General features: G+C 69.5%; 105 protein-coding genes and 2 pseudogenes. 37 read left to right on the top strand and 70 right to left on the bottom strand.

The genetic code is table 11. From position 1 onward, the window contains the following. Positions 1-16: 16 nt before the first annotated feature. Positions 17-400: a hypothetical protein gene (locus tag ABZ194_RS14105; protein ID WP_355595964.1), complete on the top strand. Its 384-nt coding sequence runs from the start codon at positions 17-19 to the stop codon at positions 398-400. A gap of 23 nt (positions 401-423) precedes the next feature. Continuing rightward, a complete protein-coding gene (locus tag ABZ194_RS14100) occupies positions 424-3,768 on the top strand; it encodes a caspase family protein (protein WP_355595962.1) in 3,345 nt (1,114 codons plus the stop codon). Positions 3,769-4,696: 928 nt separating this feature from the next. On the opposite strand, the gene ABZ194_RS14095 is transcribed toward ABZ194_RS14100, so the two are convergent. Then, positions 4,697-5,017 carry a hypothetical protein gene (locus tag ABZ194_RS14095; RefSeq protein WP_355595960.1) on the bottom strand — a complete coding sequence of 107 codons (321 nt, stop codon included), beginning with the start codon at positions 5,015-5,017 and terminating at the stop codon, positions 4,697-4,699. Positions 5,018-5,040: 23 nt separating this feature from the next. Beyond that, positions 5,041-5,496 (bottom strand): hypothetical protein, encoded by a 456-nt coding sequence (locus tag ABZ194_RS14090; protein ID WP_355595958.1) that lies wholly within the window; start codon positions 5,494-5,496, stop codon positions 5,041-5,043. Positions 5,497-5,760: 264 nt separating this feature from the next. Here ABZ194_RS14090 and ABZ194_RS14085 point away from each other — a divergent pair, with 264 nt between their 5' ends. Both ABZ194_RS14085 and ABZ194_RS14080 read left to right on the top strand, forming a co-directional pair. After that, positions 5,761-7,107 carry a transcriptional regulator gene (locus ABZ194_RS14085; RefSeq protein ID WP_355595956.1) on the top strand — a complete coding sequence of 449 codons (1,347 nt, stop codon included), beginning with the start codon at positions 5,761-5,763 and terminating at the stop codon, positions 7,105-7,107. 41 nt (positions 7,108-7,148) lie between these two features. Beyond that, positions 7,149-7,673, top strand: a complete 525-nt coding sequence (locus ABZ194_RS14080; protein ID WP_355595954.1) for an NUDIX hydrolase — start codon at positions 7,149-7,151, stop codon at positions 7,671-7,673. 239 nt (positions 7,674-7,912) lie between these two features. Here ABZ194_RS14080 and ABZ194_RS14075 read toward each other — a convergent pair whose 3' ends face one another. Both ABZ194_RS14075 and msrA read right to left on the bottom strand, forming a co-directional pair. Beyond that, positions 7,913-8,878 carry a Fic family protein gene (locus ABZ194_RS14075; protein WP_355595952.1) on the bottom strand — a complete coding sequence of 322 codons (966 nt, stop codon included), beginning with the start codon at positions 8,876-8,878 and terminating at the stop codon, positions 7,913-7,915. A 499-nt stretch (positions 8,879-9,377) separates the two neighbouring features. Further along, positions 9,378-10,067 (bottom strand): peptide-methionine (S)-S-oxide reductase MsrA, encoded by a 690-nt coding sequence (gene msrA, locus ABZ194_RS14070; RefSeq protein ID WP_355595950.1) that lies wholly within the window; start codon positions 10,065-10,067, stop codon positions 9,378-9,380. A 136-nt stretch (positions 10,068-10,203) separates the two neighbouring features. Here msrA and rarD point away from each other — a divergent pair, with 136 nt between their 5' ends. After that, positions 10,204-11,133 (top strand): EamA family transporter RarD, encoded by a 930-nt coding sequence (gene rarD / locus ABZ194_RS14065; RefSeq protein WP_355595948.1) that lies wholly within the window; start codon positions 10,204-10,206, stop codon positions 11,131-11,133. A gap of 33 nt (positions 11,134-11,166) precedes the next feature. On the opposite strand, the gene ABZ194_RS14060 is transcribed toward rarD, so the two are convergent. From ABZ194_RS14060 to ABZ194_RS13975, 18 genes are all read right to left on the bottom strand, one after another. Then, positions 11,167-11,565 (bottom strand): MarR family transcriptional regulator, encoded by a 399-nt coding sequence (locus ABZ194_RS14060; protein WP_355595946.1) that lies wholly within the window; start codon positions 11,563-11,565, stop codon positions 11,167-11,169. 149 nt (positions 11,566-11,714) lie between these two features. Beyond that, a complete protein-coding gene (locus ABZ194_RS14055; protein ID WP_355595944.1) occupies positions 11,715-12,710 on the bottom strand; it encodes a polyprenyl synthetase family protein in 996 nt (331 codons plus the stop codon). A 14-nt stretch (positions 12,711-12,724) separates the two neighbouring features. Next, the gene (gene nuoN, locus ABZ194_RS14050) at positions 12,725-14,275 is read right to left on the bottom strand and encodes an NADH-quinone oxidoreductase subunit NuoN (RefSeq protein WP_355595942.1); all 1,551 of its coding nucleotides are present in this window, start codon (positions 14,273-14,275) and stop codon (positions 12,725-12,727) included. Next, positions 14,272-15,807, bottom strand: coding sequence for an NADH-quinone oxidoreductase subunit M (locus ABZ194_RS14045; RefSeq protein WP_355595940.1), 1,536 nt, complete (start codon positions 15,805-15,807; stop codon positions 14,272-14,274). The genes nuoN and ABZ194_RS14045 overlap by 4 nt, the downstream gene beginning before the upstream one ends. Continuing rightward, positions 15,807-17,669, bottom strand: coding sequence for an NADH-quinone oxidoreductase subunit L (gene nuoL, locus ABZ194_RS14040; RefSeq protein ID WP_355596044.1), 1,863 nt, complete (start codon positions 17,667-17,669; stop codon positions 15,807-15,809). The genes ABZ194_RS14045 and nuoL overlap by 1 nt, the downstream gene beginning before the upstream one ends. A gap of 70 nt (positions 17,670-17,739) precedes the next feature. Then, complete coding sequence (gene nuoK, locus ABZ194_RS14035) at positions 17,740-18,036, bottom strand: NADH-quinone oxidoreductase subunit NuoK (RefSeq protein ID WP_355595938.1); 297 nt, start codon at positions 18,034-18,036, stop codon at positions 17,740-17,742. After that, entirely contained in the window at positions 18,033-18,995 is a 963-nt protein-coding gene (locus tag ABZ194_RS14030; protein ID WP_355595936.1) for an NADH-quinone oxidoreductase subunit J, read from the bottom strand. Before ABZ194_RS14030 ends, nuoK begins: the two co-directional genes overlap by 4 nt. Further along, complete coding sequence (gene nuoI, locus ABZ194_RS14025) at positions 18,988-19,503, bottom strand: NADH-quinone oxidoreductase subunit NuoI (RefSeq protein WP_355595934.1); 516 nt, start codon at positions 19,501-19,503, stop codon at positions 18,988-18,990. Before nuoI ends, ABZ194_RS14030 begins: the two co-directional genes overlap by 8 nt. Then, complete coding sequence (nuoH, locus tag ABZ194_RS14020; RefSeq protein ID WP_355595932.1) at positions 19,490-20,839, bottom strand: NADH-quinone oxidoreductase subunit NuoH; 1,350 nt, start codon at positions 20,837-20,839, stop codon at positions 19,490-19,492. The genes nuoI and nuoH overlap by 14 nt, the downstream gene beginning before the upstream one ends. Positions 20,840-20,846: 7 nt before the next feature. Continuing rightward, positions 20,847-23,396 carry an NADH-quinone oxidoreductase subunit G gene (locus ABZ194_RS14015; protein ID WP_355595930.1) on the bottom strand — a complete coding sequence of 850 codons (2,550 nt, stop codon included), beginning with the start codon at positions 23,394-23,396 and terminating at the stop codon, positions 20,847-20,849. Between the two features lie 67 nt (positions 23,397-23,463). Beyond that, positions 23,464-24,750, bottom strand: coding sequence for an NADH-quinone oxidoreductase subunit NuoF (nuoF, locus tag ABZ194_RS14010; protein ID WP_355595928.1), 1,287 nt, complete (start codon positions 24,748-24,750; stop codon positions 23,464-23,466). Between the two features lie 67 nt (positions 24,751-24,817). Continuing rightward, positions 24,818-25,570 carry an NADH-quinone oxidoreductase subunit NuoE gene (gene nuoE, locus ABZ194_RS14005; RefSeq protein ID WP_355595926.1) on the bottom strand — a complete coding sequence of 251 codons (753 nt, stop codon included), beginning with the start codon at positions 25,568-25,570 and terminating at the stop codon, positions 24,818-24,820. Then, positions 25,567-26,823 carry an NADH-quinone oxidoreductase subunit D gene (locus tag ABZ194_RS14000; RefSeq protein ID WP_355596042.1) on the bottom strand — a complete coding sequence of 419 codons (1,257 nt, stop codon included), beginning with the start codon at positions 26,821-26,823 and terminating at the stop codon, positions 25,567-25,569. The genes nuoE and ABZ194_RS14000 overlap by 4 nt, the downstream gene beginning before the upstream one ends. Before the next feature lie 65 nt (positions 26,824-26,888). Further along, positions 26,889-27,566 carry an NADH-quinone oxidoreductase subunit C gene (locus tag ABZ194_RS13995; RefSeq protein ID WP_355595924.1) on the bottom strand — a complete coding sequence of 226 codons (678 nt, stop codon included), beginning with the start codon at positions 27,564-27,566 and terminating at the stop codon, positions 26,889-26,891. A 130-nt stretch (positions 27,567-27,696) separates the two neighbouring features. Then, positions 27,697-28,248: an NADH-quinone oxidoreductase subunit B family protein gene (locus ABZ194_RS13990; RefSeq protein WP_355595922.1), complete on the bottom strand. Its 552-nt coding sequence runs from the start codon at positions 28,246-28,248 to the stop codon at positions 27,697-27,699. Between the two features lie 2 nt (positions 28,249-28,250). After that, complete coding sequence (locus ABZ194_RS13985) at positions 28,251-28,610, bottom strand: NADH-quinone oxidoreductase subunit A (protein ID WP_355595920.1); 360 nt, start codon at positions 28,608-28,610, stop codon at positions 28,251-28,253. A 136-nt stretch (positions 28,611-28,746) separates the two neighbouring features. Further along, positions 28,747-30,024 (bottom strand): geranylgeranyl reductase family protein, encoded by a 1,278-nt coding sequence (locus ABZ194_RS13980; protein ID WP_355595918.1) that lies wholly within the window; start codon positions 30,022-30,024, stop codon positions 28,747-28,749. Positions 30,025-30,184: 160 nt separating this feature from the next. After that, positions 30,185-30,910, bottom strand: a complete 726-nt coding sequence (locus ABZ194_RS13975) for a demethylmenaquinone methyltransferase (RefSeq protein WP_355595916.1) — start codon at positions 30,908-30,910, stop codon at positions 30,185-30,187. A 78-nt stretch (positions 30,911-30,988) separates the two neighbouring features. On the opposite strand from ABZ194_RS13975, the gene ABZ194_RS13970 reads away from it, so the two are divergent. Beyond that, a complete protein-coding gene (locus ABZ194_RS13970; RefSeq protein WP_355595914.1) occupies positions 30,989-32,236 on the top strand; it encodes a delta-60 repeat domain-containing protein in 1,248 nt (415 codons plus the stop codon). Here the strand turns inward: ABZ194_RS13970 and ABZ194_RS13965 are convergent, their stop codons facing one another. Beyond that, complete coding sequence (locus ABZ194_RS13965; RefSeq protein WP_355595912.1) at positions 32,237-32,434, bottom strand: DUF4229 domain-containing protein; 198 nt, start codon at positions 32,432-32,434, stop codon at positions 32,237-32,239. It lies immediately after the preceding gene. 262 nt (positions 32,435-32,696) lie between these two features. Here ABZ194_RS13965 and ABZ194_RS13960 point away from each other — a divergent pair, with 262 nt between their 5' ends. After that, positions 32,697-32,936, top strand: coding sequence for a BldC family transcriptional regulator (locus ABZ194_RS13960; RefSeq protein ID WP_344747320.1), 240 nt, complete (start codon positions 32,697-32,699; stop codon positions 32,934-32,936). Between the two features lie 175 nt (positions 32,937-33,111). Here ABZ194_RS13960 and ABZ194_RS13955 read toward each other — a convergent pair whose 3' ends face one another. Together ABZ194_RS13955 and ABZ194_RS13950 are read right to left on the bottom strand one after the other, a co-directional pair. Then, positions 33,112-33,351, bottom strand: coding sequence for a hypothetical protein (locus ABZ194_RS13955; RefSeq protein ID WP_355595909.1), 240 nt, complete (start codon positions 33,349-33,351; stop codon positions 33,112-33,114). 10 nt (positions 33,352-33,361) lie between these two features. Continuing rightward, complete coding sequence (locus tag ABZ194_RS13950; protein WP_355595907.1) at positions 33,362-34,066, bottom strand: hypothetical protein; 705 nt, start codon at positions 34,064-34,066, stop codon at positions 33,362-33,364. A gap of 245 nt (positions 34,067-34,311) precedes the next feature. Here ABZ194_RS13950 and ABZ194_RS13945 point away from each other — a divergent pair, with 245 nt between their 5' ends. Then, entirely contained in the window at positions 34,312-34,611 is a 300-nt protein-coding gene (locus tag ABZ194_RS13945) for a PLD nuclease N-terminal domain-containing protein (RefSeq protein WP_355595905.1), read from the top strand. Between the two features lie 64 nt (positions 34,612-34,675). Here the strand turns inward: ABZ194_RS13945 and ccsA are convergent, their stop codons facing one another. The 6 genes from ccsA to ABZ194_RS13915 all read right to left on the bottom strand — a co-directional run bounded on the left by ccsA (position 34,676) and on the right by ABZ194_RS13915 (position 40,423). Beyond that, positions 34,676-35,680 (bottom strand): cytochrome c biogenesis protein CcsA, encoded by a 1,005-nt coding sequence (gene ccsA, locus ABZ194_RS13940; protein WP_355595903.1) that lies wholly within the window; start codon positions 35,678-35,680, stop codon positions 34,676-34,678. Next, the gene (locus tag ABZ194_RS13935; protein WP_355595901.1) at positions 35,670-37,361 is read right to left on the bottom strand and encodes a cytochrome c biogenesis protein ResB; all 1,692 of its coding nucleotides are present in this window, start codon (positions 37,359-37,361) and stop codon (positions 35,670-35,672) included. Before ABZ194_RS13935 ends, ccsA begins: the two co-directional genes overlap by 11 nt. Continuing rightward, positions 37,361-38,095, bottom strand: coding sequence for a cytochrome c biogenesis protein CcdA (locus ABZ194_RS13930; RefSeq protein ID WP_355595899.1), 735 nt, complete (start codon positions 38,093-38,095; stop codon positions 37,361-37,363). The genes ABZ194_RS13935 and ABZ194_RS13930 overlap by 1 nt, the downstream gene beginning before the upstream one ends. A gap of 32 nt (positions 38,096-38,127) precedes the next feature. Continuing rightward, entirely contained in the window at positions 38,128-38,697 is a 570-nt protein-coding gene (locus tag ABZ194_RS13925) for a TlpA disulfide reductase family protein (RefSeq protein ID WP_355595897.1), read from the bottom strand. Positions 38,698-38,752: 55 nt separating this feature from the next. Beyond that, a complete protein-coding gene (locus tag ABZ194_RS13920) occupies positions 38,753-39,391 on the bottom strand; it encodes a histidine phosphatase family protein (protein ID WP_355595895.1) in 639 nt (212 codons plus the stop codon). A 132-nt stretch (positions 39,392-39,523) separates the two neighbouring features. Continuing rightward, positions 39,524-40,423, bottom strand: a complete 900-nt coding sequence (locus ABZ194_RS13915; protein WP_355595893.1) for a LysR family transcriptional regulator — start codon at positions 40,421-40,423, stop codon at positions 39,524-39,526. Positions 40,424-40,660: 237 nt separating this feature from the next. Here ABZ194_RS13915 and ABZ194_RS13910 point away from each other — a divergent pair, with 237 nt between their 5' ends. Then, positions 40,661-41,257 (top strand): Uma2 family endonuclease, encoded by a 597-nt coding sequence (locus ABZ194_RS13910; protein ID WP_355595891.1) that lies wholly within the window; start codon positions 40,661-40,663, stop codon positions 41,255-41,257. Between the two features lie 45 nt (positions 41,258-41,302). Here ABZ194_RS13910 and hemL read toward each other — a convergent pair whose 3' ends face one another. From hemL to ABZ194_RS13875, 7 genes are all read right to left on the bottom strand, one after another. Further along, positions 41,303-42,595, bottom strand: a complete 1,293-nt coding sequence (gene hemL, locus ABZ194_RS13905; protein ID WP_355595889.1) for a glutamate-1-semialdehyde 2,1-aminomutase — start codon at positions 42,593-42,595, stop codon at positions 41,303-41,305. 29 nt (positions 42,596-42,624) lie between these two features. Further along, positions 42,625-43,257 (bottom strand): bifunctional DNA primase/polymerase, encoded by a 633-nt coding sequence (locus tag ABZ194_RS13900; protein WP_355595887.1) that lies wholly within the window; start codon positions 43,255-43,257, stop codon positions 42,625-42,627. Between the two features lie 193 nt (positions 43,258-43,450). Next, a complete protein-coding gene (gene hemB, locus ABZ194_RS13895; RefSeq protein WP_355595885.1) occupies positions 43,451-44,437 on the bottom strand; it encodes a porphobilinogen synthase in 987 nt (328 codons plus the stop codon). A gap of 42 nt (positions 44,438-44,479) precedes the next feature. After that, positions 44,480-46,060 carry a bifunctional uroporphyrinogen-III C-methyltransferase/uroporphyrinogen-III synthase gene (locus ABZ194_RS13890; protein ID WP_355595883.1) on the bottom strand — a complete coding sequence of 527 codons (1,581 nt, stop codon included), beginning with the start codon at positions 46,058-46,060 and terminating at the stop codon, positions 44,480-44,482. After that, positions 46,057-46,977 (bottom strand): hydroxymethylbilane synthase, encoded by a 921-nt coding sequence (gene hemC / locus ABZ194_RS13885; protein WP_355595881.1) that lies wholly within the window; start codon positions 46,975-46,977, stop codon positions 46,057-46,059. The genes ABZ194_RS13890 and hemC overlap by 4 nt, the downstream gene beginning before the upstream one ends. Further along, entirely contained in the window at positions 46,974-48,296 is a 1,323-nt protein-coding gene (locus tag ABZ194_RS13880; RefSeq protein WP_355595879.1) for a glutamyl-tRNA reductase, read from the bottom strand. Before ABZ194_RS13880 ends, hemC begins: the two co-directional genes overlap by 4 nt. A gap of 88 nt (positions 48,297-48,384) precedes the next feature. Then, positions 48,385-49,092, bottom strand: coding sequence for a redox-sensing transcriptional repressor Rex (locus ABZ194_RS13875; protein ID WP_355595877.1), 708 nt, complete (start codon positions 49,090-49,092; stop codon positions 48,385-48,387). A 260-nt stretch (positions 49,093-49,352) separates the two neighbouring features. Here ABZ194_RS13875 and ABZ194_RS13870 point away from each other — a divergent pair, with 260 nt between their 5' ends. After that, positions 49,353-49,601 carry a glutaredoxin family protein gene (locus ABZ194_RS13870; RefSeq protein ID WP_355595875.1) on the top strand — a complete coding sequence of 83 codons (249 nt, stop codon included), beginning with the start codon at positions 49,353-49,355 and terminating at the stop codon, positions 49,599-49,601. Here ABZ194_RS13870 and ABZ194_RS13865 read toward each other — a convergent pair. Continuing rightward, complete coding sequence (locus ABZ194_RS13865) at positions 49,591-51,384, bottom strand: antibiotic biosynthesis monooxygenase (protein ID WP_355595873.1); 1,794 nt, start codon at positions 51,382-51,384, stop codon at positions 49,591-49,593. The two genes, ABZ194_RS13870 and ABZ194_RS13865, sit on opposite strands and share 11 nt — an antisense overlap. 251 nt (positions 51,385-51,635) lie before the next feature. On the opposite strand from ABZ194_RS13865, the gene ABZ194_RS13860 reads away from it, so the two are divergent. The 3 genes from ABZ194_RS13860 to ABZ194_RS13850 all read left to right on the top strand — a co-directional run bounded on the left by ABZ194_RS13860 (position 51,636) and on the right by ABZ194_RS13850 (position 53,941). After that, positions 51,636-52,232 (top strand): sigma-70 family RNA polymerase sigma factor, encoded by a 597-nt coding sequence (locus ABZ194_RS13860; protein WP_355595871.1) that lies wholly within the window; start codon positions 51,636-51,638, stop codon positions 52,230-52,232. A 98-nt stretch (positions 52,233-52,330) separates the two neighbouring features. Continuing rightward, positions 52,331-52,990 (top strand): DUF5667 domain-containing protein, encoded by a 660-nt coding sequence (locus tag ABZ194_RS13855; protein ID WP_355595869.1) that lies wholly within the window; start codon positions 52,331-52,333, stop codon positions 52,988-52,990. An 84-nt stretch (positions 52,991-53,074) separates the two neighbouring features. Beyond that, positions 53,075-53,941 carry an HAD-IB family hydrolase gene (locus ABZ194_RS13850; protein ID WP_355595867.1) on the top strand — a complete coding sequence of 289 codons (867 nt, stop codon included), beginning with the start codon at positions 53,075-53,077 and terminating at the stop codon, positions 53,939-53,941. Positions 53,942-54,033: 92 nt separating this feature from the next. On the opposite strand, the gene ABZ194_RS13845 is transcribed toward ABZ194_RS13850, so the two are convergent. From ABZ194_RS13845 to proC, 7 genes are all read right to left on the bottom strand, one after another. Then, on the bottom strand, positions 54,034-54,951 hold the full coding sequence (locus ABZ194_RS13845) for a lysophospholipid acyltransferase family protein (RefSeq protein ID WP_355595865.1): 918 nt from the start codon (positions 54,949-54,951) through the stop codon (positions 54,034-54,036). After that, positions 54,948-56,009, bottom strand: a complete 1,062-nt coding sequence (locus tag ABZ194_RS13840; RefSeq protein ID WP_355595863.1) for an NAD-dependent epimerase/dehydratase family protein — start codon at positions 56,007-56,009, stop codon at positions 54,948-54,950. The genes ABZ194_RS13845 and ABZ194_RS13840 overlap by 4 nt, the downstream gene beginning before the upstream one ends. A 23-nt stretch (positions 56,010-56,032) precedes the next feature. Next, positions 56,033-56,131, bottom strand: coding sequence for an AURKAIP1/COX24 domain-containing protein (locus ABZ194_RS13835; RefSeq protein WP_018654693.1), 99 nt, complete (start codon positions 56,129-56,131; stop codon positions 56,033-56,035). 295 nt (positions 56,132-56,426) lie between these two features. Then, complete coding sequence (locus ABZ194_RS13830) at positions 56,427-56,630, bottom strand: helix-turn-helix domain-containing protein (protein ID WP_355595861.1); 204 nt, start codon at positions 56,628-56,630, stop codon at positions 56,427-56,429. A 323-nt stretch (positions 56,631-56,953) separates the two neighbouring features. Further along, positions 56,954-57,799 carry a phosphatase gene (locus ABZ194_RS13825; RefSeq protein WP_355595859.1) on the bottom strand — a complete coding sequence of 282 codons (846 nt, stop codon included), beginning with the start codon at positions 57,797-57,799 and terminating at the stop codon, positions 56,954-56,956. Between the two features lie 120 nt (positions 57,800-57,919). Next, positions 57,920-59,083, bottom strand: coding sequence for an acetoin utilization protein AcuC (locus ABZ194_RS13820; protein WP_355595857.1), 1,164 nt, complete (start codon positions 59,081-59,083; stop codon positions 57,920-57,922). A gap of 347 nt (positions 59,084-59,430) precedes the next feature. Next, a complete protein-coding gene (gene proC / locus ABZ194_RS13815) occupies positions 59,431-60,225 on the bottom strand; it encodes a pyrroline-5-carboxylate reductase (RefSeq protein WP_355595855.1) in 795 nt (264 codons plus the stop codon). 183 nt (positions 60,226-60,408) lie between these two features. On the opposite strand from proC, the gene ABZ194_RS13810 reads away from it, so the two are divergent. The 6 genes and pseudogenes from ABZ194_RS13810 to clpB all read left to right on the top strand — a co-directional run bounded on the left by ABZ194_RS13810 (position 60,409) and on the right by clpB (position 67,918). Then, the gene (locus ABZ194_RS13810; protein ID WP_355595853.1) at positions 60,409-60,879 is read left to right on the top strand and encodes a hypothetical protein; all 471 of its coding nucleotides are present in this window, start codon (positions 60,409-60,411) and stop codon (positions 60,877-60,879) included. A 332-nt stretch (positions 60,880-61,211) separates the two neighbouring features. Continuing rightward, the gene (dnaK, locus tag ABZ194_RS13805) at positions 61,212-63,074 is read left to right on the top strand and encodes a molecular chaperone DnaK (protein WP_355595850.1); all 1,863 of its coding nucleotides are present in this window, start codon (positions 61,212-61,214) and stop codon (positions 63,072-63,074) included. A 28-nt stretch (positions 63,075-63,102) separates the two neighbouring features. Then, entirely contained in the window at positions 63,103-63,690 is a 588-nt protein-coding gene (gene grpE / locus ABZ194_RS13800; RefSeq protein ID WP_355595848.1) for a nucleotide exchange factor GrpE, read from the top strand. 33 nt (positions 63,691-63,723) lie between these two features. Beyond that, the gene (gene dnaJ, locus ABZ194_RS13795) at positions 63,724-64,908 is read left to right on the top strand and encodes a molecular chaperone DnaJ (protein ID WP_355595846.1); all 1,185 of its coding nucleotides are present in this window, start codon (positions 63,724-63,726) and stop codon (positions 64,906-64,908) included. 2 nt (positions 64,909-64,910) lie between these two features. After that, positions 64,911-65,186: pseudogene (locus ABZ194_RS13790) on the top strand (helix-turn-helix transcriptional regulator); the annotation flags it as partial. Positions 65,187-65,335: 149 nt separating this feature from the next. Further along, positions 65,336-67,918, top strand: a complete 2,583-nt coding sequence (gene clpB / locus ABZ194_RS13785; RefSeq protein ID WP_355595844.1) for an ATP-dependent chaperone ClpB — start codon at positions 65,336-65,338, stop codon at positions 67,916-67,918. A gap of 190 nt (positions 67,919-68,108) precedes the next feature. Here clpB and ABZ194_RS13780 read toward each other — a convergent pair whose 3' ends face one another. Further along, positions 68,109-68,648 (bottom strand): hypothetical protein, encoded by a 540-nt coding sequence (locus tag ABZ194_RS13780; RefSeq protein ID WP_355595842.1) that lies wholly within the window; start codon positions 68,646-68,648, stop codon positions 68,109-68,111. A 170-nt stretch (positions 68,649-68,818) separates the two neighbouring features. On the opposite strand from ABZ194_RS13780, the gene ABZ194_RS13775 reads away from it, so the two are divergent. Further along, positions 68,819-69,352, top strand: a complete 534-nt coding sequence (locus ABZ194_RS13775; RefSeq protein WP_355595840.1) for a hypothetical protein — start codon at positions 68,819-68,821, stop codon at positions 69,350-69,352. Here ABZ194_RS13775 and ABZ194_RS13770 read toward each other — a convergent pair. Then, entirely contained in the window at positions 69,280-69,966 is a 687-nt protein-coding gene (locus tag ABZ194_RS13770) for a TetR family transcriptional regulator (RefSeq protein ID WP_355596040.1), read from the bottom strand. The two genes, ABZ194_RS13775 and ABZ194_RS13770, sit on opposite strands and share 73 nt — an antisense overlap. A gap of 87 nt (positions 69,967-70,053) precedes the next feature. Beyond that, positions 70,054-71,160, bottom strand: coding sequence for a CapA family protein (locus ABZ194_RS13765; protein ID WP_355595838.1), 1,107 nt, complete (start codon positions 71,158-71,160; stop codon positions 70,054-70,056). A gap of 197 nt (positions 71,161-71,357) precedes the next feature. On the opposite strand from ABZ194_RS13765, the gene ABZ194_RS13760 reads away from it, so the two are divergent. The 4 genes from ABZ194_RS13760 (at position 71,358) to ABZ194_RS13745 (ending at position 74,941) form a co-directional block, all read left to right on the top strand. Beyond that, positions 71,358-71,798 carry a Fur family transcriptional regulator gene (locus ABZ194_RS13760; RefSeq protein WP_355595835.1) on the top strand — a complete coding sequence of 147 codons (441 nt, stop codon included), beginning with the start codon at positions 71,358-71,360 and terminating at the stop codon, positions 71,796-71,798. Positions 71,799-71,820: 22 nt separating this feature from the next. Then, entirely contained in the window at positions 71,821-73,272 is a 1,452-nt protein-coding gene (locus ABZ194_RS13755; RefSeq protein ID WP_355595833.1) for a catalase, read from the top strand. 157 nt (positions 73,273-73,429) lie between these two features. Continuing rightward, entirely contained in the window at positions 73,430-73,984 is a 555-nt protein-coding gene (locus ABZ194_RS13750; protein ID WP_355596038.1) for an HD domain-containing protein, read from the top strand. Between the two features lie 45 nt (positions 73,985-74,029). Continuing rightward, complete coding sequence (locus ABZ194_RS13745) at positions 74,030-74,941, top strand: Rieske (2Fe-2S) protein (protein ID WP_355595831.1); 912 nt, start codon at positions 74,030-74,032, stop codon at positions 74,939-74,941. Positions 74,942-74,952: 11 nt separating this feature from the next. Here the strand turns inward: ABZ194_RS13745 and ABZ194_RS13740 are convergent, their stop codons facing one another. From ABZ194_RS13740 to ABZ194_RS13725, 4 genes are all read right to left on the bottom strand, one after another. Further along, positions 74,953-75,168, bottom strand: coding sequence for a hypothetical protein (locus ABZ194_RS13740; RefSeq protein ID WP_355595829.1), 216 nt, complete (start codon positions 75,166-75,168; stop codon positions 74,953-74,955). Between the two features lie 29 nt (positions 75,169-75,197). Continuing rightward, complete coding sequence (locus tag ABZ194_RS13735) at positions 75,198-75,953, bottom strand: sulfite exporter TauE/SafE family protein (protein ID WP_355595827.1); 756 nt, start codon at positions 75,951-75,953, stop codon at positions 75,198-75,200. A gap of 57 nt (positions 75,954-76,010) precedes the next feature. After that, positions 76,011-76,943, bottom strand: coding sequence for an SPFH domain-containing protein (locus ABZ194_RS13730; RefSeq protein ID WP_355595825.1), 933 nt, complete (start codon positions 76,941-76,943; stop codon positions 76,011-76,013). A gap of 103 nt (positions 76,944-77,046) precedes the next feature. Next, positions 77,047-77,841 (bottom strand): ABC transporter ATP-binding protein, encoded by a 795-nt coding sequence (locus tag ABZ194_RS13725; RefSeq protein ID WP_355595822.1) that lies wholly within the window; start codon positions 77,839-77,841, stop codon positions 77,047-77,049. 66 nt (positions 77,842-77,907) lie between these two features. On the opposite strand from ABZ194_RS13725, the gene ABZ194_RS13720 reads away from it, so the two are divergent. The 4 genes from ABZ194_RS13720 to serB all read left to right on the top strand — a co-directional run bounded on the left by ABZ194_RS13720 (position 77,908) and on the right by serB (position 81,558). Beyond that, positions 77,908-78,627 carry a hypothetical protein gene (locus ABZ194_RS13720; protein WP_355595820.1) on the top strand — a complete coding sequence of 240 codons (720 nt, stop codon included), beginning with the start codon at positions 77,908-77,910 and terminating at the stop codon, positions 78,625-78,627. A 137-nt stretch (positions 78,628-78,764) separates the two neighbouring features. Then, entirely contained in the window at positions 78,765-79,295 is a 531-nt protein-coding gene (locus ABZ194_RS13715) for a hypothetical protein (protein WP_355595818.1), read from the top strand. Positions 79,296-79,543: 248 nt separating this feature from the next. Further along, positions 79,544-80,101 (top strand): hypothetical protein, encoded by a 558-nt coding sequence (locus tag ABZ194_RS13710; RefSeq protein ID WP_355595816.1) that lies wholly within the window; start codon positions 79,544-79,546, stop codon positions 80,099-80,101. A 233-nt stretch (positions 80,102-80,334) separates the two neighbouring features. Next, positions 80,335-81,558: a phosphoserine phosphatase SerB gene (gene serB, locus ABZ194_RS13705; protein ID WP_355595814.1), complete on the top strand. Its 1,224-nt coding sequence runs from the start codon at positions 80,335-80,337 to the stop codon at positions 81,556-81,558. 80 nt (positions 81,559-81,638) lie between these two features. On the opposite strand, the gene ABZ194_RS13700 is transcribed toward serB, so the two are convergent. From ABZ194_RS13700 to ABZ194_RS13680, 5 genes are all read right to left on the bottom strand, one after another. Beyond that, the gene (locus ABZ194_RS13700) at positions 81,639-83,726 is read right to left on the bottom strand and encodes an FUSC family protein (protein ID WP_355595812.1); all 2,088 of its coding nucleotides are present in this window, start codon (positions 83,724-83,726) and stop codon (positions 81,639-81,641) included. Positions 83,727-83,799: 73 nt separating this feature from the next. Next, complete coding sequence (locus tag ABZ194_RS13695) at positions 83,800-84,285, bottom strand: histidine phosphatase family protein (RefSeq protein WP_355595810.1); 486 nt, start codon at positions 84,283-84,285, stop codon at positions 83,800-83,802. 203 nt (positions 84,286-84,488) lie between these two features. Next, entirely contained in the window at positions 84,489-86,822 is a 2,334-nt protein-coding gene (locus ABZ194_RS13690) for a sodium-translocating pyrophosphatase (RefSeq protein WP_355595808.1), read from the bottom strand. A gap of 492 nt (positions 86,823-87,314) precedes the next feature. Further along, complete coding sequence (locus tag ABZ194_RS13685) at positions 87,315-87,761, bottom strand: ATP-binding protein (protein WP_355595806.1); 447 nt, start codon at positions 87,759-87,761, stop codon at positions 87,315-87,317. Between the two features lie 4 nt (positions 87,762-87,765). Continuing rightward, complete coding sequence (locus ABZ194_RS13680) at positions 87,766-88,116, bottom strand: STAS domain-containing protein (protein WP_189791287.1); 351 nt, start codon at positions 88,114-88,116, stop codon at positions 87,766-87,768. Positions 88,117-88,174: 58 nt separating this feature from the next. On the opposite strand from ABZ194_RS13680, the gene ABZ194_RS13675 reads away from it, so the two are divergent. Both ABZ194_RS13675 and aspS read left to right on the top strand, forming a co-directional pair. Beyond that, a complete protein-coding gene (locus ABZ194_RS13675; protein ID WP_355595804.1) occupies positions 88,175-90,622 on the top strand; it encodes a DEAD/DEAH box helicase in 2,448 nt (815 codons plus the stop codon). A 221-nt stretch (positions 90,623-90,843) separates the two neighbouring features. Beyond that, entirely contained in the window at positions 90,844-92,619 is a 1,776-nt protein-coding gene (aspS, locus tag ABZ194_RS13670) for an aspartate--tRNA ligase (RefSeq protein WP_355595801.1), read from the top strand. 65 nt (positions 92,620-92,684) lie between these two features. Here the strand turns inward: aspS and ABZ194_RS13665 are convergent, their stop codons facing one another. From ABZ194_RS13665 to ABZ194_RS13650, 4 genes are read right to left on the bottom strand one after another with little or no spacing between them, the layout of a single operon-like run. Then, complete coding sequence (locus tag ABZ194_RS13665) at positions 92,685-93,455, bottom strand: phytanoyl-CoA dioxygenase family protein (RefSeq protein ID WP_355595799.1); 771 nt, start codon at positions 93,453-93,455, stop codon at positions 92,685-92,687. Next, positions 93,439-94,932 carry a condensation domain-containing protein gene (locus ABZ194_RS13660; RefSeq protein ID WP_355595797.1) on the bottom strand — a complete coding sequence of 498 codons (1,494 nt, stop codon included), beginning with the start codon at positions 94,930-94,932 and terminating at the stop codon, positions 93,439-93,441. Before ABZ194_RS13660 ends, ABZ194_RS13665 begins: the two co-directional genes overlap by 17 nt. Continuing rightward, positions 94,929-99,725, bottom strand: coding sequence for an AMP-binding protein (locus ABZ194_RS13655; protein ID WP_355595795.1), 4,797 nt, complete (start codon positions 99,723-99,725; stop codon positions 94,929-94,931). Before ABZ194_RS13655 ends, ABZ194_RS13660 begins: the two co-directional genes overlap by 4 nt. A 35-nt stretch (positions 99,726-99,760) precedes the next feature. Next, a complete protein-coding gene (locus tag ABZ194_RS13650; RefSeq protein WP_355595793.1) occupies positions 99,761-100,771 on the bottom strand; it encodes a radical SAM protein in 1,011 nt (336 codons plus the stop codon). Between the two features lie 355 nt (positions 100,772-101,126). Between ABZ194_RS13650 and ABZ194_RS13645 the strand changes: the two genes are divergently transcribed. Continuing rightward, positions 101,127-105,431 (top strand): SDR family NAD(P)-dependent oxidoreductase, encoded by a 4,305-nt coding sequence (locus ABZ194_RS13645; RefSeq protein ID WP_355595791.1) that lies wholly within the window; start codon positions 101,127-101,129, stop codon positions 105,429-105,431. A gap of 32 nt (positions 105,432-105,463) precedes the next feature. Next, positions 105,464-106,747 (top strand): aspartyl/asparaginyl beta-hydroxylase domain-containing protein, encoded by a 1,284-nt coding sequence (locus ABZ194_RS13640; RefSeq protein WP_355595789.1) that lies wholly within the window; start codon positions 105,464-105,466, stop codon positions 106,745-106,747. A gap of 134 nt (positions 106,748-106,881) precedes the next feature. Here the strand turns inward: ABZ194_RS13640 and ABZ194_RS13635 are convergent, their stop codons facing one another. After that, positions 106,882-107,010 carry a hypothetical protein gene (locus ABZ194_RS13635; protein ID WP_355596050.1) on the bottom strand — a complete coding sequence of 43 codons (129 nt, stop codon included), beginning with the start codon at positions 107,008-107,010 and terminating at the stop codon, positions 106,882-106,884. 37 nt (positions 107,011-107,047) lie between these two features. Further along, a pseudogene (locus tag ABZ194_RS13630) lies at positions 107,048-107,140 on the bottom strand (hypothetical protein); the annotation flags it as partial. Positions 107,141-107,490: 350 nt separating this feature from the next. On the opposite strand from ABZ194_RS13630, the gene ABZ194_RS13625 reads away from it, so the two are divergent. Continuing rightward, a complete protein-coding gene (locus tag ABZ194_RS13625; RefSeq protein ID WP_355595787.1) occupies positions 107,491-108,192 on the top strand; it encodes a haloacid dehalogenase-like hydrolase in 702 nt (233 codons plus the stop codon). 229 nt (positions 108,193-108,421) lie between these two features. On the opposite strand, the gene ABZ194_RS13620 is transcribed toward ABZ194_RS13625, so the two are convergent. From ABZ194_RS13620 to ABZ194_RS13610, 3 genes are all read right to left on the bottom strand, one after another. Then, positions 108,422-108,676, bottom strand: coding sequence for a BldC family transcriptional regulator (locus ABZ194_RS13620; protein WP_355595785.1), 255 nt, complete (start codon positions 108,674-108,676; stop codon positions 108,422-108,424). Between the two features lie 304 nt (positions 108,677-108,980). Further along, the gene (locus ABZ194_RS13615) at positions 108,981-109,517 is read right to left on the bottom strand and encodes a hypothetical protein (protein ID WP_355595783.1); all 537 of its coding nucleotides are present in this window, start codon (positions 109,515-109,517) and stop codon (positions 108,981-108,983) included. Further along, a complete protein-coding gene (locus tag ABZ194_RS13610; RefSeq protein ID WP_355595781.1) occupies positions 109,514-110,368 on the bottom strand; it encodes a hypothetical protein in 855 nt (284 codons plus the stop codon). The genes ABZ194_RS13615 and ABZ194_RS13610 overlap by 4 nt, the downstream gene beginning before the upstream one ends. A 220-nt stretch (positions 110,369-110,588) precedes the next feature. On the opposite strand from ABZ194_RS13610, the gene ABZ194_RS13605 reads away from it, so the two are divergent. From ABZ194_RS13605 to ABZ194_RS13595, 3 genes are all read left to right on the top strand, one after another. Further along, entirely contained in the window at positions 110,589-111,401 is an 813-nt protein-coding gene (locus ABZ194_RS13605; protein WP_355595779.1) for a GntR family transcriptional regulator, read from the top strand. A 4-nt stretch (positions 111,402-111,405) separates the two neighbouring features. Further along, on the top strand, positions 111,406-112,137 hold the full coding sequence (locus ABZ194_RS13600) for a protein phosphatase 2C domain-containing protein (protein WP_355595777.1): 732 nt from the start codon (positions 111,406-111,408) through the stop codon (positions 112,135-112,137). A gap of 225 nt (positions 112,138-112,362) precedes the next feature. Beyond that, positions 112,363-112,563, top strand: coding sequence for a DUF397 domain-containing protein (locus tag ABZ194_RS13595; protein WP_355595775.1), 201 nt, complete (start codon positions 112,363-112,365; stop codon positions 112,561-112,563). A gap of 418 nt (positions 112,564-112,981) precedes the next feature. On the opposite strand, the gene ABZ194_RS13590 is transcribed toward ABZ194_RS13595, so the two are convergent. Further along, complete coding sequence (locus ABZ194_RS13590) at positions 112,982-113,119, bottom strand: hypothetical protein (protein ID WP_355595774.1); 138 nt, start codon at positions 113,117-113,119, stop codon at positions 112,982-112,984. Between the two features lie 52 nt (positions 113,120-113,171). Beyond that, a complete protein-coding gene (locus ABZ194_RS13585) occupies positions 113,172-113,393 on the bottom strand; it encodes a DNA-directed RNA polymerase subunit alpha C-terminal domain-containing protein (protein ID WP_355595772.1) in 222 nt (73 codons plus the stop codon). A gap of 292 nt (positions 113,394-113,685) precedes the next feature. Between ABZ194_RS13585 and ABZ194_RS13580 the strand changes: the two genes are divergently transcribed. Next, positions 113,686-114,174, top strand: coding sequence for a Clp protease N-terminal domain-containing protein (locus ABZ194_RS13580; RefSeq protein ID WP_355595770.1), 489 nt, complete (start codon positions 113,686-113,688; stop codon positions 114,172-114,174). A 145-nt stretch (positions 114,175-114,319) separates the two neighbouring features. Here ABZ194_RS13580 and ABZ194_RS13575 read toward each other — a convergent pair whose 3' ends face one another. Next, positions 114,320-114,526: a bacteriocin fulvocin C-related protein gene (locus ABZ194_RS13575; RefSeq protein WP_355596035.1), complete on the bottom strand. Its 207-nt coding sequence runs from the start codon at positions 114,524-114,526 to the stop codon at positions 114,320-114,322. Positions 114,527-114,568 lie beyond the last annotated feature (42 nt).

Below are 114,568 nucleotides of genomic sequence, written 5' to 3'. Positions count from 1 at the left end.
GGGCCGGGAGGGTTCTATGAGTGTTTTTGTGGCCATTTCGGGTGATGGGGTTGCGGACCTGCTTCGCGACCTGCATTCCTGGATGTCGGAGGAACCTGATTTGCGGGGCCGGGTCAGGATTCGTGAGGCGGCGATTCCGGCCGGGGCGCTGGGCGCGGCCCCGGATGTGTTGCAGCTGATCTTAGGCGCCGGGGGTGGGGCGGCCACCGCCGCCGGTGTACTGATCGCCTGGCTGTCGAACCGCTCCGGTGAGGTCGGGGTGAAACTGACCCGCGGCGGAGAGGACGGGGAAACCCTGGAGGTCACCGCCAAGGGAGTCAAGGGCCTGGATCAGGCTCAGGTCCGTGAGCTGGCCACCTTCATCACCCAGTTGCTCGACACCACCGACCCCGACGAATGACCGCTGGCGGCGGCCCACGGTTGATGCTCGCCTCCCCGGGTGCCCGTGTCGTGGTGGTGGGCTCGGGGACCTACACGGCCGGATCGTCCCTGCCCGAGGTCGACTCGGTGGCCGGCACGGTCACCGATCTGGGCCGCTGCCTGGTGGAGCGGGCGGGGCTGGACCCGGCCGCGCTGACCGTCGTGATCGACCCGGCCGGACCGGTGGAATTCGGTGCCGCCCTCGTCGAGGCGGCCCGGCAGGCCACCGACGTGCTGGTGGTCTACTACGTGGGCCACGGCCTGGTCGACGCCGGCAACGACCTCCATCTGGCCACGCACGCCACCGTCGACCTGCACGAGGGGATCCCCGCACACCAGGCGCTGCCGTACGCCGCGTTGCGCCAGGTCGTGACGCGGTGCACCGCGCCGGTGATCGTGATCGTGATGGACTGCTGCTTTTCCGGGCGGGCCACCCCGGCCGCCCGGGAGGCGGGCCGGCGGCTGCTGGAGGCCACCCCGCAGGGCACCTACCTGCTGGCCGCCACGGGCCGCGACCAGGCCGCCTGGGCCCCGCCCGACCGGCGGCACACCGCCTTCACCGGCGCGCTGATCAGTTTGCTCACCGGCGGGGATCCCACCGCGCCGGCGGTGCTCACCTTGGACGACGTCTACCGCTGCCTGGCCCGCACCCTGCCCGAGCAGGGCTTTCCCGCGCCCCGCCGTCAGGCCACCGACCACGGCGACCGTCAGCCCGTGGCGCTCAACCCCGCCCACCCCGCAGCCACCACCCGCCCGGCCGGCCGGGCAGCTCCGGCCGATGGTCAAGGCGATGACCACGCGGCACAAGACAGCGGGCAGTTCAGCCCGTACCGGGGGCTGGCCGCTTACGGGCCGCAGGACGCCGAGTACTTCTTCGGCCGCGCCGAGCTGACCCGGGTGCTCGTCGACCGGGTCGCCGCCCAGGTCACCTCCGGGGGCCTGCTGGTGGTGACCGGGCCGTCCGGCTCGGGCAAGTCCTCGCTGCTGCGCGCGGGCCTGACCCCGGCCCTGCACCGCTCAACCTGCACCGAGGTCGTCCTTCTTACTCCCGGCGCCGACCCGGTGGGCGCGCTGGCCGCCCGCCTGGCCCCGCTGACCGGCATGCCCGCGGCGGACCTGCGCACGCAGCTGGAGCAGGATGCGGCCGTTGTGGGGAGCGTGCTCAGGCAGGCGATGGGGGGCCGCCAGGTGGTGATCGTGGCCGACCAGTTCGAAGAGCTGTTCACCGCCTGCTCCGATGAGCAGCAGCGGCGGATCTTCATCCGGGCCCTGCACACCCTCTGCCGCAAAACCGTCGGCGCCCCACCCGCTCAAGGCGCTGCGAACACGGCAGGCGCGGCAGGCTCGGCCACAGGCACAGCGGGCACCGCAGGCACAGCCAAGACCTCTCGTGCGGCGAACGTGGCAGGTGTCGCCGCCGGAGAGACGGCCGCGGCGGCGGTCGTCATCGGCATGCGGGCCGACTTCTTCGGGCACTGCTCCACCTATCTGGAACTGGTCCCCGCGCTGGAACATGCCGTGGTGGTCGGCCCGATGACCTTCGCCCAGCTGCGTCAGGCGATCGAAGGCCCCGCCCGGCGGGCCGGGCTCACCCTCGAACCCGGGCTGATCGACCTCGTCCTGGACGACGTCGGCACCACCCCTCTCCTCGCCGAGCCCGCCCCCACAGACCCCTCCGCCGCCGATACGGGCACCGCCGGCAATGGTGCGGGGGCTGTCGGCGGCACCGCCGGTGTGGGTGGGGTGCTGCCGTTGCTGTCACACGCGCTGCTGGTCACCTGGCAGCACCGGGACGGCCGGATGCTGACCATGGCCGGATACCGCGCCACCGGCGGGATCCGCCGGGCGCTGGCCCGCACCGCCGACACCGCCCTGGATCACCTCGACCTGCCCGCCCGCCAGACCGCCCGCCGACTGCTCACCCGCCTGGTCCGGCTCGGCGACGGCCAGGACGACACCCGCCGCACCCTGCCCCTGGCCGATCTACTGCCCGCCGCCGGCGCCCCTGAGCATGCCGCGGTCCGCCGGGTGGTGGACCACTTCGTGCACGCCCGCCTGCTGACCGTGGACGCCGACACCGCGCAGATCACCCACGAGGCCCTGATCCGGGCCTGGCCCCAGCTGCGGCTGTGGATCGACACCGACCGCGCCACCTTGCTGATCCATCAGCAGCTCAGCGAGGACGCCGCCCAATGGCAGCGCCACGACCACGACGCGGCGTTCCTGTACCAGGGCACCCGGCTGGAGGCCGCCCAGCAGGCGTGCACGCTGTGGCAGAGCGACCCCGGCCGCTACCCCGCCCTGACCGACACCGCCCACCGCTTCCTGCACGACGGCCAGCACGCCGAAACCCGTCGCACCCGCCGCCGCCGCCAGACGCTGCTCGCCTTAAGCCTGCTTTTGGTCCTGACCCTCACCGCCACCGGCGTTGCCAGCTATCTGGCGGTCAGCACTGCTCAGGAAAGCAGGCGCTCCCTGTCGCGCCAGCTGGCGGCACAGAGCGAAAGCATCGGCGATGCCGACACCACGCTGGCACGCCAGCTGAGCACCACCGCCTGGCACATCGCCGACACCCCCGAAGCACGCGTGAGCATGCTCAAGGCCTTCCTCAGCCCGCAACGCGCCACCCTCACCGGCCACGAAGGCGGCGTGTTCGCGGTGGTGTTCAGCCCCGACGGGAAGCAACTGGTCACCGCCGGCGCCGACAAAACCGCCCGGTTATGGGATGCGAGCACCGGCAAACCCCTCCGCACCCTCACCGGCCACACAGACGGCGTGTTCGCGGTGGCGTTCAGCCCCGACGGGAAGCAACTGGCCACCGCCGGCTACGACGGTACTGCCCGGTTATGGGATGCGAGCACCGGCAAACCCCTCCGCACCCTCACCGGCCACGAAGGCGACGTGTTCGAGGTGGTGTTCAGCCCCGACGGGAAGCAACTGGCCACCGCCGGCGCCGACAAAACCGCCCGGTTATGGGATGCGAGCACCGGCAAACTCCTCCGCACCCTCACCGGCCACACAGGCTTCGTGTCCGAGGTGGTGTTCAGCCCCGACGGGAAGGAACTGGCCACCGCCGGCTACGACGGTACTGCCCGGTTATGGGATGCGAGCACCGGCAAACCCCTCCACACCCTCACCGGCCACACAGACGACGTGTCCGAGGTGGCGTTCAGCCCCGACGGGAAGCAACTGGCCACCGCCGGCGCCGACAACACCGCCCGGCTATGGGACACGAGTCTTCCTGTTGATCCGTTCTCCGATGTCTGCGCTCTCATAGGAAGTCCCATGAGTAAGGAGAACTGGGCGCAGTACCTGCCCAACGAGCCCTATCGGAAAATCTGCCCATGACTACCGTTCAGACCGTGACGATCATCGCTCACTTCGGCGCTGGCCGTAGCCGGCCGGGGTGATCGACTCATGGGAGACCATGCTCTGGCGACCTCATGGGGGCCGTCACCTCTTGGCCTGGTGGGCACACGATCTGTGATCGGTCAGCCGCTGTTTTGAGGACTGCCGCGGCGCCCGGTCCTCGCTTCGCTGCGGTCCGGATCACCTTGCCACCGGAGGACGTGGTTCCTCACTGCGCATCCAGTCAGGAGAAACAGCGTGAAAGAGTAGCGCCGGGTTGACTCAGGAAACCTCGCAGCCCTCCTCCGTCAGGCTTTGCCACCGAATGACCTGCTGACCGCAGCAATCGAGTCCCCGAGCACGGAGCATGCGCGGAACGATCAATAGAGAGGTGATCATTAGATGTACAGTTTCAGCAGTTCAGGGCGGTAATCGCCAAGAAAGACGATCGCACTCCTAAAGCGGGTGTCTTTTAATCCGTTCAGCAACACCGTCTCGCGTAGTTCGCATTGCGACCTGGAGAGCTGGGCTACCCCGAATGACATACAGCCTGCACACGGCGGTTTCTGGTTAGGTACGGCGACGCGGACACGGGGGAAGGCCGCGTCGCCGTACCGGCTTTGGGGCAGGTTGTGCGGGGGCGGCTATCGGGCTCCGCCGCACAACAGGTTCGCCCAGGTCAACCGAGCCCGACCGATCGGCCAGTATGGCGTTTCGTGTACCACCGGCCCGCCGTCGAGTTGCGCAGTGCGGCGGAGGAACGTCCGGCCGCCGCCCTGGCACAGCTCATAGACCGCTGCCCGGCAGGAGCAGGTCCACAAGATCGGACGTGCCCGCTCGGTCGCGTGCTGAGGAGCCGACCAGGTGAGCGCCGTGTGATCGCGCTGAGTCATGGCCGCGTGTGGGCTCACGTACTCCGCAGGATCGCTCATGACGCGCGCTCAGGGGACTGCTGTGGCTGCCGTTCGTGAAGGCGGGTGCAGTGGAAGACGACGCGCCGGGCGGTCCGCTCGATCTGGCCGGCCTGTTGTGAGCCGTAGACCGGTCGGCGTCGCCGGGCGTCCCAGCCCGCGCACCACCAGAAGCGTTCCCCGTTGCACCACACGATCATGGGGCCGACCGTCAGCAGCGCCAGCCCGTATCCGCCGTAGACCCTGGCGCCCCTCCCGTGCTGAGCAAGGGTAAGCCGCAACCGTTCGGCGGCTCGCACCGCCGGGGTGTCCGGGAGCCGGGGCATGACCGTCATCACGGAGCGCGGTTGCCTCTGCCTGATCACGCCGACGCCCGCGATGCGGCTTGCGTGATCAGAGCCACGACCTTTCCCGCTTCGTGTGCTCTCACCGGTTCGGAGTCGGGGCCGCCGCGCAGCGCCAGCAGGTAGCGGTCCGAACGCCGCTCGATCGTCACCGTGGCCGTGCACCGCCCCTGAGGGTCGGTCACGACCAGTTCAGGCGGGTATCGCCTCATCCACGACCGGGGAGCCGTACGGTCCGGCCAGACCAGGTCCTCCCGGTTGGCGAACAGCCCCAGGCTGATCCTGTGGTCGCGGCGGGAACGGATGCCCCGCTCCTTGAGAAGCCGCTGCACCACGGTCAGCGCCTCGTCCTGCCTTTCGGCTACGGCCTCGGTGACCGCCCTGTCTTCTGCCGCCGGCGGGGGAGTTGGAGTACCCATCTCAGGGATGTCGCGTTTGCGTTGGCGGTCGTGGCCGGCTTTAAGGTTGTCCACGGATCGCACCTCCAGTGTGCGGTTGAGGACCCGCCGGACGAGTCGCTTCGTTTCGGCGGGTCCGCCTCCTGTGCGGGTGGAGCCAGTGGAACGCCCGAGTGTGTGGCGGCGTAAGGGCGTGATCGGCTCAAGCTGTGGGATTGGGTTCACACCCTGTGTGAAAGCGATCCAGTCGTGATGGACCATCCGAGCGGATGACCTGTCTGATTCGTGGCGCCCTGCTTACACTCCGAGAAGAGGGGGCGCCGACGGGGAGGCAGGCCGATGGGCGAGCCGAACATTTTGCTTGACGCGCTGCTGGCCGAGGCGGGGATTTCACACGCCGGACTGGCCGTACGCATCAATGCGGCCACGGCGACCGCTCAGCGCCCGACACGCTACGACCACACCGCCGTCGCCCGATGGATCAGGGACAGAGCCATCCCCCGCGGAGACGTGCCGGAGATCATCTGTGAGATCGTCGGAGGGAAGGTCGGCCGGACTCTGACGCTCTCGGACATCGGCATGACCCGTAACCGGGCCGAACCGGACGAGCCAGGGTTGCCTCAGACCATTGATCAGGCGGTCGCGTTATGGCGGGGAGATCTCGGCGACCAGGCATTCCTGGCGGGCGCCACGATGATCGAAGGACCGGCGGCCATCGCGCCCGTCTTCGACTGGGAGAACCCGCCTGATGAGCCGGACCTCTCGCGCCGAGGGCCGCACCCGGTGAGCGGGGACGACGTGCAGATGCTCAAGGACGCGCGTGTCCGCTACGAGCAGATGTACCGTCGCGTCGGCGGCGTACCGGTACGGCCCCGCATCGTGGCGTTCCTCAACGCCGGCGTGACACCGCTGCTCAAGGGCGGCCACGACGACCGAACAGGGCGGGAGCTGTTCCGGGCGGCGGGCGGCCTGGTCGCGCTCGCGGGCATCTGCGCCTACGATTCCGGCCGTCAGGCGCTTTCCCAGCGTTACCTGTTCCACGCGCTGCGGATGGCCAAGGCGTCCGGCAGTCTGGCGTTCGGCGGTTACGTGGTCGCTCTGCTGGCCAACCAGGCCATGTCCCAGGGAAAGTACCGGTATGTGATCCAGTACGCCGAGACCGCGTTGCGGGGAGCCCGCGATCATCTGAGTCCCGCTCTGGTGACCGACCTTCACACGCTTCAGGCCAAGGCGTACGCGCGGGTCGGAGATCGGGCGAGCTGTCATGCGCATCTGCGGCGATCGGAGACAACGGCCACTCGAATCCGGCAGGCGGAGGAACCGCCGGAGACCGGCTACGTCCAGCCGGGCCTGCTGGAATGCCAGCACGCCGAAGCGTTGCGGCGGCTCGGTGATCTCATGGCGGCCCAGACCTACGCCGAGGAGGCGCTCAAGTCTGCCGATACCTGCCACCTGCGCGGCCAGACACACCGGCTCGCCACCCTCGCCCTCGTCCTGGCCGAGCGTCGCGAACTGGACCAGGCCGTCGCCACCGCCGAGATCATGCTGGAACGCGCGCAGGGCATGGAGTCCGAGCGCATCGCCGAACGGGTCGCCACGGTGGCCGACGCACTGCGGCCCTTCGACGCCCGTGTGGTCCGAGGGTTTCTGGCGCGGGTACGCCAACAGGCACGACTGCCCCTATAGCGTGAGACCGAGACCAGGCAACCACACCGGGAGTACGCCGCATGCGCTGGCAGGTCAACTCCGAAGAGCCGCTCTACACCGATGCGTGGCTCGATGTCCGGGTGGCGGATGTGGAACTGCCCGACGGCAGGCATCTGGACCATCGGCTGATCCGCACCGCGCCCGGAGCAGGAGCCGTGGTCACCGACGAGCGGCGCCGGGTGCTGCTGATCTGGCGGCATCGTTTCATCACCGACTCCTGGGGGTGGGAGATCCCCATCGGGAAGATCGAGGACGGGGAGGAACCGGCGACCGCCGCGGCGCGCGAGGTCGAGGAGGAGACCGGCTGGCGGCCCGGGCCGCTGCGCCCGCTGGTGAAGGTCCAGCCGACCAACGGCATCTCCGACTCCGTTCACCACGTCTTCCGCGCCGACAGCGCCGTCCACCTCGGCCCGCCCACCGATGGATGGGAGGCCGAGCGCATCGAGTGGGTACCGCTAAGCGACATCCCCCGGCTGGTCGGCAAGGGCGACATCGTGAGCGGCACCAGCATGGCCGCCCTGCTGTACACCCTCACCGAGCGATAGAAACTGGCTGAAATCCGGACAGCAGGACGGCTCACGCTCAGCAGTTGAGCACAAGCCGTCCGGCAAAAGCCATGGAACTACTTCTCCGTCGGGGCCAAGCCCGTCTGACAGGCGCCCCATTCGGATGGGTCACCTAGCTTGACGTTGGTGCCCCTGAGGCCGCAGTAACCATTGAGGTAGAAGGGAGGCTGTTGGTGTGGCCCTGCCGCTCAGGCCACCTTTCATCCACGGCAGATGCATCACGACCTGCGGTGCCTCGACTTGAGATAGTCGTTCACCCACTTCTTGCTGCTACGCCACATGCCGTCGTCGCCCTTGACCGCACGAAGTCGTCCCCGTGCGGCAGCCACCCGAAGAGCGTTTTCGGTGACGTCGCGCGTCGCGAGAGCAGGTAGGGGGACAAGTTTGACCGGGCCAGCCACCGCTGGCATGACGAAGCGGTACAGATTCGTCGTCACGCTGCGTGCGATGAGTTCACCCAACGGGCCGAACTCGTCATTGTCGGCTCGGCGCATCGCCTGAAGGTACTTGTCGCGGTCGCGCTTGTAGATGATCGCTGGTGGATATCCAGTCCTGCAAAGTATCAAGTTGAGCACCAAACGGCCCGTCCGTCCGTTGCCGTCGAGGAACGGATGTATTTGTTCGAACCGGTTATGAACGTGGGCCAAGCGTTCGGGGAGGGGTTCCTCGGACTCGCCGCGAAGGTCATCGACGACCTTTACCCAGTCCCGCATCTGGGAGTCGACTTCCGGCCATGGCGGCGGCTTCATACCTCCTGGGAACTTGGCGATCTCGTGCTGCCGGAAGTTCCCCGGGCCTTCGGCGGGGGTGGCATGCGGATGGGGATCTACAGCCCACACGAGCGACATGGCGGTGTGGTGTATCTGGCGAACTTCCTGGAGCGTGATGAGATCTCCGTTCTGCCAGTCTCCCGGCTCCAACGCCTGCCCGTACACCCACTTCGCAGCGTCGCCGTACCCCCTCACCTCCATGTAGTCCCTGAGCGGCTTCGCGCCTACCGCCCGGCCCTCCTCAAGGAGCTTCTCCACCTCTTGCAACACGAGCGTGTTGCCCTCGATCGCAGTGCTGTTGTGTGCCTCCTGGTGCCAGATGTCAGACCAGATGTCCTCTGCCTCAGCAGGCGAAGGCAGCCCGCCCAAGCGGTCACGGAGTTCTCGAACGGCCTCGTCGAGGCGCTGATACACAGTCGCCCTGGATGGCCTGCCCGGTCCCGACACCGACGCCCCCATGATTTTGTTCGGCTGAGTCGATATAACTGTACCGAACAAAGTCAACCTGACTTGTTCGCTTCGGCCAAAAAAAGCGAACCGAACAACTCTCCCGATGCCGCGGCCAAGGAGGGAAGGACGTCGGAGCCCTCGATCGCCCTGGTCGGCGTCATCCTCCCGACATGGACTCCTTACCCAGCGAACGAACGAGATCCCCTCCGGGGAGGCTGGCCATCGCCCGGAGGTTCCAGCGCTCCCGCCCTCTGCTCACAAAAGGTCCTCAGCCCCGTCGGGCACCGAGCCGAAAGGTCATCCGCACTGCACCGGCGCCTACCACAGTGCGTTCGATGCCGGTCATTCGAAGGTGATCGGCGCCGATCCGCCTTGATCGACGGAGGAGCGACGACGAAGTTGCGCAGACGGATACGGTTCACGCCCAGAAGCTGGGCGTGAACCGTACAAGCGAAGTTCGGCGCTACTCCTCCGTCGGGACCAGGCCTGTCTGGCAGGCGCCCCACTCGGATGGGTCACCTAGCTTGACGTTGGTGCCGCCGATTCCGCAGTAGCCGTTTTTGTTGCGGTGGAGGTACTGCTGGTGGTACTCCTCGGCCGGGAAGTAGTCGCCGGCGGGGGCGATCTCGGTGGTGATGGAGCCGTGGCCGGAGCCGGTGAGCGCCTTCTGGTAGGCGTCACGCGAGGTCAGGGCGGACTTCTCCTGCTCGGGCGAGTGGAAGTGGATCGCCGAGCGGTACTGGGTGCCGATGTCGCCGCCCTGGCGCATGCCCTGCGTGGGGTCGTGGGCCTCCCAGAAGACGCGGAGCAGGTCCTCGTAGGAGATCCGGGAGGGGTCGAACACCACGCGGACCATCTCCGTGTGACCGGTCCGGCCGGTGCACACCTCCTCGTAGGTCGGGTTGGGGGTGTAGCCGCCCGCGTAACCGACCGAGGTGGACACCACGCCCGGGGTCTGCCAGAACTTACGCTCGGCACCCCAGAAGCAGCCGAGGGCGAAGTCGGCGATCTCGGTCCCGGCGGGGTACGGCGGAGCCGGCGAGACGTCGAGGACCGCGTGACGGCCGGGCATCGCCACGCTTGTGGCCCGCCCCGGGAGCGCGTCCTCCTCAGACACCATGGAAGTCTTGTCCTTGCCGAACAGCCAGCCCATCGCGAACCTCCTTCTGACACGTTCCCACCAGAAGGCAACCGTGTGGCGCGGCCATCTGTTCCCGTAAGGACTCCTTAACGGTCTAACAAGGACTGCTAATTTGTATTAAATGCGGTAAGCAGTAAAAATGGGTTACATGCCTGAATCGCGCCGTGGAGTCCTGTACGGCATCGCCGCCTACAGCATGTGGGGCCTGTTCCCGCTGTACTGGCCACTCCTGAAGCCTTCCGGTGCGCTGGAGATCCTGGCCCACCGCATCACCTGGTCTCTCATCGTCGTCGTGGCGATCCTGGTGGCCCGGCGGCACTGGTCCTGGCTCCGCGAGCTACTGCGCACCCCGGGGAAACTCGGCCTCCTCGTGCTCGCCGCCATGATCGTCACCGTCAACTGGGGCGTCTACATCTACGCCGTGAACACCGGGCACGTGGTCGAGAGCGCGCTCGGCTACTTCATCAACCCACTGGTCAGCGTGCTCTTCGGTGTCGTCCTGCTCAAGGAGCGGCTGCGGCCCTGGCAGTGGGGCGCGGTCGGACTGGGGAGCCTGGCGGTGATCATCCTCGCCGTCGACTACGGCCGGCCCCCGTGGATCGCCCTGGTGCTGGCGGTCAGCTTCGGCACCTACGGCCTGGTCAAGAAGATCGCGCAGGTGGGCGCCGCGGAGAGCATGACCGTCGAGACGCTGGTGCTGCTGCCGCCCGCGCTCGGCTACCTGCTCTACCTGCAGCAGCAGGGCACCGGCACGTTCGGGACCACGGGCGCCGGCCACGCCCTGCTGCTGGCCGGGGCCGGTGTGATCACCGCCGTTCCGCTGCTCTGCTTCACCGCCGCGGCGCTCCGGGTGCCGCTCACCATGATGGGCCTGCTGCAGTACATCGCCCCGGTGCTGCAGTTCCTCTGCGGGGTCCTCGTCGCCCACGAGGTCATGCCGCCGAGCCGCTGGGTGGGGTTCGCCGTCGTCTGGCTGGCCCTGTCGCTCTTCACCTGGGACAGCCTGCGCGCCGCCCGTGAGGCCCGCGCCCGCCGCCCTAAGACACCGGAGCCCGAGCCGGAGCCGGTGACCGCCTGACCTCCGACGACCGGGACCGGCCCCGCTCGCGGGTCAGGAACCCCGGACCAGTGTGACCAGGGGGGTCAGGTCGGGGTCGGCGCAGGCATGTTCCAGGGCCGCGGCGAGGGAGCGTTCATAGGTGGGCATGGCCTCGGTCAGCCGGGCGCGCCCGTCGACGGTGATCACCGAGTAGACGCCGCGCCGGTCGGCCGAGCACAGGTCGCGACGGGTCAGCCCGGCCTCCTCCAGCCGGGCGACCAGCCTGGTCACCGAGCTCTGGTTCAGCCCGAGGGCGTCGGCCAGCTCCTGCATCCGCAGTTCGCCGCCGGCGGCGGCGAGCCGCTCCAGCGCACGGTACTCCGACAGGCCAAGCCCGTGACCGCGCTGCAGCGCCTTGGTCAGCTCGGCCTCCACCCGGGCGTGCAGGCGCACGAACCGGTTCCAGGTCATCGTGAGTCTCCTCGAAGCGTTCGCCCTAAAAAATCCTACATTTGTCTGCAATATCGTCTTATGCCGACAAACGACGTATTACGGGAAAATCGCGACACAGTCCCCACAACCAACCACCTCCATGACCTGGCCGGAACGCGGACCCGGGGCTAGCCGGAGCGCTCGACGACGTAGTCGCAGAGGGCGAGGTAGGCGGCACGGGCTGGAATGTCCGGAAGTGCGAAAAGGTCCCTCTTGGCCCGGTCGACCCAGGCGACCAACTCGGCACGGGCCCGGGCCATGGCCGGGTTCACCCGGAGCAGACGGAGTGCCTCCTCGACGTCCTCCTCGGGCACCGGGCCGGCCAGCAGCTCACGCAGGCGGCCGTCCTCCGGGGCGTCGGACTCCAGGGCATAGAGCACCGGCAGGGTACGGATACCCTCGCGCAGGTCGGTACCGGGTGTCTTGCCGGACTCGACCGACTCGGAGGCGACGTCGAGCAGGTCGTCCCCGAGCTGCCAGCCGACCCCGATGGCCTCGCAGGCCCGGGTCAGCCGGTCGACGATCTCCGGAGACGCTCCGCTCAGCATGGCGCCGAACCGGCCGGAGGTGGCGATCAGCGAGCCGGTCTTATCGGCCAGCACGCCGATGTAGTGGGTCACGTGGTTCTCACCGCGCCGCGGGCCGATGGTCTCGCGGATCTGACCGCGCACCAGGCGCGAGAAGGTCTGAGCCTGGATCCGGATGATGTCGGGGCCCAGGTCGGCGAGGATCTCCGACGCCTGGGCGAACAGGTAGTCACCGGTCAAGATGGCCACCGTGTTGTCCCAGCGGGCGTTGGCCGACTGGGACCCCCTGCGCACCGGGGCCTCGTCCATGACGTCGTCGTGGTAGAGGGTCGCCAGATGGGTCAGCTCGATGACCACAGCCCCGGGCACCACCTCCGGGGCCCCCGGAGCCCCGAACTGGGCGGCGAGCAGCACGAGCATGGCCCGGAACCGCTTGCCACCCGCCTCGATGAGGTGCTTGGACGCCTCCGTGACGAAGGCGTCCTCACTCTCCACCGAGGAGCGCAGCAGCTTCTCGACCTGCGCCAGACCGTCGGCGAGATCCTGCGCCAGCCGCTCGTCGACGAACGGAAGATCAACAACTGGTGGCGCAGCCATGAAGCCCTACTCCCCTAACGAATGAACAGCGCGGACGCGGCCTGGTCCGCCAACGTGAGCACCGGCTGAGGAAAGACCCCCAGCACTACCGTAGCCGCTGCGGCGAGAGCCACCACGGCCGAGGTCCCCACGCTGGGCGCGGCGATGCTCGGGCCGTCCGCGGCCGGCTCGTTGAAGAACATCAGCACGATCACGCGGACGTAGAAGAACGCGGCGATCGCCGAACTCACCACACCCACGATGACCAGCGGCAGCGCACCGCCGCCGACCGCCGCCGTGAACACGGCGTACTTGCCGAAGAAACCGCTCGTCAGCGGGATGCCGGCGAAGGCCAGCAGGAAGAAGGCGAAGGTGCCCGCCAGCACCGGGGCCCGCTTGCCGAGCCCGGCCCACCGGGACAGATGCCCGGCCTCGCCGCCCGCGTCGCGGACCATGGTGACCACCGCGAAGGCGCCGACCGTGGTGAAGCCGTACGCGGCCAGGTAGAACAGGATCGCCGACAGCGACTGGGAGTTCTGCTCCGCGGCGCCGGTGGCGATCACGCCGGTGAGCAGGAAGCCCGCGTGCGCGATCGAGGAGTAGGCCAGCATGCGCTTGATGTCGGTCTGGGTGATCGCCAGGATCGCACCGACGATCATGGTCAGGATCGCGACGCCCCACATGGCCGGGCGCCAGTCCCAGTCCAGATTGCCCAGGGCGACCCAGAAGACGCGGAGCACGGCGCCGAAGGCCGCCACCAGCACGGTGGAGGCCATCAGGGCGGTGACCGCGGTGGGCGCGCCCTGATAGACGTCGGGCTTCCACGCCTGGAACGGCGCCGCACCGATCTTGAAAAGCAGGCCGACGCCGACCAGCGCGGTGCCGACGAGCAGCAGGGGCTCGTTGCCGGAGACCGTGCCGAGCGACTCGCTGATGGCCCGCAGGTCGACCGAGCCCGCGTAGCCGTACAGCAGGGCCATGCCGTACAGGAAGAACGCCGAGGAGAAGGCGCCGAGCAGGAAGTACTTGACCGACGCCTCCTGCGAGAGCAGGCGGCGACGGCGGGCCAGGCCGCAGAGAAGGTACAGCGGCAGGGACATGACCTCCAGGGCCACGAACATGATCAGCAGGTCGTTGGCCGCCGGGAAGAGCAGCATGCCGCCGACCGCGAAGAGCAGCAGCGGGTAGACCTCGGTCTGGGCGAACCCGCTGCGGACCGCGTTCTCCTCGTCGACGCTGCCCGGTACGGCCGCCGCCTGCGCGACGAACTGCTCGTCGTCGTTGATCAGCAGCGTGCTGATGAAGGCCAGGATGAGGATGATGCCCCAGATGAACAGGGAAGGGCCGTCCACCGCGACCGAGCCCATCGCGGCGGGCGTGGCCGGCAGGCCGTTGGCCGCGGCCATCACGGTCGTGACGAACGCGCCGAACAGCGTCAGCAGCGTGAGCGGCACGTGGATCGACTTGCGCAGGTAGCGGGGCGCGAACGCCTCGACCAGCACACCGACGATCGCCGCGGTGAACACGATCAGCACCGGGAAGAGCAGGGCGTACTCGATCGTCGGAGCTTGGATGGTGCCGTTCACTGCCCGGCCCCCTTCTTGTCAGCGACGGCCGGCGGGTTGACGTGGACGTTGGACAGCGTGTGGTCCACCGCCGGATTGATCATGTCGAGCGCCGGCTTGGGGAAGAAGCCGAGGGCGATGATCACCGCGATCAGCGGGCCCACCACCCACTTCTCCCGGATGTTGAGGTCCGGGAGGGTCTTGACGGACTCGGCCGTGGGGCCGGTCATCGTGCGCTGGTACATCCACAGGATGTACACGGCCGCCAGGACCACGCCGCTGGTGGCGATGACCGCCGGAACGACGTAGCGCTCGTAGGTGCCGATCAGGACCATGAACTCGCTGACGAACGTGGACAGCCCCGGCAGCGAGAGGCCGGACAGGCCGGCGATCAGGAAGGTGCCGGCCAGCAGCGGGGCGACCTTCTGCACGCCCCCGTAGTCGGCGATCTGGCTGGAACCCCGGCGGTAGATCAGGAAGCCGGCGATCAGGAAGAGCGCGCCGGTCGAGAAACCGTGGTTGACCATGTAGAGGGTGGCACCCGCACCGGCGTCGGTGGTCATCGCGAAGACGCCCAGCGCGATGAAACCGAAGTGCGAGATCGAGGTGTAGGCGATCAGGCGCTTCATGTCGGTCTGGCCGATGGCCACGATCGCGCCGTAGACGATGCCCACCACCGCGAGCACGATCACCAGCGGGGTGAAGAACTTGGCGGCGTCGGGGAACAGCTCCAGGCAGAAGCGGAGCATGCCGTAGGTGCCGACCTTGTCCAGCACGCCGACCAGCAGTACGGCGGCGCCGGCCGGGGCCTGTGCCGCCGCGTCGGGCAGCCAGGTGTGGAACGGCCAGAGCGGCGCCTTGACCGCGAACGCGATGAAGAAGCCGAGGAAGAGCCATTTCTGCGTGGCCGGGTCCTGGATGACCCCGATCAGCTCGGGGAACATGAAGGTGCCCTTGTCGGCGATCACGTAGAGCGCGATCACCGCGACCAGCATGAGCAGCCCGCCGAAGAGCGAGTAGAGCAGGAACTTCACGGCCGCGTAGGACCGCTGGGCGCCACCGTACGACCCGATCATGAAGTACATCGGGATCAGCATGGCTTCGAAGAAGACGTAGAAGAGGAAGACGTCGGTCGCCGCGAAGACGCCGATCATCATCGCCTCCAGCACCAGCAGCAGCGCGAAGTAGGTCTTCACCGACCGCTTGGGCGGGGCCGCGGCCCCGGTGCCGTCGGCGTCGTGCCAGGAGGCCAGGATCACGATCGGCACGAGGATCGCCGACAGCGCGATCAGCACCAGGGCGATGCCGTCCACGCCGACGCCGTAGTGCACCCCGAAGCGCGGGATCCACTCGTGGACCTCGGCGAACTGGAACCGGGTGGCCTTGGACGCGCCCAGGGACGGGTCGAACAGGGCCGCCATGACGACGGTCAGTGCCAGCACGACCAGCGAGACCGCCAGGGCCACTTGCTTGGCCAGTTTGTCACTCTTGACAAGGGAGACACCCACCGCGCCCAGTACGGGCACGGCCATCAGGGTCGAGAGCCAGGGCATCACATGTTCCCTACGTAGAGCAGCGCGCCAACGACCAGGGCGGCACCGAAGAGGATGGACAACGCGTAGGACCGTACGTAGCCGGTCTGGATGCGACGCAGCCGCCCGGAGGTGCCGCCGATCGCCGCGGCGAGCCCGTTGACCAGGCCGTCGATGCCACGGTTGTCGAAGAACACCGCGATCCGGGTCAGCCACTGACCGGGACGCATGAACAGTGCCTCGTTCAGGGCGTCGCCGTACAGGTCACGGCGGGCGAACGTGGTGAGGAAGGAGCCGCGCGGGGCGACCCGGGGCACTTCGGCCGCGCCGTACCTGAACCAGGCGAAGGCGGCGCCGGCGGCGACCAGTGCGAGTGTGGCGAGACCGGGGAGGGTGAGGGGGTGGAAGGAGGGCAGGTGCTCGGGACGGCCGACGGCCGGGGCGAGGAACAGCATGAGCCGGTTGCCCAGGATCAGGAAGGCTCCGAGGAAGATCGAGCCGACGGACAGGATGACCAGCGGCACGGTCATGATCGAGGGCGACTCGTGCGGGTGCGCGTCGTCGGCCCAGCGCCTCCCTCCGAAGAAGGTCATGAAGATCATCCGCGACATGTAGAAGCCGGTGATGCCGGCGCCCACGACCGCGAGCCAGCCGAGGATCTCGCTGTGCTCCATGGCCGTCTCGATGATGCCGTCCTTGGTGAAGTAACCGGACAGCAGCGGGAAGCCGATGATCGCCAGGTAGCCGACGATGAAGGTGATCGCGGTGACCCTCATCACCGGGAACAGCCCGCCGTACCGGCGCATGTCGACCTCGTCGTTCATGGCGTGCATGACGGAGCCCGCGCCGAGGAACATGTTGGCCTTGAAGAAGCCGTGGGTGATCAGGTGCGCGATCGCGAAGGCGTAGCCCACCGGGCCGAGACCCGCGCCGAGCATCATGTAGCCGATCTGCGACATCGTCGAGCCCGCCAGGCCCTTCTTGATGTCGTCCTTGGCGCAACCGATGATCGCACCGGCCAGCAGCGTGGCCACGCCGACGATGGTGACGACCAGCTGCGCGGTGGGGGCGGCCTCGAAGAAGACGCCGGACCTGACGACCAGGTAGACACCGGCGGTGACCATGGTCGCGGCGTGGATGAGTGCCGAGACCGGGGTCGGGCCCTCCATCGCGTCCAGCAGCCACGACTGCAGCGGGAGCTGGGCGGACTTGCCGCACGCGCCGAGGAGCAGCAGCAGGCCGATCGCGGTCAGCGTGCCCTGCGACGCCTGGCCCGACTTCAGGGCCTCGCCCACCACGGTGCCGGAGAGCTCACCGAAGGCGACCGAGCCGAACGTCGTCCAGACCGTGAAGATCGCGATCAGCAGGCCGACGTCGCCGACGCGGTTGACGATGAACGCCTTCTTGGCGGCCGCCGCCGCGGACGGCTTGAACTGCCAGAAGCCGATCAGCAGGTACGAGGCCAGGCCCACGCCCTCCCAGCCGATGAACAGGCCGACGTAGTTGTCGGCCAGCACCAGCAGGAGCATCGCCGCGACGAACAGGTTCAGATAGGCGAAGAACCGGCGCCGGTCGGGGTCGTGCGACATGTAGCCGATCGAGTAGATGTGGATCAGCGAGCCCACACCGGTGATCAGCAGGGCGAAGCTGATCGACAGCGGGTCGATCAGCACACCCATGTCGGCCAGGCCGGGGATGAACTGGTACAGCTGGATCCCCTGGCGGCGCTCCCCCTCGGGCAGGCCGAGCAGCTCGACGAAGGAGAGGAGGGCGATCACGAAGGCGGCCAGCGACATGCCGACGGCGAGGAGATGCCCCCAGCGGTCGGTACGGCGCCCGCCCAGCAGCAGGATCGCGGCACCGAGCAGCGGCAGGGCGATCATCAGCCAGGAGACCCCGATCACTCCACCGGAGTGCTGGACGATCTCAACGGGAGATTGCACCGGCCACCTCTTAGTACTTCAGCAGGTTGACGTCGTCGACCGACGCGGACCTGCGGGTTCGGAAGATCATCACGATGATGGCAAGGCCGATCACGACCTCGGCCGCGGCCACCACCATCACGAAGAACGCGATGATCTGGCCGTCCAGGTTCCCGTGCTGCCTGGCGAAGGTGACGAACGCGAGGTTGCAGGCGTTGAGCATGAGCTCCACGCACATGAACACCACGATCGCGTTGCGCCGGGTCAGCACGCCGATGGCGCCGATCGCGAACAGCAGTGCGGAGAGCACCAGGTAGTGAGTGGTCACTTGACGTCCTCCCGGTGAGCCGCTTCCTGCGCGGCGCCGCTCTCCACGTCGCCGTCCCGCACGTCGTCCCGCACGGTGACGTCCAGCTCCTCGCCGTCTTGCGCGACGACCTCCCGCGGGACGCCGTTGCCGTTGACGCCGTTGGCGCCGCGCGCGTCACCGTCCCGCGCGTCGTCTCGCGCCGGTCCCTCGTTCTTCACGACGACGTCCCGGCTGAGGATCTGCCTGACGAGCGCGGCCTTCTCCGGGTCGCTGGGCACGACGCCGTCCTCCCTGTCGTGCCTGGCGAGCACCCGGTTGATGGACTTGGGCGACACCGTGCCGTCGGGCAGCAGCGCCGGCATGTCGATGGCGTTGTGCAGGGCGTAGGTGCCCGGCCCCGGCAGGGGCGACGGCTGCGGGCCCAGGAAGCGGGCGCGGGACAGGTCCCGCTGGGTGGCCTTGGGCCGTACCCGCTCGCGGTGGGCCAGGACCATCGCGCCGAGCGCGGCGGTGATCAGCAACGCCGAGGTGACCTCGAAGGCGAAGACGTACCTGGTGAAGACCAGTTCAGCGAGGGCGGGAATGTTGCCGCCCGCCTGCCGTACCGCGCCGTCGAGACCCGTCGCCGGGCCGAACGCCACGTTGCCGACCGCCAGCGCGAGCAGGGCGGCGAAGCCCAGGCCCGCGACGGCCGCCCAGATCCGCTGCCCCTTGATCGTCTCGACCAGTGAGTCCGCGGAGTCCACGCCGACGAGCATCAGCACGAACAGGAAGAGCATCATGACCGCGCCGGTGTAGACGATGATCTGCACCGCGGCGAGGAAGGGAGCGTCCTGGACGGCGTAGAGCACGGCCAGGGAGAGCATGACCACGCCGAGCATGAGAGCCGAGTAGACGGCCTTGCGGCTGAAGACGAGTCCGAGTGCGGCGGACACCGACACGGTCGCCAGCACCCAGAACGTGATGGTCTCACCCATTGTTACGTCCCAGCCGGTAGTAGTCCTCTTCGGTCTCGCCGAGGCGCATGGCGTGGGGTGGGACCTCCATGCCGGGGCCGAGGGGCGACAGGAGCATCTCCTTGGTGTAGATGAGGCTCTCGCGGCTCGTGTCGGCGAGCTCGTACTCGTTGGTCATGGTCAGCGCGCGGGTCGGGCAGGCCTCGATGCACAGGCCGCACAGGATGCACCGCAGATAGTTGATCTGGTAGGTGCGCCCGTAGCGCTCACCCGGCGAGTATCGCTCCTGGTCGGTGTTGTCCGCCCCCTCGACGAAGATCGCGTCGGCCGGGCAGGCCCAGGCGCAGAGCTCACAGCCGACGCACTTCTCCAGGCCGTCGGGCCAGCGGTTGAGCTGGTGCCGGCCGTGGAAGCGCGGAGCCGTGGGCCGCTTATCCTCGGGGTAGTTGACCGTTTCGACCTTCTTGAACATCGTGTGGAAGGTCACGCCGAACCCCTTGATGGGGTTCAGCCAATCAGTTGCTCCCACTGGGAACCTCCTTGCGCTCTACCCCGTGGTAGTGCGGCAGGTCGAGCGGCGGCACAGGGAAGCCGCCCGCGGCCGGTTCGGCGACGAGCTGTTCGAACTCCGCCTCGACCTGGCCGGCCTTGGCCTCCTTGCGCTTCTGCATCACGTGGTCGAAGCGCCACCACAGCCCGAAGCATCCGACGAGCACCAGCCCGGCCAAGATCACGACCAGCTGCCTGTTGACGCCCTGGAGCTGGTAGGCCTTCATGGTGGCGACCAGGAGGATCCAGCCCAGGTTGACCGGGATGAGGATCTTCCAGCCGAGGGCCATCAGCTGGTCGTAGCGGACTCGCGGCAGCGAGGCGCGGCACCAGATGAAGAAGGTGAAGACCATCACCATCTTCAGGAAGAACCAGAGCAGCGGCCACCAGCCGGCGTTGGCCCCGTCCCAGAGCGAGATGGGGAACGGCGCCCGCCACCCGCCCATGAACAGGGTGATCGACACGGCGGACACCACGAAGACGTTGACGTACTCGGCGAGCATGATGACGGCGAACTTCAGCGAGTTGGAGTACTCGGTCTGGAAGCCGCCGACCAGCTCGCCCTCACCCTCGGGCAGGTCGAAGGGGACCCGGTTGGTCTCGCCCAGCATCGTGACGATGTAGATCAGGAAGGACGGGATCAGCAGGATCATGTACCAGGACGGCATCGGGATGCTGAGGCCGCCCAGCGCGAGCACCTTGCCCCCCGCCTGCGAGGCGACGATCTCCGAGGTGGAGAGCGTCCCCGCGTACAGGAACACGCCCACGAACGACAGGCCCATGGCGATCTCGTAGGAGACCACCTGGGCACTGGCCCGCAGACCGCCCAGCATCGAGTACGGCGAGCGCGACCCCCAGCCGGCGAGCACGATGCCGTACACGCTGATCGAGGCCATCGCCAGCACCAGCAGCACCGCGACCGGCAGGTCGGTGAGCTGCAGCGGCGTCTCGACGCCGAACATCGAGACCTTCGGCCCCATGGGGATGACGGAGAAGGCCAGGAAGGCCGGGACCGCGAGGACGATCGGGGCGATGAAGTAGATCACCTTGTCCACGGTCCGCGGCATCAGGTCTTCCTTCAGACCCATCTTCAGACCGTCGGCCACCGACTGGAGCAGGCCGAACTTTCCGGCCCTGTTGGGGCCGTACCGGTTCTGCATGCGGGAGATGAGCTTGCGCTCGAACCACACGCCGAACAGCACGCCCAGCATCAGGACGGCGAAGATGACGACGGCCTTGATGATGCTGATCCAGAGCGGGTCCTTGCCGAAGTCGGCGAGGGAGGGATCGGCCGCCAGAAGAGTGCTCGTGTTCATTGGTCGCTCACCGCTTCTCGTTCGCTTCGCGGGCGACTGTCGTGCCGGAGACGCGCTCCGCGGGCACGGCCTCGCCGGCCGTCGTACCGGAGGCGCGCCCCGGAGACACCGTGCTCATCGCGTCGGCCCCGTTCCGGTGGGCACTCCCGATCCTGACGACGTCACCGGCCGTGGCGCGCAGGTCGCGGGTGACCGAGTGGCCGCCGGAGTTGGACGGCAGCCACACCACCCGGTCGGGCAGGTCGGCGATCCGCACCGGCAGGCTCAGCGAGCCGCCCTCGGCGGTAACAGTGATCTTGTCGCCGTCGACCAGCCCCGACTCGGCCGCGGTCGCCGCCGACACCAGCGCCTCGCCCGGGTGGGCGGTGCCAGCGAGGTACGGCTCGCCGTCCTGCAGGCGGCCGTCGTCGAGCAGCAGGTGCCAGGTGGCCAGGATCGCCTCCCCCGCGCGCGCGACGGCGGCCGGTCGGCCGGCCACGGCCGGAGCCGCGGCCCGGGAGCCGCGCCAGGCGCCGAGCGCGCCGAGCTCGCGGCGGGCGGCCGCCGGGTCGGGGAGACCCAGGTGCACGTCCATGTGGTCGGCGATCGCCGAGACGGCCCGCAGGTCGCTCATGATCCCCGGAACCGGGAGCGCCTCCTCGAAGGTGCGCCCGCGCCCCTCCCAGTTGACGAACGTGCCGGACTTCTCGGCCACCACGGCGACCGGCAGCACCACGTCGGCGCGGTCGGTGACCGCGCTGACGCGCTGCTCCAGGCTCACGATGAACGGGGTGTTCTCCAGGGCCGCCAGGGCGGCGTCGGGGTCGGCCAGGTCGCCGGGGTCGACTCCGGCGACGACGAGGGCGTCGAGCTCCCCGTCGAGCGCCGCCGCCAGGATGCCGGAGGTGTCGCGGCCCGGGGCCTCGGGGAGCGAGGCGACGTTCCACGCCCTCGCCACATCGGCGCGGGCGGTCGCGTCGTCGATCGGGCGGCCGATCGGCAGCAGGTTGGGCAGCGCTCCGGCCTCGACGGCCCCTCGCTCACCGGCGCGGCGCGGCACCCAGGCCAGGCGGGCCCCGCTGGAGGCGGCGAGCCGTACCAGCGCGGAGAGCGCGCCCGGCACGGTGGCGAGCCGCTCGCCGACGAGGATGATCGCGCCCGGCTGCCTGACCGCCTCGGCGGCGGGGGAGGCGCCGAAGATCAGGTCCTCGACGGCCGTGGCCTCGGCGCCGGGCAGCGTGCGGATCAGCGTGCCGCCCATCCTGTCCAGGCCGGGGGCGGCGAACGGCGCGACCGCGAAGACCTTCAGGCCCTTCTTCCGCCACGCCTTGCGCAGGCGCAGGAAGACGATCGGCGACTCCTCCTCCGGCTCGAAGCCCACCAGCAGCACGGCCGGGGCGCTCGTAAGGTCGCGGTAGCGGACCTCGATGCCCTTGCCCGCGACGGCGTGCGCGAGGAACCGCGCCTCCTCGGCGGAGTGGGGACGGGCGCGGAAGTCGACGTCGTTGCTGTCGAGTGCGATCCGGGCGAACTTGGCGTACCCGTAGGCCTCCTCGACGGTCACACGACCACCGACCAGCACGGCGGCGCGTCCGCGGGCGGCGAGCAGGCCCTCGGCGGCCGCGGCGAGCGCCTCGGGCCAGGACGCCGGGACCAGACGGCCCTCCTCGTCACGGACGAGCGGGGTCCTCAGCCGGTCGGGCTGGGTGGCGTAGGTGAAGGCCCAGCGGCCCTTGTCGCAGTTCCACTCCTCGTTGACCTCCGGGTCGTCCCCGGCCAGGCGGCGGGTCACCCTGCCCCGGCGGTGGTCGGTGCGGAGCGAGCAACCGCTGGCGCAGTGCTCGCACGCGCCGGGGGTGGAGACCAGGTCGAACGGGCGGGCCTGGAAGCGGTAGGCGGCGCCGGTCAGCGCGCCCACCGGGCAGATCTGGATGGTGTTGCCGGAGAAGTAGGACTCGAACGGCTCCCCGTCGGCGGTCCGCACCTGCTCCTTGGCCCCGCGCTCGAAGAACTCGATGAGCGGGTCACCGGCGATCTCATCGGAGAAGCGGATGCAGCGGGCGCACTGCACGCAGCGCTCGCGGTCGAGCAGCACCTCGGTCGAGAGCGCGATGGGCTTCTCGAAGGTGCGCTTCCTCTCCTCGAAGCGGCTCTCGCCCTGGCCGTTGGACATGGCCTGGTTCTGCAGCGGGCACTCGCCGCCCTTGTCGCAGACCGGGCAGTCCAGCGGGTGGTTGAGCAGCAGCATCTCCATGACGCCGCGCTGCGCCTTCTCCGCGATCGGGGAGGTGAGCTGGGTCTGGACGACCATGCCGGGGGCGACCTCGATGGCGCAGGAGGGCTGCGGCTTGGGGAAGCCCCGGCCGTTTCCCGCGTCGGTGATGTCCACCAGGCACTGACGGCAGTTGGCCGCGGGCTCCAGCAGCGGGTGGTCGCAGAACCGGGGGATCTGGATGCCGAGCAGCTCGGCCGCCCGGATGATCAGTGTGCCCTTGGGGACACTCACCTGGAAACCGTCGATGGTGAGGGTTACCAGGTCTACCGGCGCCTTGGCCGGGGTGGTCGCTTCGACGGTCATGGCGCCTCCTCCGTCGGCCTCATGACCGAAACGGTGCCGTGCTTGCTGGTTGCCGCGCTTCGCCCGGTCACTTGGCGCCCCATACCGTGGAGGGGGCGTGATCGAACGGGCAGCCACCGATCTCGAAGTGCTTGAGGTATTCGTCCCTGAAGTACTTCACCGAGGAGTGGATGGGGCTGGTGGCCCCGTCCCCCAGGGCGCAGAAGGAGCGGCCCAGGATGTTGTCGGCGATGTCGGTGATCGTGGTCAGGTCCTCCTCGGTGCCCTGCCCCTTCTCCAGCCGCTTGAGCACCTGCTTGAGCCAGAAGGTGCCCTCCCGGCAGGGGGTGCACTTGCCGCAGGACTCGTGGGCGTAGAACTCGGTCCAGCGGAGTACGGCGCGCACCACGCAGGTGGTCTCGTCGAAGATCTGCAGGGCCCGGGTGCCGAGCATGGAGCCCTTGGCCCCGACCGACTCGAAGTCGAGCGGGACGTCCAGGTGCTCGTCGGTGAAGATCGGGGTGCTCGATCCGCCGGGGGTCCAGAACTTGATCCGGTGGCCCTGGCGGATCCCGCCCGCCATGTCGAGCAGCTCGCGCAGCGTGATGCCGAGCGGAGCCTCGTACTGGCCGGGGCGGGTGACGTGGCCGCTCAGCGAGAAGATGCCGAAGCCCGTGGACTTCTCGGTGCCCATTCCGGCGAACCAGGCGGCCCCGTTGGAGATGATCGAGGGAACACTGGCGATCGACTCGACGTTGTTCACCACGGTCGGCGAGGCGTACAGGCCCGCCACGGCCGGGAAGGGGGGCTTGAGCCGAGGTTGGCCGCGATAGCCCTCCAGCGAGTCCAGCAGCGCCGTCTCCTCACCGCAGATGTAGGCTCCGGCCCCGCTGTGGACCACCAGCTCCAGGTCGAAACCGGTGCCGAAGATGTCCCTGCCGAGCAGGCCCTTGCCGTAGGCTTCGGCCACGGCCGCCTGCAGGCGGCGGATGACGTGCAGCACCTCGCCGCGCACGTAGATGAACGCGTGGTTGGCCCGGATGGCGTAAGACGCGATGAGGACGCCCTCGACCAGCGAGTGCGGGTTGGCCATCATCAGCGGAATGTCCTTGCAGGTGCCCGGCTCCGACTCGTCGGCGTTGACCACGAGATAGTGCGGCTTGCCGTCACCCTGGGGGATGAAGCCCCATTTCAGGCCGGTGGGGAAGCCCGCGCCGCCACGGCCGCGCAGTCCGGAGTCCTTGACGGCCTGGATGACGGCGTCGGGGTCCATGCCCAGCGCCTTCCTGGCCGCCGAGTAGTCGCCGTAACCGTCCAGGGTGAAGGCGTCGGACTGGTCCCAGTTCGCCGTGAGGACCGGGGTAAGAGTGGTCACCTTGTCTCCTCGCCCAGCGCCCCGTCGCGACGCGACGGGGTGGCGCTGTGCTGATCGGCTCGCTCGCTCACTGCTCGGGGGCCTTCCATCCGTTGGCCCTGGCGACCTTCAGGCCCTCCAGGGAGGGGCCGTTCGCCGCGGGGCCCTCACCGGCCAGGCCGTCGGGCAGGCCCGACAGCACGTGGGAGGCCTCCTTGAAGGTGCACAGCCTGTTCGGCCCCCGGGTCGGCGGGACCTGCCGGCCGGCCCTCAGGTCGTCGACGAGCTGCTTGGCCGAGTCGGGCGTCTGGTTGTCGAAGAACTCCCAGTTGACCATCATCACCGGGGCGAAGTCGCAGGCGGCGTTGCACTCCAGCCGCTCCAGCGAGACCTTCCCGTCCGGGGTCACCTCGTCGTGGCCGACCCCGGTGTGCTCGGAGAGCTCCTCCCAGATCTGGTCGCCGCCCATGACGGCGCAGAGCGTGTTGATGCAGACGCCGACGTGGTACTCGCCCATCGGCCTGCGCTTGTACATCGTGTAGAACGTGGAGACGCCGACGACCTCGGCCTTGCTCAGGCCGAGCATCTCGGCGCAGAACTCGTGGCCGTCGTCGGAGACGTAGCCGTCCTCCGACTGCACCAGGTGCAGCAGGGGCAGCAGGGCCGACCGCGGCTTGGGGTAGCGGCCGATGATCTCCTTGGCGTCCCGCTCCAGACGCTCACGGACCTTTGGTGCGTAACCCGTGTTCAAGGTCGCGCCCCCCTCCTCGTTCGCCGACCGGCCGCTCCGCTCTCCCGCCGGTGTGCCGCCGGGGTTCGGGGACGGGCTCCGCTCGCTCATCGGTCCACACCTCCCATGACCGGGTCGATCGACGCCACCGCGGAGATGACGTCCGCGACCATGCCACCCTCGCATGTCACGGGCATGGCCTGCAGATTCGTGAATGACGGGTCGCGGAAGTGTACGCGGTAGGGTCGCGTGCCGCCGTCGCTGACCACGTGGGCGCCGAGCTCGCCGCGGGGCGACTCGACCGAGGCGTACGCCTGCCCCGCCGGGACCCGGAAGCCCTCGGTCACCAGCTTGAAGTGGTGGATCAGCGCCTCCATCGAGCCGCTCATGATGTGGGCGATGTGGTCGGGCGAGTTACCCAGGCCGTCGGGGCCGAGCGCGAGCTGCGCGGGCCAGCCGATCTTCTTGTCGTCCACCATGACGCGACCGCCCTTGAGCGGGCCGGACAGCCGGTCGAGAGCCTGCTCAATGATCTTGAGTGACTCCTCCATCTCGGCCATCCGCACCAGGTAGCGGCCGTAGACGTCGGCGGTCTTCTCGGTCGGGACGTCGAACTGGTAGGTCTCGTAGCCGCAGTAGGGCTGCGACTTGCGCAGGTCCCACGGCAGGCCCGCGGCCCGCAGCATCGGGCCGGTGACGCCCAGCGCCATGCAGCCGGTGAGGTCGAGGTAGGCGATGTCCTTGGTGCGGGCCAGGTAGACCGGGTTGGCGTCGAGCATCTTGCGCATGTCCTTGATGCGCCCCGGCATGACCTTGAGCAGCTCGCCGACCTTGTCCACGGCACCGGCCGGGAGGTCGACGGAGACGCCGCCGGGCCGGATGTAGGCCATGTTCATCCGCAGGCCGGTGATGTACTCCATCACGTCGAGCACCATCTCGCGCTCGCGGGCCCCGAACAGGAACGGCGTGGTCGCGCCCAGCTCCATGCCGAAGGTGCCGATGGCCACCATGTGCGAGGAGATGCGGGTGAGCTCCATCATCATCACGCGGATGGCCTGGGCCCGGTCGGGGATCCGGTCGGTGATGCCGAGGAGCTTCTCGACGCCCAGGCAGTACGCGGTCTCATTGAAGATCGGCGCGAGGTAGTCCATGCGGGTGACGAACGTGGTCCCCTGGGTCCACGTCCGGAACTCCATGTTCTTCTCGATGCCGGTGTGCAGGTAACCGATGACCGTGCGGGCCTCGGTGACCGTCTCGCCGTCCAGGTTCAGGACCAGGCGGAGCACCCCGTGCGTGGACGGGTGCTGCGGGCCCATGTTGATCACGAGCTTCTCGTCCTGCTGGCCGCTGAGGGTCTCGACCAGTTCCGTCCAGTCGTTGCCCGAGACGGTGTAGACCCTGCCCTCGGTGGCCTCCTCATTGGGAGCGTTCACGAGTACGACCTCCTCTGGTCCGGCGCGGGGATCTCGGCGCCGCGGTACTCGACCGGGATGCCGCCGAGCGGGTAGTCCTTGCGCTGGGGGTGACCGTCCCAGTCGTCGGGCATCATGATGCGGGTCAGCGCCGGGTGACCGTCGAAAACGATGCCGAAGAAGTCCCAGGTCTCCCGTTCGTGCCAGTCGTGGGTGGGGTAGACCGAGACGGTGGAGGGGATGTGCGGGTCGGTGTCGGGGCAGGACACCTCCAGACGCAGGCGGCGGTTGTTCGTGATCGAGCACAGGTGGATCACCGCGCGCAGCTCCTCCCCCTTCAGGTGGGGATAGTGCACGCCGGAGACGCCCAGCGAGAGCTCGAAGCGGAGCGCGGGGTCGTCGCGCAGAGTCCTGGCGACCTCGACCAGGCGGTCCCGCCTGACGTACAGGGTCAGCTCGCCCCGGTCCACGACGACACGCTCGATCGCGACGCCGAGGTCGCCGCCGAGCGCGCGCTCCAGCTCGTCGGCCACGGTGTCGAAGTAGCCGCCGTAGGGGCGGGGCGTGGACAGCTCGGGCTTGCGCCGTACGGCCAGCCGGCCGTAGCCGGAGGTGTCACCGGTGCCCGAGGCGCCGAACATGCCCAGGCGGGCGATCGGCCCGTCGGGGGCCTCGGGGAGGTTGTCAGTGCTCATCGGTCGCCTTACCGCTCCTCGTTGGCTGCGCACGGGGCCACAGGACACGCCCGCGGCACCGCGTGCCGTCCGCCGCGGGCCCGTCCGGAAAACCCGGGGGGCGCGGTGCTCACCGCGCCGGGTTCGCGCCTCATGTGGCGGTCCCCTGCTCGATCAGGGGCAGTGTCCGCAGGGCCTGCTGTTCGAGCTCGTCGATCTGCTTGGCCCGGTGCGCGCCGAACTTCATGTTCTGGATCTTGTCGTGCAGCTTCACGATCGCGTCGATGAGCATCTCCGGCCTCGGCGGGCAGCCGGGCAGGTAGATGTCGACCGGGACGACGTGGTCCACGCCCTGCACGATGGCGTAGTTGTTGAACATGCCTCCGCTGGACGCGCAGACGCCCATGGCGATGACCCACTTGGGCTCGGCCATCTGGTCGTAGATCTGGCGCAGCACCGGGGCCATCTTCTGCGACAGCCGGCCCGCCACGATCATGAGGTCGGCCTGGCGCGGAGACGCCGAAGCGCGCTCCATACCGAAGCGCGCCAGGTCGTGCTTGGGACCACCGGTGGACATCAGCTCGATGGCGCAGCAGGCGAGGCCGAAGGTCGCCGGCCAGACGGAGTTCTTACGCGCCCAGCCGGCCACCTGCTCGACCGTGCTGAGCATGAACCCGCTCGGAAGTTTCTCTTCAAGACCCATATCTAGTCCCAGTCCAGACCCTTGCGGCGCCACACGTACGCGTAGGCCACGAGCACGGTGACGATGAACAGCACCATCTCCACCAACCCGAAGACGCCGAGCCGGTCGAACGCGACCGCCCACGGGTAGAGGAAGATGATCTCGATGTCGAACACGATGAAGAGCATCGCGGTGATCATGTACTTCAACGGGAAGCGACCGCCGCCGACCGGCTGGGGCGTCGGCTGGATACCGCACTCGTAGGCGTCCAGTTTCGCGCGGTTCCAGCGCCTGGGACCGGTGAAGGGCGCGACCGTCACCGAGAAGATCGCAAAACCCGCCGCGAGAACGGCGAGCACCAGAATGGGTGCGTACAATTCCATCGCTACGCCTCCTCTCCCATCTCCACGCGCGCCGACGCGTAGCTCATCATGTCGTTTCGTCGTGCACGTCGTCGTGCAAGTCTAGGTAGAGCGGCCATCCCTGCCCTCCGTCCCGGGTGCCGGACGCTCGTTGAGATCATGCCGATGGCGTGACCTTCGACAGCGCGTTGATGATGCGGTCCGACGCGTCGCCTCGCCGGTCGGTGAGATTGGCGAGGAGTTTGAGCGCGAAGCGCATCAGACGGGGGTGTGGCAGCCCGTGACGCGTGGCGAAGTTCATCACCCCGCGGTGGCCGATGAGTTCCACGAAGCCACGGCCCAGCGTGAAGTAACCACCATAGGCGTCCTTCAGCGTCTGCGGGTAGGCCCGCAGGACGCGCTCCCGCTGGGCGGGGGTCGTCCTGCCCAGCGCCTGGACAACGGTCTCCGCCGCGACCCGGCCGGTCTCCATGGCGTAGGCGATGCCCTCGCCGTTGAACGGGTTGATCATTCCACCCGCGTCGCCGACCAGGACCAGTCCCCGGGTGTAGTGCGGCTGGCGGTTGAAGGCCATCGGCAGCGCCGCGCCCCTGATGGGGGCGGTCATGTTCTCCTCGACGTACCCCCACTCGGGGGGCATGCCCTTCACCCAGCGCCTGAGCAGGTCGCGGTAGTCCATGCCCTTGAACGCCTCGCTGGTGTTCAGCAGACCGAGGCCCACGTTGGAGGTGCCGTCGCCGACCCCGAAGATCCAGCCGTAGCCGGGCAGCAGCGTGTCGCCGTCCCACAGCTCCAGCCAGGTCTCCAGATAGTCGTCGTCGTGGCGCGGACTGGTGAAATAGGTCCGTACCGCGACGCCCATCGGCCGGTCCTCGCGCTTGTGCAGCCCCATCGCCAGGGAGATCCGGGTGGAGTTGCCGTCGGCGGCCACCACCAGACGGGAACGGTAGGAGACCTCCTCGCCGTCCCGCCTGGCGACCACGCCCACGATGTGGCCGCTGCGGTCGTCGAGGATCGGGGCGGTGACGTTGACGCCCTGCATCAGGCGGACGCCGCCGCGCACCGCGTTGTCCGCGAGGATCTCGTCGAAGTCCTGGCGGGTGCGGACCAGCCCGAAGTCGGGATAGCTGGACAGCTCGGGCCAGTCGAGCTCGAAGCGGAGGCCTCCGCCGACCACCCGCAGGCCCTTGTTCCTGACCCAGCCGGGGGCGTCGATGTCAATTCCCATCGCGATGAGCTGCTTGACCGCGCGGGGGGTCAGCCCGTCGCCGCAGACCTTCTCCCGGGGAAACGTGGTCTTCTCCAGCAACAGGACGTTCAGCCCGGCCTGTGCGAGATGGAAAGCGGTTGTCGAACCGGCGGGCCCGGCGCCGACGACGATGACGTCGGCGTCAGCCTCAGCGACGTTCCGCTGTATGGCGGCTGGCACGGTCACGGACCTGTCCTGTCCTACACGCTCTGACGGCCTCGGAGTGAGGGGCCTTTCGTTCCTTTGTGAAGGTCTTCACAAACTTGTCGGGCCGAAGTCTAACCCCTTTGCGGAGTGAAGTGTCAGGGGGGTGCCGCTATCGCCTGTCAATCTTCCATGCGGGGTTCTATACGGGCTTATAGGCGCGGTGAAGCGCCACAATGCCCAGGGCGAGGTTGCGCCAGGCGACCCGCTCCCAGCCCGCGCCCTGGATGATCTTCGCCAGTGCCGCCTGGTCCGGCCAGGCCCTGATCGACTCCGCCAGATACTCGTAGGAGTCGTCGTTGGAGCCGACGAGCCTGGCGGCCCGCGGCATCAGCCTCATGAGGTACTGCGAGTAGACCAGGTCGAACGGTTTCACCGTCGGGTGGGAGAACTCCAGGATCACCAGACGCGCGCCCGGCCTGGCGACACGGAGCATCTCGCGCAGCGCCTGCCCGGTGTCCTGGACGTTGCGCAGCGCGGTGGAGATCGTCACCGCGTCGAAGACCCCGTCGGCGAAGGGCAGCCTCAGCGCGTCACCGGCGATGAAGGTGACGCCTCGCACCCCGCCGCCGGACAGGCCGGAGCCGCCACGCCTCCGCACGCCGGTGCGGAGCATGCCGAGCGAGAAGTCGGAGGCGATCGCCCTGGCGCCCAGCGCGGTGAAGGCGTCGGTGGAGGTGCCGGTGCCGGCGCCGAGGTCGAGAACCAGCTCGCCGGGACCCGCGTCGACGGCCGCCGCGGCCGCCTTGCGCCACAACCGGACCTGCCCGAGGGAGATAACGTCGTTGACCAGGTCGTATCGCCGGGCCGTGCGATCGAACATCGCGGCGACCTCATGCGGCTGCTTGTCCAGCGAAGCACGCGTCATAAGCACAAGCCTAGGCCCGGACGGACAGTCCACGGAAAGTAGCGATCCGACTACCCGGAGTCTGGTAGAAATTGCCGAATGTTTGCCAGAACCGCTTCCGTGCTGGTCGCGACCCTGATCCTGATTCCCCCCGGGGTCGCCGCCGCCGGCACGACGGAGCACGACGAGGTCGTCTCGGCCGACCCCGTGGACACCACCCCCCACGTGCTCGACGGGATCGTCGACGCCATCGCGCTCGTGGGTGGCACGGTGGTGGTCGGCGGCTCGTTCGGCCGGGTGCGCGACGCCGGGAGCACGACCGTCCTGGAACGTGACAACATCTTCGCCTACGACCTGTCCACCGGGCGGATCCTGCCCGGTTTCGCGCCGCTCCTCGACCGCCCGGTCCGCGCGCTGGCGGCGGGCACCGGCGGCACCGTCTACGTCGGCGGCGAGTTCGCCCACCCGGACCCGGGTTCCGGCGGCCTGATCCGGCTCCGGCTCTCCGACGGCCTGCCGGCGTCCGGCTTCGACGCCTCGATCCGCGGGGGCACGGTCACCAGCCTGGCCCGGCGCGGCTCCCAGCTGTACGTGGGCGGCGACTTCACCCGGATCGGCGACGTCCGGCGTACGGCGCTGGCCCGGCTGGAGGCCACCACCGGCGCGGTGGACCCGGGGTTCGCGGTCGAGCCGGCCGGCCCCAGGGGCGGCCGGGTGCGGGTGCACGCGATGTCCCTGAGCGGGGACCGGCTGGCGGTCGCCGGCGACTTCACCGTCCTCGGCGGGCTGTCGCGCCCCCAGCTCGGCCTGGTCGACGTCGGCGCGTCCCCCGCCAGGGTCGCCGACTGGCGGACCGGCACCTACGCCGCCAGGTGCCTGGACGTCTTCCCCGCCTATCTGCGGGGCCTGGACTTCGCCCCGGACGGCACCTACTTCGCGGTCGTCACGACCGGGGGCGCCCTGGGGGCGGGGAAGCCGTGCGACACCACGGCGCGCTTCGAGACCCACACCCGGGGCGAGGTGAGGCCGACGTGGGTGAACCACACCGGCGGCGACTCGCTCTACGCGGTGGCGGCGACCGGGGCCGCCGTATACGTGGGCGGCCACCAGCGCTGGCTGGACAATCCACGGGGCCGTGATTCGGCGGGCCCGGGGGCGGTGGCACGGCCGGGTATTGGAGCGATCCATCCACGTACGGGGAAGGCCCTGAAGTGGAATCCGACAAGGGAGCGAGGAATCGGGGTCAAGGCATTCCTGGCCCATCACGGAGGGCTACTGGTTGGTAGTGACACAACGCGGCTGGGTCACGAGTACCATGCCCGAGTCGGCATGTTCCCGTTGCCATGATCACTCCCGATTCCTTGTGAATCGCTCACTCAACGCGTCACGCTGCTTCGACAGCAGGACGTAACTGGCCACCCCACTGACCAGGAGTGCGGCGATCAGCAGGAGGAGGGGCTGACGCAGGCCGAGGAGATAGAGCACACCGATGCTCACTGCCAGCAGGCCCAGCCGGGAGACGGTGTAAACGAAGACGGGATGCACAGCATCGAGGCTACGTCACCCTTCCCGGTGAAGCGCGATCAGGGCAACAGAGTGGACGCTCTACGCACCGGGTACGAGCGCTGCTAGTGTGCCCAAGAGATCAGTTTTGTAAAGAAACACCCACGAGAGTCTCAAAGAGGCTCTATCATATAACAATCGGGCAGTCAGTCGATAACAACCCGTGATCTTTGTTGAAAAGCACGGATAAATCAGACTTCGCTCGGCACACTGGTTACCTGTCCGCCCGCTGGCAGGAAGCGGGATGCGAGGGGGAGAGATTGTGGAGAGTAGCAGCGAGCGTCTGCTGACGCCCGGAGAGGTTGCCGCCCTCTTCCGGGTCGACCCAAAGACGGTTACACGCTGGGCCGCGGCAGGCCGCATCAGCAGCATCCGTACCCCCGGAGGGCACCGGCGTTTCCGCGAGTCGGAAGTGCACGCCCTTCTGCGTGGAGAGGACGTACTGACGGCCGAACGGCCGACAGGCGAGTCCCCGCGCGTCTGACGATCTTAATGACGTCACACATCGGTGGTCCTGCGAGCCTCACCCGGAAAGCCGCAGGGTCACCGATGAGTCGTACAGCCGGCGGTCGCCGGCACCGCGAGAAGGTGGCCACCCCGTCACCGAACCTCTCATCACCCCACCGGACCGCCGCCCCGCGGGAGGACCACCCGCCACGCTAGCTGTCCTGCTCGGCCTTGAAGGCCAGGAACCTCCGTTCCAGATCATCGTTCTCCGTGAGCCAGCGCCGCCGGCGCTCCGCCCACTCCTCCTCGGTGAGCGCCTCCGACAGCCAGCGGTCGTAGTCCGGATCACCCGGTGACAGCTCCACGTACGCGTTGCCGATCAGACGTCCGTCCTCACTGGACAGGCTCTGTGGCACCCGCAGGGTCCCATCAGCGAGCCGGATGACGTACATCCCAGATCACCTAGATTCCGTAACGCCGGTTGAAGAACAACATGACATTGAGCGCCATGCGCGTGTCACCACCGAGCATGTCCACCAGGGCGGGGCGCTGCCGCGAGACGATGGCGGCGAAGGCGTCGGCGAAGAACTCCTTACGGCCCAGATCCGCCGCCTGCAGATGGAAGCCCGAGGCCAGCATGGGGACGCACCGGACGTAGAGCGCGGCGAACTCCGGGCAGTCCGAGACCCACGCCCCGTAGGGCGCGTCCACGTCGTCCAGGGCATGCCCGACCTCGTGCATCATCACGTCGGGGGTGGGCGACGGCCGGTCTCCCACCACGATCTTGCGATCGCCGTACGCTCCGGCGCAGATGTCCCAGGTCGCCCGGCCCGAGGGCAGCGGCGCACCCCGGAGGTAACCCATGTCGTCCAGATCGGGCACCCCGCCGACGCCGACGTAGATGCCGTCGAGCCCCTCGGCGAGCTTGTTCTTCAGCCTGTCCGGCAACCCGGCCAGGCTCTCCACCGCGCGCACGGTCTCCGGGGACGGCGGCCCCTGCCGGGAGTCCCACTGGCGGTGCAGTATCCGCTCCAGGCTGCCGCAGTGAAGCAGGCCGTCGCCCAGGCCGGGGGTGTCCGGAGAGTTGGGCTGCGCCCTGGGATGCTCGTCCTCCAGCTCGAAGTCCCGCCAGGTGTACTGCGGGCGGTCCACCACCGGCGCCGTCACGGCCCCCGCCCTCCGTTCAAAGGCGAACGGAACCTCACGAGGTGTCCTCGCGACGGCACTCTCCGTGTGCTGGGAGGGGCCTCTCTGCCACCAGCGCCGTCGATGACGGCCTTTGTCTCCCGAATTCGCCATCACACACCCCAGAGGAAGTGGCAACAGGTTCCACCGTACGACGGGGACCCTCGCCAGTCATCCGGAACGGGGGTACGACCGCGCCCTGTCGCCGGATGGCCTACAGTTCGGGCATGCCCCTGCTTGTCGGTCTGGCACTCCTCGCCTTCTGGCTCTACTGCTTGTTCGACGCCATCACCACGCCGGACGAGGAGGCCAGAAACCTGCCCAAGCTCCTCTGGGTCGTCATCGTGCTCCTGATGCCGCTCGCCGGGGGCGTGTTCTGGTTGCTGCTGGGCCGGCCGAACGGATCCCCCGCACCGCGCGGGCCTCTCCCCCAGGAGAGGTCGCCGAGGCCCGAGGCCCCGAAGGGGCCCGACGACGACCCCGACTTCCTGCGGGACCTCGACCGGCGGCTGCGCGACGAGGAGTGAGGCCGGCCCCGCCGGACGGGGTGCCGGCGCACCGTCGCCGTCACCCCGGGTACCCCGGCCGTGGTCAGCCGGGAACCTCGGCGTAGGAGTGCAGGCCACCGAGGAAGATGTTCACCCCGACCAGGTTGAACATCAGGCAGGCGAAGGCGATGAGCTGCACGATCATGGCGGCCCTGCCCTTGAACCCCGCGGTGGCGCGGGCGTGCAGGTAGGCGGCGTAGGCGATCCAGGTGATGAACGCCCAGATCTCCTTGGGGTCCCAGCCCCAGTAGCGGCCCCACGCCTTGTCGGCCCAGAGCGAGCCCGCGATGACGGCGAAGGTCCAGATCGGGAAGCCGATCACGATGGCCCGGTGCGCGACCCGCTCCAGGTCCTGCAGGGACGGCAGGCGGACCGCGGTGTCCCTCCTGACCAGGAAGAGGAGGCCGGAGACCCCGGCCATGATGAACAGGCCACTGGCGATGATCGCCGCCGTGACGTGGATCGCGACCCAGTAGGAGTTGAGCGCGGGCACCACGGGACCGGCCTGCACGTACAGGTACCGCACCGCGAAGCCGAGCCCGAGGGCGGAGGCGACCGTGACGAACGCGCCCAGGAAACGGCTCCCGTACCGGATCTGCATGTACAGGAACGCGCTCACCGCCGCGAAGCACATCGCGACCACGAACTCGTACATGTTGCCCCACGGCCACCGGCCGACGGCCCACCCCCTGGTGAGGATGGACGTCAGGTGCGCGGCCCAGCCGAACCAGGTCAGCCCGATCGCGACCGGGGCCGCCCAGACCGTCCAGGCGGGAGGCGCCTTCTCGGCGCCCTTTCCCGCGCTCTCTCCCGCGCCCTTTCCGGCGTCCTCCCCCGCGGGCGGGGTCGCGGCCGGGGACGACGGGACACCGGCCGTGCCGCCGCCGACCGTGGCGAGCACCGCCTCGGCCTTCCTCCCGGCGGCCTTGACCCGGCCGAAGCCGAGGTCGAGGGCGTAACCGATCATCGCGATGATGTAGAGCAGCACTGTCGCCAAGGTGAGCTGGTCGCTCAGCGTGGCGAGGCCGACATCGACCTCAACGGGCATCCTTCACTCCTGATTTCAAAGCGGAGACGATCTCGGCGAACTCGTCGCTGAAATCGCCGCCTTCGGTGCGGGTGAGACCGCCCACCTCGACATGTCCACGGCCCCGCTCACGACCGGCCGCCGACGAGCCCCGCGGGGCAGGTCCCCGCCCCGCCGGCCCGTCCGCGTTCCCGGCCCGTACCCACACCCTGCGGCGGCGGACGGTCAGGGAGAGCACCAGGCCGACGACGGCCAGGGCCGACGACACGAACGCGGGCACCCGGCCGGGATCGTGGGTGATCTGGAGGGCGATCCACTCCTTGACGCCGGTGAACTCGATCGAGCCCGCACCGCCCGGCAGATCGAGCCTCTTGCCCACGGCCAGCGGGTCGGCCTTCATGACCAGCGGCCTCATCTTCTTCAGGCTCGCCGGGTCCAGCTCGTAGACCGACTGCGGCCGGCCGTTCCTCAGTCCCAGGTCACCGGCGAACGCGCCGTACACCTGGGCGGTGGGGTTGGCCGCGCCGGGGAAGATCGACACCCACTCGCCGTTCATCGGCACGGTGGTCGGCAGGAAGCCCACCAGGAGGCCCAGCTGCTCGGGCTGGGCGTCCGGAACCTTGATCACGCACTCGGAGGTGAACGTGGCCGGCTGGACGACCAGGCACGGCACCGGACCGTCGAAGGCGACCTGCCCCTTGCCATCAGTGATCTTGAAAGTGGGCGCGTAGCCGTGGTCGATCAGGTACGTCTGCGTGCCGTTGACGTTCAGCGGGTCGTTGACCTTGAGGACGTAGTCACGCTCGGCGGCGCCGGGGGCCTCGGCGACCTTGAGCCTCGCCTCGAAGTCCAGGGGCTGCCCGCGCCGCTCGCCCTTGGCGATGTAGGAGGCCTGGAAGTCCTCGACGGTGAGGGAGAACGGCTCCAGCGACTCGGCGCTCACCTGCTGACCGGGCATGTAGCGGTCGTAGGCGGCGACCGTGTTGGCGAACCCCTCCCCCTCCACGACCAGCACGTTGCCCCGGTAGCCGTACAGCGCGCCGGCTCCGACCGCGACCAGCAGCCCGAGCAGCGCGATGTGGAACAGCAGGTTGCCGGTCTCCCGGAGGTACCCCTTCTCGGCCGAGACCCAGCCGGGCCCGGTGGTCACCCGGAACCGCGTGCGGCGCAGCCGGGCGGTCGCCTCCTCGACGGTCAGGTCACCCTCGAACGAGGCGTACCGGGGCAGCCTGGCCAGGTTGCGCGGCGGCGCCGGCGGCCTTTTGCGCAGCTCACGCAGGTGGGCCGCGGTGCGCGGGAGCACACAGCCGATCAGCGAGAGGAAGAGCAGCAGGTAGATCGCGGCGAACCACGGCGCCTTGAACACGTCGAACAGCCAGAACCGGTCCAGCCACTCGGCCAGTCGCGGGCTGTCGCCGAAGTACTGCGAGACCTTGGCGTCCGAGACGCCGCGCTGCGGCCAGATCGACCCCGGGATCGAGGCCAGCGCGAACAGGAACAGCAGGATCAGCGCCGTCCGCATCGAGGTGAGCGTGCGCCAGAACCAGCGCACCCAGCCCACGACGCCGAGCCCCACCGGCCGCGCGGCGGGCCTGTCCTGGCTCAGGACCGGCTCCGGGGGCGTGTCCGCCCGGCCGCCGGCCGGCTCGGCGCCGGCCTCGGCCGCCGCGTGCTCCCGCGCGGCCTGCTCGACTTCCTCCATCAGATCACCGGCTCGAATCCGCCGATCCACACCTGCATCGCCACGACGATCTCCCCCCAGAGCCCGGTGACGAGCAGCAGGCCGACCGCGACCAGCATGGCCCCGCCCACCCGTGTGATCAGCTGCGAATGGCGGCGTACCGCCTTGAACGTGTGCAGTGCCCTACGATAGGCCAGCCCCGCCGCCACGAACGGCAGGCCCAGGCCCAGCGCGTAGGCGAAGGCGAGCAGCGCGCCCCGCCCCGCGCTGCCCTCGGTGAGACCGAGGGTGAGCACGACCCCGAGGGTGGGACCGATGCAGGGGGTCCAGCCGAGACCGAACACCACGCCGAGCAGCGGCGCCCCGGCGAGACCGGCCGCCGGAAGGCGGTGGATACGGAAATCACGCTGGAGTCCCGGCAGTGCCCCCATGAAGGCCAGCCCCAGCGCGACGGTGAGCACGCCCAGCACCCGGGTGATGACGCCGGCGTTGCCGAGCATCGCCGCGCCGAGCCCGCCGAAGAGGGCGCCGCCCAGCACGAACACCGTCGCGAAACCGAGGACGAACAGCACGATGCCCGCGACCATCCGCCCGCGTTTCGGGTCGGCGCTCATCCCCGTCACGTACGACAGGTAGCCGGGCACCAGCGGCAGCACACACGGCGACAGGAACGACACCAGGCCGGCCGCCACCGCGATCGGCAGCGCCAGCACGAGTGAGCCGTTCGCCACCGTGCCGGTCAGGTCAGGGCTCATCACTGATCCGCTCACGGGCCGACCGCGCCGGGTCACCTCTCATTGCCGACCTTGGTGACCGCGCCGAGCAGGTCGTTGTACGTGACCGCGCCGAGCGCCCTGGCCGCGATCCGGCCCTGACGGTCGATGATCAGCGTCGAGGGGATGGCGGCCGGGGGGACCGTGCCCTGGAAGGAGAGCGCGACCTTGCCCGGCTGGTCGAAGATGCTCGGGTAACCGGGCTGATGGCTGCGTTCGAAGGCGAGCGCGTCGGCCTGGCGGTCCTTGAAGTCGACCCCGAGGAACTCCACCCCGGCGGCCTTGGTCTTGGCGGCGATGTCCTTGAGCACGGGCGCCTCCGCCCGGCAGGGCGCGCACCAGGAGGCCCAGAAGTTCAGCACCACGACCTTGCCCCGGTGCGCGGCGAGCGTCGCGTCGCCCCCGTCGAGGGTCTTCCCCTCGACCGGCGGGGCGGTCTTGCGGTTCCCGGCCTCGAACATGGTGATCTTGCCGTCACCGGCCACGAAGCGGGTGTCCCCGGCCTGGGGCTGCGATCCCTGGTTGCCGGCGCATCCGGCCACGGCGACGAGCAGCGCGACGGCGGCGAAGGGTTTTGCGCGCATCAGAGGCAGGGTCTTCCTGTACTACAACCGGTAGAGCAATCACTCTACCGCGCGGTCAGGCGCCCGGCACAGTGGGGCGCCTGACGAGCGCGGCGGCGGGCTCGCTGTATCCCACGCTGACCAGCCGGTCTCCCTCGAAGGAGAAACTGGTGAGACTGGCCAGACCGCACTGCCTGCGGCGCGGGTCGTGCGGAAGCCGCCTGCCCTCGGCCGCGAGCCGGATGATCCAGATCGGCAGCTGGTGGCTGACCAGCACCGCCTCATGACCGCGCGCCTCCTCGCGGGCGAGGTCGATCACGCTCTTCATCCGCCGCACCACGTCGATGTAACGCTCGCCCCAGGAGGGGCGGAGCGGGTTCCACAGGTGGCGGTAGTGGCGCGGGCTGCGGAAGACCCCGTCGCCCCGGCCGACCACGACGCCCTCGAAGATGTTCTCGGCCTCGATCAGGCGGTCGTCGAGCGCGACCTTCAGACCGAAGGTCGCGGCGAGCGGGGCCGCCGTCTCCTGGGCACGTTCCAGAGGTGAGGACAACAGAGCGGTGACATCGCGTCCGGCGATGGACTTGGCGACCGTCTCGGCCATCTGCCTGCCGGTCTCGGAAAGGCGGAAGCCGGGCAGCCTGCCGTACAGGACGTTGGCGGGGTTGTACACCTCGCCGTGGCGCAGGAGGTGGACGACGGTGGTCTCAAGCATGGTTCCGACAGCCTACCGACAGGTAAGGGTGAATAGGGCGCGTGGGCGGACCACCGTGGTCACGGTCCAGGAAACCCGGGTGACCACGGGTACCCGGCAGGCCCGTGCGGTCACCGGCCACCGGCCCGGGGCTCAGCGCTCCGCGGAGACGGCTCTGAGCGCCTCGACCGCCGCCCGGATCGCCGGGCGGCGGGCCGCGTCGCTGCGCCACACCGCGTAGATCTGGCGGATCAGCCTCGGCCGGATCGGGATGATCCGCACCCCGTCGGGCACGAAGTGGCGGCCCAGCCGGGGAACGATGGCGCATCCCTGCCCGGCCGCGACCAGGGCGAGGTGGGTGGGGTACTCGTCGGCCATGCAGGTGATGTCCGGCTCCAGCTGGGCCGAACGCAGCGTGTGGACCAGCCAGTCGTGGCAGACCATACCGGGCGACGAGCTGATCCACTTCTCCCCCGACAGCTCGGCCAGTTCGATCTCGGACCGCTCGGCCAGCGGGTGGGAGGCGGGCAGGACCACGTCGGCGATGTCGTCGAAGAGGATCGCCCGCGACAGTCCGTCCGGGATGGCCATCGGCCGGTTCATCCAGTCCTGGATCACCGCGAGGTCGAGCTCGCCTCTGCTCACCTCGCGGAGCTGGCGCTCCGGTTCCCGCTCCATGAGCTGGAGTCTGAGGTCGGGGTGGCGTTCCCGCAGGTGGACCAGGGCCTCGGGCAGCAGCCCCCGGGCCGCCGTGGGGAACGCCCCGATGCTGAGGCGGCCCACGACCTCCCCGCGGAGCGCCTCGAAGTCGGCTTCGGCGGTCTCCACCAGCGCGAGGATGCGCCCGGCGTGGTCGGCGAGCACCCCGGCGGCGTCGGTCAGGCGCACCCCGCGCCCGTTGCGCTCAAGCAGCGTCGCGCCGGTCTCCCGTTCAAGTTTGGCGAGCTGCTGCGACACCGCGGACGGGGTCACCATGAGCGCGTCGGCCGCCGCGCCGACCGATCCGTAGACGGACACGGCGTGCAGGGCCTTGAGGCGGTTCAGGTCCAACATGTAAGCAACCCTAAAGGCTCGGAGGGGGGAAGTCTCGTTTGACCTGAATTGTCAGCGTAAATAATGACAAAGAGCCATAAACCTCACCGCAGCCCCCGGCCCCCGCACCCGGCGAAACACCCCCTTCCGGCCCGTACGGCCCCCGCCCGCCGCCCAGCCGGAGACAATGGAGAGACGACGACGGAGATGATGCGAATGGGCACACAGCGTGACGGGGATGACGTTACGGTGACCGACGTGAGTAACGCGCTCAAATACTGGCCGTCACCACCTCCGTGGGGGTGGAAGGCCGACGACCTCGACCACCTTCCCTCTGAGGGGCCGCACGGTGAGCCCGACTTCTTCAAGCACGTCGAACTGATCGATGGAGCTCTCGTCTTCATGTCCCCCCAGAAGCGCTTCCATCAGCGCATAATCCGCGCCCTTACCGAGGCGCTGGACAACCAGGCCCCAGAGCATCTGTCGGCGGTGGATCAGATGGACGTCAAGCTCGGCCATCGGATGCGCCCCTGCCCCGACGTGCTGATCGTCGACACGGAGGCCGCCGATGACGACGACCGGACGTGCTACACCCCCGACGAGGTGCGCCTTGTCGTCGAGGTGGTCTCGGCCGAGTCCGAGGACCGCGACCGCAAGACCAAGCCGTCGCGCTACGCGGAGGCCGGGATAGCCCATTTCTGGCGAGTGGAGAACAGCGACGGCAGACCCGTCTTCCACATCTACGACCTCGACCCCGCCACCCGCGGCTACAGCCTCACCGGCATCCACCACGGGCGACTGACCGTCTCGGTCCCCTTCCCCATCGACATCGACCTGGACAAACTGCCCAGATAGGGCGGTGACGGCACACCCTCACCGGGCTCCGCGTCCTCACCCCTTCTACGCCTGGGCCGCGGCCTTGGCGGCGAGGGGGAGCGCCTCGGCGACGCGGGACAGGGCCTCGTCGTCGTGGGCCGCGGACAGGAACCAGGCCTCGTAGGCCGACGGCGGGAGATAGACACCCTGGTCGAGCATGGCGTGGAAGAAGGCCCGGTAGGCGGCGGTGTTCTGCCGCTGGGCCCCGGCGAAGTCGGTGACCCGGTCCTCGGTGAAGAAGATGGAGAACAGGCTGCCCGCGCGCTGCAGGCGGTGCGGCACCCCGGCCGCGGCCAGGGCGTCGGCGGCGGCACGGCCGATGATCAGAGCGGCCGCGTCCACCCGGTCGTAGACCTCGTCGTCACAGGCGCGCAGCGTGGCCAGACCGGCGGCGCAGGCCAGCGGGTTTCCCGACAGGGTGCCCGCCTGGTAGACCGGCCCCTCGGGGGCGAGATGGGCCATCACGTCGGCACGTCCGCCGAACGCGGCGGCGGGCAGGCCACCCCCCATGACCTTGCCGAAGGTCATCAGGTCGGCGTCCACCGGGTCGAGCCCGTACCATCCGGCCTCGGAGACCCGGAAACCGGTGAGCACCTCGTCGAGGATCAGCAGGGCGCCGTGCGTGGTGCAGAGCTCGCGCAGCGTGGCGTTGAACCCGTCCAGCGGCGGGACGACGCCCATGTTGGCCGGGCACGCCTCGCTGATCACGCAGGCGATCTCGTCGCCGAAGGTCTGGAACGCCTCGGTCACGGCCTCGACCGAGTTGTAGGGCAGCACCACGGTGTCGGCCGCGGAGGCGCCGGTCACCCCGGGGGTGTCGGGCAGGCCGAAGGTGACTAGGCCGGATCCGGCGGAGGCGAGCAGGGCGTCCACGTGACCGTGGTAGCAGCCGGCGAACTTGACGATCTTGGACCGCCCGGTGAAACCCCGGGCCAGCCGTACGGCGGACATGGTGGCCTCGGTACCCGAGCTGACCAGGCGGACCTTCTCCACCGGGTCCACCAGCGCGACGATCTCCTCGGCCAGCTCGACCTCACCGGGCGTCGCGGTGCCGAACGAGGTGCCGTTCCGCAGCGCCTCCTCCAGCGCCTCGACCACGGCCGGGTGCCGGTGCCCCAGGATCATCGGACCCCACGAGCAGACCAGGTCGACGTAGCGGTTGCCGTCCACGTCGGTGATGTGGGGCCCCTGGCCGGAGGCCATGAAGCGGGGCGTGCCACCGACGGCGCCGAAGGCGCGGACCGGGGAGTTCACCCCTCCCGGGACGATCTCACGCGCGCGGGCGAACAGTTCCTCGGAGTTCTCAGTACGGCTCACGCCCCCAGCGTAGTCACGGCGACCGCCGGTCACTCGCAGGTGTCGGCGAGACGGTCGAGGACGCGGAGGGGGTCGGGCAGGGGGCGGCCGTCCGGGGGGCGGAGCCATGAGCCGGGCTGCCCGGTGGGCAGCAGGGACGGCGGGGCGAGGATGTAGCTGTCGCGGCAGTGCCAGCGCAGGCCGGGCATCTCCTCGATGGTCGAGGGGCCGTAGTCGAGGGGGCAGGACCACCACTCGTCCTCGTCGTCGGAGGCGTTGCGGGTGGCCACGTAGAACAGGACCCGGTCACCGTTGGCGGCGACCGGGCCCGAGGCGGACGCGGTGGAGTCCAGGGCTGCGAGCCCGGCGGCGCGCGGTACGTCGAAGACGTCGAAGACCCGGCCGGTGGGGAGGATCACGTTCGCCTCGGGATCACACTGCCACCAGTGACCGAGCAGGGCGGGCTCGGTGGTGGCCTGCATCTGCCAGGCCCGCGAGAGCGGGTGCGCGCCCGGGTCGGGACAGCCGAGGCGGTCGCACGAGCAGGCGCGCGAGCCGGTATGAAGCGGCCTGGCCCCCGGACAGCTCGCCCAGCCCAGGGCGGCGTACTCCAGCACGGAGCTGATCATCTGTTTAGGATGAGCACGTCGTCTGCCACGACGAGTCAGCGGTACCCCCACCATTGTGTCCTCCGTCGTCCGCGCGTCCCGCGTGCCTCCGGATGCGACGACTTGTCCACCCTTGGTTGGTCAGCAAGGAAAGTCAGACGGCCAGGGTCACACCACCTGGGTCACATCCGCACCGGTCCTCGCACTCTAACGCACAGACCACTCGGTGAAGCGGCAAACCCCCAGTTCTCAGCGTGTGCCTCTCATCTCACCCGAGCCTTCTGGCCACCTCGGTCGCCCAGTAGGTGAGGATCATGTCCGCTCCGGCCCGGCGGATCGCGATCAGCGACTCCATGATCACGCGGTCCCGGTCGATCCAGCCGTTGGCCGCGGCGGCCTCGACCATGGCGTACTCGCCGCTGACCTGGTAGGCGGCCACCGGCACGTCCACCACGTCACGGACCTGCCGCAGGATGTCCAGGTAGGCCAGTGCGGGCTTGACGATCACCGCGTCGGCCCCCTCGTCGAGGTCCAGCCGCACCTCGCGCAGCGCCTCGCGGATCGACCCCGCGGCGTCCTGCTGGTAGGCGTTGCGGTCGCCGAACCGCGGCGCGCACTCGGCGGCGTCCCTGAACGGCCCGTAGAACGCCGAGGCGTACTTGACCGCGTAGGCCAGGATCGGGATCTGCTCGAAGCCGTCGGCGTCCAGCGCCGCCCGGATCGCGGCGACCTGGCCGTCCATCATGCCGCTCGGCGCGATGACCTGGGATCCGGCGCGGGCCTGGGCCACCGCGATCTCGGCGTAACGCGTCAGGGTGGTGTCGTTGTCCACCTCCCCGCCGGGGGTCAGGACGCCGCAGTGCCCGTGGTCGGTGAACTCGTCCAGGCAGGTGTCGGTCATCACCACCAGCGCGTCTCCCACCTCGGCGACGAGGTCGGCGACGGCCCGCTGGACGATCCCGTCCGGATCGTCGGCCGCCGACCCACGGGCGTCCTTCACCTCGGGGACGCCGAACAGGATCAGGCCGCCGACCCCGGCCTCGGCCGCCTCACGGGCGGCCTTGCGCAGCGAGTCACGGGTGTGCTGGAACACCCCGGGCATCGAGCCGATCGGACTCGGCTCGTCGATGCCCTCCTTGACGAACATCGGCAGCACCAGCTCCGCCGGGTGCAGCCTGGTGCCCGCGATCATCCTGCGCATCGACGCCGTACGGCGGAGCCTGCGTGGACGCGCGGCAGGGAACTGTGCGGTCATGGTTGGTCTCCCCCTGTCACCGGCACCCGCGGCGACTTCAGGCTACTTGGCGCGGCGCCGGGCCCCTCTCCGGGTCTGGGAGGGTCTGCGGGGGGCGTCCCCGGCCGCGACCGCGGCCTGCCGCTGCTTCGCACCATACTCGGCCAGCGCCGCCGCGAGAGCGGAAACCGATGGTTTGTCGGCCATGACATCCACCCGGAGCCCGAACTCCTCCGCGGTCCTGGCGGTCTGCGGGCCGATCACGGAGATGACCGTGACGTTGTGCGGCTTTCCGGCGATGCCCACGAGATTGCGCACGGTGCTCGACGAGGTGAACAGCACCGCGTCGAACCCGCCGCCCTTGATGGCCTCCCGGATCGGCGCGGGCGGCGGCGCCGCCCGGACGGTCCGGTAGGCGGTGACGTCGTCGCACTCCCAGCCGAGCTCGGTCAGCCCGGCGACCAGCGTCTCGGTGGCGATGTCGGCGCGGGGCAGCAGCACCCGGTTGATCGGGTCGAGCATCGAGTCGTACGGCGGCCACTCGGCCAGCAACCCCTCCGAGGACTGCTCGCCCGAGGGCGTCAGGTCGGGCTTCACCCCGAACCGCACCAGGGCCCGCGCGGTGGCGTCGCCCACGGCCGCGACCTTGAGCCCGGCGAACGCCCGGGCGTCCAGCCCGTACTCCTCGAACTTCTCGCGCACCGCCTTGACCGCGTTCGCGCTGGTGAAGGCCACCCATTCGTAGCGGCCGGTGACCAGGCCCTTGATCGCCCGGTCCATCTGCTGCGGGGTGCGCGGCGGCTCGACGGAGATCGTGGGGACCTCCTCGGGCACCGCGCCGTAGGACCGCAACTGCTCGACCAGCCCGGCCGACTGCTCCTTGGTCCTGGGTACGAGCACCCGCCAGCCGAACAGCGGCTTGGTCTCGAACCACGACAGCCGCTCGCGCATGCCGACGGCCTCGCCGACCACGATGAGCGCGGGCTCGGCCATCCCGGCGTGCTTGAGGTCGGGCCCCATCCTTCCCAGGGTGGTCACCACGGTGTACTGCTCGGTGGTGGTGCCCGAACTGCTGATCGCGACCGGTGTCGAGTCGGGACGCCCCGCGGCGATCAGCGCCTTGCCGATCGCGACGGCCTGGGTGACGCCGTTGTAGATCACCAGGGTGCCCGCGCCGGCGGCGTGGGCGGACCAGTCCTCGACCTGGGTGGCGTCCACGACCCGGAACTCCGGCACGGACACCGCCGCGGGGATGCCCGCGTAGGCGAGGACGGCCGTCGCCGGGGGCACGCCCGGCACGATCTCGAAGTCCACCTCCGCCCTGGCGCAGGCCGCGACCTCCTCGGTGATCGAGGAGAAGAACATCGGGTCGCCCGCGCACAGCCGTACGACGAGGTGGCCGTCCTTGGCCGCCGTGACGGCTCTCAGCGACACGGCCTCCTCGCCGGCGGCATCGACGACCTCGGCGTTCTCCCGGCAGTGCCGCAGCAAGGCGCCGTACGCCTCCTGGTCGAGCACGACGACGTCGGCCTTTGACAGCAGGTCGGCGCCGCGCAGCGTGAGCAGGCCCTCGTCACCGGGGCCCGCGCCAACGAAGGCGACGAATCCGGCGGGGCGTTCGAAGGTGGTACTTCCGGAGCTCAATGTGCTCGCTCCCCTATCAACGTGCCTGCCCCTTCGGCGATCATCTCGGCCGCGAGGTCGCGTCCGAGATCCATGGGCGCCGAAGAGGTCCCGGCGGTGGACTTACGCACCGCTCGCCTGCCGTCGACGGCGACGACAGCGGCGGTAAGGAACAGATCTCGCCCTCGGTCCGCCGAGTAGGCGCCGACGGGAGCCGCGCACCCGGCCTCCAGAGCGTTGAGGACCGCGCGCTCGGCGGTCACCGCGGCGCGGGTCCTGGCGTCGTCGAGCACGCTCAGCACCTCGATGAGGTCGGCCCGGCCCGCCAGGCACTCCACGGCCAGCGCGCCCTGCCCGGGCGCCGGGAGCATCTCCTCGACCTCGAAGATCTGGGAGATCTCGGCCTCGCGGCCCAGCCGCCCTAGCCCGGCGGCGGCCAGCACGATGCCCTGCAGCTCACCGGAGGTGACCTTGGCGATGCGGGTGTCGGCGTTGCCCCGGATCGGGACGTACTCCAGGTCGGGGCGGAGCGCCCGGAGCTGGGCGACCCTGCGCGGGGAACCCGTGCCGATCTTCGCCCCGGGCGGCAGGTCGGCCAGCTTCGCCGTGCCGACCAGCGCGTCCCTGTGGTCGTCACGCGGCGGGATCGCCGCGATAACCACACGCGGGTCGGGTGTGGTGGGCAGGTCCTTCAGCGAGTGGACCGCGAAGTCGATGTCGCCCTCGATCAGCTTGTCGCGGAGCGCGCTGACGAAGACGCCCGTCCCGCCGAGCTGGGTGAGAACGGCTCTGGTCACGTCGCCGAAGGTGGTGACGCCGACGAGCTCGACGGCTCGGCCGGTCAGTTCGGTGAGCCTGGCGGCGACGAGACCCGACTGGGTGGTCGCCATGAGGCTCCGCCTCGTGCCCATTCTGAGCGGAGGGGCGACGCCGTTCATCCGCCCACCTCCCTCATGCTCGTCTCCGGGTCGATCGACTCGATGCGTCTCACCGCATCGGGCACCTTCGGGTCCAAGTTGAACAACTCGCGCAACGCCTCCGCATAATGATCGCCTGCCGCGGACTCGGCGAGCTGTTTGACACGCACGGTGGGCTCATGGAGCAGTTTGTCGACCACGCGCCTGACCGTCTGCGCGACCTCGTCCCTCGCCCGCCCGTCGAGCTCGGGAACCCGCGCGACGAGCCGCCCCAGCTCCGTCTCGACCACGTCCGCCGCCTTGCTCCGCAGCGCGACCACGGTCGGTGTCACCCGGGCCGCGCGCTCGGCCGACAGATAGGCCGCGACCTCGGCGGCGACGATCTCGCGTACGGCGGCGACGGCCTCGGCGCGCCCGCCGTCGTCGGTGTCGGCGTCGGCGGTGCCGTCCTGCATCGACTCCAGGTCCACGAGGGTGACGCCGGGCAGCCGCCGTACGGCGGGGTCCACGTCGTGCGGCAGCGCGAGGTCCAGCAGGAACATCTCCCTGGCCGGCACCATGTCGGCGGTGATGACCACGTCGGTGGCGCCGGTGCACGAGATGACCAGATCGGCACGGGCCAGCTCCGCCGTGAGATCGCCGAACTCGGCGGCCCGGCCGCCCACCGCCCGCGCCAGCCGTACGGCGCGGTCATGGGTCCGGTTGACCACCACGATGTCGGTGACGCCCGCCCGCTGAAGGGTCGCGGCCGACAGGGCGCTCATCGAACCGGCGCCGACCACCAGGGCGCGCCGGCCCCCGATCGGGCCGAGGGTGCGCTCGGCGAGGGTGAGGCCCACGCCGACGAGGGAGGCGCCCGCCCGGTCGATGCCGGTCTCGGTGTGGGATCGCTTGCCGACCCGCAGAGTCTGCTGGAGGAGCTCGTTCAGCGTGGGGCCGAGCGTGCCCTGCTCCTGGGCGAGCCTGAGCGCCGAGCGGACCTGGCCGAGGATCTGCCCCTCGCCCAGGACCATCGAGTCCAGGCCGGAGCCGACCGCGAACAGGTGCTCGACAGCCCGGTCCTCGTAATGCACGTAGAGGTGGCCGGCGAGCTGCTCCAGGGGGACGCCGGAGTGGAGGCCGAGCAGCTCGGAGATCGCGTTCACCGCGGCGTGGAAGCGGTCCACCACGGCGTAGACCTCGACCCGGTTGCAGGTCGACACGACCATGCTCTCGGCGACCCGGATGTCTCGCTGAACGTCGTGGAGCAGCTTGATCAGCGCGTCACCGGAGACGGAGACCCGCTCCAGCAGGGCCACCGGAGCCGTCCGGTGGCTCACGCCGACGACGAGGAGGCTCATCGGCCGTCTCCCGCTCCCGGCGGACGGCCCTGATCTCCCGCGCCGGCCTCGCCCGGCCGGGGAACGCCGTGCCCTCGGGCTCTGTCGTTCACAAGTCCACCGCCTCGGGCCATTCCTCGGCCATCGCGGGCCCCCCACTCATCCGATCCGCCTTGCGCTGCTCATGAAAGGCCAGGATCTGCAGTTCAATCGATAAGTCGACTTTACGGATATCGACGCCTTCGGGTACAGCGAGGACGACGGGGGCGAAGTTGAGGATGCTCGTCACACCCACGGCAACGACCCGGTCGGCCACCTGCTGCGCCGCCGCGGCGGGTGTCGCGAGCACCACGATCGACACTCCCCGCCGCGTGATCACCGTTTCCAGCTCGTCGATGTGTTCCACATTCAATCCCGCGATACGGTCGCCCACCACTTCGGGGTCGGCGTCCAGGAGCGCGGCCACCCGGAACCCACGGGAGACGAATCCGCCGTAGTTGGCGAGCGCACGACCGAGGTTACCCACCCCGACGATGGCCACCGCCCAGTCCTGGGTCAGCCCCAGCTCACGGGAGATCTGGTAGATGAGGTACTCGACGTCGTAGCCTACCCCGCGGGTGCCGTAGGAGCCCAGGTGAGAGAGGTCCTTGCGGAGCTTGGCGGAGTTCACACCGGCCGCGACGGCCAGATCCTCCGAGCTCACGGTCGCCAGCCCCCGCTCGGCCATGCTGTTCAGGGCTCGCAGGTAGAGCGGCAGCCGGGCGACGGTCGCGTCGGGGATGCCACGTTCACGAGCTTGGGACAGACGGCGGATCACGTGCCGTAGCTCCAGGGGGACAGGCGGCCGGCGCGGCCCGGACGCGACGGATGACGAGGTGAGGCCACTGTCTTTCAGGTTAGTCCCTTTGTGAACCGGTGCACAAAGTGGGTGTTCACCGTGTCGGCCACGGCACCGCCCCGCCCGATTCCCCGGACGCCCGCCGGCCCCGCCGACCTCACCGGTCTCGATAGCCCCACCGGCCCCGCCGGTCTCACCGGGCACCGGCGTATCCGCGCGGCTCGGCTACCGTGACGGACATGGCACCGCAGAACCACCGCATCACACTGCTCGGCAAGCCCGGCTGTCACCTGTGCGACGACGCGCGCGCGGTGATAGAACGCGTGGCGGCGGAGCTGGGCGTTCCCTGGGAGGAGCGCGACATCACCGCCACCGAGCGGGACCAGGCCGAGTACGGGGAGATGATCCCGGTCACCCTGATCGACGGTGTCCAGCACGACTTCTGGCGCGTCGACGAGAACCGCCTGCGCGCCGCGCTCAGATCCTGAAGGCCGTGGGCAGCGGGACCACCTTGGCCGCGTTCACGTTGAGCTCGATCACGTTGGTGGCCAGCACCATGGTCTGACGTTCGGCGACGAAACGCTCCACATGGGGCTGACGCTGATGCTCGGTGTAGGCGACCTCGTCGCGGTAGAGCTCGTAGACGATGCGCTGCAGCGGAGCCGACTTCACCGAGTGGCAGACGTAGATCAGCGTGTCGGGCTCGGTACGGCGGACGGCCTCCAGCGTCCCCTCGGCCAGCCGGTCGAACCTCTCGCCCGTCCCGTCGAGCAACGTGAACACGGTCAGCAGGCCGTAGATGCCCGGGGCCGGGCGGCCGTATCCACCGGGATGGTCGGTGGTCGCGCCCGGATACAGGACACCCGTCTCGGGCGGGCCCGCGGGCACCTGCCCGTGGCCCGGGAACCCGGCGGGAGGCTGCCCGGACCGGGGGGCGCCGCCGAGACCCTGGCCTCGGTCGGCCGGAACGCCGAACGCCTGCTCGGCGGACATCGGCTGAAGGCCACCGGTGAGCAGGCCGCCGCCGTAGGGCGGATCCGGCATGACGAACTCGCCGGTGGCGGGGCCGCCCGGCCTGCCGTACTCGCCGGCGGCGGGCGCGACCGGTATGCCGTACTCGCCGACCCCGGGGGCGGGTGGCCCGCCGTACTCGCCGGTGCCGGCGGCGGCGTGCCTGCCGTACTCGGCGGCGGGGAGGCCGGGGCCGGCGGACATGCCGAACTGGCCGGTCATCGGGGGCTGCTGGGCGTAGTCGCCCCGGTCCGCGGACCGGTCGGCGGACGGCATGCCGTACTCACCCGCCATGAAGGTGCCGGTGGCGGGGCCGCCGAACGGGTCGTCCTGGGTGAGGGGCTGCTGCCGCATTCGCGCCGCGTAGTCGACGTCCTGCTCGCCCGCGCGGTACTCGGCCACCAGGTCGCCGAGGCCGGAACGGCGGGGGGAGTCCCCCATGGCCGCGCGTGGGGAGTCGTCGGGCGTGACCCGGCGGCCCGCGACCTGGATGTCTCCCCGGAACGGCTGCTCGGCCGCGCGGCGGCCCCCGTGCCCGTGCTCCGCCCAGTCGTCCCTCGGGCCGTCCTCGTCCTCGTCCTCGTCCTCGTAGGGGGCGAGCGGGCGGAGCACGGCGTACCAGACCGCGGCGGCGGTGACGCAGAGGAGGAGCGTGGTGAACATTCCCGGGACCGCGAAGCTCACCGCTCCGACCATGGCCAGGCCGGTGGGGCCGAGCACCAGGAGGGCGTGCATGTTGTCGGCGTCGTAGTCGTCGCCACCGCGCCACCGCGCCACCGCGATCGCGAGACCGCCCAGCAGGACGAGTGCGATGCCCGCGTGGATCACCCACAGGACATAGGCCGGGGGAAGGTCCCAGTGCCGGCTGCCGAGCGGGAGGGTCTTGGCCAGTTCCTCCGCCTGGCGCAGCGGGTCGAACATCATGATCACCGACGCGACGACGGTGAACGCGATCCCCACAAGCCAGGAGGCGAATCTGGCCGAGGACGTCCGCGCCAGCAGCTGGATGACCCCAACAGAGAGCCAGAGCGGGGCGAAGAGAGAACCGGTCAGCTGATAAACCCGGAATCCGGTTGTCCCAAACCCCACCAGATAGCCGGTGCCGACTACTCCGAGTGACACGCACAGCGCCGCTGTCGTGACGCTCCAGGCGATCAGCCAACCCTTGCGCCCATCCCGGAGGCGGCCGACGAGAGCCACGGTGGCGATGGCCGCGAGCAACGCACCGGCGAACGCTATGACAGCGACAAGGAGATTCATGGTGCCTCCAATGCTGCCGGACATTACCCCCCAACCGGTAGCCGAACCCGGAGTCGGCCGCCCGGAGCGGGGTGAAACAATCAGCCCCGTACCGTATCGGCCGATTACCCCCAGTCACGAGGTTACGAAGTGGATTGTGGAATTTCCTGTTGATTTCCTAGAGTGTTCGAGCACGCCGTACCCCCTCCCCCAAGGGATACCGGATGCCAGATACGTGGCCGTTCGCCGGACACCTCCCCACAACTCATGGGGTGGCCCAGCCCGTCCGCAGCAATGAGCTCGCCGCACGCGAGGACGCCTCCGAGGACCTCCGGAGGCTCGTTCTGCGTGCCAAGACTGGAGACACAGACGCGTTTGGCACGCTCTATGATCGCTACCTCGACCTGGTCTACCGCTACGTCTACTTCCGCGTCGGCTCCCACCCGCTGGCCGAGGATCTCACGAGCGAGACCTTCCTCCGCGCCCTGCGCAGAATCGCCGACTTCACCTGGCAGGGACGTGACTTCGGCGCCTGGCTCGTGACCATCGCCAGGAACCTGATCGCCGATCACTTCAAGTCGGGCAGGTACCGCCTTGAGGTCTCGACCGCCCAGGTGATCGACATCCCGCTCGACGGCCCGCACATACCGGAGAACGCCGTCGTCACCGCGATGATCAATGACCGGATACTCAGTGCCGTCCGCGCCCTCGGCCCCGAACAGCAGGAGTGCGTGGTCCTGCGCTTCCTGCACGGCATGTCACTGGCGGAGACCGCGCTGATCATGGGCAAGAAGAGCGGAGCGATCAAGGCCCTGCAGTTCCGCGCCATCCGGGCACTGGCCCGCGCGCTCCCCTCGGATCTCGGCTGACCATGCCGATGGCGACGTATCGCGTAACCTGGCACGCGGGGCTGTCGTTAGGCAGGTGACACAGGTAGGTCATGATCTGGGGGCGGCAGGGAGCGTTCATGGGTAAGTGGCTGCCCGGAATCTCACGGAGATCGCAGGCGCACATCCAGAACCGCGTATCCAGGCTCGGCGACCAGCTGGGGGGCAACCCCCGGCCGGAGTTTCGCGCCGAGCTGCGGAAGCGCCTTACGGCCACGCCCGAACAGGAGAATACCCCGGCCGAATCCACCGTCTCGACGCCACCGAGACGACAGGCCACCCGGCTCCCCCAGTTGCTGAGCCTGGGACTGGCCGCCACGATGTCCGCGACGGTCATGGCGATCTACCAGTCGATGCCCGGCGACGCCCTCTATCCGGTCAAGCGCGCCGCCGAGAGCACGCTGTTCCATCTGAGCGCCGACGACGCCGAACGGGCCGGCCGCTCCTTCGGCTACGCCGAGACCCGCGCCCACGAGGTCGAGGAGCTCCTGGGCTCCAGCATGCGGGAGAAGCACTTGATCAGGGAGACCCTCAAGGCCATGGAGGACACCACCCGCTCCGCGGTCACCTCTCTCACCCGGGTACGGCGCCGCGACGCCAAGAACACGGGCGACCTCAAGCGCTTCGTCCAGAAGCAGCGCAACCAGATCGAGGGCATGCTCCCCAAGATGGACGCCGAGGACCAGCGCCGGGCCAACGGTTACCTCAACTACATCGACGGGCTGACCCCACCCGGATAGCACCTCCCGGCTTACGACACGTTACCTGCCGCTAACGGGATGTACACCGATTTCACCCGTGTGTGACAGTTAAGCTGAGATGCTATGAGGCGGCTACTACGACGGCGGGACGAAGCGGAGACGGCCGGGGAGGTGGCGGCCGCGGCGGCCGTCGCCCTGCCGATGGCGGAGCCCGACCCGTCCGCGGCCGCCTTCTTCGACGTCGACAACACCATGATGCGCGGCGCCTCCATCTACCACTTCGCCCGCGGGCTGGCCTCACGCGGCCTGTTCACCACCAAGGACCTGGTCAGGTTCGCGGTCGGGCAGGCGGTGTTCCGGATCCGCGGTGACGAGAACCCCGACCACATCGCCAAGGCGAAGGAGACCGCGCTGGCCTTCGTGGCGGGCAGCAAGGTGGAGGAGATCGTCCGGCTCGGCGAGGAGATCTACGACGAGGTGATGGCCGACCGCATCTGGGCCGGCACCCGCGCCCTCGCCCAGAGCCACCTGGACGCCGGCCGGCGGGTGTGGCTGGTCACCGCCACACCGGTGGAACTCGCCCGCGTGATCGCCCAGCGCCTCGGCCTGACCGGCGCCCTGGGCACCGTCGCGGAGACCAGGGACGGCGTCTACACCGGCCGCCTGGTGGGCGATCTGCTCCACGGCCCGGCCAAGGCGGAGGCGGTACGGGCTCTGGCCCGCATGGAGGGCCTCGACCTGAGCCGCTGCGCCGCCTACAGCGACTCGGCCAACGACCTGCCACTGCTCTCCCTCGTCGGCCACGCCACCGCGATCAACCCGGACGCCGAACTGCGCGAGCGCGCCCGGGAGAACGGGTGGCAGATCCGGGACTTCCGCACCGGCCGCAAGGCCACCATGATCGGGCTGCCCATCGCCGCGGGCGCCGGGGCGATCGTCGGCGGCGTGGCCGCCGCCGCGGCCCTGCGCCGCCTCTACCGCTCCAGATGACCCACCACGGCGCGCTCCCGCGGACGGGGCGGCCGGGTCGGCCGGGGGGCGGGGCGGGGGTCGGGAAAAAGAGCGGGAGCCGGGAGAACCGGTCAGTAGAACGGCGGGAAGGCGTGACCGCGCCGCAGGCGCAGCTCGTTCAGCTGCTCCTGGACGACCTCGCGGATGTGGTCGGTGAGGTTGAAGACCAGGGTGGGGTCGTCGGCGTCGGCCGGGCCGAACTCGTCGGTGCGGATCGGCTCACCGAACCCGATCATCCACTTGGACGGCAGCGGCACCAGCCCGAGGAGCCCGAACCAGGGAAACAGCGGGGTGAGCGGGAGGTACGGCAGGCCGAGCGCCCTGGCCAGAAGGGGCAGGTCACCGATCTTGGGGTAGATCTCCTCGGCGCCCACGATCGAGCAGGGGACGATCGGCACCCCGGCCCGGATGGCCGAGGCGACGAAACCGCCGCGGCCGAAGCGCTGCAACCGGTAGCGCTCGGAGAAGGGCTTGCCGACGCCCTTGAACCCCTCGGGGAAGACCCCGACGAGCTCGCCCTTGCGGAGCAGGCGGTCGGCGTCCTCAGGGCAGGCCAGGGTGTGGCCGCTCTTGCGGGAGAGATGGCCGAGCACCGGGAGCCGGTATACCAGGTCGGCCCCGAGCAGGCGGAGCGGGCGGCGGCGCGGATGGTCGTCGTGCAGGGCCACCTGGAGCATGAGTCCGTCGAGCGGGATGGTGCCCGAGTGGTTGGCCACCACGAGTGCCCCCGAGTCGTCGGGCACGTTGTGCATGCCGAGGGTCTCCACGCGGAACCAGTGCCGGTACAGCGGGCGGACCAGGTCCAGCAGCACCTTGTCGGTCAGCTCGGGATCGAAGCCGAACTCGTCGACCTCGTACTCCCCCGTGACGCGGCGGCGCAGGAAGGCGAGCAGATCGGCGAGGTCGTGTCCGTCGTCCCCCTCGGGCGGGGAGCCGTACGCGTGCCCCTCGCCGCGCGGGAGGTCGTGGGCGTCCTCGGGGCCGGTCATCCGCTCATCGCCTGATCCCCCGGCCGGCTCGTCACCTGGCCCACCGCCTGGCGAAACAGCTCCATCATGGCAGCCGGGAGCCCACCGGCCAGGTCCCGGGCGTGGATGAAGTCCTCGAAGGCGACGGCGGTCGAGATCTTGGGCCTCCAGCCGAGCTCGGCGGCCAGCCGGCCGGTGTCCACCACCCGCCCATGGCGCATCAGGCGGAGTTGCTCGGGAGAGAAGGCGACCAGCCCCAGGGTCCGGGCGAGGTCCCCCAGGAAACGGAAGGCCGAGGAGGGCAGGGGCAGTGTCGCCAGGCCAGCCCGGCGGGCACACTGCGACAGCAGCAGCACGCCGTCCCCGGCCACGTTGAACGTGCCGGGGTGATCCTCCAGCGCCACTCGCCTGAGTACCTCGACCGCGTCGTCCTCGTGGACGAACTGCAGCCGGGGGTCGAAGCCGAACACGGTCGGCAGGACGGGCTGGGTGAAGTAACGGGTCAGCGGCGAGTCGACGCCGGGACCCATGAAGTTGGCGAACCTGAGCGTCGACACCGCCACGTCCCGCCGCCGCCTGGCGAAACCCCGGACATAGCCCTCGACCTCCACGGCGTCCTTGGCGTAGCCGTGACCCGGCGGCTCGCCCGGCTCGGCGTCCTCGGTGAAGACGGCCGGGTCGCGCGGGGACGAGCCGTACACCGCGGTGGTGGATCGGACGACGACGCGGCGGATCGTCGCGGACCGCTGACAGGCACCAAGAAGCTGCATGGTGCCGATGACGTTGTGCTCTTTCATGAGGGCCCTGCCGCCGCCCCTAGAGGGAGCGCTGACCAGGCTCATGTGGACCACGGTGTCGATGTCGGCGGCCGCGATCACCTGGGCGATGTCGGGGCTGCGCAGATCGACGCGGACGAACTCGGTCCGGCCGAGAGGTACGCCGCCATCACCTGAGAGCGAGGGCGGCGGCACCGTGTCTACTCCGATGACCCGGTCGATGTCCGGGTCGGCCGCGAGAACGCTCGCCACCCGGGCGCCGATGTGACGCGAGACCCCGGTGACAAGCACGGTGTGGCTCATCGGTGCCTCGCAGATCCGCTTTGTTACTTCTTGTTACGCCGCTGAATGCGGGTCTTCTTCAGAAGCTTGCGGTGCTTCTTCTTCGCCATGCGCTTACGGCGCTTCTTGATCACAGAGCCCACGGGACCCCCAGGTAGCTGGTAGCCGAGAATGTCAGACCGGCATGCGAGAGCACACCGGCTCAACAGACTACCGGCGATCCGTGGTAGATCGCCCCCCGGGGGATCCCCGGGTACTCGGAACTCACGACGCGACGACCACGTCGCTACCTCACTGTTACCTCGTCGAAGCCCGGACCCGTCACCACCGGTCTCACCGGGAGATCGGGGCCCGCCTGTCGCTCACCGCTTCTCGCTCGCCCGCTGAACGGCTCGTCTCCGGCCGGTCAGATGACTCGCTCGTCGGGCTCGCGCCGCTTCAACCCGCCTCGATGTAAGCATCCCTGAGATAGTTGTGTACCGCCTGCTCCGGCACTCGGAAGGATCGACCGACCCGGATGGCCGGCAGTTCGCCCGAATGCACGAGTCGGTACACCGTCATCTTGGACACCCTCATGACGGTGGCCACTTCTGCCACCGTCAGGAACTTCACCTCGCTGAGAGGTCTTTCGCCTGCACCCATCGGACGCCTCTTCCGCACGTGTTTCCGGGTTATCCCCACTGGTGCCATTGCTCACGCACGTGTACTGCCGTCAGCGTAAGTCGGGACTCCGAGCGTGCGAACCCTCCACAGTCTCAGCCTTCGCAGTCCCACATCGGATAAATCGGGAAAATCGCTGGCCAGCAGCCGGACCGGCCCGCTGGTCTGGATCTTGAAGCGGTCCGGCTCCCCTTCTCCCAGGGTCGCCCACGACCATCAAAAAAATGGCAAACGACCGGCGTGCTCCATGGAATGCAGGCACGAAAAGCCCGTATAGGGACGACCCGATTGGCGCATCGCCCGCCTCAGAGGGCGCGGGCGACCCTCTCGACCAGATGCCGGGTCAGCGGATCGTAATGTCTTGGCAGCACGTTGTCATCAAGGGGAACGGTCGCCGCGATCTTTCCCTCCGCCTCCCCGACGAAGAGGGCCGGATCGTTGCTGTCGGCGAATCCGACCGTGAGGATGCCCGCCTCGCCGGCCGCGCCGGCCCAGCCGTGGTCGGCGATCACCAGATCGGGACGCCGGTCGCCGAACTCGGCGATCATGGCCTCCATCGGAGCCGGATCATGGGTGTGCACGAAGGCGCCCCGGTCGTCCAGCATGGCGACGCCGTCCAGATAACGGATCTTGCGCTTGCGGCCGAAGCCCGCCCCCCAGTAGGACCAGCCCTCGGCCGTGTTCATCAGCCTTCCGCCGTGCTCCCTGACCAGTCTGGCCAGGGCCAGGTGGACGGTGAGCAGGCCGGTGGGGTGCCCGGTCGCGACGAGGACCCGGGGGGAGCCGGTGCGCAGCACGCCGGCCACCGTGTCGCCCATGGCCTCGACGGCGTCGATCGTACGGTCCGGATCGATGGTGTCCTGGCCCTCCCGGTGGCCGGGGTCGGCCGCCACGCCCGCCGACTCGGCCATCAACTCCAGAACGTCCCGGTAGGACCAGCGGCCCCGGGGCCTCAGCCCGAACAGATGGCGCGGATCGCGGTTGGCCAGCGACCGGTAGTGGTCGAGGTTGTTCTCCCTGCTGGTCGCCACGTCACCGGCGATCCGGGTGCGGATCAGATGGTCTCGGAGGTCGCCGCGCGCCATCGGCGGCGCCGCGCGCCGCGGATCCGGTCCGGGCGCCTGTGACAGATGAATTCCCTCGTCGCTCAACCGATCGTTTCCCTTGGTCGCGGCTCTGAATGTGGCTTCGGCCGCGGCGGCGCGCGCCGCGGCTCGGGCGCCGGCGGCCGGCGGCCTCCCTCGCGGCCATGGGCGGGAACCCTGTCCCGGTTACGGGAGGGGGTCGAGTCCATGGAGGGGAAAGACGGCCTTTCTTGTCGCCATGATGGCCCGGTCGATGGGGTCTGCTGGATCATAACCAGAAGAAAAATCCTGAAATTCCGGCTTTCTACCGTCGGTCAGCGTCAGCGGCGCCGTCTCCCCGGTCCGCTCGGCGACGATCCGCCGCCACTCGGGCGGGGTGGTGGTGGCCGGATCGAGGGGGTGCCCGGAGACCTCGGCGATCAGATGGGTCCACGCCCTGGGCACCACCCGCACGATCTCGTATCCCCCGCCGCCTGTCGCGATCCACCGGCCGCCCGCGGTCTCGTGGGCCAGCTTGTGCAGCGCCGCGTAGGCGGCGCGCTGGCCGTCGAGGCTGAGCATCAGATGGGCCAGGGGATCCAGCGCGTGGCTGTCACAGCCGTGCTGGGTGAGCAGGATCTCGGGCGCGAACTCCCGCAGCAACGGCGGCACCACCGAGTGGAAGGCCCGAAGCCAGCCGTTGTCCCCGCAGCCGGCGGGCAGCGCCACGTTGACCGCGGTGCCCTCGGCCCCGCACTCGCCGGGGAAGCCCGTACCGGGGAAGAGCGTGCGGGGGCTCTCGTGCAGGCTGATGGTCAAGACCCTCGGGTCGTCGTAGAACAGCGCCTGGACACCGTCCCCGTGGTGGACGTCCACGTCCACGTAGGCGACCTTGACCGCTCCCTGGGCCAGCAGCCAGCCGATCGCCGCGGCCGGGTCGTTGTAGACGCAGAACCCGCTCGCGGCGCCGGCCATCGCGTGGTGCAGGCCCCCCGCGACGTTCACCGCGTGCTCGGCCTCGCCGGACCAGACGGCGCGGGCCGCGGCGAGGGTGGCGCCGGTGATCAGGGCCGAGGCGTCGTGCATTCCGGCGAAGACGGGGGTGTCCTCGGTGCCGAGCCCGTGGACCAGGTCGACCCGCCCGGTGGCCGAGGCCCGCTTGACGGCCTCGATGTAGTCGCGCGTGTGAACCAGCGCCAGCTCGTCGTCGGTGGCGGGCACGCAGCCGACCACCTCGACCGCGTCCAGCACGCCGAGCTCTCCGGCCAGCGCCATGGTCAGCTCGACCCGCACGGGGGCCAGCGGGTGCCGGGGTCCGAAATCGTAGGAGGTGAGCGCGTCGTCCCAGACAACCCGTACGGATCGGCTCATGCGCCCCCCTGTTCGATCACGGCGCCGGACGGCGCGGCGCGGCCCCGGCCCGGCGCGACCTCGCGACTCGATCTCCCACTCCGGCCGACGCTACCGTACGGATCCGGACCGGGACCTGCCTGGTCATCGCCGGAGAGACAGCTGTTCCCCCCTTTTTGATCTAAACGAAATATCAGGATTTATTCCCTTCGGCCGGACTTATCCGGACAGCCCGTTACCCCGGTACGGCCGGCTCCCGCCGCCACACGTCCCCCGAGGACACGTCGAGGACACCGCGGGGACGCCCCCTGAAGGAGGGCCCTCCCACCGGGAAGGGCTCCCCCGCCGATCCCCGGCGACGGGCGAGGTCAGCCGCTCGCGAGCTGGCTGCTGCGGTCCCTGGCGGCCTCGATGGCGGCCAGGAAGGCCGCGCGGACGCTGTGCCGCTCCAACTCGGCGATGGCCGCGATGGTGGTGCCGCCCGGGGAGGTGACCGCCTCCCGGAGGATCACCGGGTGCTCGCCGGAGTCGCGGAGCATGATGGCCGCGCCGACGATCGACTGGGTGACCATGTCGAGGGCCGCCGCCCGGGGCATGCCGAGCAGGATGCCCGCGTCGACCATGGCCTCGACGAGATAGAAGAAGTAGGCGGGGCCGCTGCCGGACAGCGCGGTGGCGGCGTCCTGCTGGGACTCGGGGATGCGCAGCACCTTGCCGACCGGCCGGAGCAGGTCCTCGGCCCTCCTGAGGTGCCGCTCGGAGGCGTGCGCGCCCGCCGAGATCACGCTCATCGCCTCGTCGACCAGCACCGGCGTGTTGGACATGACCCGCACGACCGGGATCTCGGCCTCCAGCCTCGACTCCACGAACGACGTGGTGATGCCGGCCGCCGCCGAGATCACCAGGCGATCGGCCGGGACGTGCGCGGCGATCTCAGCGAGCAGGGACGCCATGTCCTGCGGCTTGACCGCGAGGATGATCGTTTCAGCGCCCTTGGCGGCCTCGGCGTTGGAGACCACCCGCACGCCGTACCGCTCCCCGAGGCCGGCGGCCCGCTCGGGGCGCCGCGCCGTCACCAGCACGTCACCCGGCTCGAACCCGGCCCGGAGCAGCCCGGAGAGAAGGGCCTCGCCCATCTTTCCGGTTCCCAAAATCGCGATCACTTCGGCGCACCTTGCGTGAGGGAGGTCAGATGCCCAGCCTAAGGGGCCCAGGGGTATGTCGGCGCGGTGGCCGGAGCCCCCGCGGGGAGGAGCCCCGTGGACCGGAGGCCGAGAGGCGCGGCCTGGCGGTACCCGGACGGCGATGAACCGGCCGGGGCCGCGATTCGTTAATGGGGTATGCGTATGATCGCGACCTCCGTCCTGGCAGGAAGCCTGCTGCTGACCGGCTGCGGCGCCGAACACAGCGCCGTCGGGCAGAACGTCACCGCGCGAAGCGCCGACTCCGCCGTTCCCGCCCTGACCGCGGGTCACACCGTCGCGCCCAGGGTCGAGCCCACGGGAGGAACCCCCAGACCGACCAGGCCGGAAGGCCACACCGTCAACCCCCGCAAGGTGACGTGGCTGGAGGCCAGGCCGTCGAAGAACGGCCGGAGCCTGCGGATCGTCTGGTGGTCGGGGGTGGAGCCCTGCCACGTCCTCGACCGGGTGGGCGTCAAGCAGACGTCCAAGCGCGTGACCGTCACCCTCTGGGAGGGCTCAAGCAGCAAGGCCCAGAACGTGGCCTGCATCGACATCGCCATCAAGAAGGTGACGACCGTCAAGCTCAAGGCCCCCCTCGGCAAGCGCAAGATCGTCGACGGCGCCAAGCGCTGAACCACCCCGCCCCGGTACGGCTCCCGCGGCGTGGTGGGAGCCGTACCCGGCGCGACCGCCCGCCCACGGCGGGCGATTCCTGCCGTCACGGCGTTTCCACGGCTCCCGGAGCGGAGCCCCGCGCGGCCGGTCGGCCGCACACCTCCGGTTGAGCGCCCTACGGCGAGGCACCTCGCCCCGGCGGCGGCAGAGGCCGTCCTCGTCTCCCGGATCTCTGGAATGCCGACGCGCCTCCATGGGTTGAGCGACATAGACTCAAGTCGTTTGACAAACACCGTCCAGGGCTCCAGTATGAGCCTGACCGACTCAACTTTGACTACAAGGACGTACTCATGGCACGTGCGGTAGGTATCGACCTGGGGACGACCAACTCCGTCGTCTCGATCCTTGAGGGCGGTGAGCCCACCGTCATCGCCAATGCCCAGGGTTCACGGACCACGCCGTCCGTGGTCGCCTTCGCCAAGAACGGCGAGGTTCTCGTGGGTGAGGTCGCCAAGCGGCAGGCCGTCACCAACGTGGACCGGACGATTCGCTCGGTCAAGCGCGAGATGGGCACCAACTGGTCCGTCGAGATCGACGGCAAGAAGTTCTCCCCGCAGCAGATCAGCGCCTTCGTCCTGCAGAAGCTCAAGCAGGACGCCGAGGCGTACCTGGGCGAGAAGATCACCGACGCGGTGATCACCGTCCCGGCCTACTTCAACGACGCCCAGCGCCAGGCGACCCAGGAGGCCGGCACCATCGCGGGCCTCAACGTGCTGCGCATCATCAACGAGCCCACCGCGGCCGCGCTCGCCTACGGCCTGGACAAGGACAAGGACGAGACCATCCTCGTCTTCGACCTCGGCGGCGGCACCTTCGACGTGTCCCTGCTCGACGTCGGCCAGGAGGACGGCCACGGCTTCGTCGAGGTCAAGGCCACCAGCGGCGACAACCACCTCGGTGGTGACGACTGGGACCAGCGGGTCGTCGACGAGCTCGCCACCCGGTTCAAGAACGCCCACGGCGTCGACCTGACCAAGGACAGGATGGCCCTGCAGCGTCTGCGCGAGGCCGCGGAGAAGGCCAAGATCGAGCTCTCCAGCCAGTCGGAGACCTCCATCAACCTGCCCTACATCACCGCGTCCGCCGAGGGCCCCCTCCACCTGGAGGACAAGCTCACCCGGGCCGAGTTCCAGCGGCTCACCGCCGACCTGCTCGCGCGGTGCAAGGGCCCGTTCAACCAGGTCGTCAAGGACGCCGGGATCAAGGTCTCCGACATCGCCCACGTGGTGCTCGTCGGCGGCTCGACCCGCATGCCCGCCGTCGCCGAGCTCGTCAAGGAGCTGACCGGCGGCAAGGAGCCCAACAAGGGCGTCAACCCGGACGAGGTCGTGGCCATCGGCGCCGCGCTCCAGGCCGGCGTGCTCAAGGGCGAGGTCAAGGACGTCCTGCTGCTCGACGTGACCCCGCTGTCGCTGGGCATCGAGACCAAGGGCGGCATCTTCACCAAGATCATCGAGCGGAACACCACGATCCCGACCAAGCGCTCCGAGGTCTTCACCACGGCCGAGGACAACCAGCCGTCGGTGCAGATCCAGGTCTACCAGGGCGAGCGCGAGATCGCGGCCTACAACAAGAAGCTGGCCACCTTCGAGCTGACCGGCATCGCCCCGGCGCCGCGCGGCATCCCGCAGATCGAGGTCACCTTCGACATCGACGCCAACGGCATCGTCAACGTCTCCGCCAAGGACCTCGGCACCGGCAAGGAGCAGACGATGACCATCACCGGCGGCTCCGCGCTGCCGAAGGACGACATCGAGCGGATGATGCGCGAGGCCGAGTCCTACGCCGAGGAGGACAAGCAGCGCCGCGAGGACGCCGAGACGCGCAACAACGCCGACGCGCTCGTCTACCAGACCGAGAAGTTCCTCGGCGAGAACGGCGAGAAGATCCCCGACGACATCAAGACCGAGGTCAACGAGGCCCTGTCCGAGCTGAGGAAGTCGCTTGAGGGCACCGACTCGGCCGTGATCCGCGCCTCCGCGGAGAAGCTCGCCACGGTCAGCCAGAAGATGGGCTCGGCGATCTACGCTCAGGCGCAGTCCTCCGAGACCCCGGCCGGCGCCGAGGGTGCCACCGGCCAGAAGGCGGACGACGACGTGGTCGAGGCCGAGATCGTGGACGACGAGCCGAAGCGCGAAAACGGCGCGAAGTGACGGCGGGGCAGCTGAGAGGAGCGCGAGCGTGAACACGCGTGAGAACGGTTCCGAGCAGGAGCCGGTGATCCGCGACAACCGTAAGATCGACCCGGAGACGGGGCAGGCGCGCGAGGCGGTCAAGGAGAAGGAGCAGGCCGACCAGCCCGCTCCCGCTCCCGACCCTGCCTCGGCCGAGCTGGCGGCTCAGCTCGCCGAACGCACCGCCGACCTGCAGCGGCTCCAGGCCGAATACTCCAACTACCGCAAGCGGGTCGAACGCGACCGGACCGCGGTCAAGGAGCAGGCGGTCGCCGGCGTGCTGGCCGGGTTCCTGCCGGTCCTGGACGACATCGGCCGGGCCCGTGACCACGGCGAGCTCACCGGCGGCTTCGCCAAGGTGAGCGAGTCGCTGGAGGCGGCCACCGGGAAGCTGGGGCTGAGCGCCTTCGGCGCCAAGGGTGAGCCCTTCGACCCGACGGTGCACGAGGCGCTGATGCACAGCTACTCCGCCGACGTCACCGAGCCGACCTGCGTGGAGATCCTGCAGTCCGGTTACCGGATCGGCGAGCGCGTCCTGCGCCCCGCGCGGGTCGCGGTCGCCGAGCCTGAAGAGCCCGTCGCGGGCGATAACTGACACCCCCTGTCTGAGATCTGAAAAGGAATGGAAATGAGCACCAAGGACTACCTGGAGAAGGACTACTACGCCGTCCTTGGTGTGCCCAAGACCGCCACCGCCGAAGAGATCAAGAAGGCGTACCGGAAGCTGGCCAGGCAGTACCACCCGGACGCCAACCCCGGTGACTCGGCGACCTCGGACAACACCGCGAAGTTCAAGGAGGTCTCCGAGGCCTACGACGTCCTGTCCGACACCAAGCGCCGCAAGGAGTACGACGAGGCGCGGACGCTGTTCGGATCGGGGCTCGGCGGTTACGCGGGAGCCGGGGGGCCTTCGCGCGCGGGCGGGTTCCCCTTCGACCTGGGGGACCTGTTCGGCGGCACCCACCAGCAGAGCGGGGGCATCGGCGACATCTTCGGCGGCATATTCAACCGGGGAGGCGGCGCGCCCCGCGCCGGCGGGACGACCAGGGCGCGCCGCGGCCAGGACATCGAGACGGAGGTCACCCTCTCCTTCGCCGAGGCCGCGGAGGGCGCCACGGTCTCGCTCCGCCTGACCAGCTCCTCCGCCTGCACGGCGTGCGGTGGCACCGGCGCCAAGGCCGGGACCACCCCGAGGGTCTGCCCGACCTGTGAGGGCACCCGCGCGGCCAGCCGGAACCTCGGCAACTTCGCCTTCTCCGAACCGTGCCGCGACTGCAAGGGCCGGGGCCTGCTGGTGGACGACCCGTGCCAGGTGTGCGAGGGCAGCGGGCGGGGCAAGAGCACCCGCACGATCCAGGCCCGCATCCCGGCCGGGGTGGGCGACGGCCAGCGCATCAAGATCAAGGCCAAGGGCGCACCGGGCGAGAACGGCGGCCCGGCCGGTGACCTGTACGTCCAGATCCACGTGAAGTCGCACCCCGTCTTCGGCCGGACCGGCGAGAACCTCACGGTCACCGTGCCGGTCACCTTCGCCGAGGCCGCGCTCGGGGCCGAGATCAAGGTGCCCACCCTGAAGGGGATGCCGGTCACCCTGCGCATCCCGGAGGGCACCCCCAACGGCCGTACCTTCCGGGTGCGGGGCAGGGGCGTGGCCCGCAAGGACGGCACCAAGGGCGACCTGCTCGCCACGGTGGAGGTCCTCGTGCCCCAGCAGCTGGAGGACAAGGCCCGGGGGGCGCTGGAGGAGTTCCGCGACGCCACCGCGGGCTTCGACCCGCGAGCCGAGCTCATTCAACAGGCCAGAAGCGAGTAGCCGTGGAAGCCAGCTACTTCGATCTGTCGGACGACACCCCGGTATACGTGATCTCGGTGGCGGCCCAGCTGTCAGGCCTCCACCCGCAGACCCTGCGACAGTACGACCGTCTCGGCCTGGTCAGTCCCGGCCGTACGGCCGGGCGCGGGCGCCTTTACTCCACGCGCGACATCGTGATGCTCCGCGAGGTCCAGCGGCTCTCCCAGGAGGAGGGCATCAACCTCGCGGGCATCAAGCGCATCCTGACCCTGGAGACCGAGGCGCTGCGCCTGCGCGACGAGAACCACCGCCTGCGCGCCGAGATGGCCACCATCCGCGCGCTGATCCGGTACCAACTGCCACCCGCCTGACCCCATCAAGGCCGTGGGGGCCTCACCACGCCGGCTCTCCGGCGCCGCAACCTCCGAATGGAGCGAGGCAGACAAGCATGGACTACAAGCTCACCCAGAAGAGCCAGGAGGCGGTCTCCTCCGCCATCAGGCGCGCAGCCGCCGAGGGCAACCCCGAGGTCGCCCCGGTTCACCTGTTCACCGCGCTGCTCGCCCAGGCCGGCGGCACCGCCGTACCCCTGCTGGAGGGCGTCGGCGCCGACTGGCGGCTGCTGCGCACCGAGGCCGAGAAGCGGCTCGCGGCCCTGCCGAAGGCGCAGGGTTCCACGGTGGGCGCGCCGTCCAGCTCCCGGCAGCTCCTCACGGTGATGAACACCGCGGGCATGCGGGCCCGTCAGCTTGAGGACCTGTACGTCTCGACCGAGCACCTGCTGGTCGGCCTCGCCACCGACGGCGGCCCCGTCGCCGAGCTGCTCACGTCGGAGGGGGCCACCCCCGGCGCCCTGCTGGACGCCTTCGAGAAGGTGCGCGGGCACGCCCGGGTGACGAGCGAGACGCCCGAGGACACCTACCAGGCGCTGGAGAAGTACGGCGTCGACCTGACCGAGCGGGCCAGGGCGGGCAAGCTGGACCCGGTGATCGGCCGTGACTCGGAGATCCGCAGGGTGGTCCAGGTGCTCAGCCGCCGGACCAAGAACAACCCCGTGCTCATCGGAGAGCCGGGGGTCGGCAAGACCGCCGTGGTGGAGGGCCTGGCCCAGCGGATCGTCGCGGGCGACGTGCCCTCCAGTCTGCGCGGCAAGCGCCTGGTCGCGCTGGACCTGGGGGCGATGGTCGCCGGGGCGAAGTACCGCGGCGAGTTCGAGGAGCGTCTCAAGGCCGTGCTCGGCGAGATCAAGGAGAGCGACGGGCAGGTCGTCACCTTCATCGACGAGCTGCACACCATGGTCGGCGCGGGCGCCGCGGAGGGCGCGATGGACGCGGGCAACATGCTCAAGCCCATGCTGGCCCGGGGTGAGCTGCGCATGATCGGCGCGACCACGATGGACGAGTACCGCGAGCGCATCGAGAAGGACCCCGCGCTGGAACGGCGCTTCCAGCAGGTCTACGTGGGCGAGCCCACGGTCGAGGACACCATCGCGATCCTGCGCGGTCTCAAGGGCCGCTACGAGGCGCACCACCAGGTCCAGATCTCCGACGGCGCGCTGGTGGCCGCCGCCGCGCTCTCCGACCGCTACATCACCTCCAGGTTCCTGCCGGACAAGGCGATCGACCTCGTCGACGAGGCCGCCTCCCGGCTCCGCATGGAGATCGACTCCCGCCCGGTGGAGATCGACCAGCTCCAGCGGAACGTGGACCGGATGAAGATGGAGGAGCTCGCGCTCGCCAAGGAGACCGACGAGAGCAGCCTCCAGCGGCTGGAGCGGCTCCACAAAGAGCTCGCCGACCGGCAGGAGGAGCTCAACGCCCTGGTCGGGCGGTGGGAGCGGGAGAAGGCCGGGCTCAACCGGGTCGGTGACCTGAAGAAGAAACTCGACGAGGTGCGGAGCGCCGCCGAGCGGGCACAGCGCGACGGCGACTTCGAGGCCGCCTCCCGGCTGATGTACGCCGAGGCGCCCAGGCTGGAGGCCGAACTCGCCGAGGCCAGCGCGGCCGGTCAGCCCGAGGACCCGATGGTCAAGGAGGAGGTCGGCCCGGACGACATCGCCCAGGTCATCTCCTCCTGGACCGGCATCCCCGCGGGCCGCCTGCTGGAGGGGGAGACCGCCAAGCTGCTCCGTATGGAGGACGAGCTCGGCAGGCGCCTGATCGGCCAGCGACCGGCCGTCCAGGCGGTTTCCGACGCCGTACGGCGGGCCCGCGCGGGCATCTCCGACCCCGACCGGCCGACCGGCGGCTTCCTGTTTCTCGGCCCCACCGGCGTCGGCAAGACCGAGCTGGCCAAGTCGCTCGCGGACTTCCTCTTCGACGACGAGCGGGCCATGGTCCGCATCGACATGAGCGAGTACGGCGAGAAGCACAGCGTGGCGCGTCTGGTGGGCGCCCCTCCCGGCTACATCGGTTACGAGGAGGGCGGCCAGCTCACCGAGGCCGTGCGGCGCAGGCCGTACTCGGTGGTGCTGCTGGACGAGGTCGAGAAGGCCCACCCCGAGGTCTTCGACATCCTGCTCCAGGTGCTCGACGACGGGCGGCTCACCGACGGGCAGGGCAGGACCGTCGACTTCCGCAACGTGATCCTGATCCTCACCTCCAACATCGGCTCGCACTTCCTGGTGGATCCGAACCTGGACCGGGATACCCGGCGCAAGGCCGTGATGGACGCGGTCAGGAGCGCCTTCAAGCCGGAGTTCCTCAACCGGCTCGACGACGTGATCCTGTTCGACGCGCTCGGCACCGAGGAACTGTCCAAGATCGTGGATCTGCAGGTGACGCACCTGGCCAAGCGGCTGGCCGACCGGAGGCTACGGCTGACGGTGACCCCGGGGGCGCGCGACTGGCTGGCGCTGACCGGCTACGACCCGCTGTACGGCGCGCGCCCGCTGCGCCGTCTGGTCCAGTCGGCGATCGGCGACAAACTGGCCAGGGAGGTGCTCTCCGGCCAGGTCAGGGACGGGGACGAGATCCTGGTCGACGTCGACGAGGTGAGCGACAGCCTGACGGTCGGGCCGGTGCGGGCCTGATCCTCCCGGCGGCGGGCCCGCGGACGGCCGTGATCCACTCGGAGCACGGCCGTCCGCCGCCGACGCGACGGACCGTGACACAGGAGCGCCCGGCCGGGCGGCCGACGCCGTCCGTGGAACGGTCGACGGGGGAGCCGGAGAGCGGTCGCCGTCCCTGGAACGAGCGGCACGCCGGGGCGGGTGCCGTCCGTCAGTACGAGAGGTCGAGGAGCGCGTCCAGCTCGTCCTCCGGGAGCCCCAGATCCACCCGGATGCGATAGCGGGCCCGGAGCAGAGCGGTGTGCTCCCCGCTGTCCTTGACCGCTCGCCGGGCCCCCTCGGTGGCCCACAGGTGGGCCTGTCGCAGGTCCCCGTAGGCGACGAGGGTCTCGGTGACCGTGAGCGCGGTGGCCGAGGTGACGGAGCCGCCGGTCCCGATCGTCTGGATCACCTGCCGCGCCTCCTCGGGCCGCTCAAGCTCAAAAAGGGTGTCGGCGATTCCGGCCCTCGGGTCGACGGCCACCTCGCCGCCGTCGTTCAGCGCCCGTTGTAAGCAGTCGAGGGCGTAGGCCGGCTGCCCGGCCTGCCGCCATTCCTCCGCGGCGAGCACCAGAATCGCCGCCCGCGAGATGTCACCGGACACGTACGCCTCGACCAGCGCTTCCAGACGCCGGGCAAGGTCTTCGTGATCGTCAGCCAAAAGTGCCTGTTCAAGCAACCGATCCAGTTGCTCACGTGTCACATGCGCCACATCGCGAGAGTACCGAGCGGCCCTCGGTTCCGTCCGCACAACGGCAGGTATTCCTTGCGCCACCACATGTAAACGATTGACTCCGAAGCGCGTGTTTCGCCAGGAAAGCGGGCATATGGCAGGCGTCTCCTGACTTGTGGAGCGTGATGTTTGGAGGGGCTGCGATGGGCATGTCCAAGCAGACGACCTTCACACTGACGTTCCTGGTGGGGCTCTCAGTGATCGTTCCAGGGTGCGCCGGATATCTCGCCGCGAGGATGGACGCCGTCGAGCAGGCACACCGCGAACTCCTCTCCCTGGAGAGCCGGATCCGCCAGGAGCGGCTTGTCACGCCGACTCCGGAGGCGGTGGAGTGGGGCCAGGGCCAGACGGTCGCCGTGCCGGGCACGGTGCCCTGCAAGGTCCCGTCGCAGGCCCAGCGGAGACGCCGCGAGGAGCCGGTGCCCGCCGCGCTCGTCCCCGTGCCCGCCGGCCTCCCACCGGGCGAGGCCCCGGCGGCCGGATCCCCGCCGGCCGGAGCCGGCCAGGAGCGGCAGCGGACCACCGACCACGAGCGCAGGCGCAGGCACCGGGAACGCCAGGAGCAGACCGGCGTCCCCGGACAGGGCGCGGCCGATCGGGAGTCGCCGCCCTACTCCTCGCAGCGGGCCCCGGACGAGGACGGGATCGCCGGCTTCTCCCAGGCGGAGGCGCCGACGAACTGACGGTTCAGATATCCCCTGATCAGCCGCTTGGCCTCGGCCACGATCTCGGGGGCGCCGTGGGGATCGCGCCGGAAGGCCAGCTTGAGCACCGCGTCACCGGCCTCGACCGCGACGAGAATGGCCAGGTCCAGCTCCTCGCTGTCGGCCAGGCCGTACTCCTGGAGGAGAAGCCCCCGCAACCGGCCCGCGATCACCATGTTGTTCTCGGAGACCGCGTCGAGCAGGTTGAGGTCGACCACGTCGCCGAAGTGCAGAGAGCGGAAACCTGGAACGGTCCTGTGCATCTCCACGTACTCGTCGATGATCGCGTCGACCGCCTCCCACCAGCCCCGGTAGTCCTCCAGCAGGAAACGCCTGCCGATCCGGGAGACGAAGCGCTCCACATGACGCCTGGTCACCGCCTGGGCGATGGCCCGCTTGTCGGGGAAGAACTGGTAGACCGAGCCGATCGCGACACCCGCGCGCTCGGCGATCCGGGTGGTGGACAGCGACTCGTAGCCGATCTCGTCCATCAGGTCGGCACAGGCGTCGAGCATCCTCTCGACGCGGCGCGCACTCCGCCGCTGGGCGGGCTGCCGCCGCAGCGGAGCCTCACCGCACTCCTCGGCAGGCATGGTCACCCCACCATCTTGCCCGCTCGCCCCGTGCCGGGTCAGGTCCTCTCCGGCAATCATGCGTTTTTCCCGCCTCGAAAAGCACTGTCAGCCGGGGGTGGCGGTCAGGCCCGAGCAGCCGCGCAGCGCCTTCCAGCCGGCCACGGCCTGCTGCCGGGCGGCGCCGGTGAGCGGAACCGGAACGCCGCCCTGGATGGTGGCCGGGGTCCACCGATCCCTGAGCACCTCACGTCCGTTGATCGTCAGGGTGAGCACGCCGGTCCTGCCGGTCTCCGGGCCCCAGTTGTAGAAGACGAAGTTGCCCATGCCGTAGCTGACGTAGGCGTTCTTCAGGTAGCCGCTGCCGAGCAGGATGTGCGCGTGGCCGCCCACGACGACGTCCGCCCCGGCCTCGACCAGCTTGGGCGCCAGGTCACGCTGGGCCTGGTTCGGGCATTTCTGCAGTTCGGTGCCCCAGTGCAGATGGACGATCACCGTGTCGGAGTTCCTCCGCGCCCTGCGCACCTCCTGGAGCAGCCGCGCCTCGTTCTTGGCGGAGGCCAGGCCGCCCTTGTCGCCGCTGGCCGTCCACGCCTGGATGAACTCGGCGTCGAGCACCTGGGTGGCGCCGATGACGGCCACCCGGTTGCCGTTCACCGTGGTCCGCCACGGCCTGTACGCCTCGGCCTCGTTCCTTCCCACGCCCACCACCGGGAACCTCGACCGCCTGATCGCGGCGAGGGAGTCGGCCAGCCCGCCCTGCATGTAGTCCATGCCGTGGTTGTTGGCCAGGGACGCGACGTCCACCCCGGCCGCCTTCAGCGCGGTCAGCGCGGTGGCGGGGGCCCGGAAGGTGAACTGCTTGCCCGGAGCCGGGGTGCCACCGGTGGTGATCGCGGTCTCCAGGTTGACCATCGCGAGGTCGGAGGCGCCGAGCACCTTGGCGATCGGGCCGAGCGCGGTCTTGGGGTCGGCGTTCAGCCGGTTGCGCAGCACCCCCTCGAAGTGCACGTCACCGCCGAAGGAGATGGTGTACGGCCTGCGCTCGGGGGTGGGCTCGGCGGTGGGCTCGGCCGAGGCCGCGGGTTTCTCGGCGATGTCCGGCACGGCCGGCGTCGGGGCCGAGGACTCGGCCGCCGAGCAGGCCGCGGCGAGCAGGGCGGAGGCGGTGACCACCGCGGCCAGGGCGAGGCGGCGGGGGAGGTAGGTGTCCATCGCTATCCGAGGATGCCATCCCACACACAATGCACGAAACACCCCGGCCCGTCGGGATTCCAGTGTCCTCACCCGTCTCCCGGACATCTTCCGCCATGTCCTGGTATCTCCTGACGCCTCCGGAACGCCGAACTCCGGCCAGTAAAGCCCCAAAACACCATAAACTTGGATGACTCAAATCCTTGAATCATTCCGATATGGGACATAACGTGTGTTATGTGGAGGACGAGGACCGGCTCCGTCAGGCAGGACTGCGGGTGACCGCGGCACGGCTGGCGATCATGCGGACCGTACGGGACGGCGACCACCTGGATGTGGACGCCGTCCACCGTGGCGTGCGGGAACGGGTCGGTCAGGTCTCTCTGCAGGCTGTCTACGACTCCCTGCACGCGCTGCACCGCGGCGGGCTGCTCCGGCGGATCGAACCCGCGGGCAGCCCGGCCAGATACGAGACACGGATCGGTGACAACCATCACCACCTCGTCTGCCGGCGGTGCGGACGGGTCACGGACGTCGACTGTGCCGTTGGACACGCCCCCTGCCTCGACCCCGTCTCGGACGCCGGATACCTGGTCGACGAGGCGGACGTCATCTACTGGGGGGTCTGTCCTGACTGTCGTTCCGAAGACACTCGATGACGAGAACACCGGAGGACCGCCCATGAGCACCAGGCCCACCACCACGACCGATGTGGGAATCCCCGCGCCCAGCGACGAACACTCCCAGTCAGTGGGGCCGAACGGGCCCCTGCTGCTGCAGGACCACTATCTGATCCAGAAGATGGCCCACTTCAACCGGGAGCGCGTGCCCGAGCGCGTGGTCCACGCCAAGGGCGGCGGCGCGCACGGCATCCTCCAGATCACCGAGGACGTCAGCCAGTTCACCAGGGCAGGTCTCTTCCGGAAGGGCACGGAGACCCCGCTCTTCCTGCGCTTCTCCTCGGTCGCCGGTGAGCTCGGCAGCCCGGACACCCAGCGCGACCCGCGCGGCTTCGCGATCAAGTTCTACACCGAAGAGGGCAACTACGACATCGTCGGCAACAACACGCCGATCTTCTTCATCCGCGACCCGCAGAAGTTCTCCGACTTCATCCACAGCCAGAAGCGCCGGGCCGACACCAACCTGCGCGACCACAACATGCAGTGGGACTTCTGGACGCTCTCCCCGGAGAGCGCCCACCAGGTGACCTTCCTGATGACCGACCGGGGCACCCCGGCGTCCTGGCGCCATATGCACGGTTTCGGCTCGCACACCTTCCTCTGGTACAACGCGGCCGGAGAGAAGTTCTGGATCAAGTACCATTTCAAGACCGACCAGGGCGTCCAGAACTTCACCGACGCGGAGGCCGGCGCGATCATCGCGCAGGACGCCGACTACCACATCCGCGACCTGCACACCGCGATCAAGAACGGCGACCACCCGTCCTGGACGGTGAACGTTCAGATCATGCCGTTCGAGGACGCCGCCGACTACCGGTTCAACCCCTTCGATCTGACCAAGGTGTGGCCGCACGCCGACTACCCCGAGATCACCATCGGCAGGTTCACGCTGAACCGGAACCCGGACAACTACTTCGCCGAGGTGGAGCAGTCGGGCTTCGAGCCCGCCAACCTGGTGCCCGGCATCGGCCCGTCCCCCGACAAGATGCTCCAGGGTCGCCTGTTCTCCTACCCGGACGCCCATCGCTACCGCATCGGCTCCAACTACCAGCAACTGCCGATCAACGCCGCGAAATCGCCCGTCCACAGCTACAACAAGGACGGTCAGATGCGCCTGCACAACCCCGCCGACCCGGTCTACGCCCCGAACACGGTGGGCGGTCCCGTCGCCGACCCGGCGCGGTACGCGGGTGAGGAGTACCACCTGAGCGGCGAGATCATCCGCTCCGCGTACACCCTGCACCGCGAGGACGACGACTACGTCCAGCCGCGTGCCCTGTGGGAGAACGTCCTGTCCGACACCGACCGCTCCCACCTGGTGAGCAACATCGTCGGCCACGCCTCGGCCCCCGAGGTGACCACAGAAATGAAGCAGCGCGTCGTGGAGTACTGGACCAACGTCCACAAGGACCTCGGCCAGAACGTCGCCCAGGGTCTCGGCCTCGGCGGCTGACCGTATCCACCCGGGCCCGCGCCCCCGGCCGGGGGGCGCGGGCCTCCGTGCGCCGATTCCAAGATCGTTCGAAAAACGGGGATCGGTGCGCATTAGGCTTGCCCGGGTGACCACCCCTCCAGAACAGGACCGCCTGCACGCTCAGCTCGCCTTCGCCATGGAGATCGACAAGCTCAGGCGCATCGTCCGCCGCAACACCCTCATGGACGGGTCGCGGCGGGAGAACGACGCCGAGCATTCGTGGTACGTGGGGATGCTGGCGATGATCTTGGCTGAGCACGCCCCGCCGGACACCGACCTGGACAGGGTCGTCGCGATGTTGCTCGTCCACGACATCGTCGAGATCGACGCCGGGGACACCTTCATCTACGACGACGGGGCCGTCGAGGCGCAGCTCGGCATCGAGCGCAAGGCCGCCGACCGGATCTTCGGGCTGCTCCCCGAGGACCAGGCGGTACGGCTGCGCGCGCTCTGGGACGAGTTCGAGGAGCGCAAGACCCCCGAGGCCCGGTTCGCCAAGGCCCTCGACAGGATCGCGCCGATCATGGCCAACCACCACAACGAGGGCGGCACCTGGTCGTTGTACAAGGTGACGGCCGAGCAGGTGCTGGAGAAGGTGAAGATCATTGAGGAGGGGTCGGCGACGCTCGGCTCCTACGCCACCGAGATCATTGAGCTCTCCGTCAGCCGGGGACATCTGGCGCGTGCGTGACACGGTTCCCGGGTAGGTCCCTACTGGGTTAATAAGGGGGCGATCGTGAGAGAAACCGTCAAAACGAAACGCCGGAGCTTCAGACATCTGGTGCCCCCGGTCGACGTCGCGGGCCGGATCGAACGCTCGGACAGGATGGACCGGCCGATCCGGGTGCTGGCCAAGGCCGTACGGCGGCGCATCGGCCCTGGCCGGCTCCGCGACCTGCTGCACGGGGTGCCCACCGGCAAGCCGCTCCACCCGCCCCTCACCGACCTCAGCCTGGGCTGCTGGCTGGCGACCGCGGTGCTCGACCTGACGGACGCCGATCCCCGGGCGGCGCGCGCGGTGCTCGTAGCGGGGATCGGCGGCGCGATCCCCGCGGCGGCGGCCGGGATCACCGACTGGTCGTCGCTCCACCGCGAACAGCAGCGGGTCGGCTTCGTGCACGCCATCGCCAACCTGACCGCCCTGGGACTGTACGCCGGCTCTCTGGCCCTCCGGCTCACCGGGAACGACCGGCGCGGCCGGCTGCTGTCGTTCGCGGGCCTGGCCGCGGCGGGCCTGGGCGGCTATCTCGGCGGCCACCTCGCCTACCGGCAGGCGGCCGGGGCCAACCACGCCGAGTCCGTCACCCACCTGGTCCCGCTGGGCTGGCACGACCTGTGCGAGGTCGGGAGCCTGCCCGACGGGCGCCCGGTGACCAGGCGGCTGGGCTACATCGACCTGTTCGTGCTCCGGGTCGGCGACGGCGTCACCGTGCTCGCCGACCGCTGCTCCCACCTGGCCGGACCGCTGCACCAGGGGCGCCTGGTCTCCGAGGGGGGCACCGCCTGCGTGGTGTGCCCGTGGCACGGCAGCACATTCCGGCTCTCCGACGGGACCGTCGCGCACGGCCCGGCCACCGCGCCGCAGCCGTATTTCGAGACCCGGATCCGCCGTGACGGCGTCCTCCAGGTCCGCCCGGCCCTGGCGTGACCCGCCCCGGGTCAGTCGGCGGGGTGCTCGACCAGGGCGAGGATCCGGCTGGACATGAAACGGGCGGTGCGCACGGCCGTACCGGTCCGGGTGACCTCGCTCACCTCGACCACGCCACCGCGGCGGTTGGCCACCTCGACCCGGCGACCCGCCCGGGTGGCGGCGACCTCGTAGGTACGCGAGCTGTCGCCCGCGTCGATGACGATCTCTACTCTGTCGCCCTTCATGTTCGGTTTATACCCAGAGTTACCGGGATTTAGCCGTACAGCAGTTTGACCATCGCCACCCCACCGATACAGACGACGACTCCCCGCAGCACCGGCGCCGGCAGCCTCCGGCCGACCCTCGCGCCGAGGAACCCGCCGATGGACGCGCCCACCGCGACCAGGGCCACCGCCCGCCAGTCCACCTGCGCGACCAGGACGAACAGCACCGCGGCGGTGGCGTTGACCAGCAGCGAGAGCACGTTCTTGGCCGCGTTGACCCGTTGCAGGTCGTCGTCGAGGAAGCTGCCGAGCAGTCCGATGAGCAGCACGCCCTGGGCCGCGCCGAAGTAACCTCCGTAGATCCCCGCGGCGAAGACGCCGATCCACAGCCAGGGCCCGCCGTGCGGACGTCTCTCCTCCCCGCGGGCGCTCAGCCACCTGTTGAGACTGGGCTGGACCACCACCAGCACGCACGCCAGGCCGATCAGGACCGGCACCACCACGGTGAACGTGCCGGGAGGCAGCAGGAGCAGCAGTACCGCGCCGATGAGCGAGCCCACGATCGAACCGGCTCCCAGCCGGATCAGCCGCTCGCGCTGCCCCGTCAGCTCGGCACGGTAGCCGAGAGCACCGGTCAGCGACCCGGGCACCAGCCCGATGTTGTTGGAGACGTTGGCGATGATCGGCGGCATCCCCGCGGCCACCATGGTGGGAAACGTGATCAGCGACCCCGAGCCGACGACGACGTTGACGCCGCCGGCTCCGACCCCGGCCACGAAGATCGCAATCGCCTCCCACGGCGTCATACATCTCCCCCGCTCCCACGGCTCGCGCCCGTGACGGTGCACGGCACCTTCCGGATGCTAGGAGGAGGGCGAGGGCTGGTCGGCGGCGGGGGTCTCCTTTCCGGCGAACAGGCCGCCGAGGCTCTCGATCGCCTTGGCCATCTCGGATGGAACGATCCAAACCTTGTTCGCGTCGCCCTTGGCGATCTCGGGAAGCGTCCGGAGATACTGGTAGGCGAGAAGGCGCTGATCCGGCCGGCCCTCGTGAATCGCGCGGAAGACCATGCCGATCGCCTCGGCCTCCCCCTTGGCCCGCATCGCCTTGGCCTCGGCGTCGGCCTGGGCCTTGAGCACCATGGCCTCCGCCTCACCCAGCGCCTTCAGCACCACGGCCTGCTTGTGGCCCTCGGCGGCGAGAATGGCCGCCTGCTTCTGCCCCTCGGCGGCGAGCACGGCGGCCCGCTTGTCGCGGTCGGCGCGCATCTGCCGTTCCATCGACTCCTGGATGCCGACGGGCGGCTCGATCGCCTTGAGCCTGATCCGGTTGATCTGGACGCCCCAGCTGCCCGCGCCGTTGAGCGCCCCGCGCAGCTCGGTGTTGATCTCCTCCCGCGAGGTCAGCACGCGCTCCAGGTCCATGGCGCCGACCACGTTACGGAGCGTGGTCACGGCGAGCTGCTCGACGCCGATCAGGAAGTCGGCTATCTCGTAGGTCGCGGCCTGCGGGTCGGCGACCTGGAAGTAGACGACCGTGTCCACCGAGACGACCAGATTGTCCGAGGTGACCACCTGCTGCGGCGGGAAGGAGACGACCTGCTCGCGCAGGTCGACCGTCCGCTTGAGCCGGTCGATGAAGGGAACCACCAGGTTCAGCCCGGGGGCCAGTGTCCGGTGGTAACGCCCGAGCCGTTCCACGACCCCGGCACTGGCCTGCGGAACGATATGGATCGCCCTGAAAAGGGGGAATCCCAGGGCGACGGCCGCGGCGAACGAGGCGACAAGCAATTCCATGAGCCACTCCGGACGGTCGAGTCAAGTGGATCTCTCGCTCCGAAATGATATTTGGTTTTCCTGTTACCGACCCCTGAACAGCGTAAACAGGCCGGGAACGGCCTCAGAACTGGTGCGCGCGGGCATACCAGCGTCCGTCGCGCCCGCGCTCCAGGCTGAGCGGGACGCCGAAGGTGCCCGACAGGTTCTCGGCGGTCATCACCTCGTCGATCGGCCCCTGGGCGACCACCGAGCCGTGCCGGAGCAGCAGCGCGTGGGTGAACCCACGGGGCACCTCCTCGACGTGATGGGTGACCAGCACCATCGTCGGCGCCTTCGGATCGTGCGCGAACATCGACAGACGGCGGACCAGATCCTCCCTGCCACCCAGGTCCAGCCCGGCGGCCGGCTCGTCCAGCAGCAGCAGCTCGGGGTCCGGCATGAGCGCCCGGGCGATCTGCACCCGCTTGCGCTCCCCCTCCGACAGGGTGTTGAACCGGCGCCGGATCAGATGGGCGCAGCCGAACTGGTCGATCAGCTCGACGGCCCGGGTGACGTCGTGGGAGTCGTACTCCTCCGTCCAGCGGCCGAGGATCGCGTAGGAGGCGGTGAGCACCAGGTCGATGACCTTCTCCTGTGGCGGCACCTTCTCGGCGAGCGCGGAGCTCGCGAGCCCGATGCGGGAGCGCAGGTCGAACACGTCGCTCTTGCCGAGCCGCTCGTCCAAGATCTCCACCACGCCCTCGGTGGGGAACAGCATCGCCCCGACGACCTGGAGCAACGTCGTCTTCCCCGCGCCGTTGGCACCGACGACGACCCACCGCTCGTCCTCGTGAACAGTCCAGTCGATGTCTCGCAGCAGCGCCGCCCCGTCCCTGCGAACGGTGACGTCCTGTAGCCGAAGCACCTGACCGCCCATCCCTGACGCCTCCTTGAGAATCACTGGAACAAAACCTATTGCAGGACAAGCGCATATCGTGGGTCGGTGCACCCTGATTCACAGATCTCGGCCACCCTGGTCTGCTGGGGCAACGCCTGGCTCGCCGGACAGGCAGGCCTGGACGAGGCCGCCGACCGGGTGGAACACCAGGCCGGCCCCCAGCTCGTCGCCGACGAGAGGGGGGACGTACCACTGCGCAACTTCCTGGCCGACCTGCGCGTCGAGAGCCTGAAATCGCTGCGCCTGGCACTGCCCGTCGCGGGCGACCCGCTCGGACTCACCGGACCGCCCCCCTTCAACTCCGCGGCCATCGAAGCCGGGCAGGCGGTGATAGCCGTGCTTCCCGGCAGATGCCTCGGGCTGATCCCGGCACAGGACCGCCGCGGCTCATCGTACGCCGGGGTGCGCTGGAGCGTGCAGGAGGCCGGGGTCAGCGCTCCGGCCGTCCCCTCGCTGGCCGAGGCCGAGCAGGCCCTGACCCTCGCGATGCGCGAGGCCACCGACGCCCTGCTCGGGGTGGCGGGCCCGGTTCAGGGATACCGGCAGGTGAAGACCTTCGACGACGGGCTGGCCCCGGGCTATCCGGCCCGCGCCCACCGGGTCGCCGCCCTGGCGGCCCGGCTCACCTCGGTGCTGCGGATCGCCGACGACCGGGGGCTCACCTCGGGTGAGGTCGCCGTCCGCGGCCGTGCGCTGCGCGACCTCGACCGTGCGGTACGGCGGGCCCGCGTGGCCGCCCACCACGCCATCACCGAGCTGGTCTGACGCCTCTCCCCCCGCGGAGTGGCAGGTGCCCGCGGACCGTGGTGAGCCAAGTCGGCCACAAGGGGTTTCCAAGTGCGCCGTCGCATGCTGATACCGGCAAATCACCGGGAAACCCCGAATTCCAAGTGGAGTGAGAAATGCGCCGGCACCTGACCGCCTTCGCCGCCTTCGCCCTGACGGGAGGTCTGCTGTTCGTTCCGCAGAGCGCGAACGCCGCCCCGGCACCGCGGACGGCGCCCCTCGTGAGCCCGCCGCTTTCACCGCTGAGGCTGACCGCCTACTATCCGCGCCGGGCCTGGGCGGGTGACACGATCGTCTACACGCTCAAGAGCAGGAACGTCGGAGAGTGGGCCACCGACATCGCCTACGTCGGCGGCTCCGTTCCCCGGCAGGCCCGCAAGGTGCGGATCACCGGCCCCTCCGGCTCCTACTGCGAGGCGGACGGGCGCGAGGTGGGCTGCCTGCTGGACACCCTGAAGCCCGGCAGGACGGCCACCGTGAAGGTCAAGGTGTGGCTCAAGGGCGGCGCCCGGGGCACCGCCACGGCCGAGTTCGCCACGGCGTCGATCGACGTCCCGGCGGGCGGGCTCGACACCCTGAACATCCACGGTCTCGAAACCGGGGTGGACCTGAAGTATCTGAAGGTCAGGACCCGGATCCTGCGCTGACTCCTGTCCTGCGCCGACTCCTGTCCGGCGCGGACGCCGGGCGCCCGTCCGGCGCGGACGCGGGGCGCCCGGAGGTGGCGCCGTACTCGAAATGCCGGCCGACCCGATACGGCTGTCTCACCGGGCACCCCGTTAAAAATGTCGCGGGATAGTTGTAATTTCCCTTACCTCGTTATATGTGATAAAACGCTGCGGCCTTGTACGGGGACGGTCGCAGCGTCCCCGTCCCCCCACCTGGGAGACGTCCAATGCGTTACCCGATCTCCAAGATCGCAGCCTTTGCCCTGGTCACCCCGCTCGCGGGCACGATGCTCCTCGCCACGCCGGCCTCGGCCGCCCCCGCCGGAACCACCGCCGGGGTCGTCAAGAAGGCCGACGACCCCTTCTCCTCCTTCGACGTCAAGGTCTCGGCGCCGAAGAGGGTCCGGGCCGGAGGGAAGATCACCTACCGCATCAAGGCGACCAACAAGGGCCCCCACCTCGCCGACTCGTTCTGGACCGGCGGCGTACTGCCCAGGGGCTCGAAGCTGTCGGCGGTGTACGCCCCCAAGGGCACCCGGTGCGGCTCCTACGAGGACGGCTTCTGGTGCTTCACGCCGAACGCCCTGGAGGTCGACGAGTACGAGAGCATCGCGGTCGTGGTGAAGCTGAGCCGCAAGGCCCGGGGCACCGCCACCGCCCTGCTCGGCGTCGACACGGTCGACCTGCCGACCGGCGCCGAGGACCTCAACCGTGACGAGTTCAAGCGCATGGGCATCAAGCACTGGTACTTCGTGAAGAAGGTCAAGACCAGGATCGTGCGCTAGGGCGCCGTCCCGGGCGGTCTCCGTCCCGCCTCTCGGCCGCCGGCCGGGCACGCCCCCGCCCCGGGCGGTCTCCGTCTCCCCGCCGGACGAGATCGCCTCGGAGCCGGGGCCGTCGCGGTGAACCCGTGCGAGGACCGCGGACGACATCGGACGGCGGAGGAACGCGAACGCCGGGCGTCCGGACGACGAACCGCATTCACGATCGTTTCCGGGGGCCAGTAGCGTAGACACCGATGAACCAGCGCACGCTTCTGATCACGTTGACCGGCCCCGACCGACCGGGCGTCACCTCACGTCTCTTCTCCGTCCTCGCCGGCTTCCCCGTCGTCGTCGCCGATGTGGAGCAGGTCGTCATACGCGGACGGCTCACCCTGGGCGTACTCGTCGCCTACGCCGGCGATCCCTCGACCGGGACCGGCAGCACCCTCGGCGCCCTGTGGACCGCCGTCGAGCGGACCGCGGGAGACCTGGGCCTGGAGGTGGAACTGTCCACCGCCTCCGACCTCCAGGAGAAGCGGCGACGCGGACGGCTGCACATCACCGTGCTCGGCGCGCCCCTGCAGCCCGCCGCGATGGCCGGGATCACCGGCCGGATCGCGGCGGCCGGCGCCAACATCGACCGGATCGAACGGCTGTCCAACTATCCGGTGACCTGCATCGAGCTGGCCGTGTCCGGGGCCGACCCCGCCACGCTCCGCGCCGAACTGGCCATCGAGGCGCACACCCAGCGGGTGGACGTGGCCGTGCAGCGGAGCGGCCTGCACCGCAGGGCCAAACGGCTGATCGTGATGGACGTCGACTCCACGCTCATCCAGGCCGAGGTGATCGAGCTGCTGGCCGCGCACGCGGGCTGCCTGGAGGAGGTCGCCCGGGTCACCGAGGAGGCGATGCGCGGCGAGCTCGACTTCGCCGAGTCGCTACGCCGACGGGTCGCGCTGCTGGCGGGCCTGCCGGAGGAGATCTTCGAGAAGGTCCGCAAGGAGCTCGTGCTCACCCCGGGTGCCCGCACGCTGGTCCGCACGCTCAAGCGGCTGGACTACCGCTTCGCGATCGTCAGCGGCGGGTTCACCCAGCTCACCGACGCCCTGGTGGAGGATCTCGGGATCGACTACTCCGCGGCCAACACCCTGGAGATCGTGAACGGCGTGCTCACCGGCCGGGTCGTCGGCGAGATCGTCGACCGGCCGGGCAAGGCTCGGGCGCTGGAGCGCTTCGCGCGCGAGGCGGGCATCCCGATCAGCCAGACCGTGGCCATCGGTGACGGCGCCAACGACCTGGACATGATCGCGGCGGCCGGTCTGGGCATCGCGTTCAACGCCAAGCCCGTGGTCCGCAAGGCCGCCGACACCGCGGTCAACGTGCCCTACCTCGACTCGATCCTCTATCTGCTCGGCATCCCGCGCGCCGAGGTCGACGCCGCCGACGCCGAGGACGGCGTCGGCACCGTGAGGCGGTGAGCGGAGCCGTGGGGCGGTGAGCGGAGCCGTGGGCGGAGCCGGCCGGAGTCCGGCATCGGGCCCGGCACGACGCCGGCGCGTCACCGCCGTGGAGCGGTGAGCGAGGCCAGGCGGAGAGCCTCCGCGCTCAGTCCCCTCAGGGTCGGCTGCGCGGCGGCGGCGTGCATGATCCCCCGGCGTATCCCGGTCATCCGATCGGGGTCCCCCTCGGTCACCTCGTCCAGCCGCCGGGTGGCCAGCAGGTCCACATGCGCGCCGAGCTCGTCGAGCACCCGGTCCAGATCGTCGGACGGAGCCTCGGGACGTCCTGTCCCGACCGCCTCGGCGACGTTCTCCAGCCGGTCGGCGACCATGTCGAGAACCGTCACCGTGGGCCCGGACTCCTCGGCGGGGGCGGGCACGGCGAACAGCGCCAGCGCGTTGTCCCGCAGCCGTCTGGCGGCCGTCACCGCGTCCCTGAGACGCTGCGGCGCGCTGCCCCCCGGTTCCTTGTCCAAACGGTCCAGAGACTCGGTGAGCCGGCCCGCGGCGTCGGCCGCCGAGGAGATCCTGGAGCGCACCACGTCGGGGTCCTGGTCGATCAGTGATCGCACCAGGGCCGCGTGCCGTTCGAGCGTGTCCACGATCCCGCCGGTCAGCCGGGCCCGGTGCCCCCTGGGCCACAGCAGCCGGGCGGAGAAAAGCGCCAGCGCCCCGCCCGCGACCGTGAGCGCCACCCGGGCGGCCGCCGCGCCCCAGTCGAGCGGCATGGTGAAGTCCGACAGCATCAGCGACAGCGGCGTGGCGAAGATCGTCCAGTAGCCGTAGCTCGACCCCCGGAACGCGAACCCCAGCACCGCGCAGACACCGATGAACACGACCAGATACAGGTGGCCCGGTGCGATCGCGAGCACCGCGGCCGCCCCCATGGCGCCCACCGCCGTCCCCAGCACCCGGAGCGTCACCCGGTCCACCGTGTCGCGGTAGGCGGGCCGGATGCTGACGATCACGGTCACCACGAACCACTTGGCGTAGTGCTCGTGGGCCAGCAGCATCAGCGCCATGGCCGTGGTCACCGCCAGGCCCAGCCGTACCGGGTGGTAGCCGGGGGAGAACACCGGCTTACGGAGCCGATGGAACCTGGGCAGGCGCGGTCCGACCTCGACCGCCTCGACCGCCTGCTGCGACATCGACCGCACCGCCGTCCCGATCCGGTCGAGGCACCGGCGGATCTGCCCGAGCAGCACGGCCGGAGGCAGCGGCGCCTCACCGGCGTGGGCGGCCCGGCGGATCTCGGCCACCCGGCCGCCGAACCGCGCTATGGCGTCCAACGCCTCGGGCACCGCGGCCGAACCGCCGAGCGTCACCGCCTCCCGCAACGCGCGGGCCAGAGCCTCGACCGCCGTGTGCAGTTCCTCGGTCCACCCCGCGTCCAGATCCGCCTGTACGGCCGCCCCCCGTAGCACGCGCAGCGCGACGGTCTCCTGGAAGAGGCGGTTGAACGTGGTCAGCAGCCGTTCCAGCGCCCGGTCGTCCTCCGGTGACACCCGGTACAGGGAGAAGGCCATGGCCGCGTCGCGCCGGGTGGTGACCGCCCGGTGGCGCAACGGCTCCCAGCTCTCGTCCGAGAGCGGGGCACGGCCCGCGGCGACCAGGAGGTCGGCCAGCGCGGTACCGGCCTCCTCGAAGGCCGCGCGGAGCGGCTGGAGGCGGCGCACCGGCCAGAGCACCACGAGCAGCGCGGTGATCAGCAGGCCACCGGCCGCGGTGATCGCCATATGGACGGGCACGCCGGTGCCCGGCGGGGCGAAGTAGGTCAGGGTCAGGGCGAGCACCGAGGGAACGCTGATGACCTGCCAGTAGGCGCCGGCCGCGGCGACCAGGCCCACCACGACGACCGCGAGCCACGGCCAGGGCTGGATCAGCTGTCCCAGGCCCGCGCCGAGCGTGATCATGAGCACGGTGGTGAGCAGCTTGCGGGTGCGCTCGCCGTACGGCAGGCCCGGAGCGTCGCCGAAGACGGTGAGATAGCCGCCGAGGGCCATCGCGGCGCCCTCCCGGGGGTGGCCGAGTAGGACGCCGGACAGCAGCGGAAGGCAGATGCCCAGCGCGCACAGCAGGCCGTACCCCCACGCGGGGCGGCCGGCGATCGCGAAGTCGCCGCGCAGCGCCTCGGCGATCCTCCGCATGCCACTCCCGGGGTCGGGCGGCGCGGGGGTGGCGGACGGGTCTCCCGTCTCTCCGGTCCGCACCGGTGGGGGCTCAGTGCTCCTTGGGACTCCAGCGCACGACGCCGCGTCCGGCGTCGAGCCCGGACCACTCGCCGTCGGTCTCGATGACGGCGAACGCGCCGGGTGGGAAGCCGGGGTCGTCGACCTCCGTGGTGAGGGTCTGGACCAGTTCGTGGACTCCGGGGTTGTGGCCGATCAGGGCCAGCGTGCGGATCTCGGGGTCGCTCCGCCGGACAAGCGTGAGCAGTTCGTCGGGATACGCCTGGTAGATGGCCCACTCCAGGGTGATGTCCGCTCCGGGCAGGGCCAGCTCGGAGGTCTCCCGGGTCCGCGTCGACGGCGAGCAGAGCACCAGGTCGGGCTGGAGGCCCATGCCTGCGAGCGTCTCGCCGACCCGGCGGGCGTCCCGCCGGCCACGGTCGGTGAGCGGGCGCTCCCGATCGGCGAGGCCGGGGATGTGCACCGCCTTGGCGTGCCGGACAACGATCAGCGTGCGCATCGTCACCTCGCCGCCCATATGGCCACCCCCACGATCACCGCGAATACCGCGGCCATCGCCAGCAGGATGAATACGAGTGCTCTGCCTCCGGAGGGCTGCTGTTCCATGGGCCCAGTTTCCCACCGGAACGGTCCGCGCGCGCGAGGGGGTACACGTGCCCGCGCACCCCCTCGCGCCGGATCTCACGCCGGACCCGCGCCGGATCCCGCGTCAGACCTCGATCAGCCCGACACCGGCTCCCGCTCGCGGTCCACCCGGTTCTCCTCGGTCGGGGAGATGCTCGCGGAACGGCGCTTGGAGACGACCACCGCGCCGACGACGACGGCGACCGCGACCAGCGTGACGCCGGTCCGCAGGACCACGTTGTCGGCGTAGGCCACCACGGCCGGAGCGATCAGCAGCGCCACCAGGTTCATGACCTTCAGGAGCGGGTTGATCGCCGGTCCGGCGGTGTCCTTGAACGGATCGCCGACCGTGTCGCCGATGATGGTGGCCTCGTGGGCCGGCGAGCCCTTGCCTCCGTGGTGGCCGTCCTCGACCAGTTTCTTGGCGTTGTCCCAGGCGCCGCCGGAGTTGGCCAGGAAGACCGCCATGAGCGTGCCACAGGCGATGGCCCCGGCCAGGAACGCTCCCAGCGGCGCGTAGCCGAGGGCGAAACCGACGGCGATCGGGGTGAGCACGGCCAGCAGGCCCGGCGTGGCCAGCTCCCGCAGCGAGTCGCGGGTGCAGATGTCCACCACCCTGCCGTAGTCGGGCAGCTCCGTACCGGCCATGATCCCCGGCTTGGTGCGGAACTGCTCGCGGACCTCGAAGACCACCCGCCCTGCGGCGCGGCCGACCGCCATGATGGCCAGGCCGGAGAACATGAACACCACCGCGGCGCCAACGATCAGCCCGACGAGCACGTTCGGGGAGTCGACGCTCAGACTGAACGTGCCGAACGAGCCGAGCGCCTCCTTCACGCCCTGGGTCGCCTTGGACAGCTCGGTCTCGATCGCCGTCCGGAACGCTCCGAACAGCGCGGTCGCGGCGAGCACGGCCGTGGCGATCGCGATGCCCTTGGTGATGGCCTTGGTGGTGTTGCCCACGGCGTCCAGCGAGGTGAGCACCCGCGCGCCCTCGCCCTCCACGTCGCCGGACATCTCGGCGATACCCTGCGCGTTGTCCGAGACCGGGCCGAAGGTGTCCATCGACACGATCACACCGACCGTGGTCAGCAGGCCGGTGCCCGCCAGGGCCACGGCGAACAGGGCGACGGTGACGTTGCCGAAGCCGAGCAGGAACGCGCCATAAACAGCCCCGCCGATGATCAGTGCCGAGTAGACGGCCGACTCCAGGCCGACGCTGATGCCGGACAGGATGACGGTGGCGGGACCGGTGCGGGCGCTCTCCCCGATGTCCTTCACCGGGCGGCGGTTGGTCTCGGTGAAGTAGCCGGTCAGGATCTGGATGGCGCTCGCCAGTACCAGGCCGATGAGCACCGCGCCGATGGCGATCAGGCGGGGGTCGGAGGTGACCGCGGCGATCTCCGGGCTCACCCCGGTCAGCCCGGCGAAGCTGCTCGGCAGGTAGACGAAGGCGGCGACGCCGACGAGGATCGCCGAGATGGCCGCCGAGATGAAGAAGCCCCGGTTGATCGCGGCCATCCCGTTGCGGTCGCCCTTGCGCGGAGCGGTGGTGAAAATACCGATGATGGCGGTGAGCACACCGATCATCGGGACGACGAGCGGGAAGACCAGGCCCTCGGTGCCGAAGGCGACCTTGCCCAGGATCAGGCTGGCCACCAGCATGACCGCGTAGGACTCGAACAGGTCGGCGGCCATGCCCGCGCAGTCGCCGACGTTGTCGCCCACGTTGTCGGCGATGGTGGCGGCGTTGCGCGGATCGTCCTCGGGGATGCCCTGCTCGACCTTGCCGACCAGGTCGGCGCCGACGTCGGCGGCCTTGGTGAAGATGCCACCGCCGACCCGCATGAACATGGCGAGCAGCGCGGCCCCGAACCCGAAGCCCTCCAGCACCGCCGGAGCCTCACCGCCGTAGGCGATCACCACTACCGCGGCGCCCAGCAGGCCGAGACCAACGGTGACCATGCCGGCCACACCACCGGTGCGGAACGCGATCCGCATCGCGACCTTCTCCCCCGACTCCCGGGCGGCCGCCGCGACGCGGACGTTCCCGCGGACCGCGAGCCACATGCCGATGAAGCCGGTCAGCGCGGAGAACAGCGCGCCGACCACGAAGAAGGCCGACCGGCCGACGGCCACACCGGTCGACTCCGCGGGAAGCAGGTAGAGGAGGAACGGGATGAGGATCACGAACACCGCGAGTGTCCGGAACTGCCGCGTCAGATACGCGGAGGCCCCTTCCTGCACGGCTCGCGCGATGTTCCGCATGCGCTCGGTGCCTTGACCGGCGGCCAGCACCTCTCGCACGAGGACGCCGGCGACGACGAGCGCGATCAGGGCCACCACGGCCACCACGATCACGATGTTGAAATGGGAACCGCTCAGGGACACCGCTGGCTCTTTCGCAGCGGCTGGGTGAAGCACAGACATCCGACTCTCCTCGGCAAGACGGGAACACGTCCTGCCCGGAGTGCGCTGCGAGTAGGTGATCGGCAGTTGAAGCGGCGCACGTCCGGGGTGGTTGGCAGTGCCGCTTCCGGTTGCGTCCGCAGACCTCCCCCGGGACCGAACCCGTCATCGGGCCGCTCCGAAGGACAAACCTTGGCCGGTGCCGGGGAGTCTACGCAGCGAGGACGCCGATATGAAGCCTCCACGGGGAGTCACTTAATGACCGGATCAGTAATCTTTCCCGACTCGGCCGCCTAAGGGTTGCCCGGACCGGGGCATCGTCCCTCGCCGCCAGGGCTCCTGCCCGTTTCGGGCCACAGATGTCAAAATTATGTTTGACTGAAACTATCGTCCAAAACGGACAGCCGGGCGCGTCCCAGACGCGCCCGGCCGCCGAGGTCTCACCACTGCCAGAGCAGGTTCTCCCACTGCCAGAGCAGGTTCTCCCAACTGTCAGACCAGGTTCTTCCGCCGTCAGGCCGTGGGCAGGCCGTTGGCCACCGCGGGCCAGCTCATGCGGATGCGCATGCCCTTCTGGCTCGGGTAGACCTGAACGTCGTCGGCCAGTCCCACGATGACCGCGATGCCGAAGCCGGACATCAGAGTGTCGGGGAGCTGTCCCAGAGGATCGTCGAACCGTAACAGCCCACGATCCTGCTCCAGCTCATCGCTCGGCGCCGAATCGGTGACGGTCACCTCGAAACGCCCCTGGTCATCACGGAGCTCGATGCGGATCGGCTCCCCCGGACAGTGGAGGCGGTGCGCCTCGACAGCCCGAGAGCACGCCTCACCGACTGCGAGCCGTACCTCGTCCAGCAGTGACTCCTCCACGCCGGTGCGCCTGGCGATCGCCGTGGCGACCAGACGTGCCGTGCGCACGTGGGCGGGAAGGGCGCTGAACGTCAGCTCGACGGTAGCCATTGACTTACTTGTCTCGGCCGTGGACTTCCTTGGCCTCCTCGACCGAGGCATAGATTCCGAAGACCTTGGTCAGTCCGGTGATCCGGAAGATCTTCAGGATGCGCTCCTGGGTGCAGACCAGCTCCAGTGAGCCGTCGTGCGCCCGAACTCGCTTGAGCCCGCCGACCAGGACACCAAGGCCCGTTGAGTCAAGGAAGTCGACCTTCTCCATGTTGACGAGCAGGTGGAAGTTCCCCTTGTTGACCAGGTCGATCAGGAGCTCACGCAATCTGGGCGCGGTGTAGACATCGATCTCACCCTCGACCTCAACGATGGTGAGACGGTCCTCGGAATGGTGGTCCAACTTCAGATCCACAGATCCTCCAGCGCCTTGCCTGCGAAAGTACCGATTCGGGCGTGACTCCTGGGACCGGATGGTCCCCAGACGACAAGCCCCGACGCGCGGCATTCAACCATGCGTACGCTCAGTGTCTATACGAAATCACGATTCCCGGCGACTCTGCCCACAGATGCCAGACTGGAAACCAGTGACTCCGCCCTCATCCTCCTCCCTCCGAGCGGGTTCCGCGCTCACCTACCTGCTCGACGTCCCCGCACGTCGCGAACGCGTGACCCACGTGGAGCACGTTCCCGCACGTCAGACGGGTCAGACCCGCTGGCCGGACTGGATCGACGAACGACTGGTTACGCGCTGGGCGAACCAGGGCGTCTCAGGTCTGTGGCCGCATCAGGCCGAAACCGTCGAACGCCTCCATTGTGGTGAAAATGTGATCATCTCCACCGGAACCGCGTCCGGCAAGTCCCTCTGCTACCAGGTTCCGGCCCTGTCCCAGGTGCTCGACGGCGGCACGGTCCTCTACCTCACCCCGACCAAGGCGCTGGCCGCCGACCAGCTCCGCACCCTGATAGACCTCGACCTGCCCGAGCTCCGCGCCGCCACCTTCGACGGGGACACCCCCTTCGAGGAGCGGGCCTGGGCCCGCCGGCACGCCAACTACCTCCTCACCAATCCGGACATGCTCCACCGCACCCTGCTGCCGAGGCACGCCCAGTGGTCGAGCTTCTGGCGGCGGCTGCGGATGGTGGTGGTGGACGAGTGCCACGGCTACCGCGGCGTGTTCGGCTCCCACGTGGCACAGATCCTGCGCCGCCTGCGCCGGGTCTGCGCACGGCACGGCTCCAGCCCCGCCTTCCTGCTCTCCTCGGCCACCGCCAGCGAACCGCGGGTCTTCGCGACGCGCCTGACGGGCCTCCAGATGGCCGAGGTGACCACCGACACCTCTCCTCGGGGCGCGACCACCTTCGCCCTGTGGGAGCCGCCCCTGACCGACCTACGCGGCGAGGGCGGCGCTCCCCTGCGCCGCCCCGCCACCGCCGAGAGCGCCGACCTCCTCGCGGACCTGGTCGCCGCCGACATCCGCACCCTGGCCTTCGTCCGCTCCCGCAGGGCCGCCGAGTCGGTGGCCCTGACAACGCGGGCCAGGCTCCAGGACCTCGTGGCCGGCGCCGGAGCCCCGGCGGACCTGCCGGACAGGGTGGCGGCCTACCGGGCCGGATACCTCGCCGACGACCGCCGGGGGCTGGAGAAGGCGTTCCGCTCGGGGGAACTGCTCGGGCTGGCGACCACCAACGCGCTGGAACTCGGCGTGGACGTGACCGGGCTGGACGCCGTGCTCATCGCGGGCTGGCCGGGAACCCGGGCGTCGCTGTGGCAGCAGGCCGGGCGGGCGGGGAGGGCCGGACAGGAGGCGCTGGCGGTGCTGATCGCCAGGGACGACCCCCTGGACACCTACCTGGTGCACCACCCCGAGGCGCTCTTCGGCCGCCCGGTCGAGGCGATCGTCCTGGACCCCGGCAACCCGTACGTACTCGGCCCGCACCTGTGCGCCGCCGCCGCCGAGATCCCGCTGACCCGAGGCGACCTGGAGATCTTCGGGCCGGCCGCCGAGGAGGTGCTCGCCGGTCTGGTCGCCGACGGCCTGCTGAGGAGGCGGGCCACCGGCTGGTTCTGGACCAGCCGGGAACGGGCCGCCGACCTCGCGGACATCCGCGGCGCGGGCGGCCCCCCGATCCAGGTCGTCGAGACGTCCACCGGGCGGCTGCTGGGCACCGTGGACGAGTCCTCGTCCCACACCACCGTGCACACCGGCGCCGTCTACGTCCACCAGGGGGAGACCTTCCTGGTGGACGAGCTCGACCTGGAGGCGGGGGTCGCCCTCGTCGAGGCCGGAACCCCCGGCTACACGACCTTCGCCAGGGACGTCACCGACGTCTCGGTGCTGGAGTCCCTCCGCTCCCACCCGCTCGGCCCCGGGGAGCTCCACTTCGGCTCGGTGGAGGTCACCCGCCGGGTCGTCTCCTATGTCAGGCGCCGCGCCCAGAGCGGCGAGTCCCTCGGCGACGAGCCCCTCGACCTGCCGCCGCGCACCCTGAGGACCCGCGCGGTCTGGTGGACGCTGCCCGCCTCCGCGACCACCGTCCTGGTCCGGGACGGCCTGGACCTGGGGGGAGCCGCGCACGCGGCGGAACACGCCTCGATCGGCCTGCTGCCGCTCTTCGCGACCTGCGACCGCTGGGACATCGGCGGCGTCTCCACCGAACTCCACGCCGACACCGGGCTGCTCACCGTCTTCGTCTACGACGGCCACGAGGGCGGCGCCGGCTTCGCCGAACGCGGCTACGCCCGCGCCCTCGACTGGCTCACGGCCACCCGGGAGGCGATCGTCTCCTGTGAGTGCGAACGGGGCTGCCCGTCCTGCGTCCAGTCGCCCAAGTGCGGCAACGGCAACGAGCCCCTGGACAAGGCCGGGGCCCTCCGCCTCCTGGCCGTCCTGCTCTCGGTCCCCCCGCACCACCCCTGACCACGGATCCAAACCCGAGAAGATCTGAACGGAGCGGGCCGGTCGGGCCGGCCTGTTCAGCGTGCCCGGCCGCCACGCCTCCACGCTCCAGGTTGGATTTGAGGAGCCACATCCAACCGGTGCGGGTGCTGCGATCGCGAGTCGTGACCCGGTGAACCCTTTCCGGTCACAGCACTAGGGTGGAACTTAGCATCCAGCATCAGCCATGAGGAGCCACAACTGTGTTGCGAACGCACGAGGCCGGGTCACTCCGAGCCGCGCACGCCGGGCAGGCTGTTACCCTGACCGGGTGGGTTGCTCGTCGGCGTGATCATGGCGGGGTCATCTTCATCGACCTGCGCGAGGCCAGCGGCGTGGTGCAGATCGTCTTCCGTGAGGGCGAGATGGCCGAACGTGCGCACGGGCTGCGCTCGGAGTTCGTGGTCAAGGTCGTCGGCGAGGTGACCAAGCGGCCCGAGGGCAACGCCAACGCCGACCTCGCCACCGGTGAGATCGAAGTCTATGCGACCGAGCTCGAGGTGCTCAACGAGTCGGTCGCGCTGCCGTTTCAGATCGACGACCACATCGAGATCGGTGAGGACACCCGGCTGAGGCACCGCTACCTCGACCTCCGCCGCTCCGGCCCGGCCAGAAACCTGCGGCTGCGCAGCGAGGTCAACCGCATCGCCCGGGAGGTTCTGCACGCCGAGCGGTTCGTGGAGGTCGATACCCCGACGCTGACGCGGTCGACGCCGGAGGGTGCTCGTGAGTTCCTGGTCCCGGCGCGTCTGCAACCGGGCTCCTGGTATGCGCTGCCGCAGTCCCCGCAGCTGTTCAAGCAGCTGCTCATGGTCGCCGGCATGGAGCGGTATTTTCAGTTTGCCCGCTGCTACCGCGACGAGGACTTCCGCGCTGACCGGCAACCGGAGTTCACCCAGCTCGACATCGAGATGAGTTTCATCGATCAGGACGACATGATCGCGCTCGGCGAGAAGATCCTCACCGCCGTATGGAAAGGCACCATCGGCTACGAGATTCCCCAGCCGTTCCCGCGCATCACCTACGCGGACGCCATGGCCAAGTATGGTTCCGACAAGCCGGACCTGCGCTTCGACCTGCAGCTGACAGAGCTGACGGAGTTCTTCAAGGACACGCCGTTCAGGGTGTTCCAGGCGCCCTACGTCGGTGCGATCGTCATGCCCTCTGGGGCGTCGCAGTCACGCCGAGAGCTCGACGGATGGCAGGACTGGGCCAAGCAGCGCGGCGCCAAGGGCCTTGCCTATGTTCTGGTCGGCGCGAACGGCACCCTGGGCGGCGGCATCGCCAAGAACCTCGCCGAGGCGGAGCGTGAGGGCCTGGTCAAAGCCGTCGGCGCAAACCCCGGCGACTGCATTTTCTTCGGCGCGGGCGAAGCCGACAAGACCCGCTCGTTGCTCGGCGCGGTGCGGGTCGAGATCGGTCGCCGGACCGGGCTGATCGACGAGAACGCGTGGTCGTTCGTGTGGGTCGTCGACTTCCCGATGTTCGAGTCCACCGCTTCGCTCGGTGCCGACGACGTGGCCGTCGGCGGTGGCCGCTGGACCGCGCTGCACCACGCTTTCACCTCGCCGACGCCCGAGTGGGCCGGCCGCTTCGAGGAAGACCCCGGCAACGCCCTGGCCTACGCCTACGACATCGTGTGCAACGGTGCGGAGATCGGCGGCGGATCAATCCGTATCCATCGTGCCGACATGCAGCAGCGGGCGTTCAGTGTCATGGGGATCGGCCCTGAGGAAGCCCAGGAGCGGTTCGGGTTCCTGCTGGACGCGTTCAAGTACGGCGCTCCGCCGCACGGCGGCCTCGCGTTCGGCTGGGACCGCGTCGTCATGCAGCTCGTCGGCACGGAGTCGATCCGTGAGGTCGTTGCGTTCCCGAAGAGCGGCGGGGGCTACGATCCGTTGACCGGGGCGCCGACGCCGATCTCCGCGACGCAGCGTAAGGAAGCCGGAGTCGACGCTAAGGCCGCCGGCCAGAAGTAGTCCGACCGTCCCCGTGGCGGGCGCTCGGCTCGTCTCGCGGCGGACCGAGCGGCCGCCGACATGCTTCAACCGACCTGGATCAGCGGGAAGTTCTCGTGCTCGAACGGTTCGAACGGTTTCAGGTTCAGGTCGTCGAACAGCTGATGGGACGCCCCCGTGTAGAGGGTCGATGCGGGAATGAACCGGACACCCCAGCCGCGACGGGCCCGGGACGTCCGGTTGGCGCCCGCTGAGTGCAGCAGGCTCCCGTCGTGGACCGTCGCATCGCCGGCGGCCAGTGCGGTCGTCACCGGCTCGCCGATGTATGGTTGGTCGTCCTCCGTCAGGAACGTCGCAAGCGTGGTCTCCTCTCCCCCGCCGTCGACAGCGCCGAGCAGCCCCAGCCGGTGCGACCCGGGAAGCAGTGTCAGCGGTCCCTGGTCGGAGGAGATGTCGTCGACGGCGATCCAGAACGTCAAGAAGCCCCGTCGGTCGAACGGGAAGTTCGGGGCGTCCTGATGCCAGACGGTCGGTTGCCCGCCGACCTCTTGGGGCGGCTTGACCAGGGCGAGATCGTCGAGGAGCCGTACCTCGTCGGCTCCCATCAGCCGACCGGCGAGCGGCCCGAGCCGCCGCACGACCGTCTCGAGGCCCGGTATGTGCTGCCAGAGGTTGCGGGTCACCACGAGCCGCTTGGCGAAGTCATCGATCCGCAGCCGGTCAGTCGTGGCGAGACTGTCGAAGGCGTCCCGCAGGCAGGAGAGTTCCGGGTCCGTCAGCAGACCGCGGACGGCAGTGTAGCCGCCGCGGCGGAAGCATCCGATCTCTTCCGCCGACAGCTCATCTCGAATGGTCATGCTTGTCTCCCGCATCGGTGAGGATGTCGATGTACCGGGCGGCCATCACAGCCACGTCGTCACGCGACAGGGCCGGGGTCGCATATTCAAAGAACGCCTCCAGACGCTCTCCTCTGCGTCGTACGAGCAGGGAGAACTCGGCTCGGGCGGCACCGAGGTAGACATCGCGCAACCGGGCGTTGAGCGGTCCGCACTCGATCGGTGTATAGTCGACCGGCTCAAAGCCAAAGGTGAACGGCAGTCTGCGCAGATCTGCGTCGCGCGACAGCTCGGAGCCGTCTCCGGCGATGATGCCGATGGGGAACGTCTGCTGCTCCAGCGCTCGCGCCACCCGTTCGCTGATGTCGCCGGCCACCCTGTCGATCGTGTTGCCGTCCCGCACCGAACAGCGGATCGGCACTGCGTTGCGGCACAGACCGACGACAGTCTCGTGGGCCGGCTGGGTACGGTTCGCTACGGCGATCACCACGGCCAGGTCGGATCGCCGGGCCTCCTCACTCAGCAGCATGGCGAAAGCCGCGAAGTACAACGAGAATTCGGTGACCGCGCGGCTGTTGGCCAGTGCCTCGATCCCGGCTGCGACGGCCGACGGGACCACCCGGATGAGGCAGTCGGCGTCGCCGCCCACGCAACGCCCGCCGACGGCGCGGGTGAGCACCGGAGAGAGCGCCGTCCCGCGGAGTTCCTCTGCCCAGAACAATCGCACCTGCTCGACACGCTCAGGCACCAGCCGGCCGCGCTCCCAGGCAGCGAAGTCCCGGGGGGTCGCCGCCACGGCCACGGGCCCGCCGACGCGGTCGTCGGCGGCGGTGCGCCTATAGAGATCGACCAGTTCGCTGATCATGATGTCGACGCTCCACCCGTCGCAGACGATGTGATGCAGTCCAACCACCAGCACGGCGTGGTCCTGCTCGACCGGGGCGTAACACCAACGCGCCGGCGGCTGCGTCGCGAGGTCGAACCCGGCAGCGCCACGCCGTGCGCACCACCGTTGGATGTCGTCGTCCGATGCGCCGGCCAGCACGTCCCGAGTCATCACCTGCAGCACTGAACGGGACGGCGCGTGCACCTCCTGCAGCAGGTGCTCGCCGTACCACACGAACCGGGTCCGGAAGGCTTCATGCCGTTCATGCAGGGCGGTGATAGCCCGGCCAAGCCGGTCCGGGCACACGGGGCCGCGTAGATCGACCCGTATACACGTGTTGTAGGTCGCCGGGTTGCGGTCCATCCGGCTGCGCAACTCCATGCGCTGCTGTTCGCGGGTCGTCGCCGCCAGTGCGGCGACGCCGCGCGACCGGTTGGCGTGCAGCATGGCGAGAACGTCGCGCTTGTGTGCTCGCAGCGCGTCGAGAACGTCGTCGTTCAGCGAACTCGCGGGGCCGTCGTACACCAGGTCCGCACCCTCGGCCGTTAGGTTCGTCCCGGCGGCCACCAGCCGGCCGATCAAGCTGGCAACGCCTTGACCGTCGGCGGTCATGTGCGATCCCGCTGCTGCCGGGCGGCCAGAGCCTTCCGGCGCAGCAGACCACGCTGCGACGCGACCGGTGTCTCGGCGTCCATGCCCGCCAGGCGTTGCTCCAGCAGCCGCGACTGGGCATAGACCGTCAGGTGCTCGAAGAGTTCGGGCACGGACAGCATGACCCCCACCTCTTTCGCAAGCAGTTGTCGCAGCTTGGGGATCAGCAACGATGTGCCTCCCGCCGCGAAAAATGACAGATCTGCCGCGGTGACCGGGTGGTCCAGCAGTGTCGTCCACACACCCGCCACCACGCCCTCCAGCTCTGTGCGCCACCGCACGCCGTACACGGGTGCCTGGAGCACGCCGAGGGGAAGTGCGTGACGCGCCACCTTGCCGTTGGCCAACCTCGGCAGCGCCTGGACGATGCCGAAGGAACTCGGCACCATGTACGACGGCAGAACGCGGGACGCATGCTCGTGCAGCTGCCGGATCGACGGTTGCGCACCGCGCTGTGGCACCACGAGCGCGGCCAGCCGCGTGTGTTGGGTGCCTGACTCCACGAGGACCACGACGGCGTCGTCGACCATGGGCAGCGCGCGGATGACTGCCTCGACCTCGTCGAGCTCCACCCGGTTTCCCCGTACCTTCACCTGGTTGTCCTGACGGCCTCCGAACTCAAGCTGACCCGCGCCGTCCCACCGGGCCCGGTCACCGGTGAGATAGAGGCGCGCGCCCGGCTCCGCGCTGTGCGGATCGGGCACGAACCGCTGAGCCGTCGCCGCAGCGTCGCCGAGGTGCCCCAAGCCGACAGCCGCGCCGGCGACCGCGAGCTGACCGAACGCCCCCGGCGGCTGCAGGCGCAACTGCGCGTCGAGCACGTAGGCGCGGACACCCGCGATCGGCCTGCCGATGGGGATGCGCCTACCTGCGGCCGTTTCCTTCTCGACTCGGCAGAATGTGGCGTCGATGGCGGTTTCGCTCGGCCCGTACACGTTGACGAGCGTGACGCCAGGCAGGCGGTCGAGGACGTCCGCAGCCAGCTGTGGTGGCATCTCCTCGCCGCCGCACAGGATCAGTCGCGGCGGTGACTGGACGACGTCGTCCTCGTCCAGGAGCGCCTCCAACAGACTCGGTACGGTCTGCACGACGGTCACGGCGTTTTCGCGGATCAGGGCGGCGAGGTGCGGGATATCGTTGCGGCGGCCGACGGACGGGAACACCAGTCGGGCGCCCCAGGCCAGCGGGCCGAGCATCTCCCAGACCGCGACGTCGAACCCGGGTGAGGTGTGTGCGAGCACGCAGTCGTCCGCACCGATGGGAAACTCTGCGGCGAACCAGGACAGCTCGTTGACGAGTGCACTTCGCTGGATCGCCGCCATCTTCGGCGTACCGGTGGATCCAGACGTCAGCACCAGGTATGCCAATTCGTCCGGATGGCGCGCCGGCCCGGGGTCCTGCTGCTCGATCACCAACTGCAGGCCGTCCGGGGAACCGGCCATCGCAGTCGGCCGGGCCAGTTCGGCAGCGGACCTGCGACGCGGCGCCGGCCACGCCGGATCCAATCCCAGCACCGCCGCGCCGAGCAGGCTGGCGGCGAACCAGGTGACCACCGCCGCCGGCGACGGAGCCGCATCGAGAACCACGACGTGTCCCGGGCCGACCCCGTGGCCGGCGAGCATCTGTGTCGCCCGCTCCACCTCGGCGGCCAGGCGCTGTCGCGTCCACCGGCCGCCCGGCCACAGCAGTGCGGTGGCGGCCGGCTCCTCCTGCGCGCGGGCGAGGAAGCCATGCGCTCCCCACCGCTCGATCGGTTGTGCCGTCTTGCCGCGGGACCAGCTCTCCAAACGTGCCGCCCAGGCGGCGGGTGTCAGCTCGATCCGGGCGATCGGCCTGCCCGGGTCGGCCACGAACTGCTCAAGGACGTGCTCGAGCTGCTCCGCGAGGACAGCGGCCCGCCAGGGCGGGCACACGTCGGTATGGTGATGGATCTGGACCGTGACGTCATCGCCGTCGATCACCACACAGCAGTCGACGCCGAGCATCGGCCTGGGCGTGTGAACGGATTCCTGCCGGACCTCGACCCCGGCCGCGGCTGCCCGCTCGGTGCGCTCCACCGTCAGCAGCGTCCGGGTCGGTGCGGTGCCGGTCGCGACCCGCTGGTCAGCAACCAGGTCGGCGTACGGCCGGGCCCGGTTGGCGAGCGCCCGGCCGACAGCGCCCCGCACCAGGGTGATCAGGTCCCGGACGGTGTCCCGTTCCCCGATGCGCAGCTCCAGCACCACGACGTTCACGTGGTAGCCGACCGGTTGCAGGTCGCCGGCCCGTCCCTCACGCAGGTCGGCCGGCGTGCCGATGGTCACTGCCGGCTCGTCGGCCTGCTTGGAAAGCACGGTTGCCCAGACAGCCGCGAGCAGCGCGAACGGTGTCGTACCGAACTCGATCGCCCGGGACTCGACCAGCTGCCACAGGTCGGCGGTCAGGTTCCGCACGTGGTACCGCACCGGGGCGTCACCGGACGGCGCCGCTGGCTCGAGTCCGAACTGGGCCGAGGCCCCGGCTCCCAGCGGCAGTCCTCGTGTGGTCGGCCGGGGAGTCGCCGGCACGGACGCGTCCGCCGGCAGCAGCCGCAGCGGCTCGTGCGACAGTTCGGCGGCCAGCTCGCGGACGAGGACAGACTGCGAGACGCCGTCGAACGCGATGTGGTGCACCAGCAGATCGACGCGGTGCTCAGCGCCGCCGATGCGGGCCACCGTGGCGCGCATCAGCGGACCTGCCTCCACGTCGAGCGCGGTGTGCTCGTCGAACCGCAGTGTCGCCGCCGGTGTGGGATCGAGCACGGGCACCGGCTCACCGTCCACGACGGCGATACGGGTACGCAGCGCCGCATGTCGCGCCACGAACCGGGTGAGGGCCGCACGAATTTGCTCGGCGGATGTGAGGCCGGTGACGCGCAGCCGCAGCGGCACCTCATACGCTGTGTCGGCAGGGTTGAGCTGCAGATGCGTCCAGAGTGACCGGACCTGCGGTGACAGCCGGGGTGAGGGCAGCCCGGCCGCCGTAAGCGCGTCGCGTGGCGGTGCCGGTCGGGCGGCACGCAGCACCGCTGCCGGGTGCGCGTCGGCGAAGAACGCCTCCACCGGTACCTCGAGCCCGTGCTCGTCATACAGGCGGGCCAACGCGCGAAGCGCCGCCAGCGAGTGCCCGCCGAGGCGGAAGAAGTCATCGCCGGTCTCCTCGTACGGCAGCGACAGCACCTTGGCGAAAACCTGCCGCACCGCGTCCTCGCCGCCGGTCGGTGGTGGCGGTCTCAGCCCGGCGGGCGGGTCCGGCAGCGCCCGCTCGTCGACCTTGCCGTTGGCTGTGCGTGGCAAGGCCGCCAGCGGGACGATCCGGGACGGCACCGTCGCAGCCGGCAGCCGGTCACGCACGAATTGCCGCAGTGCGGCCTCGCCGGCGTCGTGCGCCGGGCTGGTCCAGGCGACGAGCGCCGGGCCGAGATCACCGAGGTCGCGCATCGCGACGTAGGCGTCGTCCACCGCAGGATGGGCGCGCAGCACCGACTCCAGGGCGGCTGGTTCCACCCGGTGGCCGCGGATCTTGAGTTGGCGGTCCATGCGACCCAGCAGTTCGACCTCGCCATCAGCCGTCCGGCGGGCCCGGTCACCCGAGCGGAACAGGCGGTGTTGCCGGCTCCATCGGGTGACAACGAAACGCCGGTCCGTCTCCAACGGATCGCCCAGGTAGCCGTCCGCCACACCGGGGCCGCCGATGAGCAGTTCACCCACCTGTCCGGCAGGGCAGGGGTCGAGAGCCGGATCCACGACGTGCAGCTCCGTCGCACCGAGTGCCGTACCGGCAGGCACGGTGTGCAGCCCTTCCGCCTGCAACCGGGCGGACGCTCCTGGGCTGGTGTCGACCTGCCGCATCGCCACGCCGATCGTGGTCTCCGTCGGACCGTAGTGGTTGAAGACGGCACACGCGGGTGTGGCCGCCTCGAGGCGCTCGAGCAGGTCCAGGTCGAACGGCTCGCCGCCGACGATCAGCAGCCGACGGGGCAGTACGGCGGGTCCCGCTTGCAGCAGTGCGCGAAGGTGCGTCGGCACGACCTTCAGCGCGTCGATGCGGTGCTGTTGCATGTATTGAGCGAACCGCTGCGGCTCCCGTGCAGTGTTCCGCGGGACCAGGTGCAGCTCACCGCCGAACAGCAGCGCCGGAAAGATCATGGTGTTGCCGAGGTCCGCGGCCAGTGTCGTGACGCTGGCCATCCGTAGGCCGGCGAGCTCGGCCTCACCGCCGACCCGCCCGGCGATCGCGGTGCAGTATTGCAGGAGGCTCGCCTCGGCGACCGGGACCGCCTTCGACGTTCCAGTGGTTCCGGACGTGCCCATCACGTAAACCAGACGCCGCGCACCGGCAGAAGGCTCCTCGCGCACTACCGCCACCGGTCTGCCTGCGGCCGCGGGATTGGGTTCGACGACGGTGATGCCGGCGGCGCGCACGATGCACCTGGCCCCGCTGAGATCAATCAGGTGGCGCTGCCACGATGCCGGAGCGTCCGGCTCCAGCGGCAGATACGCGCAGTCGAGGCGAAGGATCGCGAGGATCGCGGCGAGCGTGTCGGCGGACCGGTCGGCCGATACCGCGACGACATCTCCTGGCCGCACACCGTGTGACCGGATCGCGGCGGCCAACTCGTCCAAGCGTCGGCGTAATGCGTCACCGGAGAGCACCACTTCGCCGGCCACCACTGCGGTCCGGCCGGCCCTGCGGCGCAGGGCGGTATCGACATGCGCGGACAGCGACTCGTCCATGTGCGGAACCTCCAACCGGTGTTTGTACGCCGGTGTCAGCTGCGGCCTCGTCGCGCGATGCGAGCCTGGTCGTCGGGCGAGCCGTACCGGCGGTCCAAGGCTCGCGCCACCCTGGCCCAGTCCGCGACGGTCCGGATGGACCGGAGTTGCTCGACCACGAACGGCTCCTGGCGCCACGCCAGAACCCTCGCCCACAGCACGTCGATCGGTTCCTCGAGGACGTTGCCGACCTTCGCCTCGTAGATGGGAAAGGCACGCATCTGCCCGTCGGCTTCGATCGAGGCGATCGCCTCACCCGCGCCACTGGCGGAGCTGCCGGGCAGGAAGTAGCGGACGTCCGTCACCGACACCTCCGCAGCGCTGCGCACATGCGCGGCGAGCTGCCGCTGCGAGTCGGTGAGCTCCACGAGTTGGTCGTAGGTGAGCAGTTCGTCCCGCTCAAACTCCTCCTCGGCCGCCAGACCGGATGGGATGACCGCACCGAATCGGATGAAGTCCACGGAGGGGAACCGTGTGGTCATCGCCTCGACGAAGTCCTCCAGGTCGCGCATGCCCGAGCGGGTCACGGTGTAGTCGATGCCGAGTGAGCAGCAGAACTCGCCGTCCGCTGCACGCTGCTCCTTGACGCGGTTGAGCAGTTCCAAGGCGGTCATGGCCTTGACGAACGCGCCATTCCGGCCGCGAACCGCGTCGTGGATCCGAGCGTCCGACCCATCCACACTCACCGCGACGGTCGTGACGGACGTTGCCAGCCCCTCTGCCGTCTGCTCGTCCACGAACCAGCCACTAGTGAACATCGTGACGGCGATGCCGGCATCGTGCAGGCGTCTGACCGCTTCCCTCCACCACGGGGCAAGCAACGGCTCACCGCCGCTGATGGACATCCACTGCGGACGAGCATCGCACACGACGTCCACGACACGCATCGCGTCGTCGCGACTCAGCATCCGCGCGGCACGCCGACCAGACTCCGAGTAACAGTGGATACAGCGTAACGGGCAGGCATAAGTCAAATCCCAGATGAACTTGTCTATCTGGGCGGTCATCCATGCCTCCAAAGGATTCCATGCCGCCGGGTATCCCCCTGCCGCTTGTTCGGGTGCGCAGGATACGTCGCCCGCCGCAGGCCAGGTCCGGCTGCTGGAACCGGCCTCGACGCGTGCACGGGAAAACGACGGCGATGCGACCCCCTGTGCCGACCTGTCTCCTTCTACCTTGCCGACACTGACACAGAGAAATCGCGTATGTCCAGCAATTCCAAGTGAGTTTTAAAATCATCTAGATCCACTAGCACAGCCTGTGTAGCAATGACAATCGCCTGCAACACTTGATTTGTCCTTGGCCGCCATGCAGACTCGACGAAGGATATCGCGCCTATACGACGATGAGGGAAGGTAGTCGATGGCGAATGTCGACGCCGACACTGCGATAGCTGTCACTGGGATGGCGTGCCGCTTTCCTGGCGCGCCGGATCTGGCGGCCTATTGGCGCAATCTCTGCGCTGGCGTCGACGCCGTCCAGCGATTCGACATCAGCGAATTACGACGTTCCGGAATCGATGAAAACCTGCTGCAGCATCCGTCGTTCGTACCTGCTTGCGCCCCGATTCCTGATCCGTATGCATTTGATGAACTTCATTTCGGCATCACGCCGGAGACCGCTCGTGCACTGGACCCGCAGCATCGCGTCTTCGTTGAGTGCGCCTGGACTGCGCTCGGGTCGTCCGGAGCGCGCGCGAGCGGCAACGCCTCCATCGGTGTGTTCGCCGGATGCAGCGACACCACCTACCGCACCACTCAGGACTCCTGGCGGGGCCAGGGCAACTCGCTGGCCGCCGACCTCGCCACGAGTTCGGACTACTTCGCCACCCGCGTCTCCTTCCTGCTCGATCTGCAAGGACCCGCATTCACCGTCCGAACGGCCTGCTCGACGTCCCTGGTAGCCATCCATCTCGCCGTGCAGAGCCTGCTCACCAACGAGTGCGACGCCGCGGTCGCCGGTGGCGTTGCCATCCGTCATCCGCTGCACCGTGGGCACCTTTACGAACCAGATGGTGTCTACTGCGTCGACGGCCGCTGCCGGCCGTACGACCAATCCGGCACCGGCATCGTCAGCGGCGACGGGGCCGGCGTCGTCGTGCTGCGCCGATTGGCAGACGCCCTCGACGATGGCAACCACATCCATGCCGTCATCCGTGGATCCGCGATTAACAACGACGGGGCACGCAAATCGAGCTTCACCGCACCCGGTGTGCCCGGGCAGGCGGAGGTGGCCCGGATCGCACTCGACGTGGCGGGTCTACGCCCGAGTGACATCGGCTACGTCGAAGGTCACGGCACGGCGACCCCGCTCGGCGACCCTCTGGAGGTCGAGGCGCTGTCCCGAGTGTGGACGGCCCGCCGGAGCGGGGACCGGCCGGTCGTGCTGGGCTCGGTGAAGTCCGGCATCGGCCATCTGGACGCCGCCGCCGGTGTCGCCGGCTTCATCAAAGCCTGCCTGGCGGTTGAGCACGGACGTATCCCGGCCACGTTGCATTACACCGCGCCGAACCCGTACTCCGGGCTCGCCGACTCCGCATTCGTCGTATCCACCGAGACCCTCGACTGGGACGACATCGACACCCCCCGGCGGGCGAGCGTGCACTCGCTCGGCCTCGGCGGCACCAACGCCCACGTCGTCCTGGAACAGGCACCGCCGGTCGCCGTCACCGCGCCCGGGCCGGACGGCGTGCCAGTAGCACTGACGTTGTCGGCACGACGTCCCGAGGCTCTCACGCCGTATGCGATCGCCATCGCGAACGAGATCGAGTCCTCCGGCGCCAACCTGGCTGCCGTCGCGTACACCTTGCAGACCGCCCGCAGCGAGGAGCCGTATCGACGCGTGGTGCTCGGCAAGCACCGCGAAGAACTCGTCCGGTCCCTGAGATCGCCTGCCCTTCCGCCGCAGCCGGTCACCGGCGCCCCGCGGCTCGTCGTCGTCTTCCCCGGCTACGGCAGAGCCGTCTCGGGCACCGTTGGCGAACTCCGCACACACCTGCCGGTCGTGGACAACACCCTCCGCGCCGCGGCGCAGCACCTGCTGTCCCGCTGGCAGGTGGATTTGTCGGCCGTCATGTCCGGAGGCCGGCGCAACCCGCATGGTGTGCTCGCCGCGATCGTGGCGCAGGGACTCGCCATGCACGCTGCGCTCGACGCGTTCGGCGTAGGCGGCGACATGGTGCTCGGCCAGAGCCTCGGCGAGATCACCGCAGGCGCGGCGGCCGGGCTCATCGGCATGACGGAAGCCCTGGATCTGGCGATGGCCCGTGAGCACGCTGTGCGAGCCGTCGTCCCGAGCGGCGCCGCAGTGGTCGGTCTCGGTCCCGACGACCTCGTCCGCCGGCTTCCGTCGGATGTCGAGCTTGCGCTGGTCAACTCGCCCTACCGCTGTGTGGTGTCCGGGCGAGTGGAGCCGCTGCAACGGTTCCTTCGCGAACTGGCGAAGGACGACATCCCGGTTCACATGCTGGATCTCATCAGCGCGGTGCACTGCTCGCTGCTCGATCCGGTGCTGGACGCCATCGACGACGCCGCGTCGTGTCTCGTCCCGCAGCGGCCCGTCCGCGAACTGCTCAGCACGGTCGGCCCGGGCCGGGTTGACGAGCGTGTCGCCGCCGACCCGCGTCACTGGGTGCGGCACTTCCGGGAGCCCGTGCGTTTCGACGAATGCCTGCGGGCGGCGGTCGCCGAGCGGCCGGACACCGTGCTGCTCGAGGTCGGGCCGTCGACCGGCCTGGCGGGTGCGATCCGCGAGACCGTCGGTGAGCAGGCGCAGGCCGTCGTGACTGCGGCACGGCAGAGCGACGACGTCTCACACACCGACGCGTTCGTCGAAGCGTTGGGACTGCTCTGGCAGCACGGAGTCCCGGTCGACTGGACGGCCTTGCCACGCCGAGCCTCCCGCCAGGTCCCCCTACCCGTTCCCCCGCTCGCCCGCCGCGTTCACGTACCCGAAGGGCCGCCGCCGTCGGCTGCGGCCCAGCCGTCCCGGGTGGCGCTGTGGAGCCGCAGCTGGCAGCGCACCCGTCTCGACGGCGAGCGCCCTCGCCGCAGCATCGTCCTGCGCACGGCCGGCGACGCACTCGGCCAAGACCTGGCGAGCGGCCTCCGGCAGCACGGCCACACGGTCACGGTGACCGGACCTGATACCACACCGAGTCCCTGCGACGTCCTGATCGATGCCCGGCACATGGACGAGCCGGACGGACCAACCGCGGCAGCGAGCTTCTTGGCATTAGCGGCGGCCACCGCGCAGGAAAGTGGACCGCCACCACGGCTCGTCGTGCTCACCCGCGGCGCGTTCGACGTCGTCGGCGACGAACCCGCCAGCCCGGCCGCCGCCGCCGTGGCCGCCGCGGCGCTGGTCGTGGCACAGGAACAGCCGGACCTGGAGGTCATCTGTCTCGACCTCGACGCGTGGCCGGCCGACATGGAGGTCATGGACCGTGTACTGACCGCAGAACGACCAGGGACGCTGCTGGGTATGCGCCGGCGGAGCATCTGGAGACCTGTCGTCGAGAAGGTCACCGTCGTGCACGGCGGCCCGCACCCGCCGCTGGCCGGCAGTTATGTCATCACCGGCGGCCTGGGCAGGTTCGGCCGATGGGTCGGCCGATGGCTGGCCGAGCACGGCTGCCGTGAGCTGTACATCGTCTGCCGCTCCGGTCCGCCCGACGACACGACGACACCGGCGGCTGCGGCGCTGACCGCGATGCGGGCTGCCGGTGCCCGCGTCACTGTTCTGCAGGCCGACCTCCGGGACCGCAGTGCGACCTTCAACGCCCTCGACGCGGCCCACCAGGCCGGGTCGGACACGATGACGATCCTGCATCTCGCAGGCGAGCCCCACGCCGACTCGGCGAACGCCCCGCTCGGCGACCTCGCAGGCGCCGGCATCCAAGCAGCGTGCATTGAGCAGTGGGACGCGAAAGTGTCCGGCGCCCGGCATCTACTCGAGTGGGTATGTAGTCATCCTGAGACCCGCTGTGTCACATTCTCCTCAAACGCGGCACTGCTGGGTGGCCCGAGCCTCGCCGCCTACGCGGCGGCCAACGCCGGCCTTGATGCACTGGCACACCAGGCACACGACCTACACAAGTTGCGCTGGACCTCCGTCGGCTGGGACGGATGGCGGCTCCCGGAGGATCCCCCCGATCGCGACCGCGACGCACTGGAGCAATACGCCCTCCGCGGAGGAGAACCATGGGCGGCCCTGCAAGCGGTGCTCGACGCCACCAGCTACCACACGGTCGTCGCCAAAGGCGACCTCGTGCAGCGTCATCGCACCTGGGTCGAGGAACTCGGCTCGGCGTTCGCCACTGCCACGGCCCTGCCTGGCGACGACGGGCATCACCCCCACAGTGCAGCGCCTGCTTCTCTCAGTACCGGGGATGCCGCATCGTCGGTGCGGAAGATCTGGGCCGAGGTTGTCGGCCGGCCACCACCACACGACGACGCGGACCTCTACAGAGAGGGTGGCGACTCGCTCACCGCCATGCGGATCCGCAGCCGTCTCGAACGGGACCTGAGCGTCCGGGTTACGCTGAGAGAGGTGATGGCCAACCGCACCGTGGCCGGCTTGGTCGGCTTGGTCCTTGCGCAGGCGGCCGGCTCGGCCGTCCCGGTGACACCTGACGAGCACGACGTCGTGGTCTCCGGTCGCATCTAGCTATCGCCACGACAGACGGACAGAGGCCCGCCATGACCTTGGACAACCGGATCGCCGATCTCATGACGGAGGAGGAGCTGGCCTCCAGCCGGGTGGGTCTCCTGACGCCTGGACGGTCACCGGTCCCAGCAGCCGAGACGGTGCTGGTGGGCGCCGCCATCCCTGGCACATCGGCCTGCGAGCTGGTGATCATGGATGACGGCGCCGCACCGCTGCAACATCTGCGAGCTGTCGCCGACCGGCTGACCCGCGACGGCATCCTAGTCGCCGAGGTGGCGACCGACGCTGCCGAGACGATCGCCCGCCAGGCGGCCGCAGCAGGATTGGAGTGGGCTGCGGTCCTCGACGCCGGGACGGCCGGAAGACGGCACGTCGTCGCCGGGCAGGGCCTCCACCCGGACGAGTTCGGCGCCTTGTTCAACGGCCACCTGGTGGTGCCGCCCGGACCGACATGCGTCTTCGTGCCGCAGAACCGCACTGACCGTGGCCGACGCCGACTGATCCGGCGGCGAGGCCGGGAGCGCCTGCTGTTCCTGGTGGAACAACTTCGAATCGCCCATGGCGACGCTATCACTCGCGTGGTCCAAGGCGTCGAAGTGCTCGTCGGTGACAGGGCGGCACCACGCACCACCAGCGCGGCACGGCCCGCCATGTTTGTCACACCCGGCCTGGACACCACAGCCTGGCCCGACGTGGAGTTCCTGCCCGCGCTGGCCGAGGTCCTGGACATCTGCCGACCGCACACCGCCCGCGTCCACAAGGAGCTGACCGGGCTGGTCGCGGCACGGCCACCGGAGACGTACCTGCAGCACGACTACATCGTCAGCAAGGTCCAGCTGAACGACCCCGACGCATGGACCGCCATCCAGATCTATGACGACGACAAGGTCACCGGCGAACTCCCGCCCGCGTGTCCGGCCACCCGAACCATGCTCAGCGCACTCGGCCACCGGATCTCCGGAGAGGCGGTCATCCTGCGCCTCGGGCCGGGAGCGACTCTGCAGCAGCACTACGACGAGAACGACTACCAGCAGACCCTGCACCTCGGGCTGTCGATACCCGCCGACTCGGGCATCCGCGTGGGAGGCGAAGCGCGAACCTGGCGCGATGGGCAGATGCTTGTGTTCTCCCCGTCGTACCTGCACGAAGCGTGGAACCACAGTGACCAGCCACGAGACATCCTGCTGATCGACCTGTGGCACCCGGATCTCAGCAGCGCCGAGATCGACGCGCTGGCCAGCATCCGGAAAGAGATCGCCGCCATCCGCAGCAAACACCGCGCACGCCTCGCCGCTGCGGCGGTGCCAAAGCCATGACCGCGCCAAACCGGCCTCTCGCACCGATCAGAGCAGTCCGGTGGCCGTCCGCACCGGTGGGGCGAGGGCCGACCGAGTGTGCTCACTGGAGGAGCCCTGAAATACCCCACACTGGGGTACTTTCTGACAGTCATTCAGGTTGACGGAGAGGCAGACTCCATCCACGCCGCCAGCGCACGCAGCTCCTGGTCGACGCGGCGGGACTGGGAGGCGAGCACCCGGACCGTCTCCCGGGCCATTGGGTGGTATAGGAAGGCGTTCACCGCGTTCGACCTTGCGGATGCCGCCGAGAGACAGGTGCGCGTGCTCGGCCAGCTCCTGCTGGGTGTACCCGGCGAGCTTTCGGTAGGAGGCGATGCGCGCACCGATGTACTCATAAGGGTCAGTTGGCATACTGGGCTCCGTTCTGACATCAGCACTCAGGACGGTACTCGCGGGCGCACTTCGCGGATACGCCCTGCGGCCCGCATCCTCCCCGGAGAGCGGGCCGCATCCGTTGCCGCCGACCATTTCTTGTCCACCAGATGCGCGGACCACCACGACGGCAGGCGGCACGACCGCGGTCTCCGCGGTCACCGATCCTCCCGACCGGTAAGAGGTGGTGACCGACGCCGCGAGGATCATCGAAACTCTTTGAGCATGGAGCCCCCGCCTTCAGGCGTGGGGAGGAGGTCAAGGACGTTCCGACGGCGCATCGGACGCCGGAGCCCCAAAAGAGTGGATTGCTGCTTAGAATGCGGTTCGTGCGCACCCTCGTGTTGTGGGACATCGATCACACATTGATCACCGTCGGCCCGTTGAGCAGGGAGATCTACGAGGGCGTGTTTCTCACCGTGACGGGTCGGCCCGCGCGAAAACTCGCGCACATGGCCGGCCGGACCGACCGGGCCATCATCGGCGAAACCCTGCACATGCACGGCATCGAGACATCGGAATCACTGATCACACGGTTCGCCGACGAACTCGCGGCCGGGTTCAGCTCACGGAGCCGGGACATCAGCGATCACGGCCGCGTGCTCCCTGGGGCGAGGGCCGCGCTCACGGCCCTGGCAGCTCGCCCCGACGTGATCCAGTCGGTGCTCACCGGGAACACCCGATCCATCGCGATCAGCAAACTGACGGCTCTCTGTCTGGACGAGTACGTGGACTTCGACGTCGGCGCCTACGGATTCGACCACCACGAACGCCCGCCCCTCGTACGGCTCGCACGACAGCGGGCCGCCGACAAGTACGGCGAGCATTTCGACGAGCACCGCACCGTTCTGGTGGGCGACACCCCGCACGACGTGCACGCCGGACACCACGGCGGCGCCCGGGTCGTCGCGGTCGCCACCGGAGCGAGCGACGAGGCCTCGCTGAGACAGGCGGGCGCCGAACTCGTCCTGTCCGACCTGACCGACACACACGCGGTGGTGCGGTCGGTGCTCGACACGACACCCCGGTGAGACACCTCAATGAGAGGTTGATCAGCCGTCCTATGGCGTAGACGCGCCCGGTCTTCACCGTTTCCACGAGGAGTGGGCTGAGAGTACGGCGATGCCCTGCCCGTTCCAAAGAACCGGGGCCGTGTCGTGCCGGTGTTTGGACGGGATGCTGGGTGGTGCCCGAACGGCTCGTGGAGCGGGTCATCACGAGCCGTCCGGGGGTGGAGGGGCCGTTCCGGGTGGTGGTTCGTCACTCGTCGCGTTTCCGGGTGCTGTCCGCCAGGAGTACGAGGACTTCGGCTTGGCGGTAGCGGCGGTGTCCGCCGAGGGTGCGGATGCTGGTGAGCCTTCCTGCCTTCGCCCAGCGGGTGACGGTCTTGGGATCGACACGGAACATGATCGCGACCTCGGTCGGGGTGAGCAGCGCCTCGAACCGGGGCGGGAGAACGGGGAAGGGGGTGGCGAGGGCGGAGCCGTCACCACCGATGACCTTGATGCCTGTCATAGGGGATCTCCTGGTGGGTGTCGGGGGACTATCGGCGGGCGTGGCCGGGGAGTTCGGCGCGTAGGGCGTGGCGTGTACAGCGAGCGCGGCCGGCCGGGTGTTCGGGGGTGCACCGGCCGGACCCGGGGTGTGGTCCGGCCGGTGCGGGCGGCCCTCTTCCCCCTCCAGGAGAGGGCCGCGCTGGGGTGCGGCCCCTTCCCCTTCCGAGAGGGGGCCGCGAGGTGCGGCCCGGGTCCCCTCCGGCCCGGGCCGCACGGTGATCGGTACGGCGTCCCCTGGGAGGTGATACCGCCGCACCGGCTTTTTAGGCCGCGTCCCGGTAGGGGCGGCGGGGATGGTGCGGCGCGGCGGCGATTGCCGGGGAAGGAACGCCGCCGCGCCTGCTCGGGGAAGATGAGGACGCCAGGGGCGTCGGAAGAGGCGAGGATGCCGGAGATCTCGGGGGCGCCGGGGCGGCCGGGGTGGCCGACGTGGTCGAGGCGGTCGGAGGGGCCGGGGGCACCGAGGCGGCTGGAGTGGCCGGGGCGGTGAGGGGGGTCTCGCGGCGGACGGTCACGGCCATGACCGCCTCGCACATCCGCCTCTCCAGCTCCTCGGCGCTGGCGGCCTCGATCATCAGGGGTTCGGAGGTCGCCCAGGTGGCCAGGGCGTAGAAGCGGCGACTGCCCACGCCGTACAGGATCGTCCAGCTCGGCCAGGTGTGGGCCAGGCGTTCGGCCTGGGCGCGGGCCGGGCCGTCCCACAGGCGGCGATGCACCGTCGTGGGACGAACCTGCCCGGCGCGGTGACGGCCGGAAGTGCCGGAGAGGCGGAAGTCACGAGAATCGCGGCGCCACCTCATGACGTCACCCTCCCTGCCGCCGCCGTCTCCTCCTGGCGGGCGGTCTCGGCCCGCAACTGCTCGAAGGTGTCGGCGTCCACCGTCCGCTCGGCCCCGGCGTAGGCGGCCTGGGTGGAGAACGGCTCCCGGCGGCTGGCCCAGAAACGGCCTCTGTCGCTGAGGAACACCTGCCACCCGGGGATCACCGCCGTCGCGGACGTCGCGGACTGGGGCGTTGTGGATCTACCATCGTGCATGGATCGGACCTCCATCGTCCGGTTGAGGGCTCGTCCGAGCGTCGCTATCGCCGGGCGAGCCCGTTTTATGGGGTGGGAAAGAAGCCTCTGGAAGGCGCCGTACGGGGTCGGCGGCCGGTGCGCAGGCGGGGTGGTCCCGGTCTCGCGAGGGCTGTCGATGGCCGGAGGCATGCCGCGCGGTGCGGGACGCCGGCCGTCCTCGCGCCGGGGTGGCGCGGCGGCGGTTCTGAACGGGGGCGCCGGGCGTCGGACAGGGCGGGGCGTCCGCTTGGGCAGCGGCGGCCGTACGACGGGCGCGACCGGAACGATCACAGGCAGGCCGGGACGGCGCTGCGCGGGCACCAGGGGAATCGCCTCGGTGGGGGCCACGTCGGCGGGCGGCTCGAAGACCGGCAGAGGGTGACCGAGGCGGCGAGACTGAAAGCGCATCCGCATCAGCGAACCGTCCGGCTGTACGTAGTCGTGGTCGGCGGGCCAGCAGGGACAGCCGTGCGCGTAGGGCGCGTGCCCGCAGACGGCGCACCCCATCGGCATGGGCGCGACGTCGGCGAAGCAGCCGCAGCCGTCCCTGGTCGCCGTGGTCCGGTCGAGAACCGGAGCACTAAGGTTGTTCATGGGTCAGGAACGCCTTCCTGATCAAGGGTCCGTTCAAGCGTTCGCAGCGCTGAGCGGACCCCTTTTCTAAGGTGGTTCGCCCTATGGTTCAGACGCTGGTCACGTCAGCCCTTCTAGGCGAGCCAGTTCTTTCGGTGATTGTCTTGGGACTATAGTCGGCCAACGCCAGCTCTCTGTCAATTATCCCAAGACAATTTCTAACGGAAGGGAGAGTTGTGTGATGGCCGTGCACTCGCGCTACCTGGACCTCGCCGCTCAGATCCGGACACGGATCGAGGCCGGCGAGTGGGAGCCCGGAGCCAGGCTCCCGCGTCTGGACGACTTCGCATCGCAGTACGGCGCGAACCGGGACACGATCGGCCGAGCGATCGGAGTGCTGGAGTCGGAGGGTTTCGTCTGGGCGGTGCAGGGGCGAGGGATCATCGTCCGGCACGGCATGATGCGGCTGCGCAGACCACGCGGGAACCTGGTGAAACGGAATATCGCCACCGACCGCCCTGGCTACTCCTTTCCCTCGGCCTCCGGCCAGGAAGTCTGGAAGCACCACGTCCCGCCGACCGTGTCCGTCGAACCTCTAACCGACCCGCGAATCGCGAAACTGCTTGGCGTCCCGGCGGGCACGGAGGTGATGCGCCGGTTCAGAGTCACCGGACCGGAGTCAGAGCCACCGTTCCAGATCGGTATCTCGTGGATCCATCCGCGTGGCGCCGCCGATGCCCCGGAGGTCGCCTCCCAGGCTCCGGGACCGGGAGACTGGCTTTATCGACTGGAGAAGGCCGGGCACTGGCCGATCAGCTGGATGGAGATTCACAGGGCACGGATGCCGACCAAAGACGAGGCCGGCCTGCTGGAGATCCCCACCAGCCTGCCCGTACTGGAGATCGTGCGGCAGGGCATCTCGGGACGTGACGATCAGCCCATCGAGGTGACCGAATACGTTGTGGCCAGCGACCGCGTCGAAACCGTGCACGTTCTTCACCGCGACGGATCCGCACAAGCCCCGTGGCCCGACGACACCGAGACGGGCGAGTGAACGAATGACCCTCACCGTTGAAGCCGCCGCCCGCACCCACATCGGACTCGTGCGCCGACGCAACGAAGACGCCGTCTACTCAGGCCGTTCCCTGTTCGCCGTCGCCGACGGTCTCGGCGGCCACACCGCCGGCGATGTCGCCAGCACCACCGTGGTCGAAACCTTACGAGCCCACGACCGCCAGGTCGATCCGGCGGACCTGTCCACCACCCTGGGAGGAGCGGTCTACGCGGCCAACCAGGCCCTGCACCGCAGGATCGAAGCCGCACCCGAACTGGCGGGCATGGGCACCACGCTGGTGGCGATGCTGTGGTCCGAAACGACGGCGGTCCTGGCGAACGTGGGCGACTCCCGCGCCTACCTGCTGCGCGATGCCGGCTTCAACGCCGACGGCGCCTCAGAGATCGTCCAGATCACTGAGGACCACACCTACGGGAACTTGGTGGCCGACGCCAACAGTATGCCGAACCTGTCGGGACGCATCTCCCGCTTCCTGGACGGCCGGCCGGATGGCCGCTCCCCCGACCTCACCGTCCGGGAACTCCGCTCCGGCGACCGGTTCCTGCTGTGCTCGGACGGGCTGAGTTCAGCCGTTCCCGATAAGCTCATCCGAGACGCGCTGCGCTCGTCGAGCGACTCAGAAGAAGCAGCCACCCGCCTTATCACGCTGGCCAACGACCACGGCGGCCCCGATAACATCACCGTGATCGTCATCGACGTACGGAACGCTTGCTGAACGCTTCGGAGCTGGTGGAGGGCGGACCAGTCGTGCGCGCCCAGACGGTACCCCCACCCGCTGCCCTGACCGGCCCCGACAGGCATTGGCGGAGGCGTGTACCGCAGTCCGCGGCCAGGGACGCCAGCCAGGTTCGACAACTTATGCTGACGTTCGAGCGTCTCACCGGCGCGTGCCTGTCCCCCGAGGAGTCCGCGGCGCTCATCGCCGCGGTGAGGAGTAACCATGATCTCCCCTAACATGTCCGGCGCCGAGTTCCGCAAGTCCAGCCTCAGCGGTGGTGGTAACGACTGCGTTGAGGTGGCGACGAACCTGCCCGGCCTCATCGCCGTCCGCGACAGCAAGGACCCCTCCGGCCCGGCACTGACCTTCTCCCCAGCGGTCTGGAGCGACTTCCTCACGGGCATCCGCAACGGAGACCTCTAACCCCCAACACCAAAGGCGCCGCGCGGCCGGGTGCCTGGGACGCCTGACCGCGCGGCCCCGTCGTCCCTCGCCGCTATGGGTGCCGTCAAGGTAGCCCCCCAGCACGGTTTCAGCATCGGCGGTTTCGCCCTACCGCCCTGCACCGACATCCAGGAGATACACGAAAACCGGCGCCCCGCCCTCCGAAGCAGGGAGCCGACTTTCACGTCAGACCGCGCACCTCTCCGGAACGTCGGCCTCGACCAGACGGGTACGGTGCCACTCGCGCAGGACAACCATGCCGAGCCGTACGCGCTGGGCCTCCAGGAGCGCCTGGTCCTTGCACGTCGGCTCGTGCAGTGACTGCTCGCGGATGCCGGGGATGAAGACACGCCGGAGCTCCCCGAGGCCCGGCCGTTCACGGCTTCCTCTCCTCCGTTCATCCAGCGAGATCAGCGATATGGACGGGGCCGGCGCGGGCGGCGGCCGTGATCTTCCGATCTCCCAGGACGGGCAACGAGAGCCGTAGGACCACCTGGACGTCGGCGATGCCGTAGCCGTCGATGGAGCACCGCACGAGTCTGGCTCCGTTGCCGGCGGCCAGCGAGGACGCCTCTGCACAGCCGCGTTTATGGGAGCTGAGTCATCACTTGGCGTAGCTCCGCGTACGAGTGCGGCCCGAACCCGTTGATCAGGGCGAGTTCTTGGTCGTCCCAGTCGAGCAGCTCGCCGACGCTGTAAATGTGCGCGCGCAGCAGGGTGTGCCGGGTGCGGGTGGAAAGTTCGAGTTGGTCGATCGGCAGGTCTTGATACTTGGCGTCGATAGCGCGCCATAGAGCGAGGCGGATCACGTGCTTCTCCCGGTGGCAACCCGCATCGAACGCGCGTCGGCCCCCCTCGCCAGGACGTCGGCCGCTTGCGGGGGACCAGAATGGACATAGGGTTTCGTTCGATTACAAGGTGTTCGGCGGGATGGGCCGATGACCGACTCTTACTCGGAGAACATGGTAAGCCTATGCGCATCGGGCTAAAGTGCTACAGCGGGCCGTGTGCACTCAAGACTTCGACGAGATGTGACCTGTCGGTGACACCTGCAGCAAAATGGACCATCAGACTACTTCAAGAACATGCTGGAGAATGCCAATGTTCAGGAGCAGGGCCCTTCACTGGCCAATCGAACGGCTTCTCACGGAGAAAGCGGAAAAAGTTCTCCACCTAGCCGCAGAGGAGGCTACCCTTAACCATGAAAGCGATGTTTCTCCGAGACATCTACTGCTTGCCCTCTTAAAGGATGGCTCGGGAGTTGCAGTTCTCTGCCTGAGAAGACTCCGGCTAGACCCTGACGAACTGCTTGGCGAGCTAACAAGGATAACCTCTGGGGGCAATTTGGCCCCAGACCGCAACCCCGAGCTTGATCAGCACTCCGCGGCCATCATACAGCAGGCGCGACTTCAGGCTCACTCTCTAGGTCACCGATACATCGGTACCGAGCACTTGCTGCTTGGGTTAGTCAACGAGACTCAAGGCGAAAACGCAGAATTCCTTAAGAGGTATGGAGTAACTCCTTCAATACTGCGCGATCACCTAATCCGCGTCCTACACGAACCCCCTCCCTCCGATTGGGTAAGATGATGCGATGAAGAGGTTGAATTCCACCCCTTCATCGCATCACAAGTAAATCAGCCCCGGAGCCTCACAAATACATCATACATACAGGTAAAGCGTGACCTGGACTTTGCGTCACAGGCCACGCTTTTAGTCTAGGTACCAGCTACTTTTAACATGTGCATCTAAAACACATGCCGTCGCACGCGTAGTTATAGAGCCAACCGCATCCGTCAAACGTTACGGTACAGCTCGATACCCCCTGACATTTCCATCCCGACGGCGCAGGGTAGGAGCAGTAATCGCTCTGCCTGGAGCACTCACACTGAGCCTTTTTCATCTCCTTGACGGCGGACTGCTGGTCACAGCGTGGTCGCAAGGTCAGCGTTGGCCTGACGGCATAGCGAAGCCCCTGGTAGAC

It is taken from the genome of Streptosporangium sp. NPDC006007 (assembly GCF_040614315.1).
Classification (GTDB): domain Bacteria; phylum Actinomycetota; class Actinomycetes; order Streptosporangiales; family Streptosporangiaceae; genus Streptosporangium.
This window is presented reverse-complemented; position numbering and strand designations above follow the sequence as displayed.

Coding starts and splice junctions, on each gene's coding strand:
- serB (WP_355595814.1), top strand. CDS start 80,335: ATGAACCAGCGCACGCTTCTGATCACGTTGACCGGCCCCGACCGACCG.
- msrA (WP_355595950.1), bottom strand. CDS start 10,067: ATGGGCTGGCTGTTCGGCAAGGACAAGACTTCCATGGTGTCTGAGGAG.
- ABZ194_RS13600 (WP_355595777.1), top strand. CDS start 111,406: ATGACCCTCACCGTTGAAGCCGCCGCCCGCACCCACATCGGACTCGTG.
- ABZ194_RS14100 (WP_355595962.1), top strand. CDS start 424: ATGCTCGCCTCCCCGGGTGCCCGTGTCGTGGTGGTGGGCTCGGGGACC.
- ABZ194_RS14045 (WP_355595940.1), bottom strand. CDS start 15,807: ATGCCCTGGCTCTCGACCCTGATGGCCGTGCCCGTACTGGGCGCGGTG.
- ABZ194_RS13925 (WP_355595897.1), bottom strand. CDS start 38,697: ATGCGCGCAAAACCCTTCGCCGCCGTCGCGCTGCTCGTCGCCGTGGCC.
- ABZ194_RS13935 (WP_355595901.1), bottom strand. CDS start 37,361: ATGGAGGAAGTCGAGCAGGCCGCGCGGGAGCACGCGGCGGCCGAGGCC.
- dnaK (WP_355595850.1), top strand. CDS start 61,212: ATGGCACGTGCGGTAGGTATCGACCTGGGGACGACCAACTCCGTCGTC.
- ABZ194_RS13675 (WP_355595804.1), top strand. CDS start 88,175: ATGGTCCCCAGACGACAAGCCCCGACGCGCGGCATTCAACCATGCGTA.
- ABZ194_RS13870 (WP_355595875.1), top strand. CDS start 49,353: ATGGCACCGCAGAACCACCGCATCACACTGCTCGGCAAGCCCGGCTGT.
- ABZ194_RS13650 (WP_355595793.1), bottom strand. CDS start 100,771: ATGACCGCCCAGATAGACAAGTTCATCTGGGATTTGACTTATGCCTGC.
- ABZ194_RS14060 (WP_355595946.1), bottom strand. CDS start 11,565: ATGACCTGGAACCGGTTCGTGCGCCTGCACGCCCGGGTGGAGGCCGAG.
- ABZ194_RS13955 (WP_355595909.1), bottom strand. CDS start 33,351: ATGTACGTCATCCGGCTCGCTGATGGGACCCTGCGGGTGCCACAGAGC.
- ABZ194_RS13920 (WP_355595895.1), bottom strand. CDS start 39,391: ATGCTTGAGACCACCGTCGTCCACCTCCTGCGCCACGGCGAGGTGTAC.
- ABZ194_RS13845 (WP_355595865.1), bottom strand. CDS start 54,951: ATGACCGGCCCCGAGGACGCCCACGACCTCCCGCGCGGCGAGGGGCAC.
- ABZ194_RS13900 (WP_355595887.1), bottom strand. CDS start 43,257: ATGGTGGGGGTACCGCTGACTCGTCGTGGCAGACGACGTGCTCATCCT.
- ABZ194_RS13755 (WP_355595833.1), top strand. CDS start 71,821: ATGAGCACCAGGCCCACCACCACGACCGATGTGGGAATCCCCGCGCCC.
- ABZ194_RS13605 (WP_355595779.1), top strand. CDS start 110,589: ATGGCCGTGCACTCGCGCTACCTGGACCTCGCCGCTCAGATCCGGACA.
- ABZ194_RS13855 (WP_355595869.1), top strand. CDS start 52,331: ATGGGTAAGTGGCTGCCCGGAATCTCACGGAGATCGCAGGCGCACATC.
- ABZ194_RS13610 (WP_355595781.1), bottom strand. CDS start 110,368: ATGAACAACCTTAGTGCTCCGGTTCTCGACCGGACCACGGCGACCAGG.
- ABZ194_RS13915 (WP_355595893.1), bottom strand. CDS start 40,423: ATGTTGGACCTGAACCGCCTCAAGGCCCTGCACGCCGTGTCCGTCTAC.
- ABZ194_RS13995 (WP_355595924.1), bottom strand. CDS start 27,566: ATGAGCACTGACAACCTCCCCGAGGCCCCCGACGGGCCGATCGCCCGC.
- ABZ194_RS13990 (WP_355595922.1), bottom strand. CDS start 28,248: ATGGGTCTTGAAGAGAAACTTCCGAGCGGGTTCATGCTCAGCACGGTC.
- ABZ194_RS13690 (WP_355595808.1), bottom strand. CDS start 86,822: ATGTCTGTGCTTCACCCAGCCGCTGCGAAAGAGCCAGCGGTGTCCCTG.
- ABZ194_RS14080 (WP_355595954.1), top strand. CDS start 7,149: ATGCGCTGGCAGGTCAACTCCGAAGAGCCGCTCTACACCGATGCGTGG.
- ABZ194_RS13595 (WP_355595775.1), top strand. CDS start 112,363: ATGATCTCCCCTAACATGTCCGGCGCCGAGTTCCGCAAGTCCAGCCTC.
- nuoE (WP_355595926.1), bottom strand. CDS start 25,570: ATGAGCGAGCGGAGCCCGTCCCCGAACCCCGGCGGCACACCGGCGGGA.
- ABZ194_RS13665 (WP_355595799.1), bottom strand. CDS start 93,455: ATGACCATTCGAGATGAGCTGTCGGCGGAAGAGATCGGATGCTTCCGC.
- clpB (WP_355595844.1), top strand. CDS start 65,336: ATGGACTACAAGCTCACCCAGAAGAGCCAGGAGGCGGTCTCCTCCGCC.
- ABZ194_RS13820 (WP_355595857.1), bottom strand. CDS start 59,083: ATGAGCCGATCCGTACGGGTTGTCTGGGACGACGCGCTCACCTCCTAC.
- hemC (WP_355595881.1), bottom strand. CDS start 46,977: ATGAACGGCGTCGCCCCTCCGCTCAGAATGGGCACGAGGCGGAGCCTC.
- ABZ194_RS13975 (WP_355595916.1), bottom strand. CDS start 30,910: ATGACGCGTGCTTCGCTGGACAAGCAGCCGCATGAGGTCGCCGCGATG.
- ABZ194_RS13850 (WP_355595867.1), top strand. CDS start 53,075: ATGAGGCGGCTACTACGACGGCGGGACGAAGCGGAGACGGCCGGGGAG.
- ABZ194_RS13985 (WP_355595920.1), bottom strand. CDS start 28,610: ATGGAATTGTACGCACCCATTCTGGTGCTCGCCGTTCTCGCGGCGGGT.
- ABZ194_RS13615 (WP_355595783.1), bottom strand. CDS start 109,517: ATGAGGTGGCGCCGCGATTCTCGTGACTTCCGCCTCTCCGGCACTTCC.
- ABZ194_RS13810 (WP_355595853.1), top strand. CDS start 60,409: ATGATCGCGACCTCCGTCCTGGCAGGAAGCCTGCTGCTGACCGGCTGC.
- ABZ194_RS13685 (WP_355595806.1), bottom strand. CDS start 87,761: ATGGCTACCGTCGAGCTGACGTTCAGCGCCCTTCCCGCCCACGTGCGC.
- nuoL (WP_355596044.1), bottom strand. CDS start 17,669: ATGATCGCCCTGCCGCTGCTCGGTGCCGCGATCCTGCTGCTGGGCGGG.
- hemB (WP_355595885.1), bottom strand. CDS start 44,437: ATGACCGCACAGTTCCCTGCCGCGCGTCCACGCAGGCTCCGCCGTACG.
- ABZ194_RS13750 (WP_355596038.1), top strand. CDS start 73,430: ATGGAGATCGACAAGCTCAGGCGCATCGTCCGCCGCAACACCCTCATG.
- ABZ194_RS13735 (WP_355595827.1), bottom strand. CDS start 75,953: ATGACGCCGTGGGAGGCGATTGCGATCTTCGTGGCCGGGGTCGGAGCC.
- ABZ194_RS13715 (WP_355595818.1), top strand. CDS start 78,765: ATGCGCCGGCACCTGACCGCCTTCGCCGCCTTCGCCCTGACGGGAGGT.
- rarD (WP_355595948.1), top strand. CDS start 10,204: ATGCCTGAATCGCGCCGTGGAGTCCTGTACGGCATCGCCGCCTACAGC.
- ABZ194_RS13655 (WP_355595795.1), bottom strand. CDS start 99,725: ATGGACGAGTCGCTGTCCGCGCATGTCGATACCGCCCTGCGCCGCAGG.
- ABZ194_RS13945 (WP_355595905.1), top strand. CDS start 34,312: ATGCCCCTGCTTGTCGGTCTGGCACTCCTCGCCTTCTGGCTCTACTGC.
- ABZ194_RS13740 (WP_355595829.1), bottom strand. CDS start 75,168: ATGAAGGGCGACAGAGTAGAGATCGTCATCGACGCGGGCGACAGCTCG.
- ABZ194_RS13725 (WP_355595822.1), bottom strand. CDS start 77,841: ATGGGCGGTCAGGTGCTTCGGCTACAGGACGTCACCGTTCGCAGGGAC.
- ABZ194_RS13970 (WP_355595914.1), top strand. CDS start 30,989: ATGTTTGCCAGAACCGCTTCCGTGCTGGTCGCGACCCTGATCCTGATT.
- ABZ194_RS14085 (WP_355595956.1), top strand. CDS start 5,761: ATGGGCGAGCCGAACATTTTGCTTGACGCGCTGCTGGCCGAGGCGGGG.
- ABZ194_RS13640 (WP_355595789.1), top strand. CDS start 105,464: ATGACCTTGGACAACCGGATCGCCGATCTCATGACGGAGGAGGAGCTG.
- nuoH (WP_355595932.1), bottom strand. CDS start 20,839: ATGAACACGAGCACTCTTCTGGCGGCCGATCCCTCCCTCGCCGACTTC.
- ABZ194_RS13770 (WP_355596040.1), bottom strand. CDS start 69,966: ATGCCTGCCGAGGAGTGCGGTGAGGCTCCGCTGCGGCGGCAGCCCGCC.
- ABZ194_RS14030 (WP_355595936.1), bottom strand. CDS start 18,995: ATGGGTGAGACCATCACGTTCTGGGTGCTGGCGACCGTGTCGGTGTCC.
- ABZ194_RS13695 (WP_355595810.1), bottom strand. CDS start 84,285: ATGGGCGGCGAGGTGACGATGCGCACGCTGATCGTTGTCCGGCACGCC.
- ABZ194_RS13840 (WP_355595863.1), bottom strand. CDS start 56,009: ATGAGCCACACCGTGCTTGTCACCGGGGTCTCGCGTCACATCGGCGCC.
- ABZ194_RS13700 (WP_355595812.1), bottom strand. CDS start 83,726: ATGCGGAGGATCGCCGAGGCGCTGCGCGGCGACTTCGCGATCGCCGGC.
- ABZ194_RS14015 (WP_355595930.1), bottom strand. CDS start 23,396: ATGACCGTCGAAGCGACCACCCCGGCCAAGGCGCCGGTAGACCTGGTA.
- ABZ194_RS13830 (WP_355595861.1), bottom strand. CDS start 56,630: ATGGGTGCAGGCGAAAGACCTCTCAGCGAGGTGAAGTTCCTGACGGTG.
- ABZ194_RS13730 (WP_355595825.1), bottom strand. CDS start 76,943: ATGGAATTGCTTGTCGCCTCGTTCGCCGCGGCCGTCGCCCTGGGATTC.
- ABZ194_RS13880 (WP_355595879.1), bottom strand. CDS start 48,296: ATGAGCCTCCTCGTCGTCGGCGTGAGCCACCGGACGGCTCCGGTGGCC.
- ABZ194_RS13760 (WP_355595835.1), top strand. CDS start 71,358: ATGGGACATAACGTGTGTTATGTGGAGGACGAGGACCGGCTCCGTCAG.
- ABZ194_RS14105 (WP_355595964.1), top strand. CDS start 17: ATGAGTGTTTTTGTGGCCATTTCGGGTGATGGGGTTGCGGACCTGCTT.
- dnaJ (WP_355595846.1), top strand. CDS start 63,724: ATGAGCACCAAGGACTACCTGGAGAAGGACTACTACGCCGTCCTTGGT.
- ABZ194_RS13765 (WP_355595838.1), bottom strand. CDS start 71,160: ATGGACACCTACCTCCCCCGCCGCCTCGCCCTGGCCGCGGTGGTCACC.
- ABZ194_RS13930 (WP_355595899.1), bottom strand. CDS start 38,095: ATGAGCCCTGACCTGACCGGCACGGTGGCGAACGGCTCACTCGTGCTG.
- ABZ194_RS13580 (WP_355595770.1), top strand. CDS start 113,686: ATGTTCAGGAGCAGGGCCCTTCACTGGCCAATCGAACGGCTTCTCACG.
- ABZ194_RS14055 (WP_355595944.1), bottom strand. CDS start 12,710: ATGGCTGCGCCACCAGTTGTTGATCTTCCGTTCGTCGACGAGCGGCTG.
- ABZ194_RS13645 (WP_355595791.1), top strand. CDS start 101,127: ATGGCGAATGTCGACGCCGACACTGCGATAGCTGTCACTGGGATGGCG.
- ccsA (WP_355595903.1), bottom strand. CDS start 35,680: ATGCCCGTTGAGGTCGATGTCGGCCTCGCCACGCTGAGCGACCAGCTC.
- ABZ194_RS13620 (WP_355595785.1), bottom strand. CDS start 108,676: ATGACAGGCATCAAGGTCATCGGTGGTGACGGCTCCGCCCTCGCCACC.
- ABZ194_RS13960 (WP_344747320.1), top strand. CDS start 32,697: ATGCGAGGGGGAGAGATTGTGGAGAGTAGCAGCGAGCGTCTGCTGACG.
- ABZ194_RS13775 (WP_355595840.1), top strand. CDS start 68,819: ATGTCCAAGCAGACGACCTTCACACTGACGTTCCTGGTGGGGCTCTCA.
- ABZ194_RS13710 (WP_355595816.1), top strand. CDS start 79,544: ATGCGTTACCCGATCTCCAAGATCGCAGCCTTTGCCCTGGTCACCCCG.
- ABZ194_RS13660 (WP_355595797.1), bottom strand. CDS start 94,932: ATGACCGCCGACGGTCAAGGCGTTGCCAGCTTGATCGGCCGGCTGGTG.
- ABZ194_RS13865 (WP_355595873.1), bottom strand. CDS start 51,384: ATGAATCTCCTTGTCGCTGTCATAGCGTTCGCCGGTGCGTTGCTCGCG.